At 42.7% G+C, this 115,343-nt stretch carries 98 protein-coding genes, 1 pseudogene and 2 riboswitches (2 of these 101 cut by a window edge); of the genes and pseudogenes, 28 read left to right on the forward strand and 71 right to left on the reverse strand.

Features of this window, described 5'->3' with window-relative positions; translation table 11 throughout:
* On the reverse strand, positions 1-946 hold the 5' portion of the coding sequence (gene shc / locus A8F94_RS14275) for a squalene--hopene cyclase (RefSeq protein WP_066201733.1). 920 nt of this gene lie to the left of the window's left edge; 946 of the gene's 1,866 nt are visible here — the first part of the coding sequence; the start codon lies at positions 944-946; its stop codon lies beyond the left edge, outside the window.
* Between the two features lie 78 nt (positions 947-1,024).
* Here shc and A8F94_RS14280 point away from each other — a divergent pair, with 78 nt between their 5' ends.
* Complete coding sequence (locus A8F94_RS14280) at positions 1,025-2,149, forward strand: DUF2515 domain-containing protein (protein ID WP_066201736.1); 1,125 nt, start codon at positions 1,025-1,027, stop codon at positions 2,147-2,149.
* Between the two features lie 202 nt (positions 2,150-2,351).
* Here A8F94_RS14280 and A8F94_RS14285 read toward each other — a convergent pair whose 3' ends face one another.
* From A8F94_RS14285 to A8F94_RS14295, 3 genes are all read right to left on the reverse strand, one after another.
* On the reverse strand, positions 2,352-2,690 hold the full coding sequence (locus A8F94_RS14285) for a hypothetical protein (protein ID WP_066201739.1): 339 nt from the start codon (positions 2,688-2,690) through the stop codon (positions 2,352-2,354).
* Positions 2,691-2,908: 218 nt separating this feature from the next.
* Positions 2,909-3,526 carry an NAD(P)H:quinone oxidoreductase type IV gene (gene wrbA / locus A8F94_RS14290; protein WP_066202428.1) on the reverse strand — a complete coding sequence of 206 codons (618 nt, stop codon included), beginning with the start codon at positions 3,524-3,526 and terminating at the stop codon, positions 2,909-2,911.
* A 195-nt stretch (positions 3,527-3,721) separates the two neighbouring features.
* Positions 3,722-4,519 carry a phosphotransferase family protein gene (locus A8F94_RS14295; RefSeq protein WP_066201742.1) on the reverse strand — a complete coding sequence of 266 codons (798 nt, stop codon included), beginning with the start codon at positions 4,517-4,519 and terminating at the stop codon, positions 3,722-3,724.
* A 383-nt stretch (positions 4,520-4,902) separates the two neighbouring features.
* On the opposite strand from A8F94_RS14295, the gene A8F94_RS14300 reads away from it, so the two are divergent.
* A complete protein-coding gene (locus tag A8F94_RS14300) occupies positions 4,903-5,265 on the forward strand; it encodes a hypothetical protein (protein WP_066201745.1) in 363 nt (120 codons plus the stop codon).
* Positions 5,266-5,382: 117 nt separating this feature from the next.
* On the opposite strand, the gene A8F94_RS14305 is transcribed toward A8F94_RS14300, so the two are convergent.
* The 5 genes from A8F94_RS14305 to A8F94_RS14325 all read right to left on the reverse strand — a co-directional run bounded on the left by A8F94_RS14305 (position 5,383) and on the right by A8F94_RS14325 (position 8,895).
* On the reverse strand, positions 5,383-6,126 hold the full coding sequence (locus A8F94_RS14305; protein ID WP_066201748.1) for an amino acid ABC transporter ATP-binding protein: 744 nt from the start codon (positions 6,124-6,126) through the stop codon (positions 5,383-5,385).
* Positions 6,127-6,137: 11 nt separating this feature from the next.
* A complete protein-coding gene (locus A8F94_RS14310; RefSeq protein WP_066201750.1) occupies positions 6,138-6,803 on the reverse strand; it encodes an amino acid ABC transporter permease in 666 nt (221 codons plus the stop codon).
* A gap of 42 nt (positions 6,804-6,845) precedes the next feature.
* Entirely contained in the window at positions 6,846-7,622 is a 777-nt protein-coding gene (locus tag A8F94_RS14315; RefSeq protein WP_066201753.1) for a transporter substrate-binding domain-containing protein, read from the reverse strand.
* Between the two features lie 190 nt (positions 7,623-7,812).
* Entirely contained in the window at positions 7,813-8,379 is a 567-nt protein-coding gene (locus tag A8F94_RS14320; protein ID WP_066201758.1) for a GNAT family N-acetyltransferase, read from the reverse strand.
* A 159-nt stretch (positions 8,380-8,538) separates the two neighbouring features.
* Entirely contained in the window at positions 8,539-8,895 is a 357-nt protein-coding gene (locus tag A8F94_RS14325; protein WP_066201761.1) for a cupin, read from the reverse strand.
* 186 nt (positions 8,896-9,081) lie between these two features.
* A riboswitch (cobalamin riboswitch) is annotated at positions 9,082-9,277 on the forward strand.
* Positions 9,278-9,456: 179 nt separating this feature from the next.
* On the opposite strand from A8F94_RS14325, the gene A8F94_RS14330 reads away from it, so the two are divergent.
* The 6 genes from A8F94_RS14330 (at position 9,457) to A8F94_RS14355 (ending at position 14,737) form a co-directional block, all read left to right on the forward strand.
* Positions 9,457-11,724 (forward strand): ribonucleoside-diphosphate reductase subunit alpha, encoded by a 2,268-nt coding sequence (locus tag A8F94_RS14330; RefSeq protein WP_441294199.1) that lies wholly within the window; start codon positions 9,457-9,459, stop codon positions 11,722-11,724.
* Between the two features lie 20 nt (positions 11,725-11,744).
* Entirely contained in the window at positions 11,745-12,791 is a 1,047-nt protein-coding gene (locus tag A8F94_RS14335) for a ribonucleotide-diphosphate reductase subunit beta (protein WP_066201769.1), read from the forward strand.
* Entirely contained in the window at positions 12,772-13,248 is a 477-nt protein-coding gene (locus A8F94_RS14340; RefSeq protein WP_066201772.1) for a flavodoxin domain-containing protein, read from the forward strand. Before A8F94_RS14335 ends, A8F94_RS14340 begins: the two co-directional genes overlap by 20 nt.
* Before the next feature lie 154 nt (positions 13,249-13,402).
* Positions 13,403-13,798, forward strand: coding sequence for a secondary thiamine-phosphate synthase enzyme YjbQ (locus tag A8F94_RS14345; RefSeq protein ID WP_066201775.1), 396 nt, complete (start codon positions 13,403-13,405; stop codon positions 13,796-13,798).
* Between the two features lie 119 nt (positions 13,799-13,917).
* Positions 13,918-14,017: riboswitch (guanidine-I (ykkC/yxkD leader) on the forward strand.
* Between the two features lie 64 nt (positions 14,018-14,081).
* A complete protein-coding gene (locus tag A8F94_RS14350) occupies positions 14,082-14,423 on the forward strand; it encodes a DMT family transporter (protein WP_066201779.1) in 342 nt (113 codons plus the stop codon).
* Positions 14,423-14,737: a DMT family transporter gene (locus A8F94_RS14355; RefSeq protein ID WP_066201782.1), complete on the forward strand. Its 315-nt coding sequence runs from the start codon at positions 14,423-14,425 to the stop codon at positions 14,735-14,737. Before A8F94_RS14350 ends, A8F94_RS14355 begins: the two co-directional genes overlap by 1 nt.
* Positions 14,738-14,833: 96 nt before the next feature.
* Here the strand turns inward: A8F94_RS14355 and A8F94_RS14360 are convergent, their stop codons facing one another.
* The 4 genes from A8F94_RS14360 to A8F94_RS14375 form a co-directional block, all read right to left on the reverse strand.
* Positions 14,834-15,142, reverse strand: a complete 309-nt coding sequence (locus A8F94_RS14360) for an MTH1187 family thiamine-binding protein (protein ID WP_066201784.1) — start codon at positions 15,140-15,142, stop codon at positions 14,834-14,836.
* Positions 15,143-15,337: 195 nt separating this feature from the next.
* A complete protein-coding gene (locus tag A8F94_RS14365; RefSeq protein ID WP_066201787.1) occupies positions 15,338-16,189 on the reverse strand; it encodes an amidohydrolase family protein in 852 nt (283 codons plus the stop codon).
* A complete protein-coding gene (locus A8F94_RS14370) occupies positions 16,176-19,253 on the reverse strand; it encodes a GNAT family N-acetyltransferase (protein ID WP_066201790.1) in 3,078 nt (1,025 codons plus the stop codon). Before A8F94_RS14370 ends, A8F94_RS14365 begins: the two co-directional genes overlap by 14 nt.
* A gap of 668 nt (positions 19,254-19,921) precedes the next feature.
* Positions 19,922-20,899, reverse strand: a complete 978-nt coding sequence (locus A8F94_RS14375; protein ID WP_066201792.1) for an aromatic ring-hydroxylating oxygenase subunit alpha — start codon at positions 20,897-20,899, stop codon at positions 19,922-19,924.
* A gap of 316 nt (positions 20,900-21,215) precedes the next feature.
* On the opposite strand from A8F94_RS14375, the gene A8F94_RS14380 reads away from it, so the two are divergent.
* From A8F94_RS14380 to A8F94_RS14395, 5 genes are all read left to right on the forward strand, one after another.
* Positions 21,216-22,559 carry a uracil-xanthine permease family protein gene (locus tag A8F94_RS14380; protein WP_066201797.1) on the forward strand — a complete coding sequence of 448 codons (1,344 nt, stop codon included), beginning with the start codon at positions 21,216-21,218 and terminating at the stop codon, positions 22,557-22,559.
* Between the two features lie 138 nt (positions 22,560-22,697).
* Positions 22,698-23,018, forward strand: coding sequence for an ArsR/SmtB family transcription factor (locus tag A8F94_RS14385; protein WP_066202429.1), 321 nt, complete (start codon positions 22,698-22,700; stop codon positions 23,016-23,018).
* Positions 23,019-23,092: 74 nt separating this feature from the next.
* The gene (locus A8F94_RS25780) at positions 23,093-23,260 is read left to right on the forward strand and encodes a hypothetical protein (protein ID WP_175384427.1); all 168 of its coding nucleotides are present in this window, start codon (positions 23,093-23,095) and stop codon (positions 23,258-23,260) included.
* 15 nt (positions 23,261-23,275) lie between these two features.
* Complete coding sequence (locus A8F94_RS14390; protein ID WP_066201800.1) at positions 23,276-24,145, forward strand: permease; 870 nt, start codon at positions 23,276-23,278, stop codon at positions 24,143-24,145.
* Between the two features lie 145 nt (positions 24,146-24,290).
* On the forward strand, positions 24,291-24,515 hold the full coding sequence (locus A8F94_RS14395; protein WP_066201803.1) for a hypothetical protein: 225 nt from the start codon (positions 24,291-24,293) through the stop codon (positions 24,513-24,515).
* A gap of 81 nt (positions 24,516-24,596) precedes the next feature.
* On the opposite strand, the gene A8F94_RS14400 is transcribed toward A8F94_RS14395, so the two are convergent.
* The 6 genes from A8F94_RS14400 to A8F94_RS14425 form a co-directional block, all read right to left on the reverse strand.
* Positions 24,597-24,797, reverse strand: coding sequence for a hypothetical protein (locus A8F94_RS14400; protein WP_066201807.1), 201 nt, complete (start codon positions 24,795-24,797; stop codon positions 24,597-24,599).
* 201 nt (positions 24,798-24,998) lie between these two features.
* Positions 24,999-25,421 (reverse strand): arsenate reductase (thioredoxin), encoded by a 423-nt coding sequence (gene arsC / locus A8F94_RS14405; protein WP_066201810.1) that lies wholly within the window; start codon positions 25,419-25,421, stop codon positions 24,999-25,001.
* 16 nt (positions 25,422-25,437) lie between these two features.
* Positions 25,438-26,736: an arsenic transporter gene (locus A8F94_RS14410; RefSeq protein WP_066201813.1), complete on the reverse strand. Its 1,299-nt coding sequence runs from the start codon at positions 26,734-26,736 to the stop codon at positions 25,438-25,440.
* A gap of 23 nt (positions 26,737-26,759) precedes the next feature.
* A complete protein-coding gene (locus A8F94_RS14415; RefSeq protein WP_066201816.1) occupies positions 26,760-27,107 on the reverse strand; it encodes an ArsR/SmtB family transcription factor in 348 nt (115 codons plus the stop codon).
* A 111-nt stretch (positions 27,108-27,218) separates the two neighbouring features.
* Positions 27,219-28,685 (reverse strand): SulP family inorganic anion transporter, encoded by a 1,467-nt coding sequence (locus A8F94_RS14420; protein WP_066201820.1) that lies wholly within the window; start codon positions 28,683-28,685, stop codon positions 27,219-27,221.
* 287 nt (positions 28,686-28,972) lie between these two features.
* Positions 28,973-29,392: a universal stress protein gene (locus A8F94_RS14425; RefSeq protein WP_066201823.1), complete on the reverse strand. Its 420-nt coding sequence runs from the start codon at positions 29,390-29,392 to the stop codon at positions 28,973-28,975.
* 167 nt (positions 29,393-29,559) lie between these two features.
* Here A8F94_RS14425 and A8F94_RS14430 point away from each other — a divergent pair, with 167 nt between their 5' ends.
* Positions 29,560-30,063, forward strand: coding sequence for a GNAT family N-acetyltransferase (locus A8F94_RS14430; RefSeq protein ID WP_066201827.1), 504 nt, complete (start codon positions 29,560-29,562; stop codon positions 30,061-30,063).
* A 395-nt stretch (positions 30,064-30,458) separates the two neighbouring features.
* Here A8F94_RS14430 and A8F94_RS14435 read toward each other — a convergent pair whose 3' ends face one another.
* The 3 genes from A8F94_RS14435 to A8F94_RS14445 all read right to left on the reverse strand — a co-directional run bounded on the left by A8F94_RS14435 (position 30,459) and on the right by A8F94_RS14445 (position 32,414).
* On the reverse strand, positions 30,459-30,893 hold the full coding sequence (locus A8F94_RS14435) for a YfmQ family protein (protein WP_066201831.1): 435 nt from the start codon (positions 30,891-30,893) through the stop codon (positions 30,459-30,461).
* A 96-nt stretch (positions 30,894-30,989) separates the two neighbouring features.
* Positions 30,990-31,649: a diphthine--ammonia ligase gene (locus tag A8F94_RS14440; RefSeq protein WP_066201834.1), complete on the reverse strand. Its 660-nt coding sequence runs from the start codon at positions 31,647-31,649 to the stop codon at positions 30,990-30,992.
* Between the two features lie 195 nt (positions 31,650-31,844).
* Positions 31,845-32,414 (reverse strand): hypothetical protein, encoded by a 570-nt coding sequence (locus A8F94_RS14445; RefSeq protein ID WP_066201837.1) that lies wholly within the window; start codon positions 32,412-32,414, stop codon positions 31,845-31,847.
* Between the two features lie 257 nt (positions 32,415-32,671).
* On the opposite strand from A8F94_RS14445, the gene A8F94_RS14450 reads away from it, so the two are divergent.
* Positions 32,672-33,130 carry a MarR family winged helix-turn-helix transcriptional regulator gene (locus A8F94_RS14450; RefSeq protein ID WP_066201839.1) on the forward strand — a complete coding sequence of 153 codons (459 nt, stop codon included), beginning with the start codon at positions 32,672-32,674 and terminating at the stop codon, positions 33,128-33,130.
* A 4-nt stretch (positions 33,131-33,134) separates the two neighbouring features.
* Positions 33,135-34,334: an MFS transporter gene (locus tag A8F94_RS14455; protein WP_066201842.1), complete on the forward strand. Its 1,200-nt coding sequence runs from the start codon at positions 33,135-33,137 to the stop codon at positions 34,332-34,334.
* An 86-nt stretch (positions 34,335-34,420) separates the two neighbouring features.
* Here A8F94_RS14455 and A8F94_RS14460 read toward each other — a convergent pair whose 3' ends face one another.
* From A8F94_RS14460 to A8F94_RS25420, 5 genes are all read right to left on the reverse strand, one after another.
* The gene (locus A8F94_RS14460) at positions 34,421-35,560 is read right to left on the reverse strand and encodes a glycerate kinase family protein (protein WP_066201851.1); all 1,140 of its coding nucleotides are present in this window, start codon (positions 35,558-35,560) and stop codon (positions 34,421-34,423) included.
* Between the two features lie 301 nt (positions 35,561-35,861).
* Complete coding sequence (locus tag A8F94_RS14465) at positions 35,862-38,054, reverse strand: S8 family serine peptidase (RefSeq protein ID WP_066201854.1); 2,193 nt, start codon at positions 38,052-38,054, stop codon at positions 35,862-35,864.
* Positions 38,055-38,318: 264 nt separating this feature from the next.
* The gene (locus A8F94_RS14470; RefSeq protein ID WP_066201857.1) at positions 38,319-38,546 is read right to left on the reverse strand and encodes an Imm74 family immunity protein; all 228 of its coding nucleotides are present in this window, start codon (positions 38,544-38,546) and stop codon (positions 38,319-38,321) included.
* A 2-nt stretch (positions 38,547-38,548) separates the two neighbouring features.
* Positions 38,549-39,400, reverse strand: a complete 852-nt coding sequence (locus A8F94_RS14475; protein ID WP_066201862.1) for a DegV family protein — start codon at positions 39,398-39,400, stop codon at positions 38,549-38,551.
* A 267-nt stretch (positions 39,401-39,667) separates the two neighbouring features.
* Positions 39,668-39,820: a hypothetical protein gene (locus A8F94_RS25420; protein WP_175384428.1), complete on the reverse strand. Its 153-nt coding sequence runs from the start codon at positions 39,818-39,820 to the stop codon at positions 39,668-39,670.
* A gap of 221 nt (positions 39,821-40,041) precedes the next feature.
* Between A8F94_RS25420 and A8F94_RS14480 the strand changes: the two genes are divergently transcribed.
* Positions 40,042-40,260, forward strand: coding sequence for a hypothetical protein (locus A8F94_RS14480; RefSeq protein ID WP_066201865.1), 219 nt, complete (start codon positions 40,042-40,044; stop codon positions 40,258-40,260).
* Positions 40,261-40,397: 137 nt separating this feature from the next.
* On the opposite strand, the gene A8F94_RS14485 is transcribed toward A8F94_RS14480, so the two are convergent.
* The 4 genes from A8F94_RS14485 to A8F94_RS14500 all read right to left on the reverse strand — a co-directional run bounded on the left by A8F94_RS14485 (position 40,398) and on the right by A8F94_RS14500 (position 45,140).
* Positions 40,398-41,747: a glucoamylase family protein gene (locus tag A8F94_RS14485; RefSeq protein ID WP_066201867.1), complete on the reverse strand. Its 1,350-nt coding sequence runs from the start codon at positions 41,745-41,747 to the stop codon at positions 40,398-40,400.
* 274 nt (positions 41,748-42,021) lie between these two features.
* A complete protein-coding gene (locus A8F94_RS14490) occupies positions 42,022-42,879 on the reverse strand; it encodes a carbohydrate ABC transporter permease (RefSeq protein ID WP_066201870.1) in 858 nt (285 codons plus the stop codon).
* Between the two features lie 14 nt (positions 42,880-42,893).
* A complete protein-coding gene (locus tag A8F94_RS14495; RefSeq protein ID WP_066201873.1) occupies positions 42,894-43,781 on the reverse strand; it encodes a carbohydrate ABC transporter permease in 888 nt (295 codons plus the stop codon).
* Positions 43,782-43,871: 90 nt separating this feature from the next.
* The gene (locus A8F94_RS14500; protein ID WP_077247722.1) at positions 43,872-45,140 is read right to left on the reverse strand and encodes a sugar ABC transporter substrate-binding protein; all 1,269 of its coding nucleotides are present in this window, start codon (positions 45,138-45,140) and stop codon (positions 43,872-43,874) included.
* 403 nt (positions 45,141-45,543) lie between these two features.
* On the opposite strand from A8F94_RS14500, the gene A8F94_RS14505 reads away from it, so the two are divergent.
* From A8F94_RS14505 to A8F94_RS14520, 4 genes are all read left to right on the forward strand, one after another.
* The gene (locus A8F94_RS14505; RefSeq protein WP_066201875.1) at positions 45,544-47,709 is read left to right on the forward strand and encodes a glycoside hydrolase family 3 N-terminal domain-containing protein; all 2,166 of its coding nucleotides are present in this window, start codon (positions 45,544-45,546) and stop codon (positions 47,707-47,709) included.
* Positions 47,710-48,069: 360 nt separating this feature from the next.
* Positions 48,070-51,408, forward strand: coding sequence for a GH36-type glycosyl hydrolase domain-containing protein (locus A8F94_RS14510; protein WP_066202433.1), 3,339 nt, complete (start codon positions 48,070-48,072; stop codon positions 51,406-51,408).
* A 56-nt stretch (positions 51,409-51,464) separates the two neighbouring features.
* Entirely contained in the window at positions 51,465-53,111 is a 1,647-nt protein-coding gene (locus A8F94_RS14515; RefSeq protein WP_066201878.1) for an alpha,alpha-phosphotrehalase, read from the forward strand.
* Between the two features lie 38 nt (positions 53,112-53,149).
* Positions 53,150-54,118: a LacI family DNA-binding transcriptional regulator gene (locus A8F94_RS14520; protein ID WP_066201879.1), complete on the forward strand. Its 969-nt coding sequence runs from the start codon at positions 53,150-53,152 to the stop codon at positions 54,116-54,118.
* Positions 54,119-54,160: 42 nt separating this feature from the next.
* Here the strand turns inward: A8F94_RS14520 and A8F94_RS14525 are convergent, their stop codons facing one another.
* From A8F94_RS14525 to A8F94_RS14610, 17 genes and pseudogenes are all read right to left on the reverse strand, one after another.
* Positions 54,161-54,847 carry a precorrin-2 dehydrogenase/sirohydrochlorin ferrochelatase family protein gene (locus A8F94_RS14525; protein ID WP_077247723.1) on the reverse strand — a complete coding sequence of 229 codons (687 nt, stop codon included), beginning with the start codon at positions 54,845-54,847 and terminating at the stop codon, positions 54,161-54,163.
* On the reverse strand, positions 54,810-55,550 hold the full coding sequence (locus tag A8F94_RS14530; protein ID WP_066201883.1) for a sirohydrochlorin chelatase: 741 nt from the start codon (positions 55,548-55,550) through the stop codon (positions 54,810-54,812). The genes A8F94_RS14525 and A8F94_RS14530 overlap by 38 nt, the downstream gene beginning before the upstream one ends.
* A 97-nt stretch (positions 55,551-55,647) precedes the next feature.
* A complete protein-coding gene (gene cobA, locus A8F94_RS14535; RefSeq protein ID WP_066201886.1) occupies positions 55,648-57,105 on the reverse strand; it encodes a uroporphyrinogen-III C-methyltransferase in 1,458 nt (485 codons plus the stop codon).
* A 94-nt stretch (positions 57,106-57,199) separates the two neighbouring features.
* A complete protein-coding gene (nirD, locus tag A8F94_RS14540; protein ID WP_066201891.1) occupies positions 57,200-57,508 on the reverse strand; it encodes a nitrite reductase small subunit NirD in 309 nt (102 codons plus the stop codon).
* Positions 57,509-57,843: 335 nt separating this feature from the next.
* Positions 57,844-60,278: pseudogene (nirB, locus tag A8F94_RS14545) on the reverse strand (nitrite reductase large subunit NirB).
* 967 nt (positions 60,279-61,245) lie between these two features.
* Positions 61,246-61,941: an ABC transporter ATP-binding protein gene (locus tag A8F94_RS14555; RefSeq protein ID WP_066201894.1), complete on the reverse strand. Its 696-nt coding sequence runs from the start codon at positions 61,939-61,941 to the stop codon at positions 61,246-61,248.
* A complete protein-coding gene (locus A8F94_RS14560; protein WP_066201895.1) occupies positions 61,941-63,581 on the reverse strand; it encodes an ABC transporter permease in 1,641 nt (546 codons plus the stop codon). The genes A8F94_RS14555 and A8F94_RS14560 overlap by 1 nt, the downstream gene beginning before the upstream one ends.
* 153 nt (positions 63,582-63,734) lie before the next feature.
* Positions 63,735-64,814: a Fe(3+) ABC transporter substrate-binding protein gene (locus A8F94_RS14565; RefSeq protein ID WP_066202436.1), complete on the reverse strand. Its 1,080-nt coding sequence runs from the start codon at positions 64,812-64,814 to the stop codon at positions 63,735-63,737.
* A gap of 288 nt (positions 64,815-65,102) precedes the next feature.
* Entirely contained in the window at positions 65,103-67,070 is a 1,968-nt protein-coding gene (locus tag A8F94_RS14570; RefSeq protein ID WP_066201898.1) for an alkaline phosphatase family protein, read from the reverse strand.
* A 125-nt stretch (positions 67,071-67,195) separates the two neighbouring features.
* The gene (arcC, locus tag A8F94_RS14575; protein WP_066201900.1) at positions 67,196-68,131 is read right to left on the reverse strand and encodes a carbamate kinase; all 936 of its coding nucleotides are present in this window, start codon (positions 68,129-68,131) and stop codon (positions 67,196-67,198) included.
* A 140-nt stretch (positions 68,132-68,271) separates the two neighbouring features.
* The gene (locus A8F94_RS26050) at positions 68,272-69,546 is read right to left on the reverse strand and encodes a DUF1116 domain-containing protein (protein WP_066201902.1); all 1,275 of its coding nucleotides are present in this window, start codon (positions 69,544-69,546) and stop codon (positions 68,272-68,274) included.
* 45 nt (positions 69,547-69,591) lie between these two features.
* Positions 69,592-71,337, reverse strand: a complete 1,746-nt coding sequence (fdrA, locus tag A8F94_RS26055; RefSeq protein ID WP_066201905.1) for an acyl-CoA synthetase FdrA — start codon at positions 71,335-71,337, stop codon at positions 69,592-69,594.
* A gap of 118 nt (positions 71,338-71,455) precedes the next feature.
* Complete coding sequence (allD, locus tag A8F94_RS14590) at positions 71,456-72,505, reverse strand: ureidoglycolate dehydrogenase (RefSeq protein WP_066201909.1); 1,050 nt, start codon at positions 72,503-72,505, stop codon at positions 71,456-71,458.
* Positions 72,506-72,563: 58 nt separating this feature from the next.
* Positions 72,564-73,613, reverse strand: a complete 1,050-nt coding sequence (allD, locus tag A8F94_RS14595) for an ureidoglycolate dehydrogenase (RefSeq protein WP_066201911.1) — start codon at positions 73,611-73,613, stop codon at positions 72,564-72,566.
* A gap of 24 nt (positions 73,614-73,637) precedes the next feature.
* Positions 73,638-74,402: a (S)-ureidoglycine aminohydrolase gene (gene allE / locus A8F94_RS14600; protein WP_066201913.1), complete on the reverse strand. Its 765-nt coding sequence runs from the start codon at positions 74,400-74,402 to the stop codon at positions 73,638-73,640.
* A gap of 267 nt (positions 74,403-74,669) precedes the next feature.
* Positions 74,670-75,932: an allantoate deiminase gene (allC, locus tag A8F94_RS14605; RefSeq protein WP_066201915.1), complete on the reverse strand. Its 1,263-nt coding sequence runs from the start codon at positions 75,930-75,932 to the stop codon at positions 74,670-74,672.
* A 307-nt stretch (positions 75,933-76,239) separates the two neighbouring features.
* Positions 76,240-77,898, reverse strand: a complete 1,659-nt coding sequence (locus tag A8F94_RS14610; RefSeq protein WP_066201918.1) for a PucR family transcriptional regulator — start codon at positions 77,896-77,898, stop codon at positions 76,240-76,242.
* A gap of 392 nt (positions 77,899-78,290) precedes the next feature.
* Here A8F94_RS14610 and A8F94_RS14615 point away from each other — a divergent pair, with 392 nt between their 5' ends.
* A complete protein-coding gene (locus A8F94_RS14615) occupies positions 78,291-79,166 on the forward strand; it encodes an alpha/beta hydrolase (protein WP_254660861.1) in 876 nt (291 codons plus the stop codon).
* Between the two features lie 335 nt (positions 79,167-79,501).
* Here the strand turns inward: A8F94_RS14615 and A8F94_RS14620 are convergent, their stop codons facing one another.
* Complete coding sequence (locus tag A8F94_RS14620; protein WP_368072792.1) at positions 79,502-80,887, reverse strand: uracil/xanthine transporter; 1,386 nt, start codon at positions 80,885-80,887, stop codon at positions 79,502-79,504.
* A gap of 17 nt (positions 80,888-80,904) precedes the next feature.
* Positions 80,905-81,840 (reverse strand): DUF2877 domain-containing protein, encoded by a 936-nt coding sequence (locus A8F94_RS25430; RefSeq protein WP_066201921.1) that lies wholly within the window; start codon positions 81,838-81,840, stop codon positions 80,905-80,907.
* A gap of 216 nt (positions 81,841-82,056) precedes the next feature.
* On the opposite strand from A8F94_RS25430, the gene A8F94_RS14630 reads away from it, so the two are divergent.
* Complete coding sequence (locus tag A8F94_RS14630) at positions 82,057-83,709, forward strand: PucR family transcriptional regulator (RefSeq protein WP_066201924.1); 1,653 nt, start codon at positions 82,057-82,059, stop codon at positions 83,707-83,709.
* 65 nt (positions 83,710-83,774) lie between these two features.
* Here A8F94_RS14630 and A8F94_RS14635 read toward each other — a convergent pair whose 3' ends face one another.
* The 4 genes from A8F94_RS14635 to allW (A8F94_RS14650) all read right to left on the reverse strand — a co-directional run bounded on the left by A8F94_RS14635 (position 83,775) and on the right by allW (A8F94_RS14650) (position 90,206).
* Positions 83,775-85,127 (reverse strand): allantoinase, encoded by a 1,353-nt coding sequence (locus A8F94_RS14635; protein ID WP_066201926.1) that lies wholly within the window; start codon positions 85,125-85,127, stop codon positions 83,775-83,777.
* 95 nt (positions 85,128-85,222) lie between these two features.
* Complete coding sequence (gene allB / locus A8F94_RS14640; protein WP_066201929.1) at positions 85,223-86,578, reverse strand: allantoinase AllB; 1,356 nt, start codon at positions 86,576-86,578, stop codon at positions 85,223-85,225.
* Positions 86,579-86,633: 55 nt separating this feature from the next.
* Positions 86,634-88,097 carry an allantoin permease gene (gene allW / locus A8F94_RS14645; RefSeq protein ID WP_066201932.1) on the reverse strand — a complete coding sequence of 488 codons (1,464 nt, stop codon included), beginning with the start codon at positions 88,095-88,097 and terminating at the stop codon, positions 86,634-86,636.
* A 654-nt stretch (positions 88,098-88,751) separates the two neighbouring features.
* Positions 88,752-90,206 carry an allantoin permease gene (allW, locus tag A8F94_RS14650; RefSeq protein ID WP_066201935.1) on the reverse strand — a complete coding sequence of 485 codons (1,455 nt, stop codon included), beginning with the start codon at positions 90,204-90,206 and terminating at the stop codon, positions 88,752-88,754.
* An 819-nt stretch (positions 90,207-91,025) separates the two neighbouring features.
* On the opposite strand from allW (A8F94_RS14650), the gene A8F94_RS14655 reads away from it, so the two are divergent.
* The gene (locus A8F94_RS14655; protein ID WP_066201939.1) at positions 91,026-91,409 is read left to right on the forward strand and encodes a RidA family protein; all 384 of its coding nucleotides are present in this window, start codon (positions 91,026-91,028) and stop codon (positions 91,407-91,409) included.
* 107 nt (positions 91,410-91,516) lie between these two features.
* On the opposite strand, the gene ahpF is transcribed toward A8F94_RS14655, so the two are convergent.
* The 3 genes from ahpF to A8F94_RS14670 form a co-directional block, all read right to left on the reverse strand.
* Positions 91,517-93,046 (reverse strand): alkyl hydroperoxide reductase subunit F, encoded by a 1,530-nt coding sequence (gene ahpF, locus A8F94_RS14660; protein WP_066201941.1) that lies wholly within the window; start codon positions 93,044-93,046, stop codon positions 91,517-91,519.
* Positions 93,047-93,060: 14 nt separating this feature from the next.
* Entirely contained in the window at positions 93,061-93,624 is a 564-nt protein-coding gene (gene ahpC / locus A8F94_RS14665) for an alkyl hydroperoxide reductase subunit C (protein WP_066201943.1), read from the reverse strand.
* Positions 93,625-93,892: 268 nt separating this feature from the next.
* On the reverse strand, positions 93,893-94,813 hold the full coding sequence (locus A8F94_RS14670) for a glycoside hydrolase family 43 protein (protein ID WP_077247726.1): 921 nt from the start codon (positions 94,811-94,813) through the stop codon (positions 93,893-93,895).
* Positions 94,814-95,046: 233 nt separating this feature from the next.
* Between A8F94_RS14670 and A8F94_RS14675 the strand changes: the two genes are divergently transcribed.
* Positions 95,047-95,265 carry a hypothetical protein gene (locus tag A8F94_RS14675; protein WP_139070097.1) on the forward strand — a complete coding sequence of 73 codons (219 nt, stop codon included), beginning with the start codon at positions 95,047-95,049 and terminating at the stop codon, positions 95,263-95,265.
* Positions 95,266-95,304: 39 nt separating this feature from the next.
* Positions 95,305-95,478: a hypothetical protein gene (locus A8F94_RS25785; protein ID WP_175384429.1), complete on the forward strand. Its 174-nt coding sequence runs from the start codon at positions 95,305-95,307 to the stop codon at positions 95,476-95,478.
* Between the two features lie 190 nt (positions 95,479-95,668).
* Here A8F94_RS25785 and A8F94_RS14680 read toward each other — a convergent pair whose 3' ends face one another.
* From A8F94_RS14680 to A8F94_RS14690, 3 genes are all read right to left on the reverse strand, one after another.
* Positions 95,669-95,869, reverse strand: coding sequence for a cold-shock protein (locus tag A8F94_RS14680; protein ID WP_009791915.1), 201 nt, complete (start codon positions 95,867-95,869; stop codon positions 95,669-95,671).
* Between the two features lie 208 nt (positions 95,870-96,077).
* Positions 96,078-97,505 (reverse strand): purine-cytosine permease family protein, encoded by a 1,428-nt coding sequence (locus A8F94_RS14685; protein WP_066201947.1) that lies wholly within the window; start codon positions 97,503-97,505, stop codon positions 96,078-96,080.
* A 259-nt stretch (positions 97,506-97,764) separates the two neighbouring features.
* On the reverse strand, positions 97,765-98,889 hold the full coding sequence (locus tag A8F94_RS14690) for a mechanosensitive ion channel family protein (protein ID WP_254660863.1): 1,125 nt from the start codon (positions 98,887-98,889) through the stop codon (positions 97,765-97,767).
* A gap of 266 nt (positions 98,890-99,155) precedes the next feature.
* Here A8F94_RS14690 and ndk point away from each other — a divergent pair, with 266 nt between their 5' ends.
* The gene (gene ndk / locus A8F94_RS14695; protein ID WP_066201949.1) at positions 99,156-99,617 is read left to right on the forward strand and encodes a nucleoside-diphosphate kinase; all 462 of its coding nucleotides are present in this window, start codon (positions 99,156-99,158) and stop codon (positions 99,615-99,617) included.
* Between the two features lie 110 nt (positions 99,618-99,727).
* Here the strand turns inward: ndk and A8F94_RS14700 are convergent, their stop codons facing one another.
* Positions 99,728-100,645, reverse strand: coding sequence for a LysR family transcriptional regulator (locus A8F94_RS14700; RefSeq protein WP_066201951.1), 918 nt, complete (start codon positions 100,643-100,645; stop codon positions 99,728-99,730).
* A gap of 109 nt (positions 100,646-100,754) precedes the next feature.
* Between A8F94_RS14700 and A8F94_RS14705 the strand changes: the two genes are divergently transcribed.
* Positions 100,755-102,041, forward strand: coding sequence for an NCS2 family permease (locus tag A8F94_RS14705; RefSeq protein WP_066201953.1), 1,287 nt, complete (start codon positions 100,755-100,757; stop codon positions 102,039-102,041).
* 305 nt (positions 102,042-102,346) lie between these two features.
* Here the strand turns inward: A8F94_RS14705 and A8F94_RS14710 are convergent, their stop codons facing one another.
* The 10 genes from A8F94_RS14710 to A8F94_RS14755 all read right to left on the reverse strand — a co-directional run.
* Complete coding sequence (locus A8F94_RS14710; protein ID WP_066201955.1) at positions 102,347-103,894, reverse strand: hypothetical protein; 1,548 nt, start codon at positions 103,892-103,894, stop codon at positions 102,347-102,349.
* A 12-nt stretch (positions 103,895-103,906) separates the two neighbouring features.
* The gene (locus A8F94_RS14715) at positions 103,907-105,748 is read right to left on the reverse strand and encodes a hypothetical protein (protein ID WP_066201957.1); all 1,842 of its coding nucleotides are present in this window, start codon (positions 105,746-105,748) and stop codon (positions 103,907-103,909) included.
* A 14-nt stretch (positions 105,749-105,762) separates the two neighbouring features.
* Complete coding sequence (locus tag A8F94_RS14720) at positions 105,763-107,337, reverse strand: FAD-dependent oxidoreductase (protein ID WP_066202443.1); 1,575 nt, start codon at positions 107,335-107,337, stop codon at positions 105,763-105,765.
* 230 nt (positions 107,338-107,567) lie between these two features.
* Positions 107,568-108,542: a Gfo/Idh/MocA family protein gene (locus A8F94_RS14725; RefSeq protein WP_066201959.1), complete on the reverse strand. Its 975-nt coding sequence runs from the start codon at positions 108,540-108,542 to the stop codon at positions 107,568-107,570.
* Complete coding sequence (locus A8F94_RS14730) at positions 108,539-109,549, reverse strand: Gfo/Idh/MocA family protein (protein ID WP_066202444.1); 1,011 nt, start codon at positions 109,547-109,549, stop codon at positions 108,539-108,541. The genes A8F94_RS14725 and A8F94_RS14730 overlap by 4 nt, the downstream gene beginning before the upstream one ends.
* A gap of 76 nt (positions 109,550-109,625) precedes the next feature.
* Positions 109,626-111,512, reverse strand: a complete 1,887-nt coding sequence (locus A8F94_RS14735) for a beta-N-acetylhexosaminidase (protein WP_066201961.1) — start codon at positions 111,510-111,512, stop codon at positions 109,626-109,628.
* A gap of 25 nt (positions 111,513-111,537) precedes the next feature.
* Complete coding sequence (gene nagA / locus A8F94_RS14740) at positions 111,538-112,698, reverse strand: N-acetylglucosamine-6-phosphate deacetylase (RefSeq protein ID WP_066201962.1); 1,161 nt, start codon at positions 112,696-112,698, stop codon at positions 111,538-111,540.
* A 37-nt stretch (positions 112,699-112,735) separates the two neighbouring features.
* On the reverse strand, positions 112,736-113,740 hold the full coding sequence (locus tag A8F94_RS14745) for a zinc-dependent alcohol dehydrogenase (RefSeq protein ID WP_066201964.1): 1,005 nt from the start codon (positions 113,738-113,740) through the stop codon (positions 112,736-112,738).
* Between the two features lie 226 nt (positions 113,741-113,966).
* Positions 113,967-115,022, reverse strand: a complete 1,056-nt coding sequence (locus A8F94_RS14750; RefSeq protein WP_175384430.1) for a dihydrodipicolinate synthase family protein — start codon at positions 115,020-115,022, stop codon at positions 113,967-113,969.
* Positions 115,022-115,343: the 3' portion of an NAD-dependent epimerase/dehydratase family protein gene (locus A8F94_RS14755; protein ID WP_066201966.1), read on the reverse strand. It continues 695 nt past the right edge of the window; the window shows 322 of its 1,017 coding nt (coding positions 696-1,017); its start codon lies off the right edge, out of view — the gene reads right to left on this strand; the stop codon is at positions 115,022-115,024. The genes A8F94_RS14750 and A8F94_RS14755 overlap by 1 nt, the downstream gene beginning before the upstream one ends.

Genomic DNA, 115,343 nt, shown 5'->3' on the forward strand with positions numbered 1-115,343 from the left:
CTGCTTCCTGAAGAGCCATACTAATCAAGGAGGTATTCCATACATTCGCAGTTGTATATTGCATATGCGGATACCCATCTATATCTGTTTTCATCGATTTTAACCCATCGATTGCTTTTGTAATAATGGGATCAGTTTTTGAATATCCGAGTGCCAATAACGCAAATACCATAAAGAACGTTGAACTGAAATAACTATAAAACGTTCCATCCGGCTCAATCCGATCAAGCATATATTTCTTCGCCCTATCGATAGCCAGCTCATGCAGTGCTTCCGGCAAACCAATTAGTTTCTTCACCCATTCCTCCACGGATGAAAATAATGACCGCCACTCATCCTCTTCGTCCCGGGTGGAGGTGACGATCAGGTTTGAGAGATCAGGACTTCGTTTTGTTTTCACGCTGAACTGTTTATCCCCTGCAATCAGGATTGGCGTCATATTGGCCCTTCCGTAAACCGAAAACTGATAAAAATTAATTAGAAATGAGTGCGGCAGAAGGATGACTTCCACGGGCATCGGAAAAAATTCTGGCCACTTATACTGGCCTGTCAAGGCAAGTACGACCTTCGCGAAAAGGTTTGCCTTGCCGATCCCTCCTTTTGCGACAATAAAATTCCTTGCCGCCGTCATCCTCGGGTCATCTTTTTTTATATAGCCTGAGTATAAAAGGCTGTAGTAGGCATCGACAGTAGTGGTTAAATTTCCATCCTTTTCATCATGAAAAAGCTTCCACGCTCCATTTGCCTCCTGCTTGCTGGCAATCCTCGCCGCAAGTTTGCCGATTAAATCTTCATCATCTATTTCAAGTGTCCTTAATAAAATAATCATGTAGCAATCAGTTGAAAGCCCGGTTTTGAATGGGTATCGCCAGGACCCATCATGTGATTGGTCCCTCTTCACGGTTTCAATGATCCAATTGATTGCGCTTTTACAATCGAAACTCATTTTCTGCACTCCCCCCAAGGCATACTCCTTCTCTAATTCTTATTCGCGCAGCGGGGACGGAATACTTGAAGGAGGGAGATGATTATTTTTTTCAAAAAAAGCCTGGAGCTCTCGCCGCTGGACGGAATAATTAAAGCTTTTAATAAGAACCAGAAAGCCCGGCACCGTTCAAAACAAGAAGAACTTCTTATCGGACAAATTAGACAGCGGACGAGCGAAGCCAATCTGAATAATATTACAAGAACCAAGGCCTATATGGACTTTTACAGGCTTCACCCCGAAATTCACTGGGCATTGCTCGCCCATCTTGTTTCGCGAAATGGCGGCTGGAACATGACCGATCTCAAAGGTGAACTTTTATCCAGATTGTTATCGAAAAAAGAAAAACAATCGTTTTTCACATTCCTCGAGCGAGCCAATTGGCTCATTTTCCAGGATGCATATCCCCAGCTGCTCCTATATAAAGAAAGCATTAATCGAAAGACGCCTTTTTTTCATCTTTTGCCCAGCCTGAATATTTCGGGCTTTATGGAGCCGTTTTGGAACCAGTATTGGGAAGAGCGCAACTCATCCATTCTAACGATCGCGCTTATCATCAATGAACAAAATTATATAGAAGACCGAGTTGTCCAAAATCCCTTTTACAAAAATGAAGTTATCGACACATTGGAATTTCAGCTTAATCAATTTTTGTCGATGAACCATATCTTATTTCCATATAATAAGAACGAATCTATACGCTTGGCCGGCCAGACTGTCAGCCAATTTGAATCATTGAACAGAAGGATATTATTTGGCAAACAAATATACAGGCTTTTGTTTGGAGACAACAGTTTTTTGAGGAATGTAGAAAAGTGGGCGTTCTCTCACCCGCATACAGGTTCGCGGAAGGATTACTGGCCCCATATTTTCAATAATGTCAGGGAAGGGTTACCAGGATTGCCGTATCAGCTTCGGTTGAGCTCCTGCCAGCTGAGGCCAGGGGCAAGACGCCTATACAGCCCCTATCTTGAGCACACTTGGAAAAATGTCAGCCATAAGAATGCTGAGGAAGGCGACTGGTATACGGGCCAGACAACAAGTAAATTCTTCACAGATACGGAAGGACCGATTAACGGCGACATCGAAACCGACTACTGCAATACACTTGAGAAACTTGAGCTGGCAGCCCTCGCCAAAAAAGTCATTTCGTTTTTTGATTGAAAAAAGTCTAGGCTAATTGTTAGGGAAGTGTTGCCGCTTTCACGAAGTTTCCCTTTCTTTTTTGTAAATTTCGGCTCTCTTCACGGAAGTTTTCTCGGTTATTCTGAAATTCTGCCTCTCTTCACGGAAATTCATTTCATCGCCTAACTACTTATTTTATCAACCAATTAAAAGCCGTCCGGAACCTAGCGGACGGCTTACATTATCTTCCCCATTTCAGGATCATTGACAAATCACAGCATTGCAAATTTTCTCCTTGTGCATGGATGGTCAGGATTAGGCCTGAAGGGGTGTATTGGATGGTCATAGGGAGTGTGATTCCAATCGATTTTATCAATCGGTTTACTTCATTTTGATTCCCGCTTTGGGCGGCCGTCATTAGCTGCTTGGCAAACTGCCGATCGGAAAATTTTTTGAGCAGTGTGGATGCTGCCGCTACTGCCTTTTGAAACTGTACGACAGATTGCTCAAACATCGAGATGTTAACCGAAGGATACTGCCGATATGCTGGATAGTGGGGGTAGGGATGCTGGTAATACATAACATCACTCCTCTTTTTAATGTATCGTATGTGAAGAGGAGATTTTGGTACCTGTCGCCCTTGTACACCCGGATACAGTTTGATTGCAAATAACGGGTATACTTTTTCAAGTAAAAAAACCCGCCAGTTGACGGGTTCTCAAATGTTTTAAAGCTGTGAAACAGCCGTGTGAAACAAGAAAAATCGGGTCGTGCCTGGCACTGTTCGTATTACCAGACCTATTGCAGTCCTCTCTTAACCCACTCGGCGACGGTGACAGTGCGTCTTGCCTGATGTTTGACAGCGGCTTCCGCCTGGGAGGCATCTTTCATTTTTCCATCTTCGCCAACGGTGACGCTTGTGCCATACGGATTTCCGCCTGCTGCGAATAGGACAGAATCAGAGTAACCAGGAGGAACGATGATCGCACTCCAATGCATCATAGATGTGTATAGAGCAAGAATGGTAGCTTCCTGTCCACCATGCGGGTTTTGAGCTGACGTCATGGCACTGACCACTTTATTGACTGTTTTGCCGGACGCCCAAAGCCCGCCTTGAGTATCAAGGAATTGCTTCATTTGCGATGGCAAGTTCCCGAATCGGGTCGGAACGCTGAAAATAAGTGCATCTGCCCATTCAATATCATCCGAGCTGACGACCGGGATGTCCTTGATTGATTCAGTAGTCTTTTTCCATACTTCATTGCCCTGCACAACCGATTCCGGTGCCAATTCCTCAACCTTTAACACTCTGACCTCGGCACCTGCTTCCCGTCCTCCTTCTTCTGCCCAGCGTGCAAGCTGGACATTTGTTCCACCCATACTATAAAAAATAATTGCCAGTTTTACATTTGCCATTGGCGTGGCCTCCTTTTTCTCTGATTTTCCAAACAATCTGGCCCAGAATCCCATAGTACACACCACCTGTCCTTCTTTTAAAGCCAATGTTAGTATGCTCGCTGCTTTCGATTACATTCATATTTCCTTCATTTTTGGGATAATTTTCTCCTTCACGAAAACAAAAGCTTAGGAGCTGAGCCCCTAAGCTTCTTGTTAAAAGAATTCATATAATCCATCCGCAAAATAGCCATACTCTTTTTCAGTAATGATTCTCGCCCCATACCCTTCAAAAAAGACTTCCCGATCTGTTTTGCTTTCGAAGGCATTGGGCTTAGGGCGGAGCGCCAGAGAAACATCGTATCTCGGATCACCAAACGCTCCAGCTCCCCAATCGATGACCCCCGAAATACCCCCATTACAAACCAACACATTATCAATCGTAAAATCTCCATGAATGAGCGTCTGCTTGTATGGCCCGGGCTTTTCTTGCTGGATTCTTTCTAATAATTCCCTTGTCCCATCAGCTTGGCCATTTTTGAAATTCTCCTCTGCCTGGGCCAGCATATAATCAAGCCAAGGAGCATCGTATCTCAATTCATCTGGGCAAGGGGTCGAATGGATCTCAGATAGTATTTTTCCGAAATTAAGGAGAAGCTCCAGCCTTTTGTGTTTATTTGTTTCTATGCTTAAAGCAGCTCTTAGCGTTTCCCCTTCTAAAAACTCAGTTAGGGCCCACGCCTCGTTTTTATCATTTTCCGCAGTAAAATGTAGCACTTTTGGAACAGGCAGCTTCGTTTGCTTTGCCAAACAATCGAGTACAGCAACTTCCCTTGTCAGCCACGAACTATAAAGTTTATTCTTTGTCCGCTTTAGGGCGTATTTCCCACTTTCGGATTTAATCACTACTACATCGGATGTGCAGCCCTGGCGAGGAAATGTGATAGATTGAATAGTGCCGACATACCGCTTTATTTCAAGAGGAATTTCATTTAGTTGAATTGGTTCCCTCATTACCCGATACCCCCTTTCATGTAACTTGCCGTATATACTAGTCTAATTTTCGACTCATATGGGATTAATTCCTTTTTTTAAAAAAATGAGGAACAGTCCTCACGTTTCCGGCTTGAAATTTATTAGAAGAAATGACATTCCAAAAACCCCAATCCATCCAATAAACCCTTTATATTAGAAGAAACCCCAGTCTAAAAGTTCAAATTCAATTAATAAACTCTTTTTAGTAGAAGAAACATATGTCCATTAATTAAAAGCAACGTAATTTAGCCTTTATAATAGTAGCCACCGTCCGATTAACTGTCGCTTGGCTGCAGGGAGGATAACGTGAGCTTTTGTTGAATAGTTTATTGAACTACATTTCTCTGTATAAGGGTGACAAAATGAATATTATACCGAAAGAGGAACTTGAAAAATTGTATACGGCCCTAAATCCTAAATTGGATTTGACTGCTATTATCAGTGTTGATGATGAGGAAATATCTAGGCTTTTAAACTATACTTTGTTCTTGGAGCAGTGTGTGGAGGAGATTGTAAACAGCTCTTCATTTACTCACGAAACAATCCTATATAGCCAGTATTATTGGTTTGTTTATTTTAAAAATAACTATTTCCTTAAATATGGGTATGATGCAGGTATGGACGATCAAGTGATCCTTCTTATTGAAAATTTAACGTATGAACTAGGTGATCAGGTCGATTGGGAATTGATTGAGAAAATCCATAATGAGTTGAAAATAAATTAATTTTCCAAGAGACAGCAAAGTAACTGCGTTTTTTAGTCCGATTTCTCAATTGAGCCTCTTCTCCTTCTATCCGAAACAGAAAGAGGCCAGCTATCACAGCTGGCCTCTTCTACACTCTTACTTCAATTCAGTTGATGAAAGGAAGGCTTGGGTTCTTTCTTCCTTCGGGTTGTCGAATAGCTCATCAGGATGGCCCTTTTCGACAATGACCCCCTCATCCATATACACAATCCAGTCGGCCACTTCGCGGGCAAACCCCATTTCGTGGGTGACGACTACCATTGTCATACCATCATCTGCAAGCTCCTTCATTGTCTGCAAAACCTCCCCGACAAGCTCGGGGTCCAAAGCCGATGTTGGCTCATCGAACAGCATGATGTCCGGCTTCATTGCAAGCGCCCTGGCTATCGCAACACGCTGCTTCTGGCCGCCTGATAATTTATTTGGATATACATCTGCTTTGTCGTCGAGCCCAACTTTCCTCAAAAGTTCCAATGCTTCTGCTTTTGCAGTTTCTTTGTCAATCTTTTTCACGTGTGTCGGAGCTTCGATAATATTCTCAATGACAGTCATGTGCGGAAACAGGTTGAAATGCTGGAATACCATGCCGACCTGCTGGCGGACTTCGTTGATATCATGCTTGCCGCGGACAATTTCCTCGCCTTTCAAAATGATTTGTCCATTATCTTTCTTTTCAAGGAAATTGATGCAGCGCAGCAACGTACTTTTTCCGGATCCGCTCGCGCCAATCAGGCAGACAACATCGCTTTCGTTAACAGTTAAATTAATATCCTTCAAGACATGCAAATCGCCAAACGATTTATTTAAATTTATTAGTTTAATCATTTCTTTTTGTTCCATTCCATATCCTCCTATCGGTCACTGACTGCCATTCTCTTTTCAAAACGGTTGACGATGAACGTGAGCAGTGCGACAAGGATGAGATAGTACACTGCGACAATCAGCAAGTATGTCATTTCGTCAAAGTTATTGGATCCGAGCGTTGTTGCCACATTAAACAACTCGTTCATTGAGATAAATGCAGCCAGGGATGAATCCTTCAGCCCGATGATAAATTGGTTCCCTAACGGAGGAAGCGCACGGCGGAAAGCCTGTGGCAAGATGATTCTCCGCATTGTCAACCCTTTGCTCATCCCAAGTGAGCGGCCAGCTTCCAGCTGTCCTCTGTCAACGCCCTGGATTGTTCCTCGGAAAATTTCCGCAATGTAAGCCCCGTTATGGAAGGCGAGCGCCAGCGCTGCAGCCCAAAAATCCGGAATCAGGAAAAGTCCGCTCAATCCAAAGTAAAGAATGAAAATCTGTACAATTAACGGAGTCCCACGGATAAGAAACACATACGCATCCGAGATGTAACCTAATAGTTTAATGTTAGAAATTTTTAAAAGTGCAAAAAATAAACCTATTAATATACCAAACAGTATTGAAACAGCAGTCAGTTTCAATGTAAGCAGCATTGCATCTAGGAACAAATCGCTGCTATCAAAAAGTGTTTTGAAAAAATGCGAAAAACTAGGCAAATCAATCTCCCTTTCTATCCTTATCTTTTTATATCAGTCAAGTTACTCAGGTTTTTTCGTGATATCTTCTCCGAAGTATTCGACGGAAATCTTGCTTAATGTGCCATCTTTCCGAAGTGCTTCAAGTGCTTCGTTCACCCTTTTTAGCAGTTTGGGATTGTCCTTCGGCAGGACGATCGCCTGTTCACTTCTTTCAATCAACTGGCGGCCTTCAAGTTCAAACCCTTCCTTAATTGAGGTGCTTCCAGTAACAAAGTCGGTAATGACTGCATCATGGCGGCCCGTGCTCAATGCTTTAAGCGCAGTGATATCACTATCGTATATCTTTACGTTCGATGTGTACTTCGCCGCCGTCTCGGCATAAGTTGAGCCTTTGGCTGCAGCAACTTCTTTGCCTTTTAAATCGTCCACAGTTTCTATGTCACTGTCTGGGCGTACGAAAATTTGCGGCCCGGAATAGTAATAAGGGGTGGAAAAAAGCACATGCTTGCTTCGCTGGGGATTTATCGTGTGGGATGCAACCGCTGCATCAGCTCTTCCTGTTTTAACTCCTTCAACAATTCCTTTAAACTTCATCCGCTTCTGGACAGGCTCTAGCCCTAGCTCCTTGGCAACAGCCTCACCTACGGCAATATCAAACCCGGTCATTGTGAGGTCTTCGTTCATATAACTGAACGGCCTGAATTCTCCAGACGCTGCAAAAACAAACTTGCCTTTCTCAATTAACTCGCTTCCGTCTGCCAGTTTGTCCTTTTCAGCACAGCCTGCAAGGATTAACAGGAGAAGAAAACTTACTGTGAATACAGATCGTAATCTCATACTTTATAAGTGCTCCTTTCTAACTAGTTCGAAGTATGTTTACCCAAAAAAAATGTCGAAAAACCAAAATGTTCATCCCTAAGTGCCAACTTAACATTAACATATAAGTTGTTACTTTCACGATAAAAATTTTAAAAAAAATTTTACCAGGGACCAAAAAGACGCCTCAAAGGCTCTATTGGAAACCTTTTTACTCTACCTTGCTCAAGTCCTGTGCAGCAAGTTGCAGGACTGCCTCAGCTGGCTCCGCAGGACTATTAAAAAACCTCTCCGCCTTATAAGTGTGGGTACCTGTGTAAACTTCCTTCATTTTTTCGAGTACCCATGCATCTGGCTTCCTCGATTGCGACCAATAATATACATCCATGACAGCAAGTTCGCCTGTGCGAGGGTGGTGCCGCCTATATTGGATTGATGAAGCTTCTTTAAACCCATTCTTTTTATAAAATTGAATTCTTTTCCTCGTGGCGGAATCTTTTTCATCGACGGGTTCGACTTCCAGAATGATCGGCTTTCGCTTCCTTTTGATGTGTTCGAGGAGTTTCGTTCCCTTTCCCTTTCCGCGTTCCGCTCCCTTTATAAGGATATAATCAATGAACAAATAGTCCTGTTTTTCTTCATAAAGAAGGATATAATCCGGTCCTTCCTCCATTTTGTATTCGGCTTTTTCTGCAAGCAACGTCTCGATTTGTTCTTTCGGTTTCATTTCGCGTGCCGGAAAATACTCCCTCAACTTGTCATACCAGTTCTTTTCCATATGCTTACCCCCCCCGGTGATTTTAGGACTTATTATACATAACCTATAAATCCTGGTTGTAAACATAAAGTGAAACTTCAATCAGTGGGGGTCTTACAGCCCGTTTATGCGTGATAAAATTAAAAACGGCAGCGGGTTGCTGCCGTTTCTCTCATCGGATTACTCTTTCATTTTCATAAGTTTCGACGGGCTGAGTTCATCACTCTCAATCACGATGGCTGTCAATCCATTCTGGCTTGTGGTTTCATGGTTCTCACCGGCCTCCCAATAAACCGCTTGGCCTTTTTGAATCGGCTTTCTTACTCGATCCTCCCCGGAAACCTCCCCTTCCCCATCTACAATTAGCAACAGCTGAGGACATGTTGCTTCATGCCTGCCGATAATTCCGTCCTGGCCAAGATGCATGCAGCCAATTGAAACCGGTGTGTTTGTCCTAACGATTCTAGATAGAATAAAATTGGAATCATATACAGAAATTTTATTCCCAACCGATTTATCAAACTTAAATAATCTCATACTATACCCCCTTCAATATAACCATCTATATCAATTCGACTTTTTTCAAATGAATCCTTCCAGGGATAAACAGTCTCAACTTTATAAGTAACTAAACTGTTAATAGTTGCTATTCTATGAAACTTTCGTTAATATACTAAACATGTACTAGATGATGTTATTTTTACCAAAATTACAACTATATATAGTATCGCCTAGAGATTGGATGCCATTGGGCTTAATAGGGAATCCGGTGAAATGCCGGAACTGCCCCCGCAACTGTAAATGCGACGAAATGAACAAACCACTTTGCAACGTGCTTGGATTCCAGGTGCCTGCATGGGAAGGGTTCAAAGTAGGCTAACGCATAAGTCAGGAGACCTGTCCTTTCTTTAGCTGTTTCACTTCCTCGGGGATTGGGAAGATGAAACGATGGCACTCAGCAGGTTTCTCCTATGAAAAGTTGTTTTTTATTACTTTTGTCTACTTTTCTGTCCTTCCTGAGGTAATCGTTTCATCCGCTCAGTTCTCCTGGGCGGATTTTTATTTTTAGGAGGGGAATATATGGCACTGCATATTCAAATGGATTTGGGGCTTGTTCACGTTATTGAAGAAACTTCAAGTCAATTCGGACTCGACATCACAGAACTAAAGGACAAAATAGCTGAGTGGCACTCATCTGGAAAAGATGCTGCGCACCAGGCAATGGTTTATGCATTAAATAGCATTGCGATGGACCAGCCAAATTGGACATTTTTAGCAGCCAGGCTTTATCTTAGGGAATTATATAGTGAGGCTGCTAGCAATCGGGGTTATGATAGTGATTTAATCTACGTTGATTTATTTAACCTGATTGTAACTCTTACGGAAAAAGGAATTTACTCTCCAGAGCTTTTAAACGCTTTTTCTAAAGAAGAAATAGATGAGCTCGAAACAGAAATCAAACCCGAACTTGATCGGCTTTTTAATTACATAGGATTATTTTTATTCGCAGATCGATACTTAGCAAGGGATCATGAGAGAAATGTATACGAGCTGCCTCAGGAACGGTTTATGATTATCGCAATGTATTTACTAAAGAACGAGGAAAAATCAAAAAGGCTCTCCCTAATCAAAGAAGCATACTGGGCCATGAGCAATTTATACATGACCGTAGCGACTCCTACCTTAGCCAATGCTGGAAAAAGCTATGGGCAGCTTTCTTCCTGCTTCATCGATACAGTTGAGGACTCGCTCGATGGAATTTATTTAAACAATTGGGATGTGGCGCGATTAAGCAAGGATGGAGGCGGGATTGGAGTTTATTACGGAAAAGTCCGCGCTCTCGGCTCCGATATCAAAGGCTTCAAAGGAATGTCTTCCGGAGTTGTTCCATGGATACGGCTCCTAAATGGAACGGCTGTCAGTGTCGACCAGCTTGGTCAAAGACAGGGAGCAATCGCCGTCTATTTGGATATCTTCCATAAAGATATCATGAACGGTTTCCTGGATTTAAAAACGAATAACGGGGACGAACGGAGAAAGGCTCATGATATTTTCACAGGCGTCTGCATTCCGGACCTATTTATGGAAAAATTGCTCGAGAAAGATGAAAATGGGCGGAGTATTGGAACGTGGCATACCTTCTGCCCGCATCAAGTAAAACAAATAATGGGTTGGAAGGATGAAAGTGGAAACCCGCTTGGTTTAGAAGATTTTTATGATGATGTTAATAAAAGGGTTTTTACCGAAAAATACAACGAAGCTGTGAGCAGCCCCCTACTGCCAAGAAAAACATACCGGGCAATGGATATTATGGCAAGAATCATGATTGCCCAACTCGAAACCGGTACACCCTACATGTTTTATAGGGACGAAGTAAACAGGCAGAATCCAAATAAGCACCTTCTTGGGGAAGGAAGAACTGCAATATACTGCAGCAATTTATGCACTGAAATCACACAGAACATGTCTGCCACAACCATCGTTAGTGAATATGAAGATGAAGAAGGCAACCTCGTCACCGTTAGGAAACCCGGCGATTTTGTCGTTTGTAATCTTTCATCAATCAATTTGGCAAAAGCTGTTCCATCCAATGTTCTGGAAAGGCTGGTCAAAATCCAGGTAAGGCTGCTGGATAACGTCATTGATTTAAACACAATTCCGGTAGCACAGGCTCAAAAAACAAATGAAACGTTCAGAGCGATTGGACTTGGGACGTTCGGGTGGCATCATCTGTTGGCTTTGGAGGGGATTCATTGGGAAACTGACGAGGCTGTTGAGTTCGCTGACAAGCTTTACGAGGATATTGCCTATTACACAATCACCTCCTCAATGGAGCTGGCAATGGAAAAAGGTAAATACAGCAAATGTAAGGGTTCTGAATGGGAAAACGGCAAGTATTTTTTACGAAAAGAGTACACATCAAGCCGATGGAAGGAACTGCAGGAAAAGATTAAGGCATACGGCATGAGGAACGGCTGGCTTATGGCAGTGGCTCCTAACTCCTCCACCGCAAAAATCGGCGGCTCAACGGATGGTATTGACCCCTTATATTCCGTTGAATATGCCGAAGAGAAGAAGAACTTTAAGTTCAAGGTGACAGCACCCGACTTGAACCACGTAACATATAACTATTACCGACGCGCCCGACATGAGCTTGATCAGATTTGGAGTATCCGCCAGAACGCAAAACGCCAGCGCCATATTGATCAGTCCATTAGCTTCAACATTTATGTTCGGCATGATATTAAAGCAAAGGACCTGTTGAACCTCCACTTGGAGGCGTGGAAGAACGGACTGAAGACCACCTATTATGTCAGGAGCACATCACAGGCAGAAATCGAAGAATGCGAAGCCTGCCATAGCTAAAAAAAGAAAGGAGAAAGCCTATGAACATCTATACACCATTAAATAAAAGTAAACTGTTGAACGCTATCGAGCCTAATCGGTCGACCGGTATTATTAACGGAAAAAATTCGGGGCTCCTGAATTGGAATGATATAGCTTACCCACAGATGTATGATTTGTATCAGACACTTTTGTCGAATTTTTGGAAAGCCCAGGAAATAAATATGCAGGACGATATTAAGCAATGGGACTCTTTGACTGAAAAAGAACAAGATATCTTTTTACGCGTGAATACCCAACTTGCTTCTTTGGACAGCCTCCAAACTCCCACGATGAGCCAGGTTATGGACTACGTAACCGACTCAAGCTTTAAAGCAATTTTCGCGGTCATTTCCCAGCAGGAGGCTGTCCACAATGAGTCATATTCCTATATCCTGAGTTCCTTGGTCCCGCTCAGTGAACAAAACCAGCGTTTCAATCAGGCAAAGGAAGATTCAATTGTACGAAAGAGGAACGATTTCATTTTGGAATCGTACGAAAAGTTTAGGAGCACTCCCTCCCCTCAAGCCATATTCGAGCTTGGGGTAAACTCCATCAACCTCGAGGGAATTTATTTTTACGCAGGATTCGCCTTTTTCTATAACCTGGCGCGCCAGCAAAAAATGCTTAAAACAAGTACAATGATCAGCTATATCCAACGGGACGAAATGCAGCACGCTTATTTCATGTCTCAATTTCTGAGAATTTTATTATCGGAGAATCCCGAACTGAATACGAAAAAAAACATTCAATTCATATATGAAACAATTGGACAGGCCGTTGTGCTGGAAAAGGAATGGGCGGAAGCTATCCTGGCGGAAATAAGCGGGATTGACATGGACGAGTTTCATTCCTATATCGAATATTTGGCAAACAAAAGACTTCGTCAGCTAGGTCTGGACAATTTGTATGAGGAAAGGGATAACCCGATGCCATGGATCCACGTCTTCAGTGATGAAATGATCAATGAAACAAAATCGGACTTCTTTGAGCAAAAATCCCGTGCATATTCTAAGGTAACTCAATCCAATGGCTTTGAAGAATTGTAAGAGCGCGATTATCTTTTCATCTGTTACAGGCAATACGAGAGAATTAATCGAAATCATAAACAGCGAGTTTCACAGGTATGCGATTTTCCCCGCAATTTATCCGGCCGACATTTTTCCGCTTCAGGACCTTAAAAAGTTCGATGCTATCATTGTCGGAACGTATACGTGGGGAAATGGGAATATACCTAAAGAGATGGTTCCGATTTTCCAAGCGTTTGAACAACAGGATGTTAAAAATACAGTTACAGGTGTAGTTGGTACCGGTGACAGTTTTTACCCCTATTTTTGCGGAGCAGTAGATGAGTTCAGGGATATGCTGTTTCTACATTCAACGCTGGCAGTTACCTTAAAAGTAGAATTGAGACCTCAGGAAAAAGACCTTACTCGCTGCAAAAGGTTTGTTGAGGCTATAGTAAAGCGCTTGGAGTTACAGCAACAAAAATACTCCCTGCTTTAGCCGGGAAGATTTATCCGACAAACTGTCCGGCATGGTAATCCTTTCTTCTTGCTTATACAAAAGTGTTATACTTCCTCAACTGTTTGGATTAATAGCTTACACTTGGAATTATAGTAAAATGATACTTATATGAGGAGGAAAGGAATGAATTTCTATGGTTAAAAAATTCACCCTGCAAACCAATCATCGTGATGAAATGCTGGAAATTACTGAAATCATCGAGAACTATTTAAAGGATGCCGATGTAAAAGACGGAGCTATAGTCGTTTATTGCCCACACACTACAGCGGGTATAACGATTAACGAAAACGCCGATCCGGATGTAAAAAGGGATATGATCCGCCGCTTTGATGAAGTATATCCGTGGGAACACAAATTGGACAAGCATATGGAAGGCAATACTGCTGCACATATGAAAGCAAGCACGGTCGGATCTTCCCAGTACGTAATTGTGACTGGCGGCCGCTTGCTTCTTGGCACATGGCAGGGCGTATACTTTTGCGAGTTCGATGGGCCAAGGACTCGGGATTTCTATGTTAAAGTCCTTTAAATGTACCGTGAAAGAACTTGATTACCTTTCAACATTGAGTCAATTTTGAGGATGGCAAACTGGAAAGTCTTTCATTTGAAAAAATTATGCCGGTGTGTATAATGAAAAGGGAATTGTATATAAATGTTTTCTAGGGTTCCGCAAACTTCAAGTTTGGCCTGGTCCGAGAGAAAACTCACAGCTTTGGCTGTGCCACGGAAGGATAAAAGCCTGGGAGAAACTACATTATATAGTTATCTCTCAGGCTTTTTTTATTTTGAAAAAAACATCGAGGTGAGGGTTCATGAACAAGTATTGGGTGATGATCATTATTGCTGCCTTTTTTGAGGTATTTTGGGTAATAGGATTGAAGTATGCGGACAGTTTATTGGAATGGATCGGAACAGCAATTGCCATAGTTGTAACATTTTATGTATTAATTGTGGCTGGCCGTACCCTTCCAGTTGGTACAGTGTATGCCGTCTTTGTTGGGCTGGGGACGGCGGGAACAGTGATTGCCGAGTTAGTTCTCTTTGGAGAACCGCTAAAGGTGGAAAAAATTCTACTAATAATTTTGTTGTTAGTAGGGGTAATCGGCTTGAAATTAGTCACAAACGAGGGTACACAGAAAGGAGATGAAGCGTAATGGCATGGCTGGCGTTAATTTTTGCGGGTCTTTTGGAAATGTTTGGAGTTGCCATGATGAACAGAGTAAACCAGAAACGCGACCTCCTTTCTCTGATTTTATTGGCTATCGGATTCAGTGGAAGCTTCTTCTTGCTTTCCTATGCAATGAAGACAGTCCCAATGGGAACAGCCTACGCCATCTGGACCGGAATCGGTGCATCAGGCGGGGCTATCATTGGCATGCTATTTTACGGAGAGTCCAAGGACTGGAAACGAATCACCTTTATAACCATCATCCTGGCCTCAGCAGTCGGACTAAAACTTGTGTCATAGCAAACAGGGACGGTGCTCATTTGCCACCGTCCCTTTGCTGTTTTTCTAAAGTTTAATCCGACGCCTGATTCAACTAACCTCTGCTTCAAATCCTTGTCAGTCGGCCAGCCTAGTTTCAATCGCCTTCAGCTTCTTTTCCATTGTGCTCTCTTTGTCACGGCGGTCATCGATACGGATATTCGTACAAACCCGCTGCAAGCCTTTTTCAAAAGGTACTTCATGGAGTTCACGGACAATTTCTAGCAGTTCCTTCAGGTCTCCTTCAATCAATGTGCTCATCGGCGTCAATTGATACTTAATTTTTCCTTCATACCGTTTCAGCACTCTGTGGATTTCGGCCACATACTCACTAACACTCGGTGTACCTGTTCCTACAGGAATAACTGTAACATCTACAATAGCCATTTTTCATAACCTCCATCTATCTAGTTCCCAGCTTTTTAAATGAAGAGACATTCTCTGTACGGAAATCCATACTTTAAACTGTTCTCTCCTGCTTCCCATGCAATAGTAAAATAATAATCGAAAATCGGTACAGCTTCAAACTAAAGGGGACGTTTCTACTTTGCTATCCGCAGAGCAGAAACGTCCCCCTTTGCATTATAAGAACTGTTTGATTTTCGGGAATACTTTAAGGGCGGTGTTGTAAAAGACCGATTCGTGGTATTCCTTAGGGATAATGTCTGCGATGAACTCGACATATGGCTTGATTGGTGTAAGCGGCCAATCCGTGCCGAACAGGAATTTTTCATAATTGTTCGTGAACGTCAGCGCGTGCAGCAAATGGTCAAAGAACCTTGTTTGCTGCAACTTCCTTATGTCCCCATCCGCTCCGACAACCAGCCCGGATAAATCCGCGTATACGTTGCGGTTTTTATAGACAACCTCAGCGCCATCAAGCACCCACGGATCCCCAAAGTGCGCCATCATAATCGTCATGTCTCGATGCTTGACGGCAACTTCATCAACCGAAAGCGGATGCGAAAAGCGCAGCCTGCCCCGTTCGGAATAGGTGTCCCCTGTATGATAGACAACAGGAACACCATATTCCTTCGCTATCCGGTAGACAGGTTCGTATACATCGTCATAGGCATAAAACGGAAAATACCCGAGGTAGATTTTAATGCCCACACATTCTGGTTTCTGTACCTCCTGCTCAAGCCTGGCAAGCGCGTTTGGGTTCAGGGTGAACGGATTGATTCCCGCACAGTAGACAACTTTGCCCGGGAGTTCCGCGGTCAGGTCGATACCCATTGGTGTCTCGGCAGCCGAGTCAGGAAAACCTTCCCCATCGGTTTCAGTCACACCCATCGCGATTCCAAGCACAACACCATTGTCGGAAAACTCTTTCTGGAGCCCTTCTAATGAATAGTCGACTCTGGAAATCTCTTTTGCAGTTTCATGGAAACTGTTTATTTTTGAATAATGGATATGGGCATCAATGATTTTCATTGTGGTCCTCTTTAAATGTTAACTTTTTCAAACTTTTTGCTTCATCCTTGGACAGTACTCTGTCTGAAGCAACTAGAATGGCTGGTGCGGATAGCCATTCGGCCCCGTTGGCGAGACTTGTTTCCCGGTCCATCGTGACCAGCATGACCTCTTTGTTCATATAAGACTCCATTACATCGGTTTCTCTGTCGGCAATAACCTGGAGAATTTCCTCTGTTTCAGGCGATCCTACAACTGCATGCCCTTCAAGAAGGGCCGTTAGCTCCGCTTTTCCGGCTGTATATTTTCTCGTAGCCCCTGGATTCTTTATCCACCCTTGTTTTAAAAACAGCATGCTGACCCAGTGTAAATAGTGTAAGTACGATCCTGTATGCTGGCTGAACTTTGTTACATTAACAAGCACTGGCACACCGGGCAGCATACAGAAATACTGGTCAACGCCGAGCCCCTTCCAAGCCTCATTTTTCTCAAAAACAGTCGAAATTTTCAGCCCTTCCCACTTGCGTCCTTCACCATCGAAAAGTACACCTGGTGAAACAGTATAGGTTTCAGCCGCAAATGATTTAGCATTGATTCCTTCTATTCCAGAACGAATCCCCCCGCTCCATGGATTCCACCATGATTTTGGCTCTACCGCTGGAAATGATGAATCGAGCCACTCTCTCCCATTTGCCTCGAGCGAGAACAAGGCCGGGAAGAACTTTTCCGATGCGGAAATCGATAACACCCCGTTGCTGGCTGAAACAACCGGCAGGCCGGCCCGCTCCTGTTCATTGAAGAGTACAGAATCGTTGCCAGGATTCAGGATAATCGTATCCTTCCTGTCACTAATTCCGTTAATCTCATAATCAGCTGATAAGGACGAGAAGGCTGCCCCGTTTTTATCGGTGAAAGCAGTTACTTCGCGCCTCTGTTCATCTGGTGCTATGTTTGTTTTATAAAAAACCTCGCCATCTTTACGAAAGCTGACGCTTCCATCGATATAGCTCATTTTCCGGTCTGAGAGAATCAATTCGTCACTGTCATCTCTCTGGGCTGCCTGAACCTCGATGGTATCCCCGGTAAGTTCGTGGGAATGACGAGCTCGAGTCGCAAATTCACGGAATTCCTCCCAGGCTTGATACGCGCCAAACGAAAGGAACACAGGTTTCGTTCTTTTTTCGGATCCAGCAGCTATTGATCCGAGCTCGTGTTCCACATACATGTACCACGATTCAAAATTTACAGCAGCATCCTTTGGCCAGGCAACTCCTTGCGCATAAGGCTCATGGCGCGAGAATAACCAGTTTTCCGTAAGACGTTTGCTATTCCAAAGCCCGTATTCGGCATCAGCCATTTCAGAGAGCTCAATAATTTCCCCATCCTGGGCAAAAACTGAATGGTGAAGCTCATGATAAACCGGCTGGTACAGGCTTAGTGGCGAATCAGTTTCAAACTTGCCTTCATTGCGGAGAATGTAACGCTGTTCAAGCAGCCCTTCGCTGTACAGCTTCGACTCACTGACAAGCACGATCCCTTTGAAATCAGTAGATTCATAAGTGGCGACCAAAACAATAGCCCCATCTTCAATCCTGTACTCAACCTTCCCAGGCTTCCGCTTGGAGAACTCACTAGAATAAGGCTTTCCGATTTTCGGAAAAAAGCCCATCGTCTTCTGGTTGGCCTTTGGTTGCCTTCCAGGAATGAGCCGGTTGTCGAATTTTCTTAAATACAGATGGTACAACCCATTATATACATGCCAGTATTCCTCGCACTCACCGCTAAAACGCGCACCCGGGCCTTTAAAGCCAAGGCCAAGTTTTTTTGTAAAAGAAGTCCGCGTACCGCTTTCGGTCACAGCTTCAATTTTCAACTCAGGGGCATAAAAACCGAAGCTTTTTAACACATACAGGATTTCCAGTGAAGCCTTTCCCTTTGCATTAAGCTCGACTTTATATACGTTTTCCTTCAGCTCTATCATTTCAGTTTCCGGAAAAGAGATCGAGAAGGCTGCCAATTCATTAAAGTTGTTTTCCAAATCCAGATAAAAACTTGCTTCCTCGTGAAGGAAGCATTGTGAACTCGGGACAATCCCAGCCACTTTTACCGGCTGCTTCGGAAGAACGCCCACAGCAAACCGTGCATCCTTGCCATTGATACGCACATTTGTAATAACGGATGGATGGGTGCGCCAGACACTTTGCTCCTCTTCCAACTCACCTAGCGTAAACTTTGCTTCAACAACTGCTTCATCCTCAACAGTGATGCTGTTTATAAAATCAAAGCGGATAATTTTGTCGTTCTCGCCCTCAAGCTCAACGGTAAGAGGATTACCTGATTTATTTTTAATATGATACGTGACAGTATAGTCCGCTCCGCAAACAAGCTTGAAGTCCTCTACAGTCGCCGTTATCAGGTAATCGTCTGTCTCAATCGACCTCAAGCCGCGGCTGGTCCGTTCGAATTCCATTTTCAGGCGGCCGGCTTCCGACTCCCAACTGTACCCGTAATACGTAAATTCATTGTCCTTCCTGCCATCCGGGGCTACCTCAATAACACGCTTGCTGGATTCATACCAATCCGTACGCGCGAAATAGTCTTTAACGGCTGGGGTACTCAGGACAGTTGGCATAAAATTAATAAGATGGGTCGTGTCATCACGGTCCTCCCAAAAGAAGCCGCATTTTTTATACAAAGGAACAGCCTTTGTATTTCCGCCCCACGTATACAAATCAAGCCGCGGCCAGCCGAGCTCAACAGTCCGTTCAAGCGCCCTCAAAACAAGCAACTTGCCGATTTTCTTGCCATGATAATCTGTGCGCACATTGAGGAGCGGAATGTAAAGTGCCCCTTCATCCTCACGGTATTCACAAAGCCCGCAGTAGCCGACAACCTGGTCCCCATCCATCGCGAGAAACAAGTTTAAATTGCCACTGTTCTCTTCCTGGGTGCGGACCTTTTCCGCAGTCGTTACCTGCGCGTCCCCGCCCCATCCTTCACGGCTAAGATTCCACATCTCCGCCACACCGGCGGCAAGCCCTTCATGATACTCCACAATCTTAATCTTACTTTTCGTTAATTCCATAAACTCTGCATCCTCCTATCGGGGCCCATACCCAACTACGTTTCCAGTTTCCTCTTATCCTCGAATTCAACACCTTTAACAACCTTCCTTTTAATCATTTTGATCGTCCCCTTTCATAAAATTTGGTTTTGTAACCACTTCTTACTATAACGTGTTTAAAACAGGATAGTAAAGGAATTTTCTGAAACTTTACAAAGGAGTGGTGCATGAGAATACAGTTAGGAAAATAGATAATCCTTCTATAGAAGATATTTGGCATCTGAGCAGTATTTTCCTATTAAACCTGGTTTATGGGATGAATCTCACTTTCTCGAACGGTGTTTCGTCTATTAAACATACTTTATTAGACGAAACTCATTTTCTAGAGCTGTGTTTCGTCTGTTAAACATCCTTTATTGGACGAAACTCATTTTCTTGAGTTGTGTTTCGTCTATTAGGCATACTTTATTGGACGAAACTTATCTTCCTGAACGGCTCTTCTTCTATTAGACATACTTTATAGTACGAATCTCACTTTTTAGAGCGATCATTCTTCTATTAAGGAACCTAACCTAAACCAAATAGAGAGGCACCCCAATCTATCCCCCCTTTAAATAAAAAAGCCCCATTAGATGAATCCGACCTGATTAGGGTGAAGATTTATCTAATAGAGCTACTTTTATTCCATCTTATTCGGTTCCCAGTGTCACGCCGACCCTTTTTAGATACTGCCTGTAGGCAATGCTCATCCGGTCGCATTTCAGCGAGAGTTCCGCCTGCAAATCTAGCGGCAGGTCTTCCGGCTTCTGATTCTCAACAATCGGTTTGTCCTGGGCGAAAATCATATCCTGGAACTCGACAGTTTCTTGGTCTGTATTGCCAGTTTCATAGTTAAATGACATGATGCCGTATGCCACCGACTTGTTTTCATCGACAGGCTGGATTGTCAGCAAAATCGTCATTTTATGATCGGTATCCGGGTCTCTCTTTGTAAACATAACGTTCAGCGGGCTAACGATTTCATACGTGTAGAAAACATCCTTGGCGACACCCGAGCCATCCGGGTCCGGCTGGAAGATGGCAATTTCATCACTATAAATTCGGCCGCCATCTACATGCACTTCATAATCGCCAATGACTGGATGCTCCTGTACCCCGAGGAAACCTTCGTGTACAAATGAAAGATGCCCGACATCAAGAAAATTCTCGACCACTCTCGGCGGTTTGGCATTGACTGCCTGAGGTCCCCAAAGGATGCTGTGGTAATTTTCATCCGAGTATTGGGGATATGAAAACAATTCAGGATTGTTATTATTCAAATTAATCCATACAAAGCCGTACGCTTCCTTGCATCCATATTTAATCGCCCGGGCCTTCAGTGGAATGGATCTTCCTTCAGGAAGCTGTGGGATTTTCGTACATTCTCCTTCGGAATTATACTCCCAGCCGTGATATGGGCAGACAAGATTCCCATCCCGAACACAGCCAAGCGACAAGGCTGCGCCGCGATGGACACACAAGTCCTTGAAGGCGTGAATCCCTTTCTCGTTGCGGAAGAGTACGATTCTCTCTCCCATAATTGTAATACCGAGTGGTTCTTCTTTAACATCTTCTATTTTGCAAGCAACAATCCAGTCGCTCCTTAGCACCTGATCCTCAACGGTCATGTTCCCCATCCCCTCACCGATTCTCTTTTTTTTTGAATATTTATTAGCTCAACTACGAGCATTAGACAGCCTTATTTTAAAAAGAGTTGTAAGAAAAGTCAACCAAAACACGAACATTTTTTAAATAATAAAAATAATTGTACGTAAATTCCTTTACAACCCTCCCTTTGTATGTTTATAATTCAACTATATTTTTCAGAATGACCATAGTGGAAAGTTTCTCAAAACTTAGAACGCACTCGGTTAAAATCTCTTAGTCATGGCGTTTTTTGAAAATTTTTCCTAACTTCTTATTTTAAAAAAGGGGATTAGAGCAATGGAGGAAAATGTAAAGAAGACAAACATTACGGTAGGAGTCGATGAAAAAATCGGCTGGGGTAAAGCATTGCTGCTCGGGTTCCAGCATGTACTGGCAATGGATTTGTACATTGCTCCAATTATAATCGCCGGGCTGCTTGCACTGGACACAATGAATACAACATTCTTCATACAAATGTGTTTCCTTGCAGCTGGTGTAGCGACACTTATCCAAACAATAGGCGGACTACGGCTCCCTGTCGTCCAAGGACCTTCTTATGTTCCGATCGGTGCCCTTGCCGCCATTGGTGGGAAACTTGGCCTTGGTGCGGTTTTCGGCAGTCTTTTGCCAGGAGCTTTACTGATTGCCATTCTTGGCTATCCATTAAAAGTATTTGCGAAGGTTGTTAAAAAAATCATCCCGCCACTTGTCGGCGGAACGGTCATTGTCATTGTCGGAATTTCGTTAATGCCCAGCGTCTTCAACAGCATCTATTCAAGTCCGGGGAACGTTGGCCACAATGTGCTGATTGCCTTTGTTTCTGCGGCCGTTCTAATTGCATGCATTCTTCTTGGCCGAAAAGCAAAAGGCTATGGCACCTTTTTCCGCCTCGTCTCAGTCATCCTGGCGATTGTTGTCGGTACCCTTACCGCTTCGTTTTTTGGGACTGTCGACTTTTCACCAGTAAAAACTGCTTCCTGGTTTTCACTGCCTAGCTTTTTCCCATTTGGAGCTCCAGTGTTTGACCTGCAAGCAATCCTGACAATGGTCTTCATTTATCTTATTATCTTAATTGAAACAACCGGGACATGGTTTGTTGTCTCAACTGTTACAGGCAGTGAGTTGGATGAAAAAAGACTAAACAAAGCGTCGTTTGGCGAAGGACTCGGCTGCTTTGTCGGCTCCTTGTTTGGAGGCACTCCAATGACGGGTTACTCCTCCAATGCCGGAATCATTGCGATAACAGGCGTGGCTAGCCGAATGGCGATCATCGCAGCGGGAATTATTTTAATTGGATTGGGATTGATTCCGAAGCTTTCGGCTTTGATCACGTGTGTTCCCCAGCCTGTCATTCAGGGTATTTTCGGGGTTGTCTGTGTTGCGATTGTCATGAATGGACTTAAAGTCATTCAAATTGTTGAAATTGATGACCGGAACATGATTGTCATCGGGGTGCCGATCTTGCTGACGATTGGCGCAGTTGTTCTGCCAAAAGAAATCCTGAACAGCGTTCCTGATTTTGCAAACTATATCCTTTCCTCCGGCACAGCCGTTGGTGCAATTGCAGTCCTCCTGCTGAACTTGATTGTTCCCGAAGAGCGGAAGGCTGCAGCAGCAAGCAAAACGGAATCTTTAACATAACTTTTTAAAGACGTGGATTATGCCACGTCTTTTTTATTAGAATTAATCAACTTTTTTTGATTTTAAAGATTGACATAGCTAATTTTTGGAAGTATGATCTTAATATCAAAAGTTTTTGATGAAGAGAAGGTGAAAAACATGAATCTGCAAATTCCGTTACAAGATGGATCGAAGGACAAAATTTTTGAAACATATGAGCAAAAGTTCAAGGCCATTGCGGATAAAAAAAGACTGCAAATTATGAACATCCTGACTGAAAAAGGCGAGATGTGTGTGTGCGACCTGGCTCCGCTCATGGATATGGCTCAGTCCAAACTGTCCTACCATCTAAAGATTTTACTCGATGCAGGCCTTATTACAAAAAGAACAGAAGGCACCTGGAGCTATTATCAGCTAAACCAAACAGAGATCAACCATCTATTGTCCGAAGAGCTTTGCTGTCTCTTCCGCCCTTCTTAGGTTATTTTTTTGCAAACTTCATCAACTTTTTTTGATTAATATATCAAGATAATTTGATTAAGGAGGAGTTTTTTATGTATGACGTACATTTATTAACCCAGCTAAAAGCAAAAGAGGTTGAACAGCTCTCTAGAGAAGCTTGGAAATTCCAGCGTTCCCTTAAAGAGTGGTCTTTTTTCAAAGGATGGTTTGACCGGAAGAATGCACATACAAAAGAACGCGAATGTACCTGCGTATGCTAATGAGGAGGGGCGTATATGTGGATTGAGACTGTAAAAAGCTTCTTCTATATCGTGATTGAATTGGCTGTTTTGTTGTTCATTATTATTTCGTTTACGATCAGTCTTTTACAGGGTTATATTCCTTATGAAAAAATTGAGAAAAAGCTGGCAGGCAAGAACAGATTCATCGGAGCGGTTTTCTCCATCCTATTCGCGTTCATCACTCCCTTTTGTTCGTGTTCGACGATACCAGTCGTGGTAAATATGCTGAAAAAGAAAATTCCCTTCGGAATTGTCATGATATTCCTATTTGCCTCCCCTATCCTTGACCCAACAATACTAACATTGATGGGAGTCGTCCTCGGCTGGGAAGTAACCATACTCTACACCATCTTAACCACTATCCTCTCCATCATAATTGGTTTTGCACTGGAGGCTTTTGGGGCTGAGAGGTATGTTAAAAATGTCATGATGACAGGCTATGAGGAAACGGCACAGAAATTCAATTTGAAACTGGCGGCTAAAGAAACAGTCAGTTTAATGAAAAGCGTTTTTGCATATCTGCTTATTGGGGCTGCGATTGGAGCTGTAATTCACGGATTGGTGCCAACTGAATTCATCTCATCTATATTCGGAAAGGACGATTGGTGGCTCATCCCAATCGCTGCGATCATCGGGGTTCCGTTGTATATCCGGCTTTCAAGCATGATTCCCATATCGCAAATCCTGGTTATGAAAGGGATGGCGCTAGGGCCGGTCATGGCAATGCTAATCAGTTCAGCCGGCGCAAGCCTCCCTGAAGTCATCTTATTAAAATCGATCTTCAAAACAGAGCTAGTGGCACTATTCGTCTTGTCGGTTGTATCAATGTCGACAATATCAGGTTTTATCTTTTACCTTATTTAAAGATGGAGGATGATGGCATGTTTAATTTTTTCAAAAAAACTTCAAGCTGCTGCACGATCAAGATTGAGGAGATCAAGGAAGAATGCTGCATCGATGCTAAAAAACAGGATTGTTGTCCAGATGAGGAAGCCAAGGAGTGCTGCTTGTGACGGTTAATCATGGTGGGACGCTAAAAAAGGAGTACTTCCTTGCATACATGAAATTAGTGATGAATTTCCGTAACTGCAGTGTGAACGAGGCAAAAGAATTGGCTATGGAGTTGTTTTTCAAAAACGATAAAGACTCATACGGCACGGAGACATATGCTAACTTTTTAAAAGCAGTAAACGGTTTAAAGAATGACGGACTTGCTTGCTGCATAACTAAATAGATGTAAAAGGGCCAATCACATGGAGATTAGCCCTTCTTGTATTCTTTTAGGAGTAGCCTACCCCTTCTTTGCTGGAATCTGTCATCCACCTTCTATACATGTAGCCTCGAAACTTCCGACGGCAGAATTGAGTTCTTTAAGAAGTAAATGTAGCTGTTTTCCTTCTGCCAGTTCTTCCAATGGCAAAGTGGAAAGTGGGATTTGGTGGTTTCGGAAAATGCCAATTGTCAACTCCCAAACTTCAACTATTGCTTGTGGAGACATTGTCGTTTGTATAACCATTGATTTAACTCCCTCTATTTTAACAGTAGGTATCGCTACAATAACTACCTTTTAGAAAATAACTCTTTCCTATTCTATCCGTAAGTTTAAGCCGTTTCACGGAAATTTTAGTCCGTTTCCCGTAAGTTTGAACTGTTTTCAGGTAAATTCAAGCCGTTTTCCCGTAAGTTTAAATTTCCTGCACTCTGCCCCGAAGACCAATCACTTACCTGTTTCCGCAAACGTCTTGATTCGGTCGCGAATCTCATCGCGGACGCGCTGGAAAAATGCCCACTTTTCTTCATCGCTTCCTTCTGCTTTTGCCGGGTCGTCAAAGCCCCAATGCTCCCTTTTCACTTGTGGCGGGGTAACCGGGCAATGGTCCGCAGCATGGCCGCAAAGTGTAACAACAAGATCAGCGTTGTTCAGGATCACAGGGTCAATTACATCTGATGTCTGGGTTGTAATGTCAATGCCCGCTTCTTCCATCGCTTTAACTGCATTTGGATTCAGTCCATGTGCTTCAAGACCTGCACTTTTGACTTCCCATTCGTCACTGTTTAGGTATTTCTTCGCCCATCCCTCTGCCATTTGGCTTCTGCATGAGTTCCCAGTACACAGGAAGTAAATTGTTTTCTTAGCCATAGAAAATTGCTCCTTCTTATGAAATTATCATCAACCAAATATACAACCCCACGAGTGTAATGAACAATGTAGGGATGGTAAGGATGATTCCCGTCTTAAAATAGGTTCCCCACGAGATTCTGACACCTTTTAATGACAGGACATGCAGCCATAATAACGTCGCCAGGGAACCAATAGGTGTGATTTTCGGGCCAAGGTCTGATCCGATTACGTTTGCATAAATTAAAGCCTCTCTAACAACCCCAGTTGTATCCGTTTCGGCAATCGCCAGCGCATCAATCATAACAGTTGGCATGTTGTTCATGAGCGAAGACAGAATCGCGGCTATAAAGCCCATTCCAATTGTTGCCGCAAACAGGCCGTGGTCTGCCGTCCATTGAATCGCATCCGCGAGAACGTCGGTTAAGCCGGCGTTTCTTAATCCGTAAACGACTACGTACATACCGATTGAGAAAAATACAATATTCCAGGGCGCTCCTTTAACAACTGTTCCCGTATTGACGGCTGGGCTTCTCCTCCCCATGAACAAGAAGAATACCGCCACGATACCAGCAATAATTGAAACCGGAATACCTAAAAATTCACTTATAAAGTAGCCTGCCAAAAGGACCGCTAACACAATCCAGGACAGTCGGAACATTTCCCTATCTTTAATAGCCTCGATAGGCTCCTTTAATTGCCCCAGCTCATACTTGTTTGGCAGATTCTTTTTAAAGTAAAGGTAAAGCACGAGGATGCTGGCTCCCAATGAAAAAAGATTGGGTACGATCATTCTTGACGCATATTCATTAAAGCCGATCCCAAAGAAATCTGCGGATACGATGTTAACCAGGTTGCTTACCACAAGCGGGAGTGATGTAGTGTCTGCAATAAAGCCACTTGCAATAATAAAAGGGAAAATCATCTTTTCCTGGAAATTCAGGTTCCGGACCATCGCCAGTACAATCGGCGTCAAGATGAGCGCGGCACCGTCATTCGCAAACAACGCAGCTACAAGAGCACCAAGAATGCAGATGTAGACAAATAGTTTGATTCCATTTCCTTTGGCCACCCTTGCCATATGCAAAGCAGCCCATTCGAAAAAACCAATCTCATCGAGTATTAAAGAGATTAGTATGATCGCAATGAATGTAAAGGTAGCGTTCCAGACAATCTGGGTTACATCGATTACATCGGCAAAGTCAACGACCCCTAAAAGAAGGGCAAGGATTGCACCGCCGCAAGCAGACCATCCGATTGACAGCCCCCTTGGCTGCCAGATAACCAAGATAAGTGTTACTAAAAAAATGATTAAAGCAAGCATAGTTGAAACCAAGGTTGAAACCTCCACTAAATGAATTAGCAGCCGCAACGCATTGTTGGGTTGCTTTTCTGTATTTGCTCGATTTTTTCCATTTGCTCCGGAACAAATTGAAGGATGTTCAAAACCAGCGGATATGCATCACTATTTTTATTAATGGAATAATATACCCATTGTCCCTTCCGTTCTTCCCTCACAAGCCCTGCATCCTTCAGTTTTCTGAGATGCTGGCTGATGGAAGGCTGGCTCATGTCAAATACCTCCAGTAATTCACATACACATAGTTCCCTAATATGTAAAAGCGCCATGATTGTAAGCCTCGTCTTGTCGCCAAGCAGCTTTAATATAATCGAAGTTTGGTCTAGTTCAACTTTCACTCCCGGCACACTTTCCACCTCTTTTCTAATAAACCCATATAAGTATATACTTATACACTTATATATAGCAAGAAGTAGGGGACCGTTCTTCATAGTAGAACCGTCCCCATTTGCATTTATTTAGTTGCTGGCGACTTTGTTATGTGTCGCTATTTGTTCGACTAGTTGATGGCTTTCTTTATTTAACCCTTTTAGGTTTACTCTGACACCATTTTGGCGGTATTTGATGACCACTTTATCAATTGCGCCAACTGCGGAGTCGTCCCATAGATGGGCATTTGATAAATCAAGGTCGATTTCATGGACATCTTCTTTAAAGTCGAAGCTGTTTACAAAGTCTGTGACAGAAGCAAAGAATAATTGGCCAGTTACGTGGTATACCTTTTTATGTGAGCCTTGGGCAGAGATACTTGTAACCTTCACTTTGGAAATTTTAGCTGCAAAGAAGATTGAGCTCAAGATTATTCCGACCAATACACCTTTTGATAAATCATGGGTCTGCATGACTGTAATAACGGTGGCGAGCATTACAATGGTATCTGTAATTGGTACCTTCTTGACTGTTTTAAATAAAGACCAATCAAAAGTTCCAACCGATACCATAATCATGACACCGACCAAAGCAGCCATTGGAATTTGGACAAGGAAATCCTTGAACAGGATAATAAGCATTAATAAGAATACTCCGGCAACCAGTGTGGATAACCGTCCCCGTCCGCCTGACTTTACATTAATAACAGATTGTCCGATCATTGCGCAGCCTGCCATGCCTCCAAAAAAGCCTGAAACGATGTTGGCAATTCCCTGGCCGCGTGCTTCTTTGTTCTTGTCACTTTCCGTGTCCGTCATATCGTCGACAATAGAAGCGGTTAGAAGGGATTCGACAAGCCCGACAATCGCAATTGATAACGAATACGGGAAAATAATTTGCAGTGTTTCAAGATTAAACGGAATATCAGGAATCAAGAATACTGGCAGCGTGGATGTCAATTCTCCCATATCTCCTACTGTCCGAACATCACTGTTTGTGAAAATCGCAATGGCCGTCATGGCCACTATTGCAACCAATGGAGAAGGTACAGCTTTTGTGAATCGAGGCAGGATATAAATAATCGCAAGAGCTCCCGCGACCATCGCATACATTTGCCAAGACTCGCCAACAAAATGCGGCAACTGCGATGCAAAAATCATGATCGCAAGCGCATTAACAAAACCTGTCATAACAGAGCGCGGAACAAATTTCATTAACCTACCAAGTTTTAGGGCTCCCATGACAATCTGAATTACACCGGTCAAGACAGTCGCAGCAAGCAAATACTGCAATCCATGGTCTCTTACTAATGTCGTCATCAACAATGCGGTTGCACCTGTTGCAGCTGAAATCATCCCGGGCCTGCCACCTACAAACGCAATCGTTACAGCAATACAAAACGAAGCGTATAACCCTACCATTGGGTCAACTCCGGCAATAAGGGAAAAGGCAATTGCTTCAGGAATCAAGGCCAACGCGACAACGATGCCTGCCAGGACGTCTCCTTTTATACTGCCGTTTCCAAGAAAGAAATATTTAATTGTGCTTACATTCAAATCTGTACAACTCCTTTTAGTAAAAATTCTTTTGACTTTCAACTCTCATGAAAGTCGGGGCCGTTGTGAACATAGGGAATTATAAAGGATTGTGTCAGATTTGTGAAACAGCATGTATGCGCCGACATTTTTCTTTTTCTTAACCATGCTCCAGGTTTCGCTTTTTTTCTGTAAAGGTTGATTATTTCATTCAAAATGATTCGGTGGTTTTTACGATAAACTTGCAAAGCGTTTTTCCAAGGAAAAAGAAATAAAACAGGCTGGGACAGAACCCAACCTGTTTTAAGCTACTTCACTATTAAAACCGGGCAAGTCGCACGCTTGGCAACTTTGTGACTGACACTGCCGCGCACGAACTCCTGGAGCACATTCAACCCTCTGCTTCCGATTATGACAATGTCAAAATTATGTTTATTCACATAGTCAACAATTACAGGGCCTGGCTCACCGTGGAGTATCATCAACTCATAAGAAACTCTGGCATGTTCAGCCATCCTTTCTATTTCCTTAAACCGCCCTTTTCGGCTATCGCCTATACTCGCTGAATTCCAATTCGCAAGTACCTCTGACTTAACCTTATCGGGATCGACTACATAGATAATCTCAATTTTGGAATGAGTATTCAATTTTGCAAGTTGAATTGCATTTTCGGCAGCCCTTTTTGCATGCACAGACCCATCGGTAGCGAGCGCTATCTTTTTATACATCTGAAATCCCCTTTTAAATTGGATATTTTTTATACGTAATTCTCTATTGCCACTTACGAATCCTTTCTAATATGTGCCGGACAAAACAATTATTAGAAACGAAACTTTCAATCTAATGGTTTCGTCAACTAAAATGGTTATATGACCTTTTGAAAGGGGGAGTAGGAATGGCTGTGGTTGCAGAAACAGAAAGGCTGCAATTAAGAGTTTTTCAAGAGGAAGATGGTGAGGCTGCAAAGTTGTTTTGGGGAGACAAGGAAGTAATGGAGCACTGTAACGGTGCCATCCCTCACGAGCATCTTACAAAGGCACTGGAATCCTATGCCAGCTGCCATGAGACAAAGGGGCTTTCCGTTTACGCTGTTGTCGAAAAAGAAACAGGAAACGTGATTGGCGCCGCAGGGTTTAACGTTCGTTCAACTCCGGAGAAATCGGAATTAATTTACCATTTCGCTAAATCAGCCTGGGGAAAGGGTTACGCAACAGAAGCTGCGGCCGCATGCGTGAAGGCTGCGGAAAGACACCCGGATGCTAAAATAATATTCGCCTCAGCAGATCGGAGAAATACCGGTTCACTCAAAATACTGGAAAGAATCGGATTCGAGTACAAAGGCATGAAATGGTTCGAGGATACAAAACAGGAAGAACCGTATTACGAAATGAAAGTATAAAAGTGATCCTTGGTTGTATCAACGACCAAAACGTTCTCGAAACCGAAAAAAGGGCGTTGATAAGGTTGTATCAACGACCGAAACGTTCTCGAAACCGAAAAAAGGGCGTTGATAAGGTTGAATCAACGCCCAAAACATTCTCGAAACCGAAAAAAGGGCGTTGATACAATCAGTGGTGGCCTCCCATTGATAGTTAGTCCCGTTTTACTACAGCTAATTCGCCGAAGAGCACACCGACTAAGAGGCACTACCAACCCGATTAGTTCAATTAAGCCGCTGACAGGCGGCGGCAAGTTTCACTGTATAGCAATATCACCAATCAGACTTTTAGCGTTTCCAGAGAGGCTTGCTGATCCTTAATGAATGCGGGATAAAAAAGGGGCGGTCCCTTGCTTCTAATACGAAGCAGAGAACCTCCCCCAGTTATCGGTGAAAAGACTATATGCAATAAATTTCTTTTTCGTTTTTTTAACAACATCAATCCGATCACTATATTGAAAAACGTAAAGCTCGATTGTCTGTTTTTCATTTGTTACAGTGACGATGATTGGCCGTACTCCATTCTCCGGGTTTAAATACGATTCTTCTGTCCCCGGCCAAACATAATATTTTTCTTTGATGATGGATTCATTAAAAGTCTTAATGATTTCCTGCTTTTTATTGTCATCAAGCTTTTTTCCGTTATAGGAAATCGTGACATGTTGGCTATTTAGCTTTGAATGAGTTGCGAATTTCCCTACCAGCCCATTCACTGTATCGGTTGGCAGGCACGTAACAATGAGTTTAAATATACTAAAAAGAACAATAGACAGAATTACTCCCCAGGTCATCAACTTCGTCTCCTAACGTTTTGATCACATCTTCTATTATTACTATTTAAGTATACCAAATTCATTTAGTCAAATGAATTCTTCTTGGTCAGACCCCTATTTCATATCGCAAAATTGAAACGTGCCTTTGTTTATTTTCTCGCCTAAAACGAATTCAACCTTTGAATTGAATAGTGGGCCATCATAGCAAAATGTATGGAATTCTCCATTCTCACCGCAGGGGTCAACGTGAGCCGGAAGTTCTTTCAGAAAGTTAGAGTCGATGACTCTTCCGAGAAATTCGCTGCCTAATTTCTCTCTATCAATGCATGTTGTAATCGTTTCAAAGCCCATCGTTACAAATTCTTTGATGAGCTTGTTTGTATTTTCTCCCCAAAGCGGGAACACAGCCTTCATATCATGTTTGAAAACAATGCTTTCCCGGTACTTCCTTATATCTTCCAAAAGGATATCGCCGAACATTACAGCAGTGACTCCGTCTTTCTTAAGCGATCCAAGCATATGGTCCATTTGCTCTTGATAGATTTCATTTGGACAATCTACTGGTATGTACATTTTCTTTAAAGGAAGACCAAGACTATCTGCCTGTTTCTCCAGCAAACTTTCCCTGACACCATGACTGATGATTCGCTTATCATCCTTAATGATTGTCGTAAACAAAGAATCCACTATGTATTTGTCGTCCTTCAAAAGTGTATAGAGGGCGAAACAGCTATCCTTTCCTCCGCTCCATGATATTGCGATCCGTTCTTTCATATGTATATATCCCCTTCCACAACCTTTTCCGCAAAGCCTGTACACCCTATACCATCAGGATGATTGAAGCCTTGGCTACTTATTTCTCCTAATCTTTTGTTTTCCCTTCTTTTATCGGTCTTCCGGAACGAAAGCCGAATAATAAAAACTCCAATCCAGTGGCGGATTGGAGTTTTTCATTTTATAGGTGTAACATCACTGTCGGGCTTTGAGTGCCCCGGAATACCTTTCACTCCAAATCGTATAACCCAGCCAAATAAAACTTAGTCCTGCGAGCGGTTGAGCTAAAAAGGAGCCATAAGGTACAAAGTCCAAAATCGGGACAAGCACCAAAATGATTCCTGCTCCTTTCGGAAGGATTCCTTTGAGAGCGAGGAAAAGCCCGAATAAAAGCAGACCGACAAAAAACGGATAAAGTGATAAAGAAACACCTGTCATTAATAAAGGAGGAACTTCTTCCAATACACCGGGTGCTGCAGCCTCAAGGACAGGCACAACAAATGCATTTACCCAGCTATGCCCTGCCCACATAATGGCTCCTAGAAATGTCAGCAGGAAAACGCCAAAACCAAGCTTTCCAAAATTCCTCATATTAATTAAATAGATTCCGATAAGTGCAATAGGCAGAAGCAGCATCCCAGCCAAATCCACAAATGAACCAATTTCCTCCATTGAGGCGTTATACCAAACCGACAGTGACAGAATCAGAACCCCAGACACCATCCCACACAAACCCGTGAAGCGTAAAAATCCTGAATACGTCATTCCTTCCACCCCCGCTTTGAAGTATGGCAAAACATTACCTCAAACAAAGAACGGCAAACTCCCAAAATGATGGAGTTACTCTAGATATATTAACGGGTTGAACATTTATGTATAAAGTTAATGTGGGAAACATCCAGAGGGGTCTGACCCCTCTGGATAAAAACTATCCTTGAACTATAACTGTCCCCCTTTTCTTTTCTCGCTTAATTAGTTATAATATATAATTATGTTAAATAAGTTGTTAAAGGTGATTAGGAATGAAGGATGATGAAAGGCTATTCGATCGTGTAATGGATACTCTTATTGCGGCAAAGAGTGCGTATGAGGCGCTGCCACCTTTAAAGCCGGGAATGAAGCCTATTTATCACCGAGTTCTCTATATGATTCATAGACTTCAAGAGGAACATGGTGCCGCCCGGGTATCTGATCTCAGTTCGGGGCTTGATATACTTTTGCCCAATATGACGAAGCTTCTAAAGGAAATGGAAAGCCTGGAGCTTGTCGAGAAGTACCGGCCTCCAACTGACAAACGGGTTGTTCAAATCAAGATGAGCCCTGAAGGGGAGCGGTACTTTAATGACCGTGTGTTGCCTTATCGTAATCAGGCCTTAAAAGAACTCGCTAACCTGGATAAGGCAGACGTTGAAACGATGATCCGCGGGATTCATGATGTAAAAGACATATTGCACCGTGTATATACAGAAAGAAAGGACTAATGCAATGCAACAACAAAAAATCTGGACGAAGGACTTCATCGTCCTCATCGCATCAAATTTCTTTGTCTCGATAACGTTTTATTTACTTATGACCTCAATGGCTTTATACGCTGTCAAAACATTTAACTCTTCTCAAAGCAGCGCCGGGCTTGCTGCCAGCATATTCATTATTGGCGCTGTTTTCTCACGTCTCATCGGCGGCAAATATGTTGACGTTATTGGACGCAAAAAAATGCTATATAGTGGCCTAGTTCTGTTTCTGATAAGTTCTATTCTTTATTTTTCAGTCGAAAGCTTGGGCCTGTTGTTTGTTATCCGATTTGTACATGGCCTCGCTTTTGGGGTAGTATCCACTGTTCTCGCAACAGCGGCCATGGATTCCCTCCCACACGCGCGTCGTGGTGAAGGAAATGGCTATTATTCACTCAGCTCTGCAGCTGCAACTGCCATCGGACCTTTTCTGGCACTATTTTTGTTTGCGAACTATGGCTACAATGCCATCTTTTGGGCAGGAGTCATTTTCAGTGCGCTCGCACTCGGATCTGCCCTGCTTGGCCATGTAAAGGAACCACAGCTGTCAGCCATAGATCGCGCCCTTTTGAAAAGCGGATTCAAGCCTGGGGACTTTATTGAAATTTCGGCAGTCCCTGTGTCGCTGATTATGGTGATTGCTGGGATAGGTTATTCGAGCGTTGTCTCTTTCATCAACTCCTATGCGATTGAAATTGATTTGACCAATGCTGCTTCCCTATTCTTTGTTGTCTACGCCATCTTCCTGTTCATCTCCAGGCCGATTGCGGGTAAGCTTTTTGACAGCAAGGGCGAGAATATGGTCATCTATCCGTCGCTTATCCTATTTGCGATCAGCCTTGGTTTGGTTGGGATTGCCGAAAATGCCGCAATGCTGCTTATTGCAGCTGCCTTGCTCGCATTTGGATTCGGCACCTTAATGTCTAGCCTCCAGACTGTTGCCGTAAAAGTGGCACCTTCCAACCGGATTGCCCTGGCTATCTCAACATTCTATATCTGCCTCGACGGCGGAATGGGCATTGGCCCTTACATTATCGGCCTCATTGTTCCAATCCTAGGTTTCCGCGGCATGTATATCCTCCTTGCCGCCGTTGTGTTTGGCCTCGTATTCCTTTACTATCAGCTGCACGGACGGAACGCCAAGGCTGACAAGTACAATCAGGTTGAAGCGTAAAAACAGCGGTATGAACTGCTTGGAAACAAGCATTCATACCGCTGTTTTTTATTGTGGATGCAGAGACAGTTCCCTATCTATTTTACTTACATCTCTTTCGTCTGTTTAATAATTCGGCAAACATTTTCAGTCGCTATTTCCAGATTTTCTTCTCCGGTTTCCAGGGCTTCCTTTAATGGAGTTACCTCTCGAAGGATGCCTATAATCGCCGTAAATCCATATTCGTAAAGGGTATCAATGCCGTTTCCGATCCTTCCCGCGAAAGCAATGACCGGGATGGCGGATTCCCCGGCCACAGTGGCTACCCCGTACGGCGTTTTTCCAAATAATGTCTGTTCATCAATGCTGCCTTCTCCTGTGAATACGTAGTCAGCACCTTTCACCTTCTCTTTAAGGGCTGTATATTCAATAACGAGATCAATTCCTTTTTTAAGCCGTGCATTCAGGAACGCCAGCAACCCGGCACCCAGGCCTCCTGCCGCGCCGGCACCTTCTGTGAAAGCAATTTCCCTTCCTGTAGCCCGCTTGATCTTTTCGGCATAATGGGCCAGATTGCGATCAAGGAGCTCAACGATTTCAGGACTTGCTCCTTTTTGAGGGCCAAACACGGCAGATGCTCCATTCTCCCCGACAAGAGGGTTGGTCACATCACAGGCAACATCAAAATTTACATCTTGAATTCTTGGGTCCAAGCCGCTTACATCTATGCTGTGGAGGTTTTGCAGGGCCCCGCCGCCAAATGGAAGCTCTGTGCCATTTTTATCTTTAAAAGACACCCCAAGTGCTTGAAGCATTCCAATTCCGCCATCATTTGTCGCGCTTCCGCCAATTCCGACCAGAATGCGGCGGACACCGCGATCAAGTGCATGTTTGATTAATTCACCCGTTCCGAATGTCGTGGTTACCAGTGGATTACGCTCTTCCGGCTCGAGAAGTTCCAGACCGCTAGCTTTGGCCATTTCAATGACCGCTGTTTTCCGGTCACCAAGCAGGCCGTATTCCGCCAGAACTTTCTGTCCGAGTGGACCGCACACTTCTGACTGGATAAAAACTCCGCCTGTTGCACTGACAAGAGATTCGGCCGTCCCTTCACCACCGTCTGCCATTGGGACAATCAGACATTCAGCATCCGGAAAAACCTTCTTGATTCCTTTCTCCATTGCCAAAGCAGCCTTTTTCGCCGTCATACTCTCCTTGAAAGAATCAGGCGCTAATACAAACTTCATACCAATCTGTCCTTTTCTTAGAAAGTGAAGTTCCCAGAGTCCTATGTAACATAGTGTATGCTAAAAGCTGGTTTAAATCGAGTGTGACCTTTCAGCGGCAGAGGGACGGTTCTTGTTGGTAAAAACGGAAACGTTGTCTTGTGTTGTATTCTGAGCACAAAAGAGCACAACTAGCGGTGTAAGCTGCTCGTTGTGCTCTTTTCCACCCCAATTTTTTTCATGGAGGTAAGATGTCGGGCTTAGGCTATGGAGATTAAATTTGTCTCTTTGTTTTGCATGCAGTTTAGAAGAACCGTCCTTCTTAACGGTTGTAGTCGATGACGTAAAGGTAAGGGATACGGATTACATCCTCCTCACCTGAAGTCGCGGTGATATAGCCACTTTTGAAGACGTTAGAACCGTTCCTCAATTTGGCATCGCCCCGGTCCTTAACAGTAACAGTAATGACCGCTTCTCCTCTAGCTCGAAGAGTTACAGAATCTGCGCTGAGAATCAAATTATCATCACCTGAAAGTGTGTAGGTTTGTTCTTTGTTTGTTTGGTTCTGAAGAGTAACGGCCATTTTGTATGTTTGCGTTCCGACCGGACGGACAAGACCGAAGCTCAGGGAAGATGGGAATGCCATTACTGGCGTATCCATAGCCATTCCGATATCAATAATTCCCGCACCTACTTTTAGCGGGTCTGAAACATCAATACCAGGAGGTACGCTTCCTTCAACGTTACGAGCTGTTCCCATTAGAGCCGCTTTAACTTCAGCAGGTCCCCAACCGAGCTCTTTCTTTTGGCTGTTTGCCAAGAGTACGGCAGCAGACCCTGCTACATGCGGAGCTGCCATTGAAGTTCCCTGATACAACTCATATCCGCCGCCCACTACAGACGAGTAAATATTCACACCAGGAGCTGCCACGTCTGGCTTCAAGGTGTAATTCGGTGTTGGTCCCCATGAGCTGAAGTTAGCCAGTAAGTTCGGTTCTACATCAACTTCCGTAATGTCAGTTGAAATAGAAACTGTCTTATCTCCCTCCCAGCCTGCTAGTGCTTTTCCAGCTGTATTGCCAATCATGACTGCCGGGATTAGAGCTTCGTCTGACGACATTGGGATTGGTTCCTCTATTCCTTCAGACTGATAAATTATGGCAGCGACAGCGCCGGCGTCTGCAGCATTATTTATTTTTGTTGCAAAAGTACAGCTACCTCTCTGAATGAGTGCGATTTTACCCTTAAGCGGCTTTCCAGATAACTGAGAGCAGGCAAGCTTATCTCCACTAGATTGATTGCTCCAAAGTTCGTATTCACCTTGGATCGGTTCTTTTACTTCCCCTCCCTGAGTTCCTGTAGTGGCCATTGTCACTCCACCTTCAAGAGCAGGAGAATGAAGAGTCATCGCAAACGTCCGGCTGTTAGTAGTCGCAGCAACGGTGATTACTTTTTCAGCGGTACCCGGCGAGCCGATTGTATAATTGCCAGGCCCTTCGTTACCGGCTGAGATCGATACAACAACCCCTGCATCAACGGCTGCATTTACTGCCATATCGAGCAAATCTGCGCCTTTATGAGGTGTGCCGCCTAGGCTCAGGTTGAGGACATCCATACCATCAGCAACTGCCTCTTCAACCGCCTTTGCTATGAACAGGCTCTTTGCATCGGCCACGTCTCCAGGGAAAACATTATAGTTCCCAAGATACGCACCTGGAGCTACCCCGCTAAGTGATTTATCCCCCAGTGTTGGCATTGTTCCTGCTTTACCAGCAATCGTCCCAGCCACATGCGTCCCATGGCTGTCAACGGCCTCAGCGCTAAGCTTCGGATTTTGATTAAAAACCTTCGCGACAATGACCTTATCCGTTACAAAGCGTGCATCGCCTTTGGGATATCCTTTTGGAGCTTTCATTCCTTCATTTGGCTGAAGAAATGGATGCTTTTGATCAATACCGGAATCGATAACACCGACTTTCATTCCATTCCCCGCAGTTACCTGCCCGCCAAGAGCATTCCAGACCGGTTCCGCATTAATTAGACCCGTGCTCGTACTCATCGCCTTCTGATACGTACCGCTGTATCCGGATTTGACGACTCCTGGGCCACGGCTGATATCCTTTAAGGACACACCATTAAGCTTCAGGCCAATGCCATTGTATGTCACCGAATATTCGGCAACTACCTCTACCTTTGGCATCTGCTTGGCAAGCCATTTCTTATAATTTTCCCTTTGAGCCTGCAGCTTGTTTCCATACTTTTTTGCTGCAGGAGAGTCCAATTTTACTTTCTGCCCATTGGCAGGTTTTGTTGCCTCATAACCAGAAACCGCTCCATCATAGCTTGCAATCGGGGCATCACCGAATTGAACAAATGCATATTCGGTATCCTCAGCCGACTTAAGTGGACTGTCATCGTTTTTGACAATCGCCTGTGTCGGCAGTCCTGCATTGAGCATCAACAGCAGGATTAACGAAAGCCCCAAAATGCTCCTAAACTTCTTTAATAGCCTCAACCCTTTCACCCTCCTAATCATTCTGGCTAACTAGCCAAATAAAATATGTAACGCTATTAAATTCTAGAAAACAGTTGAATTCCCCTGTTAAAAATAATGTAATATTCTGAAAAATAATTTGTCGACGGCGGATAGGGACGATTCCAATTAGCAGGGTAATCAACCAAGAAGTGACTTGACCCCCTTTTCTACCAAAAAAAGAAGACCCATCCTCAATTTGGATGGGCTTTGGTTTTCGTTATTCTATTAGGAAAGAAGCCATTTTTATACGAATTCAATTTTGAACTGGGAGTTCTTTGTATATTCAACAGCTTCGACTATGATATTTTGCTTTGTTTCACTATCTAAAACTTCATTTTCATGTGGCGGTTCCCAATTTTTGATAGTATCGGCATACGCAGCAAAACCATTAACAAGCATTTCCCCCTGGACTTTAATCACTTTGTTGTCTACCTCTATCAAAATATAAGAGGATGTCCCTGTTATTTTCACTCCTATACTTCCAGCCCTGCAATCCCAAACCCGCCAGGTCCTGCGTGAGTGGAAATCATTGCACCGGCCTGGATCCATCGTATCTTTTTAAAACCGGCCTCTTTTGCCAGTTCATCCATCCGCTGCTTAATATCTTCGTCAAGACCGATCGAGTAAAGGAGATAAAGCTGGTCTCGATTAATATTGTACTCACTTAAATATTCTCTCATGAGCCTTTCGGCAACAACACCCATTTTGCCGCGGTATTTTTTAGTAGAAACAAGCTTTCCATCAATTAATTCAATGACTGGCTTTATTTTCAGCAAAGCCCCGCCCAAATACGCGACATTGCTGACACGGCCGCCTGCCCGCAAGAAATCCAGACTGCCTGGAATGAATGCAAGCCTCGATTTCGGAATCATTGCTTCTATTTTTTCAATTAGGCGGGCTGGCTCTATACCAGGCTGTTCCTCCAGCAAGTTGGCAGCGTACAACACAATAGCAGCCAATCCGCCTGTAACATTCAATGCATCAATGAGAAAAAGATCCTCAAAATCCTCTGCTGCGATAACCACGTTTTGAAAGGATGAGGAGGCTTTAGAAGTATAGCCGATATGAACAATGGAACAATCAGGATAATCCGCCTTAATTTCCTTGAAAAATTCTTGATATTCATGAATGTTTGTAGCAGTCGTAGACGGAATTTTTTTCGTCCGTTCATAATAATCGTAAATATCTTCTACAGCCAAAGAACCATCCTGATAATCCTCTCCACCCATGATGACATGCATCGGTACTACTTGGATAGAATGCTTTTCAGCCAGGTCTGCCGGTAAATCGGCTCCACTTTCTGTCGTTAAAATAATCCGCCTCATTTCTTATCCCCTTTCAAAATAGTAGCAATTATTCTTACTATACAACAGGATAATCCATACAGCGAATTAAATTATTAAATGTACATCTCGAATTAGTGACTCCTTACACATTTAATCCCCTTCGGAGGCTCCGCATAATGATCAAAATTACTACTATGTATTGCCCCCAGTGGAAATTGAATTTCCTTGGGGGGCTTTTTCATAGGAAATTACCTTTAGGATATTACCAGAAAAATAGTGGCGCTACTGCCGCACCGGTGAAACCGCCTAAAAACCCACCTGCAAATGCTGCTCCTCCGGCTCCAAAGCCTGGACCGTAGCCAAAGCCTGGACCGTAGCCAAATCTTGGACCATAAGGACGCCTAGGGCCAAAACGTCTTCCGTATCGCGGACCATAACCATATGGGTAACCCATACCATTCATCCCTCCAACTAAATTTTCAAGGTCAATCATATCAATTAAAAAGGGACCTCAAACTCATACTATTAACCTTCGAAACTATCCGTACATTACAAACGTACAAGTTTGAAAAATTTACTGACAGGGTCGGTCCTCCTCTGTCAGTTAGCAAAAAAACCGTCCCCAACTGTTGAAACATTCGTTGGTTACCTACGTCTAAGTGGGAAAGGGGGTGGTACAATTGAATGAAAAGCTTAAGGGAAGAATTCAAATCCTGCTAATCTTTCTTATGGTAGGGTCATTGATTGGAGCTTTTATTATGTTTTTTATGGGGCAGCATACATGGGCCCTAATAGTAGGATCAGCGTTTTTCATTATTACCACAACAATTGCCCGTGATACCAGAAATACGAATACATTGTATGCATCAAGCCATATTGACGAGCCGCATAGATGGTGAATTTCTTTCGTAGCCAGCTGTTTATTAAGATAATTCTCTAGTTAGTTTGTAACTTTCAAACCTATACAGCACTAGATGGGAAAAATCATTTTGAATACCATATAAAAAGCCGGTATATTTCTATACCGGCAAACCTTTTATTGAATAGAAAACTCTTCTTTCCTTAACAATTCTTCAGGATTGCTGCCGATTTCACTGCTATGGAAATAGTTCCGGATTAGTCCATCATGCAGGTAATTTGCAATGGATCCCATAATCATACCCTGATCCAATGCCAGATATGCTGTAGCAACCTCACCACTTAAAACATTTACTGAATCATAAAAGCCATATTTCCCGTAGGTCCCTAACCGTTTAAGTGCCTTAATATTTTCATATGCTTCCTTTGGTGCATACTCCATGGCAAGGAATGTTGCGTGCGGTGTCACAGTTCCATCGTCCTTATATCCGGAAGTACCTGCCGGTGTTGCTGCAAATTCGCTATAGCCATCAGGAGTAGCCGATGGAGAGAATCCCCATGCCGGGTATCCTTTTTCCTTGGCATAAGCAATTTGGATTTGAACATGACGATAATTGTTCAGGCCAAGAGCGCTCACTCCCAGTTCCTTTTCCTTTAAAACTAATCCTGGCATTAGGCCTTCAAACATACTGCCGCCCCAGCTTGGAACAAACTTTATGCCTTTATATTGGTAATGCCCTTCAAACACTGGTACAGCATCATATTCTACAGTTGTTCCTGTCGGAATTTGTGCCTGCCAATCCCATTCAGGTGGAAGAGTCCGGTACATTTTCCACCAATGATCTGACGGGACATCTCCTTTTCCAATCGCAATATAGCTGGCTACGCGCGGTTCTGTATAAAACATGCCATAATGGTGACCAGTCAATTCACCACGGTCAACAAAGTAGCCTCCGCGGAATTGTCCTACCTCCGGGTCGTATAATGGCTCGTAATTCATTGCGTTCACAAGTTTTTCAGCTTGCTGCTCTACTTCACCATAAGCCTCGCTAACGACGATCAAGCCAGCAGACAGCCATCCATTGTCAACCTGGGAAATGAATTGACCCCAATCTGTTTTCAATGTTCCGTCCGTGTAATACCAGTTGTAATATAGCCCGTTCCACTTCTCAAGTTTTTCGAGAGTATTCAATGTTGTTTGAATTCTTGATACAGCTTCATCCCTGGATATGATACCCATTTGCTCTGCTGTGACTGTGCTAATTAAGTACATGCCGATATTGGTCGGAGATGTATGTTTAGCCTCTTCTACTTCTCCACCCTTGAAGCGGACTTCATCATAGGTTAATCCAGTAGCAGGGTCAGTAAAGTCTTCAAAATAGCGATACGTCTTCTTTGCTATTGATTTCAATTGATTATCCAACGCTGCATTTTCATTCGGCCCTTTTCCCATGGCTGGTGACGTAACCATCAGGCTGGATACTAGACAAAAGATAGCAGCCAGAATTAACGCTTTGTTTTTTAACATATGAATCTCCCTTCAGATATAGTTATCGAAACGTTTCAATAAAATCATAGCATCACAGTTTGTAAGCGTAAACATTTATGCGTCCAATCAGAAAAAACACAACTTTAGCCACATAGATGCTAGGTATAAAGAAGGAGTTCCTACTTAATAACACCTCCAACTCAAAATCAGTAAAAGAATCGTTTCTACAGCTTTCAGTTTCAATTTTGGCCTTTCTAAATAAATCAACAAAAAAAACGAGGGCACTTTCCCTCGTTCTCTTCTGATGGCCCCTCTACTTCATCCCAGAAATGGTGTAGCCATCGATAATATATTTTTGGAAGAATATAAAAATCACAATGATTGGAACAACCATGAATGTAGACCCAGCCATTTGCAATGCAAAGTTTGAAGCATACTGGCCTTTTAACAGTGACAGCCCGACTGATAATGTGTAGAGGCTTTCATCGTTGGCAATGATTAACGGCCAAAGGAAGCTGTTCCAGCCAGCGATGAACGTTAAAATCCCCTGGACAGCAAGAATCGATTTTGACATAGGCAGTACGATTTGTAAAAACACCCTAAATTCACTTGCCCCATCAAGCCGTGCAGCTTCCAGCAATTCGTCTGGGATAGTCGACATAAATTGCCTGAACAAAAAGATACCGAACGCGCTGACAAGAGACGGCAAAACAATACCAGCCATTGTATTTGTCAAGCCCATCTCATTAAGGATGAGATAAACTGGAATCATTGTGACCTGGCCTGGAATCATCATAGTAGCCAATACTAGATAAAACAGCTTATCTCTTCCTTTAAACTGATATTTTGCAAATGCGTAGCCTGCCATTGCATTTAAAAATAATCCGAAAAACGACCAAAGTACGATGATAATCGTATTCTTTAAATAAACACCAAAGTTCATATTTACAAATAGGTTTTCAAAGTTTTCCAGAGTGAACTCTTCTGGAAAAAGAGTTGGTGTGAGTTGCATGACCTCGCTCTCAGGTTTAAATGCGGATAAAATCATCCAAACAAATGGAACCGAGACAAGTAACCCGCCTATTGTAAGTATAATCCCTGCAACCCATTGCTGGGTACGGTCTTTCTGTACAGGAGATAGGAATTCTTTTTGATGCGCACTCGTTTTCATTTGTATCACCTCGCTCAATAATCAGCTTGCTTTTTCTGGAATTTAAATTGAATCAATGTCACGACAATAATCGCAATGAACAAGACAAATGAACCAGCAGCAGCATAGCCGAAATTACTGAATTCAAAACCATTTTGATAGATGAATAAAGCTACGGAAGTCGTGCCATCAAGCGGCCCACCATCGGTCATGACAAACGGCTCCTCAAAAAATTGCAGCCAGCCGATCATTGTTGTGATGGATACAAAAAAGATCGCATAACGCAATAATGGTATTGTAATCTTGGTCAGCTGTTTCCAGCCATCCGCGCCATCAAGTTGTGCCGCTTCATAATACGACTTTGGAATTCCTTGGAGTGCTGCCAAAAAAATAATCATATTCAGGCCTATCGCCCGCCACAGCGCTAAAGCAATCAATGAAACTTTTGCCATTGTCGGATCCGTGAGCCACGGCACATCCGGTAAATTGAGCAAGTTCAATACATAATTGAACAGACCAAGATGCGGGTTATACAAGTAACTCCACACAACCGCGACCGCAACCACGTTTGTGATTGAAGGCATATAAAAAATGACTCGAAAAGCTTTAAAAATCCGTGCTTTGCCGAAATTGATCAAAAGTGCAATGCCCAATGAGCAAAGGATGACTAAAGGAACACCGAATACAACATAAAACAATGTATTAAAGATTGATTTAATAAAGACTGGATCAGTCATAACTTCCTGATAATTCTGCAGTCCAATAAAGCTGATTTTGGACCAGTCAGCCAAACCTGTCAGATCCATATCCGTAAAGCTGATGATTAGCGCCACGAAGATTGGCAGTATAGAAAAGGTAAGCAACAGGATCAATGTTGGCGCTATGAAGAAATATGGAGTTTTTTGAAATGCCTTTTTGTTCATGGTAAGTCCCTTCCTTCGCAGGCCTGAGATTTGTAGAGAATATAGTTAACTAGCAGGCATAACCTGCTAGTTAACTATATTATGGATGGATTATTTACTTAAAATTTTTTCTGCTTCTTTGTTAAACTGGTCCATTTCTGTTTGAACGTCGGCACCTCCGCGGTAAATCTTTTCAAAGCTTTTCAGGAATGTCTGCGCGATTTTCTCAAATGGTTTAATTACAGGCATCGGTTGGGCATTTTCAAGTTGTTCGCCAAATACCTTGTAATACTCGTTCTCTTGGAGCGATTTATCGTTCCATGCTTCTTTGTTTGCAGGCAGTGAATTCGTTATTTCAAGCCATTTAACCTGTGTTTCCGGCTTGCTCATATACGAAAGGAATTTTAATGCTGCTTCTTCATTTTTCGTGTATTCAAAAACAGACAGATTGGAGCCACCCAAAGTGGATGAATTGTTTTCTTTTGCTGGAAGAACCGCAGTTGCCCATTTACCTTCAAGGTCTGGCGTCTGGTCATTAATGATTTTTACCATCCATGGACCGCTAATGAACATCGGCAGCATGCCTTCCTTAAATGCCGGTATAATATCTACACCGAGGTCTATAGGAGCAGAACCATCTTTAAAGAACCCATTCAAATACTCAACAGCCTCAACGAACTCTTTTTCATTGAATAAAGGCTTATTCCCTTCAATAAGCTGGGAGCCATTCTGCCGAGCTAACATAAATGCAAGGCTTTGTTCGTTTGTATCAATGCTGATTCCGTATTTATCTTTGCCACGCTCGCTCAATTTTTTAGCAGCGTCCTTAAGCTCATCCCATGTTTTAGGGGCTTCACTGTAACCTGCTTCTTCAAGAAGATCCGTACGGTAGTATAGAACACGTGTGTCAACATACCATGGTACACCTGCGATGATATCCTCGTATTTTGTTGTTTCTACTGAACCATCGTAAAAATTCTCAGTAGCTAGCTCAGGATATTCTTCAAGATGTGGTGTTAAGTCCTTCAAAGCACCCGCATCAGCAAACTCTGGAATCCATGTAGTACCCATTTGGACTACATCTGGCCCCTTTTTGGATGCTACTGCAGTCAATAGTTTATCATGAGCTTTATCCCATGGAATTGCTTGAACTTTTACCTCAATACCTTCATTTTCTTTTTCAAACTGTTCAGCAATTTTTGGAAGGGATTTTGCCTCTTCTCCCATTCCCCAAACGTTGATTGTTGTTTTTGCGTCTCCTCCGCTCTTTGATGAAGAATCGGATGAACATCCCGCTAAAACACCAGACAGTGCTAAAGTACCCGTTATTACTGCAACAGCCATTTTCTTGTTTAAGACATTCATAATTTTAAAGTTCATTTGGTTTTCTCCTCCGAGAGTTCATTATGAATCGAATAACATTTGTTTTTCCCTTGCCTCTTTTTGCTAGTGTTCGGCAAAAATTTTAACATTGTAATGAAAATCATAACAATCTAAAACGAATAAGGTCTAGTAGAGTGACTACCTCCTTTTAGCGAAACGTTTCGATAACTGGATTATAGGCTATAAGGAAAACGTTTTCAAGTATAAACTTTTATTTTTTTGCAGAATACAAGACTTTTTTTATGCTTAAAATGTATAGAACTATAGTTTTCGGCTTGATAGGATAGCCAAAACGAGGTGAAAGAAGCCTGTAATCAATTGACTCTAGGAAAGAAAGCGCTTATAATCCATAACTAGAAGCAATCGAAACGTTTCTACAACAAGGAGATGGAGGTTCAAAATGACCACGCAAAAGCTTAAATCCTTGCTTAATAAAATGACATTAGATGAAAAAATTTCACAGCTACTTCAATTGGCAACTCCTTTTTTTGAAGGATCCGACAATGAAGGCCAGATTACCGGACCTTTAGCTGGAATGAATATTTCTGATGATGTTATACGAAACAGTGGCTCCGTACTAGGTGCCTCGGGTGCTAAGGAAATTACTACTATTCAAAAAGCTCATTTAACGAAGAACCGTCTCGGTATTCCTCTATTATTTATGGCAGATGTAATCCACGGCTATAAGACTATTTTTCCGGTGCCATTGGCAATTAGCTGTTCCTGGGATTTGGAAATGGCAGAAAAAAGTGCTGAAATTGCAGCAAAAGAAGCCGCTGTCTCAGGAGTACATGTAACATTTGCCCCAATGGTGGATTTAGTCCGCGATCCTCGGTGGGGCAGGGTGATGGAATCAACAGGTGAGGATCCTTATTTAAATAGCCAGTTTGCCAGAGCGTTCGTCCGCGGGTTCCAAGGTACAGATTTGCAAAATGATGTGAATCGCGTGGCAGCATGTGTTAAGCATTTTGCTGCTTACGGTGCCCCAGAAGGTGGACGGGATTACAATACAGTTAATATGTCGGAGAGGCAGCTGCGTGAATCGTATTTGCCTGCCTACAAAGCAGCCCTTGATGAGGGCTGTGAAATGGTGATGACGGCTTTTAACACTGTAGATGGCATACCAGCCACTGGAAACAAAACACTTATGCGGGAACTTCTTCGTGGTGAATGGAAGTTTGATGGAGTTCTAATTTCAGACTGGGGTGCAGTGAAGGAATTGATTCCCCATGGAGTTGCAGAAGATGAGGCCGAGGCTGCTGAAAAAGCGATACTGGCTGGTGTCGATATTGAAATGATGACAGCATGCTACCCTAACCATTTAAAACAATTAGTAGAAAGCGGCAAGGTGGACGAGAGCTTAATAGATGAAGCTGTACTAAGAATTCTGAGATTAAAAGATAAATTGGGACTATTCGAAAACCCTTTCCGCGGCGCCAATGAAAATCTGGAACAGGAGCTTATCCTGAGTTCCGAGCATCGCCACGCAGCCCGTGAACTTGCTTTAAAATCTTGTGTTCTATTAAAAAATAGCGGTGTCCTTCCATTACCAAGAGATAAGAAAATCGCTGTAGTTGGTCCTTTCTCTCAAAATGACGATATTCTAGGGCCATGGTCATGGCTTGGTTCAAAGGAAGAAGCCGTTAAATTATATGAGGGTCTTGAACAAAAAGTCGGTCCTTCCCTTCTCGTTACGGCAAAAGGATGCGATATTGAAGCAGGTAGCGAGGACCAGTTAAATGAAGCAATGAGTGCAGCGAATGATGCAGATTTCATCATCCTAGCTCTTGGAGAGGCTTCGGAAATGAGCGGTGAGGCCGGCTGCCGTGCAGATATCCGCCTGCCTCAGGTTCAATTGCAATTGGTGAAAAAAATAAAACAGCTTGGGAAACCTATGGTGGCAGTGCTGTTTAACGGCCGCCCGCTTGATTTACATGGCGTGTTTGAACAGGCCGATGCGATTTTGGAAGCTTGGTATCCGGGGACTGAAGGTGGAAACGCTATTGCCGATATCCTGTTTGGCGATTATAACCCTTCTGGAAAACTATCAATGTCTTTCCCTTTTTCTGCTGGGCAAATACCGGTTTACTACAATTCCTTTAATACCGGGCGCCCCAAGGGCGCACCTGATGCCCAGGAACGTTATGTTTCGCAGTACCTTGATATCCCGAATGAGCCGCTGCTTCCTTTTGGATTCGGTTTAAGCTTTACTACCTTTGATTACAGTGTACCAAAATTGTCTTCGAACCAATTAACCATGGAAAAGCCTCTAACTATTTCAACAGAAGTTAAAAACACTGGCGATCTAGCTGGAGAGGAAATTGTTCAACTGTACATCCGCGATCTTTCCGGTGAAGTCGTCCGTCCAGTAAAGGAATTGAAAGATTTCAAGAAAGTATTTTTAAAGCCAGGCGAAAAAGCGGAAGTTTCTTTTACTATTGCAGAGGAGCAGCTCCGCTACTATCATTCCAACTTGGAATATAAAAGTGACAATGGCAAATTCCATGCTTTTATAGGGCCGAACAGCCGGGATGGGAAAGCAATTCCATTTGAATTGATTAAATAAGAAAATAGGAATCTTCGATTAGTGAGAATCGATTTAACCGCAACAAAGGTTAAGTTTCCGTGTGTAGCTTGGTTAGTTTTTATATCTCAGAGTATTTGGTGAAATCGATTAAGGACAAAAAGAAAGACTATTAGGATTGAAGCGGAAGGCGCGAAGACTCGTTCGAAAATGCAAAAAGCGCATTTTCTCCTGCGATGCTATTTCTGGGAAGCTTATCAACGTCCTGGCGGGAAAAAAGGCCAGTGGGAGACCCCACAGGCGCTTGCGCCGAGGAGGCTCCCAGGCCGCCCGCGGAAAGCGAAGCGCCTGAAGTGGAAATCCGAAAAACTCGTAAAAATTCCAGGAAAGAAGAGGACTGAAATGACCAAATCCATGTTTTCAATTGAATCTGGTGATTTGAAATTCACCTTTTTAAATAGTGGCGATATTTATAAGATAGAAAATAAGAAAACGTTAATCAACCACTGGTTATCAAATCCAATTGACGGTTCCTTGAATAATCTATTCTTACGCGTCCACACCAAATCCGGAATTGAAGTTTATCCGCTGCTTGGTGTGAAATCCGGCAGCAGGGTATCACATGGTGGCAAAAGAGTGGTTTGGAAAGGGAAAGCCGGCCAAATCGACTATCAGGTAACATTTACTCTTAGCAATCAAAAAATCTGGTTTTGGACTGTAACTGCTGAAGGTAACGGACAGGAAATCGATATTATTTATGGACAAGACCTTGGACTCGCGGATGAGGCAGCTGTCAGGACAAACGAAGCGTATATGTCACAATATATCGACCATACCACTTATAACGATTACCAATATGGATTTGTTGTTTGTTCCAGGCAAAATCAGCCACAAGATGGAGCTTTCCCGTATCTTCAGCAAGGCTCGCTTACAAAAGCAAGCGGATTTTCAACAGATGGATTCCAATTTTTCGGCTTATCCTATAAGGAAACCAATAAGCCTGAAGTTCTGTTAAAAGATCAGCTAGCCAACGAAATCTATCAATACGAATTTGCATACACAGCTTTGCAATCTGAACGCGTACATCTTTCAGGAAAAACAGAGTTTGTTTTTTATGGACTTTTTAATGAGAACCATAAAGACCCGGTTTCTTCATTAGAATTCAAAGAGGAACTAATGCAGGCATGGGAGCAGGTGCAAACAGAAAAATCTGGTTCTTTAGAAACCGAAAAACCGGTCGTCCTCTCCCCTGCTTTTGGTGAGCCTTTGACAACTATTGCAATGGCAAAGGAAGAAATTGAAGATCTCTTTCCGCATCGTCACCAGGAGGAATGGGATGGGGACACCTTGCTTTCATTCTTTACAGATACACATGAACATGTCGTTTTAAAGGAAAAGGAAATGCTTACTGAAAGGGCACACGGGCATATCATCATATCAGGGAACCCTGTTAACAACATTGAAAATGTGTTGACTTCAACCTCATATATATATGGTATTTTCAACTCACAGCTGACAGTGGGCAATACTTCTTTTAATAAGATGCTTACAAATGCCAGGAACCATCTGAACGTTATGAAAACATCTGGCCAAAGGATATATGTGGAAATAGATGATACCTTGCAGCTATTGGCCATGCCATCACTTTATGAAATGGGTTTCAATTTTGCCCGTTGGTATTATAAGACCGAGGACGACCTATTTATTATTACGGTATATACGATGGTCGAGACTCCGGAACTTCAACTGCAATTCCAGGCTGTTTCCGGAAAATCATATCGAGTCCTAGTAACGAACCAGGTTTCCATGAATAACAACGAGTATGCCGCTCCTTTCCACCTCGAAAGGAATGAAAATATGATCAGCTTTTTTGCTGATGAAAAATCGGATTCAGCCAAAATTTTTCCTAAATTAAGCTATCGCCTTCAAGTGCAAGGTTCCGATTTCTCGTTGACTGACGAAAGGATATTCGGTGAATATATCGAACCATTTTCAGCCTCCCTTGCTGTACTGGACATTACTCCGGCAAGCGAATGGTCCATTGGTGTTCAAGGGCTCCTGTATGGTGAAGAAATGCCATTCAGTGGAGGTAGCGCCGATGCTGAAATTGGCCGTTATCGCCAATTTTACGAAACGGTTATGAATGGGTTCAAGTTGAGCAGAAACGGAGCAAGCAGTGAAGAACTTGAAAAAATGAATGCCCTCGCATGGTGGTACACACACAATATGCTGATCCACTATTCTGTTCCACACGGACTTGAACAATATGGAGGGGCGGCATGGGGAACACGGGATGTTTGCCAAGGGCCGTCTGAATACTTCATTGCAACCCAGCAATTTGAAGCTGTCCGCAAAATATTAATAACGGTTTATTCACACCAATATGAAGATGATGGGAACTGGCCTCAATGGTTTATGTTTGACCGGTATCATAAGATCCAGCAAGAGGAAAGCCATGGCGATATTATAGTCTGGCCGTTAAAAGCCCTTACCGAATACTTGAGTTCGTCACATGACTTCTCCATTCTGAATGCTGAAGTGCCTTATACAAGGCGTGGTAGCCTTGATTTTACTGACGAAAAGGAAACCATTCTCGATCATGTGAGAAAACAGATAGCTTATATTAAAAATAACTTCCTGCATGATACACATTTATCCTCTTATGGAGATGGAGACTGGGACGATACCCTTCAGCCGGCGAATGGCCAGCTAAAGATATACATGGCAAGCAGTTGGACTGTCGCCCTGACGTATCAAACATTGAATCAATTTTCAAAGCTAATGGAAACTTTCAATGAAAAGGAAGCAGCAGACTTAGCGGAATTGGCCAGTAAGATTAAATCGGATTTTAACCGGTATATTCTTTCATCCGAGGTTATCCCGGGATTCGTTTATATGGAAGACCCAGGGAAGATTGAGTTTATGGTTCATCCGACTGACACCAAAACAGGCATCCAATACAGGCTGTTGCCGATGACTCGTAGCATGATTGCCGATCTTCTGACTCCGGAGCAGGCAGATACTCATTACCAAGTTATTAAGGAACGGTTGTACCACCCGGACGGCGTCCGCTTGATGGATCGCCCTGCCAATTATACCGGCGGAGTGAGCACTCATTTCAAGCGGGCGGAACAAGCAGCTAACTTTGGGCGTGAAATCGGCCTCCAATATGTCCATGCCCATATTCGTTTTGTTGAGGCAATGGCCAAACTTGGTAAAGCCGAGGAAGTTTGGAAAGGCCTTCAGACTATCAATCCAATCAGAATCCAGGACGCTGTCCCGAATGCCGAACGCCGCCAGAGCAATGCATATTTCAGCAGCTCCGATGGCAAATTCAAAACCCGATATGAAGCAAGTGAACGGTTCGATGAGCTTCGGGATGGTTCCGTCCCTGTGAAAGGCGGTTGGAGAATCTATTCGAGCGGCCCTGGGATTTATATGAACCAGTTAATCTCAAACTGTCTTGGAATTCGTCTTGATGGAAACGACTTAATCCTCGACCCTGTACTCCCTGCAGAACTGGACGGACTGGAGTTTACATTTAGAATTAAAGGCATACCGGTAAAGTTTATTTACAAAATTGAAGGTAACCAAGACCGCTTTGTACTAATTAACGGCAACAAGGTCGATATAGAAACACTTGAAAACCAATATCGCCGTGGCGGGTTACGTATCAACCAGTCAGAGCTTGAGAAAAAACTTAGCAACCGAGCAGAAAATACAATAGAAATTTTGATGTAATGATCCAGATCAGCGGTCCGTTTTGGATCGCTGATTTTTCTCAAAGGAGAGGAAAAATGAACCGCGAATGGTGGCATAAAAGCGTCATTTATCAAATTTACCCCCGAAGTTTTCAGGATACAAATGGGGATGGCATCGGTGACCTAAAAGGCATCATTGAACGGCTTAACTATATTCAGAAGCTCGGGGCTGACCTCATTTGGCTATGCCCTGTATATGCATCCCCTAACGACGACAATGGCTACGATATCAGTGACTACTATTCCATCAATCCCGAATATGGAACCATGGACGATATGGATGAACTAATTAACGAGTCTTCCAAACGGGGAATTAGAATTATGATGGACATTGTCGCCAATCACACTTCAGATGAACATCCATGGTTTATTCATTCTAGGAAGGACAGATCAAATCCATACAGGCAGTTCTATGTCTGGAAGGATGGGAAAGAAGGCCAGGAACCAAGTGATTTGAATTCTATTTTTAGCGGCAGCGCCTGGGAATATAACTCTCAGTCAGGCCAGTATTATCTTCATCTTTTTAGCAAAAAGCAGCCTGACTTAAATTGGCACCATTCCCCTGTCCGCAAGGCTTTGTATGATGTTATGCGCTTTTGGATCCAAAAAGGAATAAAAGGATTCCGCTTTGATGTCATTGACTTAATCGCAAAGGAAATTGACGACAATATTGTTGCCAACGGCCCCCTTCTCCATGATTATTTACAGGAGATGCATAAGGAAGTACTTGAAGGCGCAGGCGTCGTAACGGTCGGGGAAACAGGAAGCACTGACCTTGCTCAGTCCCTTCTTTATACCGCACCCGAGCGCAAAGAACTCAATATGGTATTTTCCTTTGAACATATGGCACTTGATGAAGAGCCGGGCAAACAGAAATGGGACCTGAAACCACTTGACCTTGATGATTTAAAAAGAGTCTTCTCCTCTCAGCAGAACGAGCTGGCAACCAAAGGCTGGAACAGTTTGTTCTGGAGCAACCACGATCAGCCAAGGATCGTCTCACGCTGGGGAAATGATGAAAACTTTCGGTATGAAAGTGCAACGATGCTGGCCACACTTCTTCATATGATGCGAGGCACACCGTTTATTTACCAGGGAGAGGAAATCGGCATGACAAACGTCAAGTTCCCCGATATATACTCCTATCGTGACATTGAAACAATCCGCCTGTACGAGGAACGTCTTCAAAAAGGATATACTGTTGAGGATATTATGTCTTCCATATACGCCAAGGGAAGGGATAATGCCCGAACGCCGATGCAGTGGAACCGGACAAATCAAGCAGGTTTTACAACAGGTATGCCATGGGTAGGTGTAAATCCAAACTATGTAAATATCAATGTCGAGGACGATTTAAATAGTTCACGGTCCATTTTTAAGTATTATCAACGTTTGATTTTCATCAGGAAAACGAACGATCTCGTGGTTTATGGAGAATATGAGTTATTGGAAACAGAACATGAGGTATTTGCCTATACAAGGAAGCTAGCGAATGAAACATGGTATGTCATCTGCAATTTCACCGCAAAGACTGTCAATTGCAGGCTCTTGGAAAATTTGCCTGACGGAGAAATATTGATTCACAACTACGGTTCACCTTTTTCAAAAACGGAGCTTCGCCCTTATGAATCGTTTGTTTTTACGTCAATAGAACATACCCTTGCAACCAAACAAAAAGTATAATAAAGATACGGTGTACATGAGAGGCAGGAGAAAAATTCGTGGTCAGTATCAAAGATATTGCAAAAAAAGCTGGTGTGTCCATTTCAACTGTGTCCTACGCTCTGAATGGGAATCCGAAGGTAACCGTGGAAACATCTGCAAAAATCCATGCAATCGCAAAAGAATTAAATTATGTCCCAAATGCTGCGGCACGCTCCTTGAAAAGAAGGCAAACCAATATTATCGGTGTCTTCTTGACCAACTACGGCGGAGCGTTTTATGGGGAACTTCTACAAGGGATGCAAGAGGCACTTACCAGTAAAGGATATGAACTAATTGTCTGCAGCGGAAAACATACTCACCGTTTATTGCCTGAAAAGCTGATGGACGGAGCTATTGTATTGGACATTTCATTTTCCAATGAACAGCTTATAAAACACGCGGATGCAGGTCATAAACTTGTGGTAATGGATCGGGAGCTGAATCATCCGAATATAAATCAGGTACTGCTCCATAATAAATCCGGAGCTACCCTTGCGATTGATTATTTAATTGAGAAAGGTCATCGCAAAATATATATAGTAACCGGACCACAAGGCTCATACGATGCAAGACAGCGGCTGGATGCAGTCCGGCAAGCTGTTGAACGGCATACCAATATTGAGTACTTTGAAATACCGGGAAATTTCAATAAGCCAGCCGGAGAAAAAGCGGCTGAACAAATCGTCAAGGAATACACAGGTCCTGTTGGTGTCTTTTGCGCTAATGATGAAATGGCAATTGGCATGTACAATTACCTGGCCAAGACAAACTATCATGTGGGCGAGCACATCCACATAATCGGATTTGATAACATCGAAGTGTCCCGTTATATTCAGCCCCGTTTAGCAACAATCGACTATTCGGAGAAAAAGTGGGGCGCTGTGGCAGCTGAACATCTAATTAAATTAATTTCAAAACAACCAGTTGAAAACGAACGTATATATACAACACTAATACCGGGCGATTCCGTAAATGAAATCCGTTAATAGGGACGGTTTTCCTTAGCCACATGGCAGAGGAATACCGTCCTATTCTTCTATCAACCCATTCAGTCTCTCCGCGATTTCAAGCCTGCGGTCTTGATTTAGCAAGAATTCTTCATCGGCAACCATTTTTAATAATTGCTTTTTTTGTTCAGAATCGGAAACACCTGAAAGGATTTTTGTCCTTGATTCATCAAGGAATTCAAGATAGTCGATATATCTGTCGTCATACTTTTCCTCAAGCTCCCGGCGGATTTTTTTCGCAAGAGTAGGGCTTGCACCGGAAGTGGACACAGCGAGATTCAATTTTCCGCGCCTGGCGACGGAAGGCACCTGAAAATCAGAAGCTGTCGGATTGTCTGCAATCGTAACAAGCTGATGCGGTTCGGCAGCGTTTTTAACATCAAGATTTGTTTTTGGATTATCGGTGGCGGCTATAATCAGGAATCCCCCTTCCAAATCTTCAGGGGAAAAAGCCTTCTTCCTCCAAACCATTCTTCCTTCCACAGCCATCGCGTTAAGTTCAGGAGTTAGTTCAGGGCTGACCACCGTTACCTTGGCACCTGCTTCGGCCAAACCCGCAGCCTTTCGGGCCGCCACCTTGCCGCCGCCAATTACAACCGCGGTACGCCCTTTTAATTCAAGAAAAATCGGATATAGCACACTGTACACCACCCACACTAGTATCGCCGCTTCAATTTGCCTGCTTCTTTGCTTCGTTAAGCCTGTCATTCAGTACAAACCTTAGCCTCTCATCAAACCCCGAAGGCCTACAAATAATTATCTCACTCTCTGGGTATACTGATGCAGCCAGCAAAGCTTTTTCTTCTATCACATCAGTAAATCCGCCTGTAAAAAGAAGAAAGGGAACAAGATAAATTTCAGACGTACCTTCTTTTACTAAATCCTGTATTTTACTGTTGAAATAAGGTGCCGCCACGATATATCCTGTTTCAACATTCGGCGTGATCCTGCTGTCAAGCTGTTTTGCAATCCGGTCAAATTCGGCAGCTGCTTCCCTATCGCGGCTCCCGTGTCCAACCAAAAGCACTACTTCCTCACCACTATCCGCAAATCCTTTTTCTTCAAGCCTGTCTAGTAGAATCTCCGTGACTTTCACATGTGCTCCAACTGGCTTTCCATATTGAATTTTTATAAAGGGATAAGCTTTTTTCACTTTAGAAAGCTCGGCTGGTATATCCACATTGGCATGAATTCCTGGTAAAAGTAATACCGGAACGACCGTTATGCTATCAGCACCCTTATGGATGCATGTTTCAGCCGCTTCAAAAATGGAAGGTCTCGCATTTTCCAGGAATCCATATTCTTTTATCGGTTCATCGGCCAGCTTCATCGTTTCCTTAATAAACTCGACAAACCGTCTATTCCCCTCACCAGTTCGGCTCCCATGGCCGATATAAAGAATCGCTTCCATGATTTCTCCTCCCACCACTAACCCGTAAGGTAGCACCGACCGGGCCGGTTGCCGGTCGTTAACATTGCCTTAAATGTGCTCCCATAACAAGGGCTCTTTAAATCCTGTTCAAGCTGTTTTGAAGACTTTCTACTAAAGCTTCTTTCGTTGGGGCGGCTGGCACAATATCTGCTTTTAAACCGTATTCCTTCAGAGCGAGCGCTGTCTTTTCGCCAAGAGCGACAAGTTCAGCTTTATCCAGTAAATCTGAGGGAATGATTTTGTTCTTTATCCCGGCTTCCATAACGGCACGAACCGAGGCGGCGGAAGGGAAAATGAGTGTATTCACTTCAGCTTCATCAATCATTCTTATAAAAATCTCCATGTAGTTCCAGTCTATTTCCTTTTTGCTTGTAATGAACTGTTCGCTATGCTTATATTCCGGTCGGTCCACCATCGAGGTGTCTCCGACGATTAGCAGCCGGCCGGCTGAACTCATCCTCGACTCTGGCTCAGCACGAAACCCTCGCTTTTTCAGTGCGTCCACTGATTTCGTTGAACACCCGAATAGGTCTGCTTTTACGCTGCGAATATCCATTTCTTCTTCTATTAAAATATCAAAGAATTCTCCTGCGCTTTCCGGGGACGTGAACAAAATCCTCTGATACCCGGAGAGAGTATCCAAAATGTCCTGATTCGGCTCAACTCTACTCCGCTTCCATTTCGGGAATTCAATCACATCTGCACCCTGGGAAGTCATTTCCATTGCCAGGGAACTCTCCGCGGTTCCAGTCCGCGCCACTATCGCTTGCCGGCCGAACAATGGTTTTTTCTCGAACCAGCTAAGTTTTCCTCTCAAGGAAACAATCTCTCCAACCAGCGTGATCGCCGGGTTGGAAAAGTGCTCCGAACTGGCTTTTTCAGCAATATCGCCCAAGGTTCCCTCCAGGGTTTTCTGGCGCCCGAACGTACCCCATTGAATCAGGATAACGGGTGTTGCCGATGGTTTGCCATGCTTCACGAGGTTTTCACATATAAATGGCAGATTGGAAATGCCCATGTAAAATGCAATTGTGTCAATACCAGAGGCAAGGCTTTTCCAGTCAAGGTCCGGATGTCCGTCTTTCGATTTGTCATGTGCGGTTACAACAGCAAAAGATTCCCCAAATTCCCGGTGGGTGACAGGTATGCCTGCATAGACCGGGGCGGCAATACCGGATGAAATGCCAGGTACGATTGTATAGCAAATTCCATGCTCGGCGAGCGCTTCTGCTTCTTCGCCAACTCTGCCAAACACTCCCGGGTCCCCACCCTTTAGGCGGACGACGGTTTTGCCTTCAAGTGCTTTTTCCACGAGCAGGCTGTTGATCATTTCCTGGCGGAGTACATGGCGGTCCGGCAGCTTGCCGCAATAAATGAGCTCGCATTCTGGAGAGGCAAACTCGAGCAGCTTAGGATTTGCAAGCCGGTCGTAAAGGATTACCTCTGCCCCTTTAATCGCTTCAAGTCCTTTAACTGTAATCAAACCAGTATCGCCAGGTCCGGCTCCTACCAAAAACACGTTTCCTTTCCCCATCTCGAGTCATCCTTCCAGGTGTTGATTAGCTTTCATGTATTTGTACCTCACCGATCTAGTTGCAATTCTCCTTTAAGCCATGGACTTTTGAAACCTATAAATCTATATATACCTGTTCTCCGTCTCTTACAATCGTAAACGTTTTTACTTGTCCCTCATCAGGTGCCTGGACTTTTCCATCCGAAAGTGAGATTTTCAAGTCATATACGGGACAAAATACATATTCACCGCTGACAAGGCCATCGGCGAGCGTGCCGCCTTTAGGATGCGGGCTCCGGTTCTCAACCGCCCTGACGTCTCCATTTGATAACTTAAAAAGTACAATTTCTTCTCCGTCAATTTTGACAACCTGGCCAATCCGCTCAGGCAGGCTTGTATACTCGGCAACTTTGATCTTCGCCATGTTTGCTGCTCCTTTCTTGGAAAGCCCGCCGTGAAACTTTATCTGTCCACGGCTGGCTTTTTAAAAAATGAATCTGTTATAACTGAACGTTGATTTTCACTTTGTTTGAAAATAAACGGAAATATTCCGGCTAAATTGGAAAACAGCCATATTTCCTTAAGAATAAGTGGAGTTTTTCCGGTTATTTGGTCCATATCATTGGATTTTGTGTTTTTTTAATCAGTTAAGCGGAATATCTCCGCTTATAACTGCTTCTTAAGCTGCCTCACTATACATTAGCCGGAAATTCTCCGTCTATTAATTGTCATACGAAAACCAACAATGAATAATGTCAATTAAACTTCAACTGTTACTGGAACAGAACGCTTCTGGTAGTACCTCTCCTGGATTTCAGTTGAGTCGATTGCTTCCTGCCAAGGCTCGTTGTAGCGTTCAAGCGTTTTATCGAGACGCTCGTTTAAGGCTTTTCTAGTTGCTTCATCCGCAAGTACTTCCTTTACATGATCCAGCCCGACACGTTCAACCCACTTTGACGTCCGCTCGAGGTAAACCGCTGTTTCACGGTAGTACTGCATGAATGCTCCAATTAGCTCCATAACCTCTTCTTTTGTTTTGACAGTATCAAGCAAATCACCAGCGCGCAGGTCTGTACCGCCATTGCCGGCAACATAGATTTCCCAGCCGCCATCGATCCCAACAATTCCGAAGTCCTTAATTCCGGCTTCTGCACAGTTCCTTGGACAAGCAGAAACACCCATTTTCGTTTTATGCGGAGTATCCAGTCTCTCGAACTTCTTCTCAAGCTCGATGCCTAGGCCCATTGAATCCTGTGTACCGAAGCGGCAGAATTTCGCTCCGACACATGTTTTGACGGTACGAAGCGTTTTTCCGTATGCATAACCGGAAGGCATTCCGAGCTCTTCCCATACAGCTGGCAAATCTTCTTTATTTACCCCGAACAGGCCAATCCGCTGCCCGCCAGTCAGTTTCACGAGCGGAACATCATACTTTTCAGCAACTTCAGCAATCTTCTTTAAATCCTGGGCTGTTGTTACACCGCCATACATTCTTGGTACGACTGAGTAAGTACCGTCCTTCTGGATGTTTGCGTGCATTTTTTCATTCACAAGTCGGGAATCGCGGTCATCCTTGTATTGCTCCTGATGAATCATTCCAAGGTAATAGTTCAAGGCAGGCCGGCATTTTGAGCAGCCCTCTTCATTCTCCCAGCCAAGGACGTTCATGACTTCCCTGATGTTTGTCAGCCCTTTTTCCTTGATTTCAGCAACGACTTCATCTCTGCTCAAAGGCGTACATGCGCACATGCCTGATTTTTTCGCTGATTTGTCGTACTGGTCTCCGAGTGTATGTGCGAGCAGTTCGGAAATCAGCCCTTTACAGCGGCCACAGGAGCGGCCAGCATTCGTACAGCCGCCGACTTCGTCCACAGTTGTCAGGCCGTTTGCGTGGATAGCGGTGACAATCGTTCCTTTCGTTACACCGTTACAGCCGCACACAAGCTCATCGTCTGCCATAGATGCAATATCACTTCCTGCTCCGGCACCGCCTCCGCAACAGCCTGATTCGAGGATACTGACACTTGTCATACCGCTGACATCTTCTTTTTTCAGCATCATCCGGAACAGCCTTGAGCTGTCCTTCGTATCGCCATATAGGACAATCCCGGCAACCCGGTTATCACGGATGGCAATTTTCTTATAAACGCCGTCAAATTCGTTTTGGACCTTGATTGCTTTTAGTCCTGGTCCATCCTCAATCTCGCCTGCTGAAAATAGATCTACACCGGAAACCTTAAGTCCCGTGCCGACAACTGATCCCTCATATGGAGTCGTGTCTTGCCCGCAAATATCTGCAGCGAGAACTTTCGCCTGTTCATAAAGTGGAGCGACCAGTCCGTAAACAATTTCCCGATGCTCGGCACATTCTCCGACCGCGCGGATGGACGGAATACTTGTCTGCATGAAATCATCGACAACAATCCCGCGATTCACATAAATCCCGGCTTCTTTTGCCAGCTGTACGGTTTAATACCGACTGCCATCACGACCAAATCCGCATCGATCTCAGAGCCATCCTTGAAGCGAAGGCCGGTAACGCGGTCATCACCAAGAATTTCGACCGTCTGCTTCTCCATTAGGAATTTCATTCCCTGTGCTTCCAGCTCTGCCCGGAGCATTTCGGAAGAAGCTGGATCGAGCTGCCTTTCCATTAGGTGCGGCATCAGATGGATTACATCAACTTCCATGCCGAGGTTCAATAGTCCCCTCGCTGCTTCCAGACCTAGAAGTCCGCCACCAATGACGGCAGCCTTCCGGTATGTTCCCGATGCTTTAATCATTGTTTCGCAATCCTTAATATCACGGAACCCGGTTACACCTTCCTTGTCTGAACCGGGAATTGGCAGGATAAACGAACTCGAGCCGGTTGCGATAATAAGTTCGTCGTATTGAACTGAACGCCCCTTCTCGGACACAACAGTCTTTGTCAAAGGATCAATTTTGACGATTGCTTCGCCTGTAAAAAGTTCAATGTTGTTCTGTTTATACCAGTCCCAGCTGTTCATGATGATATCGTCAATTGTTGTATCACCCTGGAGCACAGTTGACAGCTGGATGCGATTATAGTTCGTATATGGTTCATTGCCAAAAATGGTGATGTCAAATTGTTCGGGGTTCAGTTTAAGAGTTTCTTCAATTGTCCTGACACCGGCCATTCCATTTCCAATCATGACTAATTTTTTCTTGTCCATGTTTAGGGACCTCCTATTCTTGCAAAACGAGTTTTTATCACGGTTAGGTTTTCTAACGTTATCTCTTTGTTTATATTGTAAATGCATATTTTTATTAAATTTGAAGCCTATTTTACAAATCCATGAATTTCCTAACCTATTTCACAGATATGTCAAAATATCAATGACGCCTCCGTTGCTTCAGCAAAAAGCCCTATACCAGTACCAGTTGTTCATGATCATATCGTTCATAGTTTTATCACCCTGCAACAAAGTCGACAGCGAGATACGGTGGTAGTTAGGATGTGGCTGAGTGCCAAATATGGCCATTTCTAATTTTTCGGGGTTCTCATTAAGGATTATTTCAATTGTCTTCACATTGGCCATCTGACTTAACTTCTCTTGTTCATGTAAGGGGCCTCCTCTTCCTTAAAAACACATATGATGAGCGGAGAAGAATTTTAAATATTTTCTTTATGTTTAAATTGTAAATGTAATCTCTTGTTAAGTTTGTGAGCTTTTTCACAAATTAATATAGTTTGTTACTATTTTCACAAATATGACATACTCTTTTCAAAAAAATATAAACGGAAACTCTATTCTAGTATGTCTGCAGGCGACTAGTATTGTCCCGATAAAATTTTATCACCCGCTTCTACAAATTTATCGCCCTGAATGAACAGTTTTTATCCCTCTATCACAATTATTTCACCCTCAACGAGCGATATATCGCCCTTATTCAAAATTCAGACATACTTAGCTGAACTTAAACACTACTAAACGAAGGGAAACCTATTTTTTTATCTCGAACGCTGGTATTACAATGCAAGTTGAGTTCTTGATATATCCCCGCAACTCTCGCAAGAAGGTTATTATATTTACACAAAAAGGACTGCCATTCATACTGATGGCAGTCCTTTTGGTTACTTTTTCCAGTTTTCGCGATCCAACGTTCAACGGTCTACTTTCCTTTTCTCACTTAATCCGATTAGAAGCTTAACGACATAACCTGCTTTAGATGTGCCCTTGCTGATGGCTTAACTTTACCGTTTTCAATATAGACAATCCGATCGGCCATTGCCTGTGCATCTTCTTTGTCATGAGTGACGAAGATCGAGGTTATCCCAGTCTGCTTGATTATTTCCCTAAGCTCTCCCCTGATTTTTTCTTGCAAGCCTGCATCAAGGTTGCTGAACGGCTCATCGAGGATCAATAAAGATGGTTTAGGAGCCAGTGCTCTTGCCAGTGCCACTCGCTGCTGCTGCCCGCCACTTAACTCATGGGGATAACGTTTTGCATAGCCAGTCAAATTAACTAGCTCCAGCATTTCTTCCAAGCGCTCGCGTTTTTCTTTCCTCGTTTTCTTTTTTAATCCGAATAAAATGTTTTTTTCAACAGTCATATGTGGGAAAAGAGCATAATCCTGAAAGACAAACCCTATTCCTCTTTTTTCAGGCGGAACAATATCGTGATCATCACAAACTGTTTCGCCGCCCAAGACAATCGTTCCGTTTCCAGGCGTTTCAAGGCCCGCAATCAACCTAAGAATCGTGCTCTTCCCGCTTCCGCTTTCGCCGAGTATCGAAACGATTTCCCCTTTTTCAATATCCAGGCTAAAGTCTTTGATGACAGCTTCTTTTGCATTTTTATATTTATACTCTAAGTTTCTGATTTCTACAAACATTAGCTGCTCTCCTTATCTGCAAGTTTATGGAAAAAGAATATGAAAATTGCGCTTAACAAGATGATGAATAATGAAGCTAAAGATGCTTCCTGCACTCTCTCATCATTTGCATACTTGAATGCCTGGGTAGCCAGGGTAGAAAAATTGAAAGGCTGTAGAAATAGTGTCAATGGCAGTTCTTTCAGAATATCGATAAATACCAGGATAAAGCCGCTGAAAACAGCTCCTTTTATTAAAGGAAGATCCACCTTGAAAAACGTCGCTACTGTGGACATACCGAGCATTCGAGATGCTTCTGTATAGCTGTTGCCGACCTTCTCAAACCCTGTCTCGATAGAATTATACCCTATAGCCAAAAAACGGATGATATAAGCTGAGATCAGCATTGCGAGGGTAGTCCGCCATATAACTGTAGGCTCATAGCCAATTGATGCCAACAGATTTTTGTTTGTCGTATCCAGCCAAAGGAAAATCATGATAAAAGCGATCGCAATGGCCGCCCCTGGTATGGAATAACCAAGCGTCGTCACCCTCGAAACCATTTTCGAAATAAACCCCTGGTTCAGCCTAGTAAAGTTGGAAATCACGAGTGCCATAATCACGATGATTATAGACGCGATAGCAGCTACATAAATGGAGTTATAGGCCAGAGTCAGGAAATCTGAATTGAGCACTTTCTCATATGTCATGAACGCCCAACTGACCAGCTGCAGGAACGGAATGATAAAGGCAATGGAAAAAATTCCGAATGTATAGGCACATACGAGCCATGCCTTGATTCCCGTAAGTTTTTTAGGACTTATAGGACGAACCTTGGTAGTCGAATAACTATAACGCTGTCTTCCGCGCAGGACTTTCTCAAGGACCAGGACAATGATGACCAAAAGCATGAGGGAACCGGCAAGTTTAAGCGCGGAATCAAGATCTTTCATCCCGTACCACGTCCGAAATATCGCAGTACTGAATGTCTGGATTCCAAAGTAGGTTACAACCCCATAATCATTTAGTACTTCCAGAATAACAAGTGTCACACTTCCGACTAAAGATGCTTTGGAAATCGGCAATGCAACCCGAAAAAATATCGTTAATGGACTTCCCCCGAGAAGGCGGGCATTTTCAATCATGGATGAAGATTGATTTTGGAAAAAGCTTTTTGTAATTGTATAGACATAAGGGAACAGGCAAACCGTAAAGATGAAGACTGCCCCTTGAATATTCATGATAGTGAAGTAGCTTTGGTCAACAGTGATCCCAAATGAATTCCGAAGGGTAGATTGAATGACCCCTGTGTAGTTAACAATCCCGTGATAAGTATATGCTGCGATATACGGTGGGATGGCCAATGGCAATATCAACGCCCACTTAAGGAAATTCTTTAACGGAAAATCATACATGGCCACGAGCCAGGCCAGGCTTGTTCCTATTGCTGTCGCTGCAATAGCAGTGAAAAAAATAATGACCAGGGTATTCCGGATATAATCCTTTAATAAATATTCTTTAATATGCTGCCAATTTTCATTCGGCTCAGTAAAAAGCTGTACACCAATGATGAAATTCGGTATTAAAATGATCACAATGAAGATCAGGCTGAGCACGGACCAAATATTCAATTGTTGTTTTACAAGTCTCCGTAAGCCCAACGTTGACACTTCCTTAAACCCATTCTAATGATGTATATATGACTATCACTCAATTAAATTATAACGAAAATCATTCTCAATTGAAACCGAAATATCTGTGAACAGTTTTACCGAAGCGCCATAGTGGGGCGCTTCGGTATTTGATTCTCGTTATTATTTCCAGCCTACTTCGTTGAAGATTTTAATAGCCTGCTGCTGATTTTTTCCAAGAACGGAAAGGTTAATATCCTGTTCCTTGAACTCACCCCAAGATTTTAGGAAATCGGATGGCTCAACATTAGGGTTTGCAGGATACTCGAAGTTGACTTCAGCAAATTTGCCTTGTGCTTCTTCACTTGACAGGAATTCCATGAACTTAATTGCGTTTTCTTTGTTCTTCGCATGCTTTGTTACGCCAATCGCGCTAACATTAATATGCGTTCCTGTTGTTTCCTGGTTCGGGAAGAACACCCCTACCTGTTCCGCTACTTTCTTTTCCTCTGGATCTTCGGAAACTGACATAAGTCCCACATAGTACGTATTCATAAGCGCTACATCGGCTTCACCGGCTACAACAGCTTTTGCCTGGTCACGATCATTTCCTTGAGGGTCCCTTGCCATATTTCCGGCAAATCCTTTAGCCCAATCCTTTGCTTTTTCTTCCCCCATAACTTCTATGAAAGAAGCCAGGAGTGAAATGTTGTACATATTGTCAGCCGGGCGTGCAACAACTTTTCCTTTCCATTCAGGTGTTGCCATTGCTTCATAAGTTGATAAATCTTCAGGCTTTACGCGGTCTTTTGCATAGACGAGAACACGAGCCCTTTTTGCCATCCCAAACCAATAGTTTTCATCGTCACGAAGGTTTTCAGGAATGTTTTTGGTAAGTACTTCACTTTCTACAGGCTGAAGCAAATCAGATTCTTTAGCAATGTGCAGGTTACCAGCATCAGCTGTAAAATAAAGATCAGCTTCAGTTGCTTCACCTTCAACATTCAGGCGCTCCATTAGTTCGTCGCCTTTGCCTTCAACTACGTTTACTTTAATTCCGGTCTTTTCTTCAAAGATTTTATAAAGATCGTTATCAGACTCGTAATGCCTGCTAGTATAAAGATTGACTACCCCGGGTTCTTTCTTTTCTTCAGGTTTATTTGCGGACTGTTTTTCGGGAGCAGTGTTCGATTTTGCACAACCCGCCAATAAGCCAAGAACTAGCAAAAAAATCGCACTGTAAACTGTTACCTTTTTCTTCATAATAGCACCTCGTGTTTGTGTTTTATTGAGAATCATTTTCAACTTCTTTACACACCTAATATATAATGATAATCATTATCAGTCAACACTTCGTCCGTATTATTTTGCTAGTTTCATAAATTGTACATTTTTATGCCAAAAAAAGTTAACAACTTTTCGATAGGGAATATGTTGATTGATTCACAAAAGGTACTTTATGAACCGCGGCAACTAGGATCGCAAACAATAATAAGGGCCGGACAATTTGTCCGGCCCTTTGCAATTAAATCCATCCAAAAGGTTGGCGAATCACTTATTATGCCGCTTAAATATATCTTCTCCTTGAACATAGGCTGGTATTTCCAAGCCAAGGAGGTTGTAAATGGTAGGGGCGATATCCAGAGTGGATACTTCACCTATTTCGCTTCCCTTTTTAATGCCAGGGCCCATTGCAATAAATACTGCTTTTAACTCTTCTCGGCTAGGGTCTCCTCCATGTGTTCCCAACTCATTTGCTGGCACTGCTATGTCATCTGCAGAATTCCCCATAATATAGCCTGGTGCCCCAAGCAAAAGGATATCTCCTGCATTCTTGTCTTTATTTTTCTTCTTTTCGGCTTGTTTAATTTTGATAATGTCTTCATATGGTTTTTCTTTAACATTTATTAATTGCCCAGCTATTTCTTTCGTCATTTCCCAAATGCCTTTAAGTGTTAACTCCTGGTTTCTCAAGCTGTTCCACATTGATTTTATAGAATGGGCCAACATCCTGCCATCTTGGAGTTTTGATACTTCGACTTCTTTAAAAGCCTTTATTATATCGTTTCTAACTTCTTCATACTGTTCTTCCGGGACTACCCCTGTTTTTTCTCTTGATTTAAGGTTTATGTAGACATGAGCTGCCGAACCGCTGGAAATAGCAATCGCCTTAGACTTTTTCACATCGACCTTTCCCTTGTCATCGAGGACGAGGTACCCATTATCCTTCAACACTTTATTGGGTGCCAGGAGAGAATGGGCAGGTTCCATTCCATGGTCCGAGACAATAAATAAATAATCATTGCTGTCCAGAGACTCTGCTGTTTGTCCAACCATCCTGTCAGCTACTTTATAGGCCCATTCAATGTAGCCTTTATATTTCTTTGACTTCTCCTTTGTATAGCCCGGCTGCCTTGGGTCAGTCAATAAGTATTTATGCTCCTCATGGTCAATATGCGGTGCATAGAACATTAATAAATCGGGCTTGTATTGATTTTTTATAAAAAGCGAAACATCCGTTACCCATTTTACAAATCGCTCACTTATTTCCTCATATTCGCTTCTGGTGATCCAGCCTTTTTCCAGGGCGATATCATCATCCTGGGGAGGAAAGAAGCCAAAGCGATCTGTGATTGTCTCAGAAAACCCCGCTGGGCCGTCAATTAAGCCAGAACTAACAGCTGAGCGGTACATCTTGGCCTCGCCTTTCAGCTGCTTGTCGGATGGGTTTATTCTGTACCAGAAGCCTGCAGGCGGATGATCCTTACCAGTCAATCCAACTGAACCCATAGAACCGAAATCGATAGGTTTGTCCTCGCGGCTTACCTCTTTATCATTCGAAACAAGTACACGATCGTAATTGACTTTTTTGTCATTTGTTGTATCGACAGCGAGTACATGGAAAGAGACGTCCTTTCCGTCTTCCGTGGTAATCGAAAAATCAGATTCCTTAGGTTTGCTAAAACTTTCAGGTGCTCCCTTCCAGCCGGATGCATAGTCAAACGTAAACGTCTCTTCTTTGCTTGGCGCCAGGGTGTCACCATAATAAATGGTATAGTCCCCCTGCTTGCCAGCCTTTGGGTTAGCCCCTGCAAAAGCCACTGTTGCTGTCGTTTTTCCTTGTTTCTTTGCCTGAACCCATAAGGGCTCAACTTCAAGCTTAGATAAAAAGCCATCCTGCTTATTGGTCAAAGCCTTATCAGGTTCGCGCCAAACATTGCTGACAATGGAAGTTTTCAATGGAGTTGCTCCAGTAGCAATCGCTGCATGGGAAGGAGCTGTCAAAGAAGGTGTAACAGTCGTAGCGTACTTGGCCATCGCCCCATTTTCTATTACTTTTTTTATATTGGGCAACTGATCTTTCCTGACAAAATTTCTTGTCAGCTGATTTGCCATACCGTCAAATGAAATTAGAATGACTTGGTTATCCTTTTCTGTTGCTTTAACGTGCAGCGGATTCAAAACTCCGGATATAGATAAGAAGACTAAAATGAATAGTGCAAGAATTCTGGATGTCATTGGTACTCCCTCTTTTTGTTTTTATAGGAATATTCCCTGTTCACAGGAGGGATAAAACGTTCAAAAGCAAAATGGAGACGGTCCTCCTTTGCCAGTTGGCAAAGGAGAATCGTCCCCCTTAGTAATTATAGAGTTATACGTGTACCTGTTTTGCCTTCAAGGGCATCTTGAAGCTTATCCATAGATGTAATAATGACGTTTTTACCGCCTTTTTTCAAGAACAGGATGGCAGCCTCGATTTTTGGTCCCATGCTTCCTTTAGGGAAATGGCCTTCATCCATATAACGCAATGCTTCATCAATGGTCATTTCGAATAGATTTTGTTGTTGAGGCGTACCAAAATGGATCGCAACTTGCTCAACACCAGTTAAAATAAATAGATAATCCGCATTGATTTCAGCAGCCAGGAGCGCACTTGCGAAATCCTTATCAATAACAGCATTCGTTCCTTTTAGCATCCCATTTTCTTCGACTACAGGAATGCCGCCGCCACCAGCTGTTATGACTGTGATTTCCTTGTCGAGCAACGCTTGAATTGCGTCTTTTTCTACAATTGTAACTGGCTTCGGAGACGCAACGACACGTCTGTATCCTCTGCCGCTGTCCTCGATGTATGAAATCTCTTCAGTTTCAAGAACCTTGTCCAGCTCTTCTTTTGTATAAAATGGCCCGATTGGCTTAGTCGGGTTAGAGAAAGCCGGGTCGTCTTTAGAAACAACAGCTTGAGTAACAATTGTGGCAACTGTTTTTCCGATATTGCGTTCAACCATCTTGTTTCTGAATGCTTGCTGAATCAAATACCCCAAATTACCTTGAGTCTCTGCATCCAATACATCAAGCGGATAAGCCGGTACCACGGATTCAGCCATTTGGTTTTTAATCAATGAATTTCCAACTTGCGGTCCGTTTCCATGAGTAATAACAACTGTATTTCCCTGTTCAATTAACCCTAAAACTGGTTCACAGCTTTCATCAATATTCTTTTTCTGCTCTTCAAGGGTGCCTTTTTGTCCCTCTTTAATTATTGCATTTCCACCGATAGCTAATACTATTTTGCTCATTGATATCTCTCCTGTATAAAATTACTTACTTGCCTCAGCCTATTTTGTTCTTGAAGCAAGCAAATTAATCCAATTTTTCTCTTCTTCACAAAATGAGGAGAGGAATTGTTTTTACCTTTTCCTCTCCATCAAGAATTTCATTATTCAGCTTCAATTAGGCCAAGCTTTACCGCATAAGCATCAATTGCTTTTTCAAAGCAAGCCAATGGCGCACGAACAGTACCTGCACCGATTTGGCCAACTCCAGCTTCTTTGTGTGCAATACCAGTGTTTATAACTGGCTCAATTCCCGTTTCAACTACTTTCCTTGCATCGATTCCAAGGCAAGAACCTTTGAAATCCCAGGTTGGAATTGAGTAATTAGGGTTATGGTCGATACAAATTTCCATCATCTCATTGCTTGTATTGAGGGCATCATCGAAACCACCCGCACCTACAAAACGTGTAACACCAGGAGCTGCGATCATTGCCATACCACCTACACCGAATGTTTCCGTGATGGCACTGTCACCCATATCAGGGCAAGCCATATCTTGGTCGTAGCCAGTAAAGAATAAGCCTTGTGGTGTATTAACAGGTGCAGTAAACCATTGGTCACCCATACCTGCAATACGGATTCCGAATTCATATCCATTGCGGCACATTGCTGTAACCACTGTACCATGCTGGATTTGTCTAGCTGTATCCATTACTGCCTTGGATGTTGCCATTGCAATGTTCAAGAAGAACTGGTCTGTATCAGCCAGGAATTGGATAACATCCTGCTTATCCTTATCAGATGCATCAGTTTTCAAAATATATGGAGTGATTTCTTTTAAGAAAATTAGCGATCCAGCAATGTTACGTTGGTGGAACTCATCACCCATTGTGATTGCTTTTGCAATCATAACGTTAACGTTTAATCCGTCACCTTTTACTGCCAGTGCTTTTGAAAGGACAGGTCCAAGAACATCTCTGAACCATGCAAGGCGGTTTGTTACTTCCTCGGAATAAGCACCGAAACGAAGTACTTTACCAATTCCTTCATTCAATGTGCAGTATGCCCGGTTTCCGCCATCTTGATTTTCGACAACAACAACCGGCATATTCCCTGATGTAATGCCACCCATTGGTCCAACGGCATTTACATGGTGGCATGGGATGAACTCAACTTCACCATTTTCAAACAGTTTAAACGCTTCATCAGCGTTTGCTGCCCAGCCTTCAAAGAGAGCCGCCCCTACACAAGAGCCTTGCATCGGGCTGGTCATATTTTCCCACTTAATAGGCGGTCCTGCATGGAGCAAGACCTTTCCATTTAACTCTTCAATAACTGATTTTGCAGGAACGACATCCACTAAAAATGGTGCGCCTGATACAACTTTATCGATTACTGCGCGGTTTGCTTCATCAATTGTTTTAAATTGTCCGTACATTTATGCTTCCTCCTGATTTTCATGTTGTGTAGATGGCGATTCAGATTAACGAAGAACGGCTAAGACTCTGCGCATTCTTTCGTTTCCGCCTGCAACTGGGCGCCAGTCGAATTGTACAGCTCGGCCGCCGTTGTCTGTAATGGCAGAAGCAAAACTCTTCAGGCCAACGTTGATAACATTCGGTTTCTCGTTCAATAGTTTCTCGATGGCAGAAGAAACGCTAATTTCTGCTTTTGCAGCTGCATGGTCAGAAACCATTTCCTTATCCTTCTCTTCAATCCGGATATCAAGCATAGCAAGAGCCGTACGGATCGCTTGATTATTGCTGTCTCGTACAATTACACCAGCTTGTGCAAGTTTTGACTTTTGCTCCTGAATGTCTTGTGGGTCTTGCTCTGTACCACAAACAGTCGCAACAAAGTAAATGTTTTTGCCGTTATCACGAGCATTGCTTTGGATCTTTTGAATAGCAGGAATCAACGCACCAGCCATGTCCTCATGCGAACCATAGCCAAGCACAACATCAAAAAGAATAATTGCTGTAGACTCGTCCTCTGCAGCCTTTTGGAAGAATTTGATCCGAGTAGCAGGGTCGATCATTGGATGAGGCTTTCCTTGAGTATAAATATCGTCACCCAGGTCAGCGACTTCATAACCGTTTGCTTTTAACAAGTAACCTTCCTCATGAGAGTCACTGCTGCCAAGGCCAAGGCCCCTGCTGATAAGTGTAGCTGCTTCGTATCCCAGTGTACCGCCGGAATAAAGGCCTTTAATTGTTTTTTGTTCGGGCTTCAAGTCGACAGCCGGTACTTCACCAGAAAGATGATTGTAATTTGCTTTTACTGGATTTCCTTTTGCAAGATCTACTGCAATTGCTGCTGTTTCTTCAAGGGTATTTGCATAATAGATGTTACCTTCGTGATTGTGCGGCTCTTCACCAAGGAAAATAGCGACAACCGGTTTAGAAAGGCTTTGCAGCAATTCAACGACCTGGTCACGCACTTCTTTTGCAGGTGGCTTGGAAACAATCCCAATCACTTCGGTCTGCTTATGTGCTTCAAGTCCTTTAATTGCATCCATCATTGTGATAGCGCCAATCTTATCAGATAGGTCACGTCCGCCGGTTCCGATGGCATGGGTAACACCGCCGCCAAGACGGTCGATTTGGACAGTTACTTCCTGGATACCTGTTCCGGAAGCACCAACAATTCCGATATTGCCTGGTTTAACAACATTTGCGAACGCAAGCGGGACACCGGACAAAATTTCCGTTCCACAGTCAGGTCCCATAACAAGAAGGCCTTTATCATGAGCTTTCTCTTTGAGGCGGCGCTCATCTTCAATCGATACGTTGTCACTGAAGATCATGACATGCAGATCATTGTCCAGTGCTTTGTCAGCTTCTTCTGCTGCGTATTGCCCCGGTGTTGAAATTAAAGCGACATTTGCACTTGGCAAAGCCTTAACCGCTTTATCCCATGTACGTACGGATTCAAATTGTTCTTTGCTGCTGCTGATAGCTTGGTTGTTTAGATAATTGTCGACTTCATCCAGTACTTCCTGAATCTTTTCTTCCATGTCTGTATCAACAACAATACACATATCATTGGCAGCCGCATTTTCGAGCTCCTCAGTGTAAAGGCCTGAGCTTTTGAAAATATCCTTATTGGCAGGAGTCCCCATCATGACCTGGACTTTGTTGATTCCGTCCATAGTCGAAATCTTGTTTGTGAGAAGCATTAAGTTAACAGAATCCTGATAAGAATTCTCTTTTATAATGGTATATAGCATTGGTTCATGCACCTCTTATTGTATTTTTTCTGGTTGTAAAAAAAGCTGCCTTTTTGACATAGTCATTACCATGTAAGAAGGGTGGCATCTCCCGGAGACCACCCTTCGTTTTCTGCCTTTACTTTGCAAAAGGACTCTTATTGTCATAGGCATTGTTGTGCACAACATCCGAATTTAGATACTCGTAAATATGGTCCACAATTTCAATGCCGTCCTCTTCATATTTCTTCTCCCTTTCAGCACTTCTTTGGCCAGGATAAGAAACGTGATCAAAGCCAGGAGCGGGCTTAATGTTATTAAGGTCCTTCATCGTCGTAGCAATGCCTTCTTGGAAGGCATTTAGGTCTGTGAAAAATTCGGGATTAATAACAATATGAAGCTGTCCAAGATTTCGATACTCAGTCAAATCATGATACATTGAGGAAACCTTGTTTCCAAACGGAAGACCAAGCAATATTCCGGATAAAACATCAACCATCATCATTAGCCCGTAACCCTTTGGACCGGCAATAGGCAATAACGCATTTACTTTAAACGGATCGGTTGTTGGCTCTCCATTGCTGTCAACAGCCCATGTATCAGGAATGGATTCATTTTTTGATCTGGCATGAAGAATTTTCCCCCAGGCTTGTACGGTTGTCGCCATATCAAAAGTAATATGCTTACCGTCCTTCCCAGGTGCGGCGAATGCAATAGGATTTGTTCCGTAATAAGGCTCAGATCCGCCATAAGGAACTACCATCGGATCGGATTGGCATACCGAAATTCCAATCAAGTTCTCATTAACAGCCTGTTGGACAAAATAAGAAAGTGCACCGCTATGGCCGATTCTTCTGACACCTACTACAGCAACACCATTATCCTTAGCCATTTTTATAGCTTCATCCATAGCGACCTTTGCGGCAACATGCCCTGCTCCATTATCTCCGTCAAAAACAGCTGTACATGGACCCGTTTTTTCAAACGTAAAATTCGGGTTGTTATTGATTCCGCCTTTAGCAATTCTTTCGGCATAATATTCCACTCGCATTGCACCGTGGGAGTGGACTCCTCTAGCATCAGCATGAGCAAGCACATCTGCAACAACATCAGCATGGTCTTCTGTTAATCCAGCCTTCTGGAGCTTTGTTGAGATTAAATTCCGCAATTGCTCTTTAGTCAATCTCATTCCTTCTCACCCCTAACGTCGACGTATTCCAGTTTATCTTTCATATCAAACCTGGCACTTATTTAGCAAACGGGTCTTTATGATCATATTGGTTGTTATGAATAACATCAGAGATTAAATATTCATGGATATCATCTACGATTTCAATCCCGTTTTCTTTATAATCTGCAATGACAATATCGGTATTCTGTCCAGGGAATAGAACCTTTGAAAAGCCCGGGGCAGGTTTAATTTGATTCAAGTCGTCCATGGTTTGCGTTATATCTTTCTTAAAGCCAGTTATACCTGTAAAGAATTCCGGATTAATGACAATATGGAGTTGGCCTAACTTCCGGTATTCAGTTAAATCTTCGTACATAGATGAAACTTTATTGCCAAACGGGAGTCCTAATAGTATTCCAGATAGTACATCGACCATCATAGCCAGGCCATAGCCCTTAGGGCCTGCAATTGGCAATAATGCGTTCACACTGAATGGATCAGTAGTCGGTTCGCCGTTTTTGTCAACAGCCCAAGTATCCGGAATCGATTCATTCTTTGATCGGGAATGAAGGATTTTCCCCCAGGCCTGGACAGTTGTTGCCATATCCAAAGTAATCTTTCTCCCATCGCTGCTTGGAGCTGCAAAAGCAATAGGGTTTGTACCATAATAAGGCTCAGCACCGCCGAATGGAACAACCATCGGATCGGATTGGCAAACGGAAATGCCAATTAAATCTTGGTCAGCTGCTTGGTGAGTAAAATAGGATATCGCTCCGCTATGGGAAATATCTCTTACACCAACGATTGCGACCCCACTTTCTTTTGCCATTTTAATTGCTTCGTCCATAGCAAGCTTTGCGGCAGCGTGGCCATTCCCGCCATCGCCATGGAAGATGCCCGTACTTGGGCCTGTTTTCTCAAATTTAAAGTCAGGATTAGTATTAATCCCGCCCTTTGCAATTCTTTCAGCATAGTACTCCACACGGATGGCACCGTGGGAATGAATTCCTCTTTCGTCTGCAAACACTAGGACGTCCGCGGCTATTTCAGCGTGTTCCTCGTTAAGTCCTGCTTTGTGAAGCTTATTTTTGATTAGACTTTTCAAGTCCTCTCTTTTTAATCTCATGGTGACACCTCTTCGTTGGGAATATTATAATGATGCATCCCGATTACAATCTTTTGAGTAAACATATGTTAGTGGTTCTCTTCCAACTGCATATGCAGCCTGATGAACATAAGGACCCATAAAGATGTAATCGCCTTTTTTAACTGGAATCCATTCGTTATCAAGGTTATACATACCTTCTCCAGACAGCAGGTACGCGCCATGCTCCTGAACATGTGTTTCAATAAATGGATGGCTTGCTGCAGGGTCGAATGAAAGGATATGGAAATTCATATCGAAATCGAGATCCATCGGCAATAGATCTTTAATATGAACGTTATGCATCTCATCGTAGTCCCTATATTCGATATCATTGGCATGACCGGAAACAACCCATGGCTTACGGCCTTCTAGTGGCTTGTATTTTTGTTTGTAAAGGAATAGACGAGAATCGCCGGATTCAACATTTTCCAAATACATTTTGACGCCTGGAGGGCAATATAAATAGCCGCTTTCTTGTAAAATATACTCTTTGCCATCGGCAGTTGCCTTCACTTTACCACCTAGAACGTAGACAAATGACTCAACATCTTCCTGTCCACAAAAGCCTTCACTATTCTTGCCGCCTTCGTGCATCGTGATGATATAATCTACAAAGCTTGCACCTAGTTTCGGTGAACCTAAAATGGACATTGTGCAATTTTCAAAACCAGGGACAACGTTATTGACTAAGCCCTCTGGTGCGATTAGAGCATATTTGCCATGTTTAATAATTGACCTGCTTGATAGTAAATCTTTTGGATAACCCATCTTTACATCTCTCCTATATAGTAGAATTTTTTAAAGGCGGTAGTTAAACAACGGTGTTGATTTCCGCTCCAGGCGCTTCGCTTTCCACGGGCGGCCTGGGAGCCTCCTCGGCGCAGGCGCCTGCGGGGTCTCCCACTGACCTTTTTTCCCGTAGGAGTCTTCGCGCCTTCCGCTACAATCAACTCTGTTAAAAACAACATTATCCTTTAACACAGCCTTTTTAAAAGGTTTAATAAACCTAATAATAAAAAGCTGAAATGAACATCCTTATTCCTTATATCCCAATTCATAAAGGGCACCAATGAGTGCCTTAACCCCTTCCGCCAAATCGGCAGGCTTTGTAAATTCCATTGGGTTGTGGCTGATTCCCTTTAGACTAGGTACAAATAGCATTGCTGTTGGTATAACCGGTGCAAAAATTTGCGAGTCATGGCCGGCACCACTGTGCATTAACTTATAATTCAGGCCGTTTTCTTTACATTGTTTTTCTATAAGTTCAACAACCTTTTGATCCATTGGGACAGGATTAGCATCCATCCACATATCGATTGTGGTTTCAACATCGTGCTCTTTTGAAATGTCATTGATTCTTGTGGTCATTTTTTCAGTAAATGAAACAATAGCTTCTTTGTCAGTATGACGGACATCAATAGTGAAAATAGCTTTTCCTGGCACGACATTTACGATGTTTGGCTGAGCTTCAATTTTACCTACTGTTGTGACAAGCGGATCTCCTGCTTCCTTTGCCATTGCGATAATTTCATATATCATTTGGCTCGCTGCAAAAACCGCGTCTTTTCTATAGCCCATTGGCGTTGTGCCAGCATGATTTGCTTCTCCTGTTATTTCAACCGTATACCGTCTTTGGCCTACAATACTATGAACAACTCCAACTGATTTTCCTTCGGTTTCTAAGACGCTTCCTTGCTCTACATGAACTTCCACAAAAGACTTCAAGTCATTGCGCGGCCCTTTTGTTTCGTCCTTGAAACCAAATCCCGCCTTAGACATCGCTTCTATGAATGGAACACCATCAAAATCAGCAATGGTTTCAACATCTTCACGTTTTGCTAAACCAACAATGTTTTTGGATCCCCAAAACGTGTAAGGAAAACGGCTTCCTTCTTCTTCTGCCATTGAAACGACTTCAATGTTTCGCAGTGGTTGGCCGTAATTTTCTTTCAAGTATTTCAGCGCCAATATACCGGCGACAATTCCATATGCTCCATCATATCGGCCGCCGTTTTTCACAGTATCAACATGTGAACCAGTAAGAATTGTTTCATTTGTATTTTTTCCTCTTAATGTGCCAAATAGATTTCCAACCTCATCAAAATGAACTTCAAGACCTTCGTTTTCCATCCATTCCTTTAAAGCATTCTGACCCTCGACCCAATCTTTTGAATAAAGCAGACGTGATACTCCACCTTCAGGATCCATCCCGAATCCGCCTAACCACTCAAGCTTTTTTGCGGTTTCTTCAGCAAGTTTGTCAAGCTCTTTACCATTTGCTTTTAGTATGTTTCCCAACTTCCATCTACCTTTCCTCATTATGTAAAGTAGCTCAATACAGGAATTGTTTTAAAAATATCCCTCTTATTGTTCCAAGTTCACGCTATCCTAACCTAGGGGACAAGGTTTCATTTCTATCCCCAGTTTCTTGCCTCACTACAATTGTAAGCGTATTGCATCGAATAGTCTTTATGAATGATGGATAAAGATAACAATCATTTTTATCCCTTATGGATAAAAAACTAAGAATTTGAAAGGGAGCACTCTACAAACCCACTAAAAAAGGGAGTACCTCCCAGTTTTATGGTGGTTACTCCCTTTTTTGCTATTCTTTTTGTTCTCGTTGAAGAAATTCATAAATCTTTAGCCCAATCCTTACCGACAACATTTCTTCAGAATCTTCAAAGTCCATGCCTGTAATTTCCTTAATTCGCTCCAAACGGTAAACGACCGTTTTATAGTGAATATAGAGAATCTTGGCTGTCTGTGCAGCGTTTTGGTTGCATTCCAAAAAGGTTTGCAATGTTTTTAGCAAATCGGCTTGATTTGCTTGCTGGTACGAAAGTAATGCCCTAAGTGACGGAGGAACAAACTGGATTAAAACAGTTGGGTCTTCAATATGGCGCAACAGTCTAAAAATCCCTAATTCTGAAAAGGCGGTTATGGATTCTAATCCATTAATCGTTTCACCTAAATCGAGTGCATCATTCGCCTCCTTGTAGCTTCTAGACATTTCAGTAACATTGTGTACCGCATTTCCTATTCCAACTTGAACGATAATGTCTTTTACTTGTCTGTTTATAAATTCTTGTATGTCACGAGAAGTTTTCTTAACTTTCTTGATCCATGATGGATTGTTAGCAGCCGTATCCTCTACTTTCCATAGAACAATGAATAAGTTGCTTTTATTAGCGACAATTCCATCAGGCAAATAATGCTCAATTGCTTCATTAACCACTAAATGATTTCGATCCGAAAACCCTCGTTTATTTTTTTGATTTATGCTGTCGGTTAAATGATTTATTTTAAATAACACAGCAACAAAAGAACCATCCAAATCCCAGCCAATCAAATTTGCTTTTTCATAAATAGCTTCCATTGAGTGGATATTCCCGCTTATCAGCTCTTCAATTAGGTCGATTTTATATTTCTTCTCAACCTCGGCGACAGCAAACTGTTTAACAAATTCGAGAGACAAAGAGGTTGCAGCGTTTTCGACAGCTATTAAGTCAAGCTCGCCGAGAGATTTATTCATTTCACCAATTAACAAATACTTTTTGTTGTGGTTTAATGTCTCAATCGGAACGACAATTTGGTGGCCTATCATGTTCTCTAATTCCGGATACTTTACAATTTGCCGGTAATGCGGAAATTTAATTCCTGCTGTCTGCTCGTAAACATGTACCTTTTCAATGATTTGAAATGTACGGAGAGAAGGAACAGTTGACGCGATACAACGAAAATTCCGGTCAAAAAGAGCAACAGGATTACCAATTAATGTTTCGAGCGTGCCGATAATTTCATCCGGTCCTTTATCAGCGAGTGACAGGGCTGTAAAGCGATCATGAATTTCTTTGTAATATTGCAGTTTTTTGACCTGATTATTAAAAAGTTCTCCCATTATTGGATACATGACATCAACAAAAAGAACTTCTCTCGGCAGCTGTATGATAGGCAGCCCGCATTTTTCGCACGCATCAATCAATTGACTCGATATTTCAGTACCGACCTTTTTGATAATGAGAGCACTGACTCCTTTTTCTGACAGCTTGGCGATAAACTCCTTTTGCTCCTTATCAGTAAAAGAGCGAATTGAATAAAGGCTTGTCAGAATTACCTCCCCGCCCTTTATCCATTTTGCAATATCAGGTGCTTCCATAATGGTCACACCTTCGATCGTATTATCTATATAATTTTTTCCCCCTAAGACTACAGCACCTTTAAGGGATTCCATTTCCAAAATGTCTCTTACCTTTAGTTCCATTAGCCGCAGTCCTTTCTCCTATATAAAGTGAACCTTCAATCAGTGAGACGCAAAAAATGAATTTCTTAGTTCAGATATATAGTGTAAAACTTCACATGTCGAATTAAGTTTAATTTTATTATACAATAATAATGTTAGCCTTCCATCAGTGAAGGTTTTTCCACTATTGGTTAGCCCCGTTCTACTGTCGGTTAAGAGCGGGATAAAGTGAAACTTCAATCAGTGGGGGTTTTCTTCACCCCCCACTGAATGTTAGTTGAACCAATCGGGCTTTTACGGGCTGTTATCCCCCACCTACGCTTCTTTGATTCCCTGCATTTAGGTGGGGGTCTTACAGCCCGTTAATGCGGGATAAACATTCAATTTAAATGAAAGAAAGTGTGTGTGACATCATGATGAAAACCACAATCGTGTATAAACAAGGAAATGATTTTGAGATTAAAGGCGACTTTTACCCTGCTCCCGAAAAATCCAGCCCTGTAATTGTTTATATACATGGCGGCGGTTTATTTTGGGGCTCTCGTGAGGACTTGAAAGCCGACCAGATTGAATTTTATCACCAAGCTGGTTTTAATATTTTCTCTATTGATTATCGCTTAGCTCCTGAATCCAAACTTTCAGATATCCAGCTGGATATTGCAGATGCCCTTTCCTGGGTTGAAACCGAGGGTACTAAACAGTTCGATTATGACCCAGAAAAGATCGCCGTAATTGGAGGCTCGGCTGGCGGATATCTCGCACTAATGTCAGGGACTTTCAAGAAAAAACCGAAAGCTGTTGTTTCATTTTACGGATATGGCGATATTACTGGGGAGTGGGCAATAAAGCCAAGCCCTCATTATTTAAGCATGACAAGTGTTCCAAAAGAACTTGCGAATATGCTCGTTTCTGACCGTGTTATAACAGTCGGCCCCATCGAAAAACGGTATGCCATCTATATGTACGCCAGACAGCAAGGAGTATGGATTGACAAGATTAGCGGGGGCCTTCATCCGATCTTGGACAAGGAAGAACTTTCCCAATTCTGCCCTCTTCAACATGTCAATGCCGATTTTCCTCCGACACTTCTTTTGCACGGAACGGCGGATGAGGATGTTCCTTATGAGCAATCCGTGATGATGGCAGAAACACTAAAAGAGGCTGGAGTGGAAAGTAAATTAATTACGATTCCTGAAGGAAAGCATGTCTTCGATGAAGACTGGCAAAATCCAGTTGTCCAAAATGCCTTTGAAGAAGTCGTTGCTTTTTTAAAGTTATGTTTAAAATAAGGCTATAGTAAGGTTATAGTCGATTTTTAATAGTTTTGATTTTGAGCGAAAATGTAACACAGCCATATATAGAGAAAGGGCTTGAGAGGAAACTCCCAAGCCCTTTTTTTATTAACTTTATCCCGCATTAAGGGACAGTAAGCCTCTTTCAGAGACAACTGCCCCTAAATGCCCGATTGGTGAGATACAATGAAACTTGCCGCTGTGATTTTCAGCGGCTTAGTTGAATCAATCGGGTTCGTACTGCCGCTTAATCGCCGAGCTCTTCGGTGAATTAGCGGCAGTAGAACGGGACTATCAATCAGTGGAAAACCCCCACTGATTGAAGTTTCACTTTATCTCGCTCTTGCGTTTATTTTAAAAACCTTATTTTCCTTTTTTTCTCCGTTGTTCTCCTCTTCAACACCATAACGATCCCAATTAAACAGATTTTCCATTAGCAGTGCCAGTATGATTCCCATTAATAAGCCGCTGCTAAGCAAAGGGCGAACAACACTTGGAATTGATGCAAAGTAAGATGGCGGCAACGTCATGATAATAATTCCAACAAACAGCGGAACAGCCGAACGGTAAGCGTTGACCGTATTAAAATTAACTTGCTTAAAGAAATTCAGGGAAGAATTCAGAAGCAGCAAATATGAGACAAATAACACTGCGCTCCCAACGCTCAAAGGTAACTGGGAGAAAAAGTGCCCGATTGGCGGAATAAGCCCCATTACCATGAACATGAATCCACCTAGAATGAATGGAATCCTTTTTATAATCCCAGTTTGGCTAAGGAAACCGATAGACGACACATAAGGTGAATAAGGAACAAGGCCAAGGAACCCTGCAAGCAAAGTAAAAATACCGGTTATCGTAAATGAAGTTCGATATTGTTTCTTGGTCGTCTGTTCATTGTACATACTCTCGGTCCCTTTTAATGACCCAAACGTATTGGCTGTGTTTAGAAGACCGGCTAGAACCGTGGTTACAATAATCCCAACGTTCCAGGCAGGTTCCCCGAATGGGAACAACTCAATTGCAAATGACGAAACTTTCTCAACTGAACTCTGTGTTTCAAATAGAAGTGCGTAGGCAATCCAGCCCACAATAATACCAAGCAATAAACCATAACGTCTGATGGTTGGTGATGCCTTCACACTGATAACAATCACGAAAATCGCTATAACGATTGATAATAATGATACCGACAAGTTAATTTCTGCACCCTGAGTCTGGTTGCCAAACGGAATTCCGAGCATTCCCTTCAGGAAAATCCCAATCAATTGACATCCGAACAAGAACATAAATACACCCATCACTGCAGGATTAAATAATTTGGCAAGGTGAGGCCCCAATCCGGCAAGGCCAATAATAAGCGTCAAAATCGCGGAAATGATAATACCGACTGTCAGGCTGCCTCCCAAAACCGGTAAGGGAATGCCTTGCGCAGCAGCAGACGCACAAAGCGTTAAAATAATTCCCCACCAAAGTCCTGATTGCCCTTCCATAATGGCACGTTTATGTCCTAAAAGCGCCTGGACAATACACGCCAACCCAGTCACAATAAAGGAAAGCTGAAGCAAGTTGACAATTTTACTTGGTTCAAGCTCAAATGCCGCTCCTATTGTGATTGGGATAACAACAATATTTGTGAAAATAAAAAAGAGCCATTGCAAGCCCGAAATCCAATTGCTTGATTTTAATAATTCCTTAATGACAATCGCCTTCTTTTCTATGTTTTAAAGTAGTTTTTCTAAAAAGCCAATGCCTTTATTCCTAACAATACACCTATTACCGTGTCCGCCCCGGATGTATGGCCTATTTTTCTCATTTCTTCAAGGGCAGTCATAAACTCTGTCCCGCGTGGCTTATCCATCACTTGACACATCTGGATAAGATGTGAGTGAAATTTGTTCTCGGCAGCATACAAAAGATATTCCAGTGAAATATGTGTTGTTCTCTTCCGGCCATATTCAAATAAATACGTTTTCAATTGCTGCTGAAATACATCGTTTGTTCCCTCTAAAGCCGAAAAAATCGCACAAATTCCCGTGATGACATCGTCGCCGCTTGGCGTGAGCCCCAGACCTCTTCCGATCCAATAATTAAATACGTTATTGGCATCTGTGGATTGATCTCCACGTGCAAGCATTTTTAGATTATCCAATTCATGGAGAATCGGATGATCCTTCTGGTTAAAAATAGGGTCTGTCAAAAACTTGATTAGCATAATTTTATCATTGTTCGTTTGAGCCAGGCCGGTTTGCCAATCCTCTTGAAGCAGCCTATCGGCAACGAACAGCAAGTTATCTTTTAGGTGCCAAAGATTGTACATAAACCCATAGAGTACAGGATTTGCTAATTCTGCCTGTCCGATCGAGAGGGAAGGTCCTTCCGAGAAAACAAAGGTTTCTGAATGCCTGTGCCAAACTACATTCTGGTTACCCCTAATTTCCCTGATGAACTGCTGCACATCCTGTTTATTCAGACCGATTCCGAATGGGGAAATCCCCTTTTCCACATCACCAATATGAATTAAAGAATCACCAAATGCTAAGTTAAAACTGTTATTAAAAATACTATGGACATAACCTTTTTGATTACGTTCAACGATCTTATATATTTCATTACTTGCAGCACGTGCCGTCCATCCGCTATTACTATGATTTCTCTCAAATGAATAACTCACCCAATTCACCCCAGCATTAAAATTCACCTTGAAAAAAATCACCGCTTGACCGCTACATTTGAGTTTACATGATCCCTTGTCCATACCTTCATCTATATAAGATTAAGTTAGATGAGGCCTAATTGTCACTGTTCAAACTAACCAAAATATTTTTTGCTTTTTGTCTACTTTTAACGTAAAATAACAATTTGATAGCGATTAAATGAGGGGTAAACGATGAAAACAATAAATGATTTATTTATACTAGAAGGTATGAAAGAGAGTGTCGTCCTGGCAGGCCACAGAGGGCTTACTCGAAATGTTCAATTTGTAAATATATCTGATACACCCGATATCATCCAATTTTTAGATAGCAATCATTTACTTCTCACTACCGGCTATGCGTTTAAAGACGATATAGAGCATATGTGTGAGTTGATTAAACAAATGCATGCGTTAAATTGTTCTGGAATGGTAATTAAAATTAACCGATTTTTGAAAGAATTGCCTACAGAGGTTAAATTACTTGCTGATGATTTGGCTTTTCCAATTATTGATTTACCTGCAAAACATACATTAGGGGAAGTATCCCGGCACATTTTAAATTACTTGAATGATAATGAAACAGAGCAACTTTATTATGCCCTGCATGTTCAAAAAGAATTTTCCGACATGATGATAAAAGGATACAGCCTGAATTCCCTGATTGAACAATTGGGACATTTTTTAGCACGCCCAACCCTTTTATTGAACCATCGTGGAGAAAAAATTGCCGCCAGCCATGATTTTCGAACGGATTCAATGAAGGCAGTAGAACAAGAAATCATTGAAAAAGTGAAAGAAGATATCGTGTCTGCCCGGAAAGGCAGCACATTTGTCATACCTTCAAGGGAAGGCAAATCTATCTCTACCTTTCCAGTGCAAACGAAACGATTATATCCCAGTATGCTGGTCATCGTTGATTCTTCAACCTTGCCCTATCCATCTTCACAAATGGCCATCGAGCAAGCTGGCAACGTTGTTTCATTTACAATTATAAAAGAACAGGCGATTGAGGAAAATTCACGACTATTAAAGAATAACTTCTTTGATGAATTAATTGAACTGAGAATTCGCTCCGATGAAGAAATCATGAGCCTTGCAAATTATTATGGGTTAAAAGAAGATATGGAGAATATTTGCATTATCAGTACCGTAGATTCAAAAGGACCAAATTATGAAGCCTTGCAATTATACGAAAAAAAAGTTGGGGAGTTATATACCAGTATTTACGACCAGCTTGAGGATGAAATCATTCAGCATAATATGGATGCAATTTTGTTTACAAAAGAAAGATACTTCGTTATGGTACTCCAATTTTCAAAGTTCACCGAAAATGACCTGAATGATGTAACCGAATTTATCCAAAATTGTCAAAACAACTTGCAGTCTGATTATTCGATTTCCTTCGGCGTCAGCAATCCAATCCGCTCAATTAAAGATATTCCAACAGCCTATAATGAAGCGGTAGAAGCGATTACGGGCGGATACGATATGAACAAGCAAGGATTCATTCATTTCTATAAACCAAAGGATTTGGAAAAATTACTAAGTGGCCTTCCAAAAAAAGATTTAAAAGCATTTTATGAAAATGCTTTAAAGTCACTTGCCTATCCCGAGTCAAAAGAAGAGCAGGAATTGGTTAAAACGATACAAGTATTCCTTGATTCCCAATGTGAGATTTCCGAGACATCAAGGAAATTGTTTATCCATAGAAATACCGTTAAATACCGAATTGAAAAAACGGAAGAAATGCTAAACTCTTCTTTCCGTGACCCTATAGATTCACTGCGCATACGCGTTGCTCTAATAATCGGCAACCTCCTTCAAGAAAACGAGAACAATTTGTAAGGGCAGCACAAGCGCCTAACACAAAAAAACCAAAACCCTTTTACATCGGGTTTTGGTTTTTTTACTTATGCTTTAACTTCTGCTTTACCATCAACAATGATTTGTCCGTTTTCATAGACAATTTCACCATTGACAATGGTTGTTTTGACATTCCCTTTAAATGTCATGCCAACATATGGTGAATGCTGGTGGCGGTAAAATAAATCTTCATTCTTTAGTTCAAAGCTTTCATTTAGATTTACAATTGCCAAGTCAGCATCGTAGCCTTCTGCAATTGTTCCTTTCGTTGATAGTCCGAACAATTTTGCCGGGTTTGTTGCAGTCAGTTCAACGATTTTTTCTAATGGAAGGTTTCGTTTAAAATAACCTTCAGTCAGAAGAATATTCAAAGTGGACTGAGCACCGGAAATTCCGCCCCAGCCTTCAAAATAGTTGTCAGTAATTGTTTTCATGGATGCTGGTGCAGGTGAATGGTCGGAACCGATGACAGTAATTTCACCGTTCGCTACAGCAGCCCAAAGATCTTCTACTTCATCTTCATCTCTTAACGGAGGAGCACATTTTGCCAATGCCCCTTTTTCTTCTAAGTCCTTAACTGTTAAAGAAAGATAGTGCGGGCATGTTTCGACTGTTACATCTACACCCCTTTGTTGAGCTTCCTTAATGACTTCAACTACTTTTCGGCTGCTTGCATGGACGATATGGAGCTTACATCCAGTTGCCTCTGCATAAGAGATCACTCGACGAACTGCCTCTATTTCAGAAATAATTGGACGGGATTCAACAAAGTCCCTTGCCGTTGTTTTGCCCTGGCTTTGCTTTTCTTTTGCCAGCTGATCACAAATAACAGTACTTTCAGCGTGTACAGCTACTAGAGAGCCAAAGGATGCAATCTCTTTCATGCCCTTATAGAGTGTTTCGTCATCAACGTTATCAAAATCGGCTATCCCGCTTGGTGACATGAATGCCTTGAATCCGATGACGCCATTTTCGTGAAGTTCCTTAAGATCGTCAATATTTTCGGGTACAAGCCCACCCCAGAAACGCGGATTAACAATTGACTTTTCATCGGCAGCTGAGCTTTTCAGCTCCAAATTCGCCTTGTTAATAGTTGGGGGCGTACTATTCAGCGGCATATCAAAGAACGTTGTGACACCGCCTGCAGCCAAGCTTCTGCTTCCTGTCTCGAGCCCTTCCCATTCCGTTCTGCCAGGTTCATTAAAATGGACGTGTGTATCGATCAAGCCTGGCAGGATATGAAGACCCTCAGCATTAATCTCTTTATCTGCTGTAGCCTCTAAAGATTTACCTACAGATACTTCTTTAATCTTGCCATCCTTGATGGCAAGATCACCTTGAACGATTGACTCGGATGTGACGATATTCCCGTTTCTAACAATTAATTCATATGTAGCCATGTTTCAAACCTCCTGGCATTTAGTAAACGCTTTGCCATTGTCAATCGCTGACTATGGCAAAGCGGGTCATTATTTCATTTTTGTATTTATGCTAATTAGTTAGCATAAATCAGCTTTCCTACAGGTTCTCCCACAATGCCTTTTTCCAAATCGAACACAACATTTCCGCGAACGATGGTTTTTGTCACACGGCAGTCAATTTTTCTGCCTTCATATGCACTGTGTTTATTTTTGTAGTACAGGTCTTCCCTTTTCACTGTATAAGACTGGTTCGGATCGACCAGGATGATATCCGCATCTTTTGAAACGGCGATTTCACCTTTGTTCGGCAGGTTGAAACGCTCAGCCGGATGTGTTGCAATTAAATCAACAAACTTTTCAACAGCCAATCCGCGTTGTTTTACAGCCAGGTCAAACATAAGGTCGACATTGTTCTGGGCGCCGCTGATTCCTCCCCAAGCTTCCCAGAGATTTCCCTGCTTTAAATCTTCGGTACAAGGTGAGTGATCAGAAGTAATCCAGTCGATATTACCATTTAGCAGCTCATCCCATAGTTTTGCCTGGATTTCAGCAGGCCTGATTGGCGGCTGGCACTTTGCCCTTGGGCCGATTTCATCCACTTCCTCTGCCGTGAATGCAAAATAATGGGGACAGGATTCGACTGTTACATCGACACCTTCTTGCTTCGCTTTTTGAATAACCTGAATCGCCTCTGATGTACTAATATGAACGAGATGCAATTTACAGCCGGTTTCCTTGGCGAAAAGAATCGCGCGTGAAACAGCTTCTACCTCTGTAATAACCGGGCGGGACTCAGCATATTCAACTCCTGAATTTTTCCCTAGTCTGGCATATTCTTCGCCAAGTTTTTTTGCTATAGAAGGATTTTCCGCATGGATGCACAGCAGTTGATCCAATTCAGCCAGTTTCTGCATGCCTTTATACAAGGTATAATCATCAACATTTGTGAAATCTCCAGGAATATCACTTGTAATATCAGACATGAAGCATTTAAAGGCTAGAACTCCTGCATCAGCAAGTTCCTCAAGCTTGTCCAGATTGTCCGGGACAAGGCCGCCATAAAAGGCATAATCAACATAGTTTTGTGTTTTGGCAGCTTCAAGCTTCAAATCCAGTGCCTCTTTATTGATTGTTGCCGGGAGTGCGTTCAATGGCATTTCCACATAGCTTGTAGTACCGCCGGCTGCCAATGCTTTCGATCCTGTTTCAAAGCCTTCCCATTCTGTCCTGCCTGGTTCGCTGATGTGAACATGTGTATCAATCATCCCAGGCATGACATACTGGCCGTCCGCATGAATAATCTCTTTTGCATCTTCTACAATTTGCTCCGCAATGCATGAAATTTTTTCGTTGTTAATTCCAATATCAACTTTACGGACGCCATCACGGAAGACAACATTGCCGCCTTTAATTACTAAATCGTAAGCCATTGTTCCAATCCCCTTCCAATTATGATTACAAATTATTCACATATAACAGATGAGTCTAGATTGCATTTTTTTCTTCTTGCAATTCCACAACCTGATTGCCTTTAATTTTCGGCAACTCAAGAATTGTATAGATTACAAACGCTGAAATAACCCCTACTATCCACGAAATATCATAAAGCGGTTTAAAGAACGGGACGAAATTACCGATTAGGCAAAGTACCCCTGCAATAACCAATGTGATGAGGGCATTCACATTGAATCCATTCTTATAATTGTATTTTCCGTTTTGTGAATACAATTCTTCCAAATCAATCTCTGTTTTTGAAACGACAAAATAATGGGCAAGCATTACACCAGCAATTGGAGCCAATAAGCCGCCAACGATATTTAAGAATGTAAAGATGCTTGTCGCATCCTCCATGAGTTTCCAAGGCATGACCAGGATCCCGATTACAGCTGCGATTGTGGCACCAGACTTAAATGTTAATTTTTTCGGGAAAAGCGATGCCAATTGGTAGCCGGCAGGAACAATATTACCTGTCACATTAACCGCCAATGTTGTTAAACATAAAGTCAGTACGGAAATTGCAATTGCAAAACCACTATCAAATCTGGCAACAACATCAAGCACATTCCAAATTGGTGTCCCAAAGGCAATCTCAGAACCTACAATAATGGAGATACTAGCTATCGCAAACAGCAAATACGTCACAACCAAACCTACAGTTTGTCCAATAGCTTGAGCTTTTGTAGAGCGAGCCAATCTTGTAAAATCAGATACGTTTACAATCGGAGCTGCCCAGGCAGCAATGACCGCTGTAATAGCAGCCAAAAAGACGATTACTTTATTGCCGCTGACCCCAGTACCCGTATAAGCGAGGATAGGGCCGATACCACCGGCTAAATTAATAGCCCAGATTGCCATTCCACCAAAAACAATATAAACGAGTGGAGAAAGGATATTTGTAAACTTCCCTAAGAGCCCCATTCCCCCATAAATCAGCGCTACATTAAATAACCAGAATAACAGGAAAGAAATTAGTCCAGGCAATGATAATCCAAGAAAATTCCAATCTCCGCCTAACGTCAAATATGTTGGCCAAGCCTTTCCGATTAGGATAGACAAGGCCTGGCTGCCTGCGAATGTCTGAAATCCAAACCACATAATTGCAGCAATAACTCCCCTTAACACTCCTGGGATCATCGCACCTTTCGTACCGAATGATGAACGTACGAGCATGGCAAATGGCAAACCATATTTTGATCCTGCATGGCCATTAAGGACCATTGCTGCCGCTAATATAAGTGATGCACACATAATAGCACCAAAAACTTGCCAAACCGACATTCCTATTGCAAAAAGCCCGCCAATCGCAATATAGTTAGGGATATTATGTACGGATCCCATCCAAACTGTGAAAAAATTCCCGACAGTCCAATTCCTGTCCTCTTTCTTTGATGGCAATACGTCTTCGCTGTAGCCCGCAGCCTTCACTAGTTCTCTGTTAAACTCTCCCAAAAGGATTACCCCCTCAAAATAAACGATGAAAATGTGACAGCTTTTTTAAATTTCTACAGATGCTATAGAAATTATTTTATTTAAGCCTATAATTAAAACATAAAATGAGGAATAGCAATTCAATATTATCTCATGAAAATTTCACAACCTCATAATAACGCTTTCAACGCCACAAAATTATTATACAAAGTTTTTCATCAAAGGTCGTTATCTCCATTAAACAAAAAATCAAGCTTGTATTATCAACTGTGCATATACAATTCTAATATAGTGTTCACTTTGAACAAACAGTTATTCACTTTGACCAACGGAAATATATTAGTATAGTAAATTTTTTAATTCATTAAGAAGTGAATCTTCATCGCTTGAGGCTTTTCCCTATTGTCAATGCAATTGAAAAACTTCCGTTTAGGAATAATTCAGGAATCATTAACAAGACAAAAAAAGCAACTTTCTTCCTAAATTGGAGGGAAAGTTGCTTTTTTTGTCTATCCCTACTGGTGTTATATCGTAGCTTACCGGCTCAATTATATTAATCGGCTTAATTTTTGGATAACCCACCTATAAAGTTTATTTTTGGAATCTATTTATTAACTTGAATACTATGCGACTCAAGAAAGCGATACCCATCGTCGACACTTTCTGGCAAGTTATTTAGGCGATTACTTTTTTTGTAGTACGAAACTCAAGGATAGTATAAAGAATGAATGCTGAAATAATTCCTACAAACCACGAAATATCATAAAGCGGTTTAAAGAACGGGACGAAATTACCGATTAGGCAAAGTACCCCTGCAATAACCAATGTGATGAGGGCATTCACATTAAATCCATTCTTATAATTGTATTTTCCATTTTGTGAATACAATTCTTCCAAATCAATTTCCTGTTTTGAAACGATGAAGTACTGGGCTAGCATCACACCTGCGATTGGAGCCAATAAGCCGCCAACTATATTTAAGAATGTAAAAATACTTGTCGCATTCTCCATAAGTTTCCAAGGCATGACAAGAATCCCAATTACAGCTGCGATTGTCGCACCAGACTTAAATGTTAATTTTTTCGGGAATAGCGATGCCAATTGGTAACCGGCAGGAACTATATTCCCTGTCACATTCACCGCCAATGTTGTTAAGCATAAAGTCAGTACTGATATCGCTATAGCAAAGCCACTGTCGAATCGAGCTACAACTTCAAGTACATTCCATATTGGTGTACCAAAAGCAATCTCGGAGCCAACAATAATCGAAATGCTTGCAATTGCAAACAATAAATACGCCACAATTAAACCTAAAGTTTGTCCAATAGCTTGGTCCTTTGTAGAGCGAGCCAATCTTGTAAAGTCAGAAACGTTTACAATCGGAGCTGCCCAAGAAGCAATAACTGCAGTTACGCCTGCCAAAAAGACGATAACTTTATTACCGCTGATATCAGCACCCGTATAAGCCAAGATGGGGCCAATACCTCCAGCCAAGTTAATTGCCCAGATCGCCATACCACCAAAAACAATATAAACAAGCGGTGAAAGGATATTTGCGAATTTCCCTAAGAATTCCATTCCCCCATAAATTAAAGCAACATTCAATAACCAGAATAACAGGAACGAAATTAGCCCAGGCAAAGATAATCCAAGTAAATTCCAATCCCCTCCCAGAGTGATATACGTTGGCCAAATCTTTCCAATTAGAATTGATAATGCTTGGCTGCCTGCGAATGTCTGGAATCCAAACCACATGATTGCTGCAATTATCCCCCTTAATACGCCAGGAATCATTGCGCCTTTTGTACCGAAAGAGGTGCGTATCAGCATCGCAAAAGGCAAACCATATTTAGAACCTGCATGGCCATTTAGAACCATCGCTGCCGCTAATAGTATGGACGCACATATAATTACAGCGAAAACTTGTCCAACAGACATCCCTATAGCAAAAAGTCCGCCAATGGCAATGTAGTTTGGGATATTATGCACTGAACCCATCCAAATTGATGTATAATTTCCGACGTTCCAATTTTTATCCTTTGGCTTGGTCGGTAATATGTCGTCACTAAAACCAGCTGCTTTTAATTGTTCTCGATTGACATCGGCCAATCGAATCACCCCTTTGATCATGTCGATCACCTAACGAAATCCATCCCGCACTTGTTAGTTTGACCGTTTTATATAGAAAATTATTCTTGTTGAGTTAAACCTTTATGGCTTGTTTCCAGTTATTTTTATAACCATTCTAACTTGAAACAAAAAAATTATTCGATAGGCTGTTATAGTTGAACACCCTAGTCACTGCTAATGTGTCCTCTTATTATAGGTTCCTTTCGCGGGAATAATATTCCTAACAATAAAGGAAATGGCAGAGGAAAAACCCAAGTTGCAGAATCGTGGCGATAAAATGGATATAAGGTATTATAGAGCTTGGGCCCAAGATTGTTTCTTATACACGGAGGCATTTTTAAAACATTATCCGCCCTCACTTGGCGTTCAAAGACGTGTTCTGAAAATGAACCATCTTTCGACATAAAGTGAAACTTCAATCAGTGGGGGGCTTCATCCCACACTGATTGTTAGTTGAACCAATCGGGCATTTAGGGACAGTTCCTCTGAAAGAGGTTACTGTCCCTTTATGCGGGATAAAGTGAAACTTCAATCAGTGGGGGTTTTCTTCATCCCCCACTGATTGTTAGTCCCGTTCTACTGCCGCTAACTAGCCAAATTACGGCGACCAAGCGGCACTATGAACCCGATTGGTTCAACTATGCCGCTGAAAAGCACAGCGGCAAGTTTCACTGTATCTCACCAATCGGGCGCATGCGGCTGTTATCCCCCACCTACGCTTCTTTGATTCCCTGCCTTTAGGTGGGGGTCTTACAGCCCGTTACATGCGGGATAAATTCATCGAGAGGGAACAACTCATACGTTAAGGAGGACTATTCAATGACTAGAAAAGCTTATAATGCAAAGGGTTCAGCAGCATCTGGCCCATACTCACATGCGGTAGACGCAGGTGATTTAGTTTATTTTTCCGGGCAAACCGCGATGAACTCGATTGACAAAGACAAAAATCCATGTGACATTGCAGCCCAAACAAGGCAGTGTTTTGTCCATTTATTCGAGGCGCTGGAAGCTGCTAATCTTACACCCGATGATGTGGTGAAGGTAAATGTATATTTAACCGATATGAAAAACTTTTCGGCTATGAATGAGGTATACGCAACACAATTTTCCGAACCATACCCAGCAAGAACATGTGTAGCAGTTTTAGCACTGCCGCTTGGGGCGGAAGTCGAGATCGAAATGATTGCAAAAAGGCCTAAATAGAGTCATCAAATTGCACAAAAAGGCATTGGGAACACATTCCCATGCCTTTTAACAAATAAGGGACGGTTCTGCTTTTCCACATGGAAAAGCAGAACCGTCCCCTTAGTTTAATGCCGGATTAGATAATCGAATGCACCCAACGCGGCGGTTGCACCAGATCCCATTGAGATGATGATTTGCTTATAGACGCTGTCTGTACAGTCGCCTGCAGCAAATACACCAGGAATGCTGGTTGAACCGTGCTTGTCTACAACGATTTCTCCGAAACGCGTGCGCTCGATTTTATCGCCAAGCCAGTCGGTGTTTGGAACTAAGCCGATCTGGACGAATACGCCTTCAAGCTCTATATGATGCTCTTGTTCTGTTTCACGGTCAATATAAGTAATTCCGTTTACCTTGTCGGTTCCGGTAATTTCCTTAGTTTGAGCATTCTTAATGACGGTGACATTCGACAAGCTGTACAGGCGGTCCTGCAGAACTGTATCAGCTTTTAGTTCCGGCATGAATTCAAGAACTGTGACATGCTTCACAATCCCAGCCAGGTCAATGGCCGCTTCAATTCCGGAGTTGCCTCCGCCAATTACAGCAACATGCTTTCCTTCAAATAGCGGGCCGTCACAGTGTGCACAATAGGCTACACCTTTGTTTTTAAACTCGGCTTCACCTGGTACCCCGACATTCCGCCAGCGGGCGCCAGTTGAAAGGATTACCGTTTTACTCTTCAGCACTGCCCCATTTTCAAGCTCAAGTTCAATGAGGTCTTTCTTCTCAAGACCTACAGCACGCTGGAGGTTCATGATATCCACATCGTACTCTTTTACATGCTCTTCAAGGGTGGCAGCAAGCTTAGGGCCTTCCGTATATTTCGTGCCAATGAAGTTCTCGATGCCAAGCGTATCCATTACCTGGCCGCCAAAGCGTTCAGCGACGATACCAGTGCGAATGCCTTTGCGCGCAGCGTAAACCGCCGCACTTGCACCAGCAGGGCCACCGCCGACAACAAGTACATCAAACGGCTCCTTATCATTGAATTCCGATGCATCCGGGGCATCGGCGATCTTTGAAAGGATTTCTTCCAAAGACATGCGTCCGCTTCCGAACGATTCGCCATTCAGGAATACCGTTGGAACAGCCATGATGCCTTTGCTTTCCACTTCTTCCTTAAATGCTCCCCCTTCAATCATTGTATGAGTGATGCCAGGGTTCACTAGGCTCATCACATTCAAAGCCTGGACGACGTCAGGACAGTTGTGGCAAGTCAGGCTGATGTAAGATTCAAAATGGTATTCGCCTTTAATGCTTTTCACTTGGTCAATGAGTTTTTGATCCACTTTCGGTGCCCTGCCACTAACCTGCAGGAGAGCAAGGACAAGCGACGTAAATTCATGGCCAAGCGGGATGCCGGCAAAAACAATGCCCGTGTCTTCGCCAATGCGGTTGACACTAAAGCTCGGAGTTCTCTCCAGCTCAGCTTTTTCCACTTTAATTCTTGGTGACATAGTTGCAAGTTCATCAACTAGAGCAAGCATGTCGCGAGATACGTCATCAGATCCTGCACTTACTTTTAACAGTACTTCCCCCTCCATCATCTGGAGGTATTGTTCCAATTGTGCTTTAATATCTGCATCTAACAACATGTTTATCGTGCTCCTTAAATTTTGCCTACAAGGTCAAGGCTAGGCTTAAGTGTTTCTCCGCCTTCCTGCCATTTAGCCGGGCAAACTTCGCCTGGGTTGTTGCGTACATATTGTGCTGCTTTGATTTTATTAACAAGAGTGCTCGCGTCACGGCCGATACCGTCAGCGTTGATTTCCATAGCCTGGACAACACCATCTGGATCGATGATGAATGTACCACGCTGTGCAAGGCCTTCTTCTTCATCAAGAACATCAAAGATACGGGAAATCTTCTGGGAAGGATCGCCGATCATGACATATTCGATTTTGCTGATTGCATCAGAATGGTCATGCCATGCTTTATGTGTAAAGTGAGTATCAGTTGAAACTGAATATACTTCAACACCTAGATCTTTCAATGTAGCATATTGGTTTTGCAGATCTTCCAGTTCAGTAGGGCAAACGAATGTGAAGTCAGCTGGATAGAAGCAAACGACACTCCATTTACCTGTGAAGTTTTGATCAGTTACATCGATGAATTCACCGTTGTGGTATGCTTTCGCAGCGAAAGGTGAGACTGTTTTTCCGATAAGAGACATGTTTTGTTTCCTCCTTGAACGTAGTGATGAGTAATAATTTCTATGTGATAATAATTCTAATCACAATGACTATTATTATTGAATAATACTTTTTAGTCAAGAAATATACACTTTAAATGTTTGATTCACAAAAAAGTCACAATTTTTCCTGAAAAAGGAACATTGAAAACGGATACACCTCCATTCCCCTTACAAAAATTACTATTCTCCCCTAATTCGGCAAAGAGGATGATTCTTATTTGCTAATCGCAAACGAGAACTGTCCTTGTTACTCCATTTCTTTTGCTTTAAGAAATAGCGGCCTTTCGTTTCCATGTGGTGTATCAGGATAATGAGTACAAATATACAACTGTCCCTCCAGGTCCCGGAACAAGCTTGAATGTCCGGCATTTCGGTCTAGCAGCAGCTCTTCGTCATGAATCCATGGTCCTTCCACCCGCCCCGATGTCGACCTTGCAACTGCAACAGTATAGCCGCCTAAACCTCGGTCACTGTAATTCGGTATAGAGTAGCTGGACCAAAGCAGGATAAGCTCGCCGCTCCTTGCCATAAAGAGAAACGGTGCATCAGTCAGGTAGCCGCTTTTTTCAATACGAGGATCAGAAAATTGGCGAATCCACGGCATCTTGGCTGCATTCAGGATTTCAATGGGAGCACCTACCGATTTTTTTAAGTCCCTTGATAACCGGAGTGCCTTTATTCTTCCCTCAAAAATTTGAGTCCATTCATGGCAGAAAACAATCCATCTTTCGCCCAGCTCATCTTCATAATAAGTCCCATCAAGACACTCCCAATCACCAGGAGTCACAGGACCTTCACTGTGGTCTGTATAAGGGCCGGCGGGATGGTCAGCCACAAGGATACCGGTACCGCGATGTTCGGCAATACCTCCTTTAAATGAAGCAAACATATAGAAGCGGCCATCTATTTCAAAAACCTCTGGTGCCCAATAATGCCTGACTCCCCAAAACCCTTTTTTCGGCTTAAACGCTACATAGGGACCTTCCCACACATGTAAATTCTCACTTACATATACTTCAAAAATAGGGTCCTCATCGCCGCATCCATCTGCAAACGTAGTTCCGAATAAATAATATTTCCCTTCTTGCTTGTGAGTGAAAATAAACGGGTCTCGTATATGGATCATGTCTGACTGAATGCGCTTAACCTTTCTGAAGCCTTTAATCACTTTTTGTCCCCCTTATATGAATCCGTTCTCAAAAATCATTGTATAGTACATAACTCGACAGTGCACCGGATTCATATCCCGATATTATTTAGCAGTTCAGCACAAAAGAAACAAAATGTTGGGGATAATGGTAAGATAGAAGTAGGGATTACATCCTGGGACAAATATTCTAAAAGTGAAGAGGAGGAAGGAAGTCACTTTTGTCTGTCTATATGGAGAAAAGGAGAATGATGATGACTACAATGACTACACTCACTTTTGCGAATAACCAAAAGGAATTGGATCGGAAAATCGAGCAAATAACAGAAAACCACCAACGACTCAACCCCGATAGTATAGTGGAAATTTCTTATGTAGACCCTGAATTCAATGACATTCAATTTCTTCCCCATCATACGACCCAATTATTAATCGGAATTAAAATACTCAATAAGGAAGAACACGACTTTTAACAAGAGAAATGTATTGCTTATTTCAAATGAGGTGCGAAAATGTCTGGAAAAAATAAATATCAAATTGGTGATAAAGTGACCATAAAAGCAACAGATGAACTGGCAACAATCAGCAAATTCATGTTTGTGAAAAATATGAAGCAATATTCTTATACCATCAAGGAGAATCCCTCTACTTTTTACTTCGAAGATGAATTAGTTAAAAAAGACTGATAAGAACAAATTAAAGTACACATTTTCAAACTCAGTATGGTATACTGAGAAAGCCTTTTAGCAATAACCTTTTCCTTTACCGGAAACCATCTCCCTACTCGCTCCTTGAGTAGGGTTTTTATTTACATATTTTTTTGAACAAAAAAAAACAGACCCTTTTTACGGAGTCTGTTTTGGTCATTTATCAGTATTATGCTTTTTGAACGTTTGCAGCTTGAGGTCCACGTGCACCTTGCTCAACGTCGAAAGTAACTTTTTGACCTTCGTCTAATGATTTGAAACCTTCGGACTGGATTGCAGAGAAATGAACGAATACGTCGTCTCCACCTTCGCGCTCGATGAATCCGAAGCCTTTTTCTGCGTTAAACCATTTAACTGTACCTTGTTCCATGTTTGTTGCCTCCTAGTGCTAAAGCACATTGTATTACTATCCCTGCCCAAAGTGATCATTAAGACGAAAAGTCGAACTTTATGCATCCTTTACACCGAACAAAAATAATTCTTCTTAAGAATAACACATACTTTTAAAAAAAGCAAATCAAAAATTAGGGACGGTTCTTTTTTGCCAAAAAGCAAACGAGAACCGCCCCCCGACTTTATCAGCTGCTCTTTTCTGAAGGTGTGTTGTACATGTGTCTTCCTCTTTTGGAATGTACATCCTTTACGATAGCTGTATTTTTACTATAGTATTTGCCTTTCGTATACACGGCTACGACAACCGTAAGAACTGAGGCTAATAACGCAGCAAAGAAAGTAGCAGTATTTTGCAGGAACAGCCCCATGTATCCTAAGGCTGCAATCGTTCCGATTACACTTGAAATAAGCAATGGCAGAACTCCAACCGGATTCCACTTGTATAATCGATCCTGTCTCGCTTCATATTCCGGCGGGACAATTTTCAACAACTTCTTCACGACCAATGCATCTGTGACTAAAATAGCAGCCCAAGCCATTAACAGAACTCCCTGGAAGGTCATGGCACTTGCTAAGTGGTCCAAAATGCCCCCAAGCATCAGGACAATCGATACAACCGCTGAGAAAACAACCCAAAAACGGCGATCGGGTTTGAAATGAAATACATTCTCAAAAAAATTGGATAATGACAAGGACGCACTGTAAATATTTGTAATGTTAATACGCAGCTGTGTTAACATCGTAAATACCACTCCACCTAGTCCAAGCAATGTGACAATGTATACCCCGGGGTTGGACTCGGCTAATGTAACACCAAACCATATCCCCAGAAAACCCATAACACCAAAACAGAAAATTTGTGGAATAAATCCAATCATAAACGAACCAAGTTTAATATCCTTTGGTTTAAGGAAACGCGCATAATCGGACGCAATAAGAGCTGTTAAACCCATGATACCATGTTGCATTCCGATACATAAAAGTAAAGCTGTTCCGCCGATTTGTACACCTTCCGGCAGATACGTCCAAAATTGTCCACCATATTTAGATGGTGTATTGAACGCGACGATTATAGTGGTAATTAAGAAGATACCAAAGATCGGTAATGACCATTTTTGCAACTTGTCCAATTGTTTTATACCGAACCAATTTAGTGGGATGACAATTGATCCAAAAACGACAATTAGAAGCCACAATGGAATTGCGGGGAAATATGCATGTACAGCGGTAACGAGAATCATACCTTCGAATGCACAATACATGATGAAATTGGATGCGTAAATTAAAGAGGTTAACGAAGCACCAATATAACCAAAGCCCTGTCTGGACATAAGATTTACGTTCATCCCCGATTTTGCGGATAAATAGGCAATAACTGTACCTAAAATTCCGGCAATCACGATGGCATAAATCGCTGAAATAATGGCGTTCATCGCGCCAAACTGGAGTGCCATAACACTGCCTGTTTGAAAATAAAAAATTGCAGTGGCGATGCCAAACGTTATGTTCGTTACACTAAACCACCCCATGTTCCGTTTTTCTACCGGAACCTGTTCAAATGAATAATCGTCTTTTTCTACTGTTAAATTTGTTGTTGTCTGGTTCACACTCATGCAATCATCCTTTCATAGTGCTCTACACAGACTGTCTCCTCCCTGCGGTAAATTTTTTCACATTCAACTCTACCCTCTCAAAAAAGAATGCTCGTTTTGAAGGATAACAGAATGTGTATCGATTAAGTATTTAGTGTTAATTAATTAGCCTTTTCCCTCCCTTTTTACACACTTTGTTTTTCCGCAATAACAATAGTATAACATAAAGCACAAGGAAATGGTTCTCATTCTTTGAAAAACGAGACCATTCCCTTGTTTTTTAATTATTCCGGTCAAATGAACCCATCGTATGAAACATCTCATTTGATTCCTGAGAGACGTAGATGGTGCGGGTAGGAAAAGCAACTTCCACCCCTACTTCCTCCAGGATCCCCATGATTGCCAGGTTGATCTCATGCTTGATTTGGACATGTTCCGCCCAAACCGTTGTTGTTGTAAAGAAATAGATTAGGATATCGAGGCCGCTATCCCCATAATGGTCAAAAGCCACCATAATTGTATCCGGGTGGACATCATCGCGGTCATTCAATAGCTTCTCGATCCGTGTAACCACTTTTTGAATTTGGTCCTTGCCTGTCAGATAATTGAGCCCTAAATTAAAATTAACCCGCCTTTTTCCCATCCGGCTCCAATTCGTAATCGCTTCATTTGCAAGTGTAGCGTTCGGTACCGTAACCAATGCCTGGCTGAACGTCCGAACTTTTGTGCTCCGGAAATTAATATCTTCGACTGTTCCCTCTACACTCGGCGTCAATATCCAATCGCCAATGGAAAATGGTTTTTCCGTAACAATAACAACACCGCCGATGATATTGCCTACCGCTTCTTTTGCAGCCAACGCAAATGCAAGCCCGCCTAAACCAAGCCCTGCAACCAGCCCATTTACATCATAATCAAATTCCTGTGCAATAATGCTGATACTGATTGCAACGAGGATGACACGAATCGTTCTTGACAGAAACGGTAAAAGAATCAAATCAATCCGATTGTTCATCTTCTTATTTATACTGATTAAGATCCCGGTAGAAGGAGACGACAAATTAAACAATCCCCATGTAATTAAAACAATCACCATCGAGCGCAAACATTTTAAAAAGAATGCATTTTGCTGTTCAACAAACGGAAAATAATCCATTGATACATACAAACCAACAATGATAAACGCCCAGCTTAACGGCTTTTCAAAACTTAAGCAGATTTGGGATAGAAATTCCGTCGGTTTTTTTCTGGCCAATTTTATAACAAGCTGAAACACATATTTTGTGAACAGATTTCTAAAAAGAATAAACGCAGCCAATATCCCTATTGAAATCCCTAAATCTTTTAATAGTTCTTCCTCCAACCCCAGGAATGAAATGTTCATTACAAATGAAACTAAAGACATGATCAATACCCTTCTTTCTTGTTGCATACTCTCTGTTAATAATAAAAAAACAAAGATTGGCGCCCACAATCATCAGCTTATGAAACGAGACATCCTCATATGATAACAAGTTGGACATGATATTTAAATAGAACAATAGCCATGTGTTTCAGGCAGTTAATGGAACGGCTGAAAGCAAATGGGATAAGTTTAAAATACTGTTATTTTCGCCATACTGGATAATAGCAAAAAATCAGCAGTTTTTAAAAACTATTAGAGGTGAGCATATGGGATTACAACGGACATTTATCATGGTTAAGCCCGATGGAGTCAAACGAGGATTGGTCGGGGAAATCATTAAGCGGTTTGAAGGAAAAGGATTCAACCTTTTAAACGCCGAGCTAATGACGGTGGACCGTGCGAAAGCAGAATTTCATTATATGGAGCATCAAGAAAAACCATTTTTCGGTGAACTAGTTGACTTTATAACATCCGGCCCAGTTTTTGCAATGGTCTGGGAAGGAGAAAATATTATAGAAGTTTCCCGGCTGATGATTGGAAAGACAAGCCCGGCTGAGGCGTTGCCAGGAACTATTCGCGGTGACTTCGCCAATACAAAAGAAGAAAACGTGATCCATGGCTCCGATTCACTCCTGAGCGCAGAACGTGAAATTGAAAACTTCTTTGGACTCTTGAAAAAACGGCGCATGGAAGACGATTTTCCATTTGAAGGACGCCAGTCAGTTTAAGGGGCTGGTTCTGGTTTGTCACTGGCAAACCAGAACCGCTGAATTATTTTCAAACTCGCTGAATTCCTCGTTCCGCAATTTTTTTCAATCCTTTACACGGATTTAGCACTTCAGCTGCGATTGTCCTGGTTTGGGTCTTGCCAAACATTGAACTGTCTTGGAACCTCCCCATTTGCCGCTAGGTTGATGAAGTTTTTGGCAGGGGTGGATAGATGATGCTGTTCGAGCCAAATGATTCCTAGCGATGATGTCATGTTGACATCACTAATTTGCGCGGAGTAGAGGTTTTTATCACCGCCGTACACATCAAAAACAGATTTAGGGACAATTGTCACTCCCATTCCTCCTCGGACCAACTCCATTAATACATGCATGTCGGAACACTCGGCTGCCATTTTAAGTTGTAACTTTTCCCTCGTAAAGGTTTCAAGAATGGTATTGTAAATCCCCAATCCTTCTGTACTTGGAATGATCAGACGCGATTGAGAAATTTTACTTAATGAAACTTCGGATATTTCCGCATTGCTTACAAAAACAAACGGCTCACTAATAAGATGATGGAATTTCAAGCCACGGTGTTCGAGCGGAAGCCTGACAAATGCCAGCTCAATCACCCTTGATTTCACCATTTCCGCCAAATACAGCGAGTCATTTTGGACTACCTTCAAGGAAACCAGCGGATACTTTTTATGAAACGCCTGAAGCCTTTCCGGAAACCCGGAGACTGACAGCGTATTGATGCCCACATTCAAGGCACCCCTTTTTCCTTCCTCCGTATCCTGTAATTCACTTTTTATCTCTTCAAGATTATTTACAAGCTGTAAGGCACGCTGATAAAGAAGCTGTCCCTTATCGGTCAGTTCCATGTTTTTGCCGTTTCTTTCGAATAGAAGAACCCCTAGTTCCTCTTCGAGCTGTTTAAGCTGAATACTGAGCGGCGGCTGTGACATATGAAGTTTTTTCGCAGCGGCTGTTATATTTTTTTCCTCAGCAATCGAAATAAAGTAGCGAAGTTGTTTAATGTCCATAAACCCTCCCTCTCTATATAAAAATTAAATAGTTTTCATATAAATTATATATTTTTCATATCAATATTGTCTATGCTACGATAACAAACGGACTAGAAAGGGGATTAACATGGAACGCCTATTTAAACTTCAGCAACACAACACAACACTGGGCAACGAGTTTACCGCCGGTTTTATTTCTTATATTACAGTCGTTTATATTATTATCGTGAACGCGACCATCCTGGCATCGGCAGGAATTCCGATGGAAGCGGGCATCATTGCGACAATCCTTACAAGTGCATTCGGCTGTTTACTGGTCGGTTTTTATAGCAATACGCCGCTAATCATTATTCCTGGTATGGGGCTCAATGCGATGTTTACCTACACAATCGTCCAATCTGGGGGATTTTCATGGCAGGAAGCCTTGGCAATGGTGTTCATTTCAGGCTTGCTGTTTGTCGTGATTGCTTTTACACCAATGGCAAAAATGATTACCTCATCTATTCCGAATTCCTTAAAAGAGGCCATTACAATTGGAATTGGAATTTTATTGATTTTGATTGGTTTTGAAAATGCGGGGATTATTACAAGCTCCGAGCATACTTTACTCGCCATTGGAGATTTAAGCAGTACTTCTGTCCTCATCACCTTTTTCGGACTCATTATTACGATTCTATTATTTATAAAAAATGTACCTGGTAATCTATTGATTAGCATCATAATCACGTCGTTGTTATCGATTTGGTTCGGGGACTCCGATTTTAGGGGTATTAGTTTTTCAATGCCGGATTTTAATGAATACTTAGGATTTTTTGGCCAGCTTTCGTTTGCACAAGCAGGAAATATTATTTTCTGGCTGACGTCTCTCTCTTTTGCGATGGTGATTGTGTTTGAAAATATTGGCCTGATTCATGGCCATAGCAACATGCTTAATCGCCCGGAAAGCGGTAAGAAATCGCTTCAGGCTACAGCCATTTCCGTTTTATCATCCGGAATCTTCGGTACAAGCCCTACGGTCGCCTCCGTTGAAGCAGCAGCCGGAATTACAGCTGGAGGGAGAACCGGATTAACCAGCATTTTTACCGGATTCTTGTTTCTGCTATCGTTTTTATTTATCCCTATTATAAAAGCTGTTCCGACAAGCGCAGTTTCTCCCATTCTGATCCTGATAGGAGTCCTTATGCTGCAAAACATTGCTAAACTTTCGATGGATGACTTAACAGAAAGCTTTCCCGCACTGATGATTATTGTCCTGATACCATTGACATACAGCATTGCGGATGGAATGGCAATTGGGTTCATCTTGTACCCGCTAATCAAACTGTTAATGGGCAAAGGGAAGGAAATCCATCCTGCCCTTTACTTCATCGCCATCTTATTCATAAGCAACTTTGTCCTCCAAAACGTACTATAGGAACAAAAGCGCAAGCGCCTTCGTGACAGGCAAAAAACGCCTGTCCCTGCGATGATAATTCTAGGGAGCTTTCCTTAGTGGTCATGAGGGGCTTCGACTGAGATAAAGGAATCCGAAGAGCATTAGCGATTCGATGATGACTTATCGTAGGGAGGAGACCTGAAGTTTGCGCACGCGTAGGCGCTGGAGCTAGACGTGGACAATTTCAATAAAAGAGTTATACACAATTCCGAAATCTAAAGTTTCCTATAACAGCAAACAGGGACGGTTCTCCTTAGCCAATTGACAAACGAGAACCGTCCCTATTAATTCCACTTTGATAAATAGTAGTCCAATTTTCCTGCAACGAAGTGAATGTAAAATGAAATCATGCTGGATGGGTCAGTAATTTCGGTGACTGGTTTACTGCTTATTTGTTCAATCTCGCGTTTCCAGCTTTTTATATCATCGATAATCGCATCCAAATCGGGTGAGATTTCCACCTTTTCAGGATCAATCAGCCGGTTGGGAAACAGCGGCACATTCCATTTCGAAACTTCAGACAGGAGCAATTCCATTTTCTCTAGCACACGTTTCACGTCTACCCTGGACTCTCCAAATATCGAGTAAAAATCTTGTTCAACTTCTTCAAAAGAATCTCCCCAGCTCAGCCGTGCAAAAAAATACCCATTCATCAGCTGAATTGATTCCCATGGATAGTCGAAATCCTCTTGCTTTGCATTCTGCTTCGGAATGTAAGGAACAATCAAATTGACAATTTGTTCAATACCCAACTGCGAAAACGTTTGAATATCTTCCCGTATCCTTTGAAACAACGGCGGGAACAAATCGCCTAACATGAAATGATCGCTATAATATTCAAAAACGGTCAATTCTCTTTTGTTCGCCTTCGTTGCCTGGCGCCATTCATGGAGTGCTTTAAAGGCTCTTTCTTCCTTTGAAAAAGACTGCTTGTAATTCCTGCCCCAATAGGCAAATAAAGTGTCGACTGATTTTGAACTGGCCAGCTCTTCAGGGAGCTCCAGCATCCCCCATGATAATCCTGCGTTATATGCAATATGTTCAACATGAAGATCGGGAAGCTGATTTTTTAGTTGTTCCGTAAACTCGATATAATCAGAAAGGAAGCGATGGTTGTCTTTTACCCCGACATCCGCTGGCCAAAGGGAAACCCGCCTTATCGAACTGGCCTCCTTGCAATAATCCTTGATTTTACGGATAGCGACATCCTTCCAGGAATCATCTGAAAAGTCGACTTGCTTTTTCCCGAATTCCGATCCTTCCTGTAAAAGATAATGCATACTATGTCCGCCCAGGGTAATTGCCAACCCTCTTTTCTCAATCTCGTCGGCCACTATATGCTTTACTTTGTCCCATAACATAAACGTAAAAAACAATTCATTTATATAGTGCTTTGCTGCCCAGTCAATTAGCTGCACAAGAAAATCTATATCTTCGTAATTCTCAACAACCAAGCCTCTTCTCTTCATTTTTCCGGAATGGATGTTGGAGGTGACTGTTTCATTTTCCTCAAGCAATTCCTCTTTTGATAAAAAACTAACCCACTTATACCCAAACAGCTTCTTACAAACATGATAAACACCAAAGAGTACCGAGCGCGGGTTCGCTCCTATTATATAAATCTCACTATCTTTCTTTAACACCTGAAAGGTATCTTCTGACCTATCAAGAGACGATTCAATAAGGCTCCTCTGATTAAAATCGTGATAGGTCCCTAACACAAACGAATACCGGATGGATCCGTTAACGAATTTTCCGTATTTTCGCAGCTCTTCTTCCGCAAACTTGATCACAGTATCTTCATTTAGTATTGTTATCTGAAATTCTTGCAACAAGCACACCTCCTATTCAATCAGCGATACATTCATTTCGGTCAGGAGCAGGCCTGATAAGATAATCGCATTGGTCCATCCACTTTCAATGACATACGCGCCCCAGCCTGTGTCGCCATTGTTTCCAAAGTACTCGCCCCTGTCCAGATGAAATGAACGCATCCAGCCGCCATCAAATTCTTTTTTAGAAGAAGAGATTTGAACCGTCGATATAAATTGAACCAGCTTCTCATAAAAATCTTTCACCTTCCGATCGCCAGTTGCTTTATAAGCCTCCCAGGCATTCACAATCAGGAAATTATTCGTATATAACTGATCAGCGATTCCTTCATTATTCAATTGGAATACACCAGTATCCTCAAAACCGTACCGTTCCGGATCCGGATTATCACTTTCCTCGACGCCGCCTAACACGTGTTGATTGGCGGATAAATAATCGATTACTTCATATAATCCCTGGCGAATTTTTTCATCCTTCGTCAGTCCAACCATTTGTGCTAAAGATAGGAGAAAACGGCTGTAGCCTGCTGTCTTGCTATACATGAATTTCAGGTTCTCTTTATTCTCCAATAAAGTCATTGTTCCTTGATAGGCAGCCTGCTTAAAACGCTCATCATTTGAAACGAGATACGCCTGAACAAAAGCAGTATGAACGATCGACTCAAAATGCGGATTCATGCTGGCTTCGTTTGAGTCCCTAAAATAGGAAGCGCCCTTTTCTGCCAACTCACTTTCACGTATACATTCAGGACGCAGTCCATTCCGATTTTGCGTATTTAATAATGCATAAGCCGTTAATAGGCCTCTGTCTTTGTATTGTTCGATTCCAGTTTTACGGTAAAGATATAATAGAACGAGTGCTACCCAGCTATTATCGTCCGAAAAAATTTGATCCGGTTTCGGTTTAGGGCTCTGAAACCATTTCCAAAAGCCATAGGTACCTGAATCGGGGTCCGTATCCTGATAACCCGCTTCAAATAAATAGCTCATTAAATTAGCCGATATCTGTGCCCATTTTGTTTCTCCAGTATATTCACTATATAAATGGAACATCAGAGCTGTATGAGCATGGCAATCCGGCCGGTAGTCCTTGCTTAGTTCACTTCGGATTGAATGGATATTTTCATACACTCCAAGACTTCCATCATCCTTCGGCAATATCCCCGATTGTAAAAACCAATTCACACCCTGTTTAATTGTCTTTTCATTGTCGGTATTGTTTGCGATTTTAATGGTTGGCTGAATCTCCCGAATCGGTAACTGAAACTCATCCTGCAGTGACTTGATGAAGTCATTCCACAGCCAATTGGGCCGCAATGTCCAGGGCTGTTCGTTGCCAAGAAAGGAAATGGCTGAAAAGATTGCTTTTCCGTCGCCATACTTTTTCACAACGATTCCTGGATAGTCCCCAACTGATTCCGTCCTATGTGTTTCTTTAAAATGGCCAATATTGACTAATCGTTCCGTATCAAAGGGAAAGCCAGTTAAAAACGGTCCATGCCATTCAAGCAGCTGGCCTTGTTTGCAAGAGCCGTTATCCCTTGCGATAACCAATTTTTCAAGGCGGCGATTGGTCACAACAAAATCCTGCTTAAAGCCAAACAGCCTGGAAGTTGGAAAATCATCGCAATTGATCAATTCACCATATAGGGTACCGCCTTGTTCGACAAACGCCCATAGTTTTTCCAGTAGTTCATAAGACAATTTCAATGGAGTTCCATTGTCATTTCCATTTATAAAAATATACGTATAGCGCAGTAAATCTTCATCTATTAACTGATCAATTTCATAAAAGTAATCGGTAAATTCCACCAAGCTTTTCATTTGTTTGCTTTTGTCGACGAGAGCAATCACAATTATTCACCCCTTCACACTTTATGAATTTTAGGCCACTCAAGTTCAATTCCAGCTTGTGCCAAGCGAGCCTGAAAATCCTTCAAACGATCTTCGTTATTTCTTACTTCGCGTGGAGTTACACAATGGTCGATACAATACGCTGCCAAGTGGCCAGCCGCTTCCCCTATATTCCATTCGACTGGGTGAAGCCGATAACAGCCATTCGATAAATGGGTCGTTCCGATATTTTTAGCTGCAGGCAACAAATTCTCAACTCGAATGGGTATCAAACTTCCCAGTGGAATTTGGAATGGATGGGACGAAATATCAATATACGTGTCCAATCCTGTACTAGGATGAAGATCGAGGCGATAACAGCCAATCCCGACACTGTCTTCAAAAAACGTCGCACTTTCCTTCCCTTCAATTTCACCGCTAATATCCAGTTCGGTTACCGTGTACTCGGCTTTAATTCTCCTTGATTCCCGTATGTATGGATACATGGCTAACCCATCTTCAGTACCTAAAACATCCTTCCGGAGCCGTATACCAGGGTACCCGTATCCTCCATTCGGCCGAGGTGCTTCCGTTTGCAGCCAATATAATAACGAAAGACTTAATTGTTTCGCGTTATAGAGATGCTTTTGTTTCTCTTCTTCTTCCACGTCAATAATAGGACCGAGCCAATAATCATTTTGCGGCCAATTGATAACAGTAATATCACTCCGAAACGTTCCTGGTTCAAAATTCGATTTATCGATAAGCCTCCGGTAATTCCATAACGAAAAACGGCCCGGTTCGTAAAAGAATGAATATTCGATAGGTTCCAATGTATAAGGGACAACCCCCCACCAGCTCAACTGCTTAGCTGGCCAAAAATCTGCCTGATAGTTCTTCCAAAACTCATATTGGGCGGGTTTTTCAATCGTATGGTTTTCCCCTTCAAGATAATCGATTGCAAAGCAATGAGTAAAAGCCTGCATATTGAATGGCTCTGCTTCTCCCTTTGGCGCATGAGGTTCACCCGTTTCCGCCTGCGATTCAGCTCCGATTACATATTCGACGTTCGCAAGCGGCAATACATCACCCATTTCAGTTGCATCTAAAAAATAACTCCCCCTTAACAAATATGACTGCCCTGCCGCTCCATTCTTAACGGTAACAGAGCGAACCTTATCCTTATCTGTCTCAGCGTCACTCACTTTATACTCCGTTAACAAAGTGAGCCTCCCACTATGCAGATAAGGTGCCAGCATATCATAAAGCACTCGCAATGCGACGCGCGGTTCATGGCTGATCGTACTGACAATTGCGTTGCCAGGATTGAACTGGCCACTCATCCGCTGGTGAGTTTTCACAGGAAAATTGTCAATATAGTATTCTCGAACCTTTCTTCGGAATGTACGATAGTTCCTTGTTGCGCCAAAGCTTTCAATCCAGGGATGTTCATCCGGCGGAACACCCTGGCTCGTGATTTGACCGCCAATCCATTTCGTTTCTTCAGTTAAAATAACTGTTTTTCCGGATTGAAGTGCGGATAACGCCGCTGAGCATCCACCAAGTCCCGCGCCAACTATCACAACATCCGCATGTAATTCTTGAGACACCGTCAACTTTATACACCTCTATTTATTTAGGATTGATTTAGTCGATTAACCCCTCGTCTGCACGCTGCTACTAATCAATGTAAATTGTTCTAAAGCCTCGGTACGTACTGCTCCATTAACCCAAATAGGACATCACTCTGACTGGACTTCCGCATTTTTAGCTGCGTCCAGCCTATATATCGATGCATTTTTTAAAAAAGGAAATCAAGTATCCCTTGATTCCCTTTTTCTTAACGAAGTTTCACAGGTCTTTTCGTATCAAACGATTGATAGGCTCCGAGTGCCACTTCTACTGCCGCCAATCCCGCTTGGCCTGTTGCCAGAGGGGACCTTCCTTCTTTTATGCATTTGACAAAATCCTCAATCAGGCCGGCATCCATGTCATCTCCCCAGCCAAGCCATTTAACTCCTTCAGTATCGGAATACACATCAACTTTCTGGGAAAAAGCATCTACTTTCAGAGTTCCTTTCGATCCAATCATTTCTAGCGTTACATCGCCCCATGTTGGATAAAAGTCATTCCTTGACCAGCTGCAATCCAACGTGGCGAACATGCCATTCGTAAACTCCATCGTAAGAATTCCACAATCATCAATAGGCTCGCCGGTATACACGCTGCCAATTTCCGCATACACTTCTTTCACTTCCGCACCGGTAAACCATCTCATAATGTCTACAACATGAACGGTATGGTCCAGAACTGCTCCCCCGCCTGATTTTTCTTTATCAATAAACCAGCCTCCCGGATTGGTCCCGCGATTCGTGCCTTTAATCGCTAAAATTTCTCCAAGCACTCCTTGTTCGATCATCTTTTTCGCCTGCTGAATCGGAGTATTGAAACGGACCGGAAAAGCGGTTCCCAGTAAAACGTGGTGTTCCTTGCATACTTGTATCATTTCTTTGATATCTTCGAGATTTGTAGCCAATGGTTTTTCACATAGGACATGTTTCCCTGCCTTCGCGGCAGCGATAACATGCTCATTATGGAGACTATTCTCGGAAGTAACAATAACAGCATCTATATCTGTCGCTAGCAAATCTTGATAGTTATGATAAAAGGTTGTGTTAAAAACTTCTGAACTCTTTCTCCCTCTCTCCTCGTTGTCATCGGCAATTCCGGCAAGCTCTACACCATCCATGGCCTGAAGCACGGAGGCATAGCTATTGGCGTGCATATGGGCAAAAGAGATGATTCCAATTTTCATATCAATGCTCCCCCTTTTTCGGAAAGGGTGACCGGCAGACGGCTTTTTAACGATTGAAGGGCAGCCGCCGAAATTTCCATTGCTTTGTAGGCATCCTCCGCAGTAACAAGCGGAGTTTCATTTGTCTTTAAACAGTGCAGGAAATGTTCAAGCTCGATTAGGTAAGGTGATTTTTTCAAGGGGCTTTGCGGCACGGCCACTCCGTTTTTCGCCTCAGTTGACTCCCTGATTGAAAGCAATACAGGCTCTTCTTTCAAACTATCATATTCAAGAATGCCCTTTTTTCCTGCAAATTCAAATTGGGTAGAGAATGTTTGATGGGCCCAAGAGCCTTCAACATGAGCAATCACACCTGATTTAAAAACGAGTGTCACAAGTGCATAATCGAGATGTTCGAGTTTCTTTTCGGCAAGTCCCTTCGCAAATACTCGTTCAACTTCCCCAAATGTCCAACGCAGAAAATCAAAATCATGAATGATTAAATCCAGGATAACTCCGCCACTTTTTGCATGGTCTGCATACCAGTCTCCCCAGCCTGCCGGGAAATTTCCGCCGCGCCGAGTACGAACAACGCCAATCTCACCGATTGCTCCTTGCTGCACAAGCTCCCTTACTTTCGCATATTGAGGAAAAAATCGGACAACGTGGCCAACAAATAGCTTCACATTCTTCTCGCTGCAATAATCAATCATTTCTCGAGCATCCTCAAGCGTATAGGCCAAAGGCTTTTCACAAATCACATCAATCCCGAAATCCGCAGCCTTCAGTACATATTCCTTATGGAGGAATGTCGGAACACAAATATCAATGACATCAATATGCTCCAGGCCCTTTACAGCTTCTTCTATCGTAGAAAAAATTTTTGTATCGTGTTCGCCAATAAGTTGTTCAGCCTGCTCTTTTCTAAAATCAACAATTCCGGCTAAATGTACATCCTCCATAGAATAATAGGATGCAGCATGTTCCATTCCCATCGTTCCCGCGCCAATTAAGAGTATTTTTTGCATACGATCAAACCTTCTTTCACGGCTTTGAGTTTCCCGGTTCCTAACAGCGAGCAGCACTCCCACTCCACCAATTAACCTAGTTTATATTCAGGTTTCCCGCTGTTGCGATCCGGTAATAGTAGTGGTGGCCTAAAGATCCTTCCGGAATACCCATTGGTCCATCATGAATTAATCTCTTTTCCTCCAACTCTTCAATTCTGTCAATCGAATCATCCAGCCACTGCTGCAAGCGGAGTTGGGCTGTTTCCAACCGTGCTTTCAATCCCCCGTAGCGGTGCTCGATTACTTCCCAGCCAAATGGTTTATATAAAGAAAACCAAACTTCCCTGTGTTTATGATGAAGGCTGGATACGCCTTTTGTGAGCTCCTCAAGCTCATCCAGAAGAATCCCCATTTTCTCCTTATCGTTCAGGTCATATGCGGACTTTACCTTTAAGCCTATTTCTGCCTTTACTTCAAGAACCTTTGCTAATTGTTCATAGAAATCAAATAGCAGCAATGCATCCGGATTTCGTTCCTTGGCAGCCTTTAACCCACTGCCAAGCTTTTGATAATGCTCATTCATCCCAAGGCCGCGGATGTTTTCATCAAATAACCCGATCAGCACATCCTGCCACAATAAAAACTTTGAAGGATTTGATGATTCCAGGTTATCTTTCATCACTCCAGGGGTTTCATCGAATTGATTCAAAAGAAGGAAATCCTCCAATTGATTGCCTGTACAAAACTGGAATCTTTCTGCCAAATGGTTTTTATCAAAACTTTCATGGTAGGTATGTTCAGCAAACAGCTGCATGACCGGTTCGGCAGCAATAAGCGGGGTTTCTGCTCCATTGTCGCCCCACATCGTCGCAAAAATTTCCTGGATACCGTCTTTTTTACACGCTGTTAGTGCCGCTTCGCTCGTTGCAAAGGCTCTGCCATAGTTTGGTGCAATCCCATTCCATGTCCATGCCCCGCCGGCAAATAGAGTATTTTTCCCCAATTCTTTATGCTTTTGAATATAGTCGCGGTAAAAAGCTTCATCTGCATGGTAATAGTCCCAATAAACAAGCTGGACATTTTCTGGAATCGAGTCGATTGCTTCTTCTGGGATATGGACATCGGCATCATAATATTCACCAGTTTTTGAACCTAAGCGGAAATACATATCGCTCCAAATCATTGGCTTCAAGCCAAGCTGCTCTGTAATCGATACCACCCGGTTTAAATGTTTGTTCATTATCTCAAATCGATTCGTATACCCATTCAATTCCAAATAACGGCCCAGCCCAAGCTGAAATGCTTCATCCATGCCAATATGGATCCGCTTCGTTCTAAAAGGTTTTGAAGCAGCCTTAATCATGCTCTCGATAAATTGATATGTCTTTTCCTCGCCAACCAATAAAATATCGTACGTATCCCGCATGTCTTTCGCATAGCCCCATTTTAATGCCATGGTTAAATGGGCAAGCGTCTGGATACACGGTACCATTTCAATTCCGAGGTCAGCTGCATAATCATCACACGCCTTCAGCTCAGCTTCAGTATATCTGCCGCGCATATAGCCAAAATACGGGTATTCGGGAACTTCGTATGTGTCTTCTGTATAGAGCATTACGAGATTTAATCCCATGATTGCCATCTTCCTTAACAGCCCTTGTACTTCGTCGACCTTTAAAACCGCATTCCTCGAAACATCCAGCATTACACCGCTCGTTTGGAATTGAGGCTGTTCAGTCCGTTCAAATTCTTCATTCTTGTTGTAGTGTTCGAGCCATAATCCAATCGCCCGATAAAAATGAATTTTCTCTTGAAAGAAAATTTCTCCCTTTCCGGCTTTATTGCTGACATGAATCGGGCCGGTCCTCTGGATAACAGAGATTGGATACCCGTCGCTATGTAATTCGATAGTCAATTGATCCGATAGCAGCTGTAAACCTGTTAAGATTGAATGAGTATCACCCGTTAAATTAATTTTCATACAAGATACCTCGTTTCATTGAATCTTATTTTCTTTGAAAAATAACGTCCCCGCCGACAATGGTTGTTTCAACCTCTAAATCGTCCGTCAATATCACCAGGTCCGCATCATATCCCGCAGCAATTTTGCCTTTCCGGTTAGCAACTCCGCAAACTTGCGCCGGATTGTATGATGCCATATGAACTGCATCTTCCAGCGGTATAGCGCAGTTTCGGACTGCATATTGTACTGCTCTATTCAAAGTGAGTGAACTTCCGGCAAGACTTCCATTCTCTAATGTTACTTTCCCATCTTGTTTAAAGACTGTTTTTCCGCCAATCAAATGGCGGCCATCAGGTAACTGGTTGGTTCCTGTACAATCGGATATTAACGTTAGATGGTCCGCTCCCTTTAACCTAAACAGCCATTCAATCATTTTTGGATGGACATGAAATCCGTCGGCTATCAATTCACAATGCAGACTGTTTAAATAAAGCGCTGCAAATGAGACTGTTATTTTTCGATGGGAAATCGGAGCCATTGCATTGAAAAAGTGGGTGATCCTCGAAAGCCCTGATCGAACTGCTTTCTCTATTTCTTCGTAAGATGCGTCTGTATGTCCGGCAGAAACAGCCACATTGTTTTTATGTAATAGTTTGATCACTTCAAGGCTATTCGGCAGCTCGGGAGCCAATGTTACGATTCGAATCGTTCCTTCGGCAAAATTGAGAATCGATTCTGCATCCTTTAAAACGGGATTCAGCATATACTCAGCTTTTTGAGCACCTTGATATTTCGGATTGATCCATGGGCCTTCCAGATGAACCCCCAGGCACTCTGCCCCGCTTTGTTCTTGTACAGCCTGTTTACCTAACAAAAGGAAGGTCTTAATATCTTCTAAGGGAGCTGCCCGTGACGTTGCCAAAAAACTCGTCACGCCAAACTGCGGCAGCCCTTCTCGAATGCAATTAAAACCTTCCTTTGTTCCATCCATAAAATCAAAGCCATTTACACCGTGTATATGACTATCAATAAAACCGGGACAAATCCATCCTGCTGCCTGATAGCATGGCAAATCCTCTCTTATAGTTTCGTGATTATTGCCTGCATAAATGATTTTTCCGTCTCTTATTTCAATGATCATATTTTCAAATATGCTTTTATCGGTAACAACAGTTCCCGCTAAGTAAAAGTGGTTACGGCCCATAGCAATATAAAAATCCTTCCGAGTTCATCGAGAGAACTTATTTATAGTGGATCAATTTTGTCAGAGTTGTAGAATCCTTCTCGAACAATTTTTCAAATTCCTTAGGGGCTTCTTCCAGCTCGACGGTTTCCTTAATGAATGGCTCAACATCTATCCGTTTTTCTTTGATTAATCGAATGTATTCTTCGACATTCCTGCCTTCTGTCCAGCGCACATATTCGTAAGGATAATCAATGGCTTCCCGTTCATAGACAGTGTCATATCTGCCCGGTCCTCCGGCGCGGGAAATAAGCAATTCCGCTTCCTTGGAAAACATTAATTCTCTAGGGAAGTCGGGTTCAATATCTCCTACTATGACAGCCTTTCCTTTTTTCCGGATCCATTTCAGGCATTCCTGAGTAAGCGGAGACCGTTTCCCGCCTGCGCATAACAGGACAGCGTCAGCGCCGTGGCCTTTCGTGCCAACCTGGATGGCTTCCTCCATCTCTTCAATGGATGCAAAGGATTGAATAGTCTCTTCCTTAAGCATGTCAACTCTGCTTTTGCTCAAATCATAGGCAATCACATTAAGAGCCGCGGCATGTGCAATTTTAGCAATCAATTGCCCTAGTACACCGAGACCGACAATGACCACTGTTTCACCAAATTGAAGGTTCGCTATTCTCAGAGCATGAATCGCAATCGCCCCGAGTCCTCCAAGAGCGGCTTCCTTCGGGTCGACCGATTCAGGAACTTTGGCATACAAAGTTTTAGGGACGAGCAAATATTCATCATGATGAACATAAGGCGCCCCATAACAAGCAACCAAATCGCCTTTTTTCACATCTGTGATATCAGTTCCGCATTCGACTACTTCCCCCATCGCGCTATATCCCAAATGAACTTGCTTGTTCTCACTAATAGAAAGAATAGCCAGCTCAGTTCCAGGTGAAATAACGGAGTACATTGTTTTTATTAATACGTAAGAAGGTTTCCCGTCCAACGCCGGCATCGCATCCTCAATGATTTCAACCTTCTTGTTACGCGCGACAATTCTTTTCATCTGAAATCCTTCTTTCTAGAAAGCTGTTATCGTAGCTGGGTTGCTATTATTTTCGTAGTAGTTGATTTCCTCTCCAGGATGCTCGCTTTCCGCGGGGTGGGCGGTGAGCCTCCTCGTGCTAAAGCGACTGTGGGGTCTCACCTGTCCCACTTATCCCGCAGGAGTCTCGCACCTTCCGCTCCAATCAACTTAATAGCAAATTGGTCTAGCTGAAAACAGCTTCCTTTTAATCAGCAAACCACTTGGATAGGTTGGCTTTGACAAATTCGTCATCGTTTAAGTGTGGATAGCTGGCGTAAACCCGGTCGAGCTCTTCCGCCTGGCCTGGACTAAGCACTTCACGGTCAAGCAAACACCAATTGCCCTTTAGCAGACCCTGCCTAGTCAAAATTTCATTGATTCCGGCAATGCTTCCTTTGAATGCATGCCGCGAATCAAAAATTGCTGCATTGGCATCGGTAATCTGCTGGCCAAGCGTGAGGAGCCCATTAGGAACAGCCTTCTGGTTTTGAACCATCTTCAATTCATTAAACGTGTCGACAACATTTTTTGTCCAGACCGACCAATGTCCGAGCAGGCCGCCAACGATTCTCTTCTCCACCTTTTGATCTCCAACATTGAATTCATACGTAGTCAATAAGTCATTTATGATGTTATCGTCATTCCCTGTATATAAGGCAATTTCCTGATTGCGGGAAGAATGGCAAACGGCACGGACGACATCAATGGTGCAATATCGATCAAATGGAGCAATTTTGATTGCGTGAACATTCGGGATTGAGGCAAACCGCATCCAGAAGTCATAAGAGAATATCCTTCCGCCTACCGCTGGCTGTAAGTAGAAACCAAACAGCGGGATGACCTCCGCGACTTTTTCAGCCCGCTCAATCAGTTCATCCTCAGAAAGATGATTGAGACCTCCCATACTCAACAGGCCTAAATCATACCCAATTTCCCTGCTAAACTTGGCTTCTTCAAGGGCTTGTTCTGTCGGGCCGCAAATTCCTGCCACCATTATAAAATCATCCGGGGTGTTTGCCCGTTTCGTTTCTTCAATCGCAAGCGATAGAACCTTTTTATATAGATTGAATTCCGGATCGCGAATTTCAAACTGAGTGGTATGGACACCAACCGCAATCCCGCCTACGCCAGCATCAATATAATAGCGCGTTAATGCCCGCTGGCCTTTTTCATCGAGCTGCCTCTCTTCTGTTAAGGCAAGTGGGTGAGCCGGAATCACGGTTCCAGCATGAAGCTTTTTCTTAACAGCTTCTTTCAGCATTAAAAAGCACCTTCTCTTTCCTGGAAATGGGTTGGCTTATTAATCGTATGGCCATCATTGGTCACCCAGTCAGCAACCATATCGACCATTTGTTCCACCGACACGCGCGGGTAGCCAAACAACTTATGTGCATGGGACGCATTATTCAGTAAGGCAGTGGAACTTTCTGTGTTAACAAACACAGGAACCTTATTCATTCTCTTTCCGAATTCCTTTGCAAGCCACCTTATTGAAATGGTTTCTGGCCCTGTTACATTCAGGATTTTCGGAGGATGGCTGGCATGCAATAATGAGCGGATTGCATATTCATTTGCATCACCT

The organism is Bacillus sp. FJAT-27225, assembly GCF_001685025.1.
In the GTDB taxonomy this organism is placed as follows: domain Bacteria; phylum Bacillota; class Bacilli; order Bacillales; family Cytobacillaceae; genus Bacillus_D.

Bases quoted from the DNA above. Each gene is read 5' to 3' on its own strand.
- A8F94_RS14525 (WP_077247723.1), bottom strand. From the start codon at position 54,847: ATGACAGGCTTAACGAAGCAAAGAAGCAGGCAAATTGAAGCGGCGATA.
- A8F94_RS14610 (WP_066201918.1), bottom strand. From the start codon at position 77,898: ATGGAACTAAAGGTAAGAGACATTTTGGAAATGGAATCCCTTAAAGGT.
- A8F94_RS14700 (WP_066201951.1), bottom strand. From the start codon at position 100,645: ATGGACATTAAACAACTTCGCTACTTTATTTCGATTGCTGAGGAAAAA.
- A8F94_RS14745 (WP_066201964.1), bottom strand. From the start codon at position 113,740: ATGAAAAGAATTGTCGCGCGTAACAAGAAGGTTGAAATCATTGAGGAT.
- wrbA (WP_066202428.1), bottom strand. From the start codon at position 3,526: ATGGCAAATGTAAAACTGGCAATTATTTTTTATAGTATGGGTGGAACA.
- A8F94_RS14490 (WP_066201870.1), bottom strand. From the start codon at position 42,879: ATGAAAACGAGTGCGCATCAAAAAGAATTCCTATCTCCTGTACAGAAA.
- arcC (WP_066201900.1), bottom strand. From the start codon at position 68,131: ATGAGCAAAATAGTATTAGCTATCGGTGGAAATGCAATAATTAAAGAG.
- A8F94_RS14355 (WP_066201782.1), top strand. From the start codon at position 14,423: ATGGCATGGCTGGCGTTAATTTTTGCGGGTCTTTTGGAAATGTTTGGA.
- A8F94_RS14360 (WP_066201784.1), bottom strand. From the start codon at position 15,142: ATGGCTATTGTAGATGTTACAGTTATTCCTGTAGGAACAGGTACACCG.
- A8F94_RS14505 (WP_066201875.1), top strand. From the start codon at position 45,544: ATGACCACGCAAAAGCTTAAATCCTTGCTTAATAAAATGACATTAGAT.
- A8F94_RS14390 (WP_066201800.1), top strand. From the start codon at position 23,276: ATGTGGATTGAGACTGTAAAAAGCTTCTTCTATATCGTGATTGAATTG.
- A8F94_RS14335 (WP_066201769.1), top strand. From the start codon at position 11,745: ATGAACATCTATACACCATTAAATAAAAGTAAACTGTTGAACGCTATC.
- A8F94_RS14565 (WP_066202436.1), bottom strand. From the start codon at position 64,814: ATGAAGAAAAAGGTAACAGTTTACAGTGCGATTTTTTTGCTAGTTCTT.
- A8F94_RS14725 (WP_066201959.1), bottom strand. From the start codon at position 108,542: ATGAAAATTGGAATCATCTCTTTTGCCCATATGCACGCCAATAGCTAT.
- A8F94_RS14555 (WP_066201894.1), bottom strand. From the start codon at position 61,941: ATGTTTGTAGAAATCAGAAACTTAGAGTATAAATATAAAAATGCAAAA.
- A8F94_RS14530 (WP_066201883.1), bottom strand. From the start codon at position 55,550: ATGGAAGCGATTCTTTATATCGGCCATGGGAGCCGAACTGGTGAGGGG.
- A8F94_RS14455 (WP_066201842.1), top strand. From the start codon at position 33,135: ATGCAACAACAAAAAATCTGGACGAAGGACTTCATCGTCCTCATCGCA.
- A8F94_RS14635 (WP_066201926.1), bottom strand. From the start codon at position 85,127: ATGGCTACATATGAATTAATTGTTAGAAACGGGAATATCGTCACATCC.
- A8F94_RS14510 (WP_066202433.1), top strand. From the start codon at position 48,070: ATGACCAAATCCATGTTTTCAATTGAATCTGGTGATTTGAAATTCACC.
- A8F94_RS14630 (WP_066201924.1), top strand. From the start codon at position 82,057: ATGAAAACAATAAATGATTTATTTATACTAGAAGGTATGAAAGAGAGT.
- A8F94_RS14385 (WP_066202429.1), top strand. From the start codon at position 22,698: ATGAATCTGCAAATTCCGTTACAAGATGGATCGAAGGACAAAATTTTT.
- A8F94_RS14440 (WP_066201834.1), bottom strand. From the start codon at position 31,649: ATGAAAGAACGGATCGCAATATCATGGAGCGGAGGAAAGGATAGCTGT.
- allB (WP_066201929.1), bottom strand. From the start codon at position 86,578: ATGGCTTACGATTTAGTAATTAAAGGCGGCAATGTTGTCTTCCGTGAT.
- A8F94_RS14330 (WP_441294199.1), top strand. From the start codon at position 9,457: ATGGATTTGGGGCTTGTTCACGTTATTGAAGAAACTTCAAGTCAATTC.
- A8F94_RS14400 (WP_066201807.1), bottom strand. From the start codon at position 24,797: ATGGTTATACAAACGACAATGTCTCCACAAGCAATAGTTGAAGTTTGG.
- nirD (WP_066201891.1), bottom strand. From the start codon at position 57,508: ATGGCGAAGATCAAAGTTGCCGAGTATACAAGCCTGCCTGAGCGGATT.
- A8F94_RS14570 (WP_066201898.1), bottom strand. From the start codon at position 67,070: ATGACATCCAGAATTCTTGCACTATTCATTTTAGTCTTCTTATCTATA.
- A8F94_RS14690 (WP_254660863.1), bottom strand. From the start codon at position 98,889: ATGTCTTTAGTTTCATTTGTAATGAACATTTCATTCCTGGGGTTGGAG.
- A8F94_RS14735 (WP_066201961.1), bottom strand. From the start codon at position 111,512: ATGAAAATTAATTTAACGGGTGATACTCATTCAATCTTAACAGGTTTA.
- A8F94_RS14615 (WP_254660861.1), top strand. From the start codon at position 78,291: ATGATGAAAACCACAATCGTGTATAAACAAGGAAATGATTTTGAGATT.
- A8F94_RS14750 (WP_175384430.1), bottom strand. From the start codon at position 115,022: ATGCTGAAAGAAGCTGTTAAGAAAAAGCTTCATGCTGGAACCGTGATT.
- A8F94_RS14300 (WP_066201745.1), top strand. From the start codon at position 4,903: ATGAATATTATACCGAAAGAGGAACTTGAAAAATTGTATACGGCCCTA.
- A8F94_RS14435 (WP_066201831.1), bottom strand. From the start codon at position 30,893: ATGACCTGGGGAGTAATTCTGTCTATTGTTCTTTTTAGTATATTTAAA.
- A8F94_RS14365 (WP_066201787.1), bottom strand. From the start codon at position 16,189: ATGAAAATCATTGATGCCCATATCCATTATTCAAAAATAAACAGTTTC.
- A8F94_RS14425 (WP_066201823.1), bottom strand. From the start codon at position 29,392: ATGTATAAAAAGATAGCGCTCGCTACCGATGGGTCTGTGCATGCAAAA.
- A8F94_RS14675 (WP_139070097.1), top strand. From the start codon at position 95,047: ATGACTACAATGACTACACTCACTTTTGCGAATAACCAAAAGGAATTG.
- A8F94_RS14325 (WP_066201761.1), bottom strand. From the start codon at position 8,895: ATGAGATTATTTAAGTTTGATAAATCGGTTGGGAATAAAATTTCTGTA.
- ndk (WP_066201949.1), top strand. From the start codon at position 99,156: ATGGGATTACAACGGACATTTATCATGGTTAAGCCCGATGGAGTCAAA.
- A8F94_RS14460 (WP_066201851.1), bottom strand. From the start codon at position 35,560: ATGAAGTTTGTATTAGCGCCTGATTCTTTCAAGGAGAGTATGACGGCG.
- ahpC (WP_066201943.1), bottom strand. From the start codon at position 93,624: ATGTCTCTTATCGGAAAAACAGTCTCACCTTTCGCTGCGAAAGCATAC.
- A8F94_RS14485 (WP_066201867.1), bottom strand. From the start codon at position 41,747: ATGTTAAAAAACAAAGCGTTAATTCTGGCTGCTATCTTTTGTCTAGTA.
- A8F94_RS14475 (WP_066201862.1), bottom strand. From the start codon at position 39,400: ATGAGGCGGATTATTTTAACGACAGAAAGTGGAGCCGATTTACCGGCA.
- A8F94_RS25780 (WP_175384427.1), top strand. From the start codon at position 23,093: ATGTATGACGTACATTTATTAACCCAGCTAAAAGCAAAAGAGGTTGAA.
- allW (WP_066201935.1), bottom strand. From the start codon at position 90,206: ATGATCAAAGGGGTGATTCGATTGGCCGATGTCAATCGAGAACAATTA.
- A8F94_RS14430 (WP_066201827.1), top strand. From the start codon at position 29,560: ATGGCTGTGGTTGCAGAAACAGAAAGGCTGCAATTAAGAGTTTTTCAA.
- A8F94_RS14370 (WP_066201790.1), bottom strand. From the start codon at position 19,253: ATGGAATTAACGAAAAGTAAGATTAAGATTGTGGAGTATCATGAAGGG.
- A8F94_RS14685 (WP_066201947.1), bottom strand. From the start codon at position 97,505: ATGAGTGTGAACCAGACAACAACAAATTTAACAGTAGAAAAAGACGAT.
- A8F94_RS14500 (WP_077247722.1), bottom strand. From the start codon at position 45,140: ATGAACTTTAAAATTATGAATGTCTTAAACAAGAAAATGGCTGTTGCA.
- A8F94_RS14375 (WP_066201792.1), bottom strand. From the start codon at position 20,899: ATGACCGTTGAGGATCAGGTGCTAAGGAGCGACTGGATTGTTGCTTGC.
- A8F94_RS14295 (WP_066201742.1), bottom strand. From the start codon at position 4,519: ATGAGGGAACCAATTCAACTAAATGAAATTCCTCTTGAAATAAAGCGG.
- A8F94_RS14345 (WP_066201775.1), top strand. From the start codon at position 13,403: ATGGTTAAAAAATTCACCCTGCAAACCAATCATCGTGATGAAATGCTG.
- fdrA (WP_066201905.1), bottom strand. From the start codon at position 71,337: ATGCTATATACCATTATAAAAGAGAATTCTTATCAGGATTCTGTTAAC.
- arsC (WP_066201810.1), bottom strand. From the start codon at position 25,421: ATGGCTAAGAAAACAATTTACTTCCTGTGTACTGGGAACTCATGCAGA.
- A8F94_RS25785 (WP_175384429.1), top strand. From the start codon at position 95,305: ATGTCTGGAAAAAATAAATATCAAATTGGTGATAAAGTGACCATAAAA.
- allD (WP_066201909.1), bottom strand. From the start codon at position 72,505: ATGAGATTGACTAAAGAGCAATTGCGGAATTTAATCTCAACAAAGCTC.
- A8F94_RS14730 (WP_066202444.1), bottom strand. From the start codon at position 109,549: ATGCAAAAAATACTCTTAATTGGCGCGGGAACGATGGGAATGGAACAT.
- A8F94_RS25420 (WP_175384428.1), bottom strand. From the start codon at position 39,820: ATGGTATGGGTTACCCATATGGTTATGGTCCGCGATACGGAAGACGTT.
- A8F94_RS14495 (WP_066201873.1), bottom strand. From the start codon at position 43,781: ATGAACAAAAAGGCATTTCAAAAAACTCCATATTTCTTCATAGCGCCA.
- A8F94_RS14285 (WP_066201739.1), bottom strand. From the start codon at position 2,690: ATGTATTACCAGCATCCCTACCCCCACTATCCAGCATATCGGCAGTAT.
- nagA (WP_066201962.1), bottom strand. From the start codon at position 112,698: ATGGGCCGTAACCACTTTTACTTAGCGGGAACTGTTGTTACCGATAAA.
- A8F94_RS14680 (WP_009791915.1), bottom strand. From the start codon at position 95,869: ATGGAACAAGGTACAGTTAAATGGTTTAACGCAGAAAAAGGCTTCGGA.
- A8F94_RS14655 (WP_066201939.1), top strand. From the start codon at position 91,026: ATGACTAGAAAAGCTTATAATGCAAAGGGTTCAGCAGCATCTGGCCCA.
- A8F94_RS14320 (WP_066201758.1), bottom strand. From the start codon at position 8,379: ATGGAAAAGAACTGGTATGACAAGTTGAGGGAGTATTTTCCGGCACGC.
- cobA (WP_066201886.1), bottom strand. From the start codon at position 57,105: ATGGGGAAAGGAAACGTGTTTTTGGTAGGAGCCGGACCTGGCGATACT.
- A8F94_RS14315 (WP_066201753.1), bottom strand. From the start codon at position 7,622: ATGAGATTACGATCTGTATTCACAGTAAGTTTTCTTCTCCTGTTAATC.
- A8F94_RS14705 (WP_066201953.1), top strand. From the start codon at position 100,755: ATGGAACGCCTATTTAAACTTCAGCAACACAACACAACACTGGGCAAC.
- A8F94_RS14280 (WP_066201736.1), top strand. From the start codon at position 1,025: ATGATTATTTTTTTCAAAAAAAGCCTGGAGCTCTCGCCGCTGGACGGA.
- A8F94_RS14305 (WP_066201748.1), bottom strand. From the start codon at position 6,126: ATGGAACAAAAAGAAATGATTAAACTAATAAATTTAAATAAATCGTTT.
- allE (WP_066201913.1), bottom strand. From the start codon at position 74,402: ATGGGTTATCCAAAAGATTTACTATCAAGCAGGTCAATTATTAAACAT.
- A8F94_RS26050 (WP_066201902.1), bottom strand. From the start codon at position 69,546: ATGTACGGACAATTTAAAACAATTGATGAAGCAAACCGCGCAGTAATC.
- A8F94_RS14450 (WP_066201839.1), top strand. From the start codon at position 32,672: ATGAAGGATGATGAAAGGCTATTCGATCGTGTAATGGATACTCTTATT.
- A8F94_RS14515 (WP_066201878.1), top strand. From the start codon at position 51,465: ATGAACCGCGAATGGTGGCATAAAAGCGTCATTTATCAAATTTACCCC.
- A8F94_RS14350 (WP_066201779.1), top strand. From the start codon at position 14,082: ATGAACAAGTATTGGGTGATGATCATTATTGCTGCCTTTTTTGAGGTA.
- A8F94_RS14445 (WP_066201837.1), bottom strand. From the start codon at position 32,414: ATGACGTATTCAGGATTTTTACGCTTCACGGGTTTGTGTGGGATGGTG.
- allD (WP_066201911.1), bottom strand. From the start codon at position 73,613: ATGAGATTAAAAAGAGAGGACTTGAAAAGTCTAATCAAAAATAAGCTT.
- ahpF (WP_066201941.1), bottom strand. From the start codon at position 93,046: ATGTTGTTAGATGCAGATATTAAAGCACAATTGGAACAATACCTCCAG.
- A8F94_RS14380 (WP_066201797.1), top strand. From the start codon at position 21,216: ATGGAGGAAAATGTAAAGAAGACAAACATTACGGTAGGAGTCGATGAA.
- A8F94_RS14340 (WP_066201772.1), top strand. From the start codon at position 12,772: ATGGCTTTGAAGAATTGTAAGAGCGCGATTATCTTTTCATCTGTTACA.